General features: G+C 61.8%; 98 protein-coding genes, 3 tRNA genes and 3 pseudogenes (1 of these 104 running past the window's edge). 55 read left to right on the top strand and 49 right to left on the bottom strand.

What is annotated here, in order from left to right:
- Nucleotides 1–177, bottom strand: the beginning of a protein-coding gene (locus tag H2170_08375; protein MCS6300104.1) for an acetate uptake transporter. The gene continues 480 nt to the left of window position 1, outside the view; only the first 177 of its 657 coding nucleotides appear in the window; its start codon is at nt 175–177; its stop codon lies beyond the left edge, outside the window.
- Between the two features lie 205 nt (nt 178–382).
- Here H2170_08375 and H2170_08370 point away from each other — a divergent pair, with 205 nt between their 5' ends.
- The gene (locus H2170_08370) at nt 383–1,402 is read left to right on the top strand and encodes a D-alanyl-D-alanine carboxypeptidase (GenBank protein ID MCS6300103.1); all 1,020 of its coding nucleotides are present in this window, start codon (nt 383–385) and stop codon (nt 1,400–1,402) included.
- 171 nt (nt 1,403–1,573) lie between these two features.
- Here the strand turns inward: H2170_08370 and H2170_08365 are convergent, their stop codons facing one another.
- The 7 genes and pseudogenes from H2170_08365 to H2170_08335 form a co-directional block, all read right to left on the bottom strand.
- Nucleotides 1,574–2,947, bottom strand: coding sequence for a M20/M25/M40 family metallo-hydrolase (locus tag H2170_08365; protein ID MCS6300102.1), 1,374 nt, complete (start codon nt 2,945–2,947; stop codon nt 1,574–1,576).
- A gap of 71 nt (nt 2,948–3,018) precedes the next feature.
- Nucleotides 3,019–3,879 carry a M48 family metallopeptidase gene (locus tag H2170_08360; GenBank protein ID MCS6300101.1) on the bottom strand — a complete coding sequence of 287 codons (861 nt, stop codon included), beginning with the start codon at nt 3,877–3,879 and terminating at the stop codon, nt 3,019–3,021.
- 120 nt (nt 3,880–3,999) lie between these two features.
- Nucleotides 4,000–4,392, bottom strand: coding sequence for a rhodanese-like domain-containing protein (locus H2170_08355; GenBank protein MCS6300100.1), 393 nt, complete (start codon nt 4,390–4,392; stop codon nt 4,000–4,002).
- Between the two features lie 243 nt (nt 4,393–4,635).
- Nucleotides 4,636–4,869, bottom strand: coding sequence for a DUF2892 domain-containing protein (locus H2170_08350; GenBank protein MCS6300099.1), 234 nt, complete (start codon nt 4,867–4,869; stop codon nt 4,636–4,638).
- Nucleotides 4,870–7,134: 2,265 nt separating this feature from the next.
- Nucleotides 7,135–8,565, bottom strand: a pseudogene (locus H2170_08345) (efflux RND transporter permease subunit).
- A 134-nt stretch (nt 8,566–8,699) separates the two neighbouring features.
- On the bottom strand, nt 8,700–9,797 hold the full coding sequence (locus H2170_08340) for an efflux RND transporter periplasmic adaptor subunit (protein ID MCS6300098.1): 1,098 nt from the start codon (nt 9,795–9,797) through the stop codon (nt 8,700–8,702).
- A gap of 190 nt (nt 9,798–9,987) precedes the next feature.
- Complete coding sequence (locus tag H2170_08335) at nt 9,988–10,224, bottom strand: DUF2892 domain-containing protein (protein ID MCS6300097.1); 237 nt, start codon at nt 10,222–10,224, stop codon at nt 9,988–9,990.
- Between the two features lie 65 nt (nt 10,225–10,289).
- Here H2170_08335 and H2170_08330 point away from each other — a divergent pair, with 65 nt between their 5' ends.
- The 5 genes from H2170_08330 to ptsP all read left to right on the top strand — a co-directional run bounded on the left by H2170_08330 (nt 10,290) and on the right by ptsP (nt 17,639).
- The gene (locus tag H2170_08330; protein MCS6300096.1) at nt 10,290–10,622 is read left to right on the top strand and encodes a winged helix-turn-helix transcriptional regulator; all 333 of its coding nucleotides are present in this window, start codon (nt 10,290–10,292) and stop codon (nt 10,620–10,622) included.
- Nucleotides 10,623–10,842: 220 nt separating this feature from the next.
- Nucleotides 10,843–11,490, top strand: a complete 648-nt coding sequence (gene can / locus H2170_08325; protein ID MCS6300095.1) for a carbonate dehydratase — start codon at nt 10,843–10,845, stop codon at nt 11,488–11,490.
- Between the two features lie 114 nt (nt 11,491–11,604).
- Nucleotides 11,605–12,357, top strand: coding sequence for a ribonuclease PH (rph, locus tag H2170_08320; protein MCS6300094.1), 753 nt, complete (start codon nt 11,605–11,607; stop codon nt 12,355–12,357).
- 380 nt (nt 12,358–12,737) lie between these two features.
- A complete protein-coding gene (gene gcvP, locus H2170_08315; protein MCS6300093.1) occupies nt 12,738–15,641 on the top strand; it encodes an aminomethyl-transferring glycine dehydrogenase in 2,904 nt (967 codons plus the stop codon).
- 228 nt (nt 15,642–15,869) lie between these two features.
- On the top strand, nt 15,870–17,639 hold the full coding sequence (ptsP, locus tag H2170_08310; protein ID MCS6300092.1) for a phosphoenolpyruvate--protein phosphotransferase: 1,770 nt from the start codon (nt 15,870–15,872) through the stop codon (nt 17,637–17,639).
- A 23-nt stretch (nt 17,640–17,662) separates the two neighbouring features.
- On the opposite strand, the gene H2170_08305 is transcribed toward ptsP, so the two are convergent.
- On the bottom strand, nt 17,663–18,553 hold the full coding sequence (locus tag H2170_08305) for a polyprenyl synthetase family protein (protein MCS6300091.1): 891 nt from the start codon (nt 18,551–18,553) through the stop codon (nt 17,663–17,665).
- A gap of 41 nt (nt 18,554–18,594) precedes the next feature.
- Here H2170_08305 and H2170_08300 point away from each other — a divergent pair, with 41 nt between their 5' ends.
- From H2170_08300 to H2170_08290, 3 genes are all read left to right on the top strand, one after another.
- Complete coding sequence (locus tag H2170_08300) at nt 18,595–19,203, top strand: DUF4013 domain-containing protein (GenBank protein ID MCS6300090.1); 609 nt, start codon at nt 18,595–18,597, stop codon at nt 19,201–19,203.
- 64 nt (nt 19,204–19,267) lie between these two features.
- Nucleotides 19,268–19,930: a hypothetical protein gene (locus H2170_08295; protein MCS6300089.1), complete on the top strand. Its 663-nt coding sequence runs from the start codon at nt 19,268–19,270 to the stop codon at nt 19,928–19,930.
- Nucleotides 19,927–21,111, top strand: coding sequence for a hypothetical protein (locus H2170_08290; protein MCS6300088.1), 1,185 nt, complete (start codon nt 19,927–19,929; stop codon nt 21,109–21,111). Before H2170_08295 ends, H2170_08290 begins: the two co-directional genes overlap by 4 nt.
- A gap of 27 nt (nt 21,112–21,138) precedes the next feature.
- Here the strand turns inward: H2170_08290 and H2170_08285 are convergent, their stop codons facing one another.
- Together H2170_08285 and H2170_08280 are read right to left on the bottom strand one after the other, a co-directional pair.
- Entirely contained in the window at nt 21,139–22,311 is a 1,173-nt protein-coding gene (locus H2170_08285) for an AAA family ATPase (protein ID MCS6300087.1), read from the bottom strand.
- A 50-nt stretch (nt 22,312–22,361) separates the two neighbouring features.
- Nucleotides 22,362–23,393, bottom strand: a complete 1,032-nt coding sequence (locus H2170_08280) for a phosphate acetyltransferase (protein MCS6300086.1) — start codon at nt 23,391–23,393, stop codon at nt 22,362–22,364.
- 99 nt (nt 23,394–23,492) lie between these two features.
- On the opposite strand from H2170_08280, the gene murJ reads away from it, so the two are divergent.
- The 3 genes from murJ (at nt 23,493) to H2170_08265 (ending at nt 27,204) form a co-directional block, all read left to right on the top strand.
- The gene (gene murJ / locus H2170_08275) at nt 23,493–25,079 is read left to right on the top strand and encodes a murein biosynthesis integral membrane protein MurJ (protein MCS6300085.1); all 1,587 of its coding nucleotides are present in this window, start codon (nt 23,493–23,495) and stop codon (nt 25,077–25,079) included.
- Between the two features lie 129 nt (nt 25,080–25,208).
- Complete coding sequence (locus tag H2170_08270; protein ID MCS6300084.1) at nt 25,209–25,859, top strand: NAD(P)H-dependent oxidoreductase; 651 nt, start codon at nt 25,209–25,211, stop codon at nt 25,857–25,859.
- Nucleotides 25,860–25,992: 133 nt separating this feature from the next.
- Entirely contained in the window at nt 25,993–27,204 is a 1,212-nt protein-coding gene (locus H2170_08265; GenBank protein MCS6300083.1) for an iron-containing alcohol dehydrogenase, read from the top strand.
- On the opposite strand, the gene H2170_08260 is transcribed toward H2170_08265, so the two are convergent.
- A complete protein-coding gene (locus tag H2170_08260) occupies nt 27,164–27,742 on the bottom strand; it encodes a pseudouridine synthase (protein MCS6300082.1) in 579 nt (192 codons plus the stop codon). The two genes, H2170_08265 and H2170_08260, sit on opposite strands and share 41 nt — an antisense overlap.
- 310 nt (nt 27,743–28,052) lie before the next feature.
- Here H2170_08260 and H2170_08255 point away from each other — a divergent pair, with 310 nt between their 5' ends.
- The 7 genes from H2170_08255 to H2170_08225 all read left to right on the top strand — a co-directional run bounded on the left by H2170_08255 (nt 28,053) and on the right by H2170_08225 (nt 33,556).
- Nucleotides 28,053–29,051 (top strand): zinc-binding dehydrogenase, encoded by a 999-nt coding sequence (locus H2170_08255; protein ID MCS6300081.1) that lies wholly within the window; start codon nt 28,053–28,055, stop codon nt 29,049–29,051.
- 260 nt (nt 29,052–29,311) lie between these two features.
- Nucleotides 29,312–30,451 (top strand): ABC transporter permease, encoded by a 1,140-nt coding sequence (locus H2170_08250; GenBank protein MCS6300080.1) that lies wholly within the window; start codon nt 29,312–29,314, stop codon nt 30,449–30,451.
- A 4-nt stretch (nt 30,452–30,455) separates the two neighbouring features.
- Nucleotides 30,456–31,211 (top strand): ABC transporter ATP-binding protein, encoded by a 756-nt coding sequence (locus H2170_08245; protein MCS6300079.1) that lies wholly within the window; start codon nt 30,456–30,458, stop codon nt 31,209–31,211.
- 4 nt (nt 31,212–31,215) lie between these two features.
- Nucleotides 31,216–32,112 carry an efflux RND transporter periplasmic adaptor subunit gene (locus tag H2170_08240; protein MCS6300078.1) on the top strand — a complete coding sequence of 299 codons (897 nt, stop codon included), beginning with the start codon at nt 31,216–31,218 and terminating at the stop codon, nt 32,110–32,112.
- A 174-nt stretch (nt 32,113–32,286) separates the two neighbouring features.
- Nucleotides 32,287–32,820, top strand: a complete 534-nt coding sequence (locus H2170_08235) for a PAS domain-containing protein (protein MCS6300077.1) — start codon at nt 32,287–32,289, stop codon at nt 32,818–32,820.
- Between the two features lie 154 nt (nt 32,821–32,974).
- On the top strand, nt 32,975–33,328 hold the full coding sequence (locus tag H2170_08230; GenBank protein MCS6300076.1) for a hypothetical protein: 354 nt from the start codon (nt 32,975–32,977) through the stop codon (nt 33,326–33,328).
- Between the two features lie 152 nt (nt 33,329–33,480).
- Nucleotides 33,481–33,556 (top strand) — tRNA-Ala (locus tag H2170_08225).
- A 294-nt stretch (nt 33,557–33,850) separates the two neighbouring features.
- Here the strand turns inward: H2170_08225 and H2170_08220 are convergent.
- Nucleotides 33,851–34,762: a prephenate dehydrogenase/arogenate dehydrogenase family protein gene (locus H2170_08220; GenBank protein ID MCS6300075.1), complete on the bottom strand. Its 912-nt coding sequence runs from the start codon at nt 34,760–34,762 to the stop codon at nt 33,851–33,853.
- Nucleotides 34,763–34,815: 53 nt separating this feature from the next.
- On the opposite strand from H2170_08220, the gene H2170_08215 reads away from it, so the two are divergent.
- From H2170_08215 to H2170_08195, 5 genes are all read left to right on the top strand, one after another.
- A complete protein-coding gene (locus H2170_08215) occupies nt 34,816–36,528 on the top strand; it encodes an SUMF1/EgtB/PvdO family nonheme iron enzyme (protein ID MCS6300074.1) in 1,713 nt (570 codons plus the stop codon).
- 140 nt (nt 36,529–36,668) lie between these two features.
- Nucleotides 36,669–36,745, top strand: a tRNA-Arg gene (locus H2170_08210).
- Between the two features lie 181 nt (nt 36,746–36,926).
- A complete protein-coding gene (locus H2170_08205) occupies nt 36,927–38,417 on the top strand; it encodes a hypothetical protein (protein ID MCS6300073.1) in 1,491 nt (496 codons plus the stop codon).
- Between the two features lie 279 nt (nt 38,418–38,696).
- The gene (locus tag H2170_08200; GenBank protein MCS6300072.1) at nt 38,697–39,101 is read left to right on the top strand and encodes a hypothetical protein; all 405 of its coding nucleotides are present in this window, start codon (nt 38,697–38,699) and stop codon (nt 39,099–39,101) included.
- A gap of 33 nt (nt 39,102–39,134) precedes the next feature.
- Nucleotides 39,135–39,296: a hypothetical protein gene (locus H2170_08195; GenBank protein MCS6300071.1), complete on the top strand. Its 162-nt coding sequence runs from the start codon at nt 39,135–39,137 to the stop codon at nt 39,294–39,296.
- 718 nt (nt 39,297–40,014) lie between these two features.
- Here the strand turns inward: H2170_08195 and H2170_08190 are convergent.
- Entirely contained in the window at nt 40,015–42,144 is a 2,130-nt protein-coding gene (locus H2170_08190) for a TonB-dependent receptor (GenBank protein ID MCS6300070.1), read from the bottom strand.
- Between the two features lie 1,072 nt (nt 42,145–43,216).
- Between H2170_08190 and ltrA the strand changes: the two genes are divergently transcribed.
- The 7 genes from ltrA to H2170_08155 all read left to right on the top strand — a co-directional run bounded on the left by ltrA (nt 43,217) and on the right by H2170_08155 (nt 49,664).
- A complete protein-coding gene (gene ltrA / locus H2170_08185; GenBank protein ID MCS6300069.1) occupies nt 43,217–44,461 on the top strand; it encodes a group II intron reverse transcriptase/maturase in 1,245 nt (414 codons plus the stop codon).
- A 199-nt stretch (nt 44,462–44,660) separates the two neighbouring features.
- Nucleotides 44,661–45,167, top strand: a complete 507-nt coding sequence (locus tag H2170_08180; GenBank protein MCS6300068.1) for a YhcH/YjgK/YiaL family protein — start codon at nt 44,661–44,663, stop codon at nt 45,165–45,167.
- Nucleotides 45,164–46,039, top strand: coding sequence for a 23S rRNA (adenine(2030)-N(6))-methyltransferase RlmJ (locus H2170_08175; protein ID MCS6300067.1), 876 nt, complete (start codon nt 45,164–45,166; stop codon nt 46,037–46,039). The genes H2170_08180 and H2170_08175 overlap by 4 nt, the downstream gene beginning before the upstream one ends.
- Before the next feature lie 108 nt (nt 46,040–46,147).
- Nucleotides 46,148–46,858: a DUF4197 family protein gene (locus H2170_08170; protein MCS6300066.1), complete on the top strand. Its 711-nt coding sequence runs from the start codon at nt 46,148–46,150 to the stop codon at nt 46,856–46,858.
- Between the two features lie 184 nt (nt 46,859–47,042).
- Nucleotides 47,043–47,528 (top strand): Lrp/AsnC family transcriptional regulator, encoded by a 486-nt coding sequence (locus H2170_08165; GenBank protein ID MCS6300065.1) that lies wholly within the window; start codon nt 47,043–47,045, stop codon nt 47,526–47,528.
- A gap of 15 nt (nt 47,529–47,543) precedes the next feature.
- On the top strand, nt 47,544–48,725 hold the full coding sequence (locus H2170_08160; GenBank protein MCS6300064.1) for an aminotransferase class I/II-fold pyridoxal phosphate-dependent enzyme: 1,182 nt from the start codon (nt 47,544–47,546) through the stop codon (nt 48,723–48,725).
- A 168-nt stretch (nt 48,726–48,893) separates the two neighbouring features.
- On the top strand, nt 48,894–49,664 hold the full coding sequence (locus H2170_08155) for a hypothetical protein (protein MCS6300063.1): 771 nt from the start codon (nt 48,894–48,896) through the stop codon (nt 49,662–49,664).
- 111 nt (nt 49,665–49,775) lie between these two features.
- Here the strand turns inward: H2170_08155 and H2170_08150 are convergent, their stop codons facing one another.
- The 5 genes from H2170_08150 to H2170_08130 all read right to left on the bottom strand — a co-directional run bounded on the left by H2170_08150 (nt 49,776) and on the right by H2170_08130 (nt 52,313).
- Complete coding sequence (locus H2170_08150) at nt 49,776–50,543, bottom strand: carbonic anhydrase (protein ID MCS6300062.1); 768 nt, start codon at nt 50,541–50,543, stop codon at nt 49,776–49,778.
- Nucleotides 50,544–50,785: 242 nt separating this feature from the next.
- Nucleotides 50,786–51,043 (bottom strand): 50S ribosomal protein L31, encoded by a 258-nt coding sequence (rpmE, locus tag H2170_08145; GenBank protein MCS6300061.1) that lies wholly within the window; start codon nt 51,041–51,043, stop codon nt 50,786–50,788.
- 21 nt (nt 51,044–51,064) lie between these two features.
- The gene (gene rpmJ / locus H2170_08140; protein ID MCS6300060.1) at nt 51,065–51,190 is read right to left on the bottom strand and encodes a 50S ribosomal protein L36; all 126 of its coding nucleotides are present in this window, start codon (nt 51,188–51,190) and stop codon (nt 51,065–51,067) included.
- 61 nt (nt 51,191–51,251) lie between these two features.
- The gene (locus H2170_08135; GenBank protein ID MCS6300059.1) at nt 51,252–51,812 is read right to left on the bottom strand and encodes a YqgE/AlgH family protein; all 561 of its coding nucleotides are present in this window, start codon (nt 51,810–51,812) and stop codon (nt 51,252–51,254) included.
- A gap of 27 nt (nt 51,813–51,839) precedes the next feature.
- Entirely contained in the window at nt 51,840–52,313 is a 474-nt protein-coding gene (locus H2170_08130) for a cytidine/deoxycytidylate deaminase family protein (GenBank protein MCS6300058.1), read from the bottom strand.
- A gap of 65 nt (nt 52,314–52,378) precedes the next feature.
- Between H2170_08130 and H2170_08125 the strand changes: the two genes are divergently transcribed.
- From H2170_08125 to H2170_08090, 8 genes are all read left to right on the top strand, one after another.
- Nucleotides 52,379–53,131: a Nif3-like dinuclear metal center hexameric protein gene (locus H2170_08125; GenBank protein ID MCS6300057.1), complete on the top strand. Its 753-nt coding sequence runs from the start codon at nt 52,379–52,381 to the stop codon at nt 53,129–53,131.
- A 31-nt stretch (nt 53,132–53,162) separates the two neighbouring features.
- Nucleotides 53,163–53,822, top strand: coding sequence for a methyltransferase domain-containing protein (locus H2170_08120; protein ID MCS6300056.1), 660 nt, complete (start codon nt 53,163–53,165; stop codon nt 53,820–53,822).
- Complete coding sequence (locus tag H2170_08115; GenBank protein ID MCS6300055.1) at nt 53,822–54,850, top strand: hypothetical protein; 1,029 nt, start codon at nt 53,822–53,824, stop codon at nt 54,848–54,850. The genes H2170_08120 and H2170_08115 overlap by 1 nt, the downstream gene beginning before the upstream one ends.
- Nucleotides 54,851–54,868: 18 nt before the next feature.
- Nucleotides 54,869–55,915, top strand: coding sequence for a stilbene synthase (locus H2170_08110; GenBank protein MCS6300054.1), 1,047 nt, complete (start codon nt 54,869–54,871; stop codon nt 55,913–55,915).
- A 51-nt stretch (nt 55,916–55,966) separates the two neighbouring features.
- Nucleotides 55,967–56,395, top strand: coding sequence for a type II 3-dehydroquinate dehydratase (gene aroQ, locus H2170_08105; GenBank protein ID MCS6300053.1), 429 nt, complete (start codon nt 55,967–55,969; stop codon nt 56,393–56,395).
- The gene (locus H2170_08100; GenBank protein ID MCS6300052.1) at nt 56,392–56,898 is read left to right on the top strand and encodes an antitermination protein NusG; all 507 of its coding nucleotides are present in this window, start codon (nt 56,392–56,394) and stop codon (nt 56,896–56,898) included. Before aroQ ends, H2170_08100 begins: the two co-directional genes overlap by 4 nt.
- Nucleotides 56,899–57,228: 330 nt before the next feature.
- Nucleotides 57,229–57,486: a hypothetical protein gene (locus H2170_08095; GenBank protein ID MCS6300051.1), complete on the top strand. Its 258-nt coding sequence runs from the start codon at nt 57,229–57,231 to the stop codon at nt 57,484–57,486.
- A gap of 62 nt (nt 57,487–57,548) precedes the next feature.
- Nucleotides 57,549–58,895, top strand: coding sequence for a transposase (locus H2170_08090; protein ID MCS6300050.1), 1,347 nt, complete (start codon nt 57,549–57,551; stop codon nt 58,893–58,895).
- Between the two features lie 188 nt (nt 58,896–59,083).
- Here the strand turns inward: H2170_08090 and H2170_08085 are convergent, their stop codons facing one another.
- The 6 genes from H2170_08085 to H2170_08060 all read right to left on the bottom strand — a co-directional run bounded on the left by H2170_08085 (nt 59,084) and on the right by H2170_08060 (nt 66,148).
- On the bottom strand, nt 59,084–59,557 hold the full coding sequence (locus H2170_08085; protein MCS6300049.1) for a hypothetical protein: 474 nt from the start codon (nt 59,555–59,557) through the stop codon (nt 59,084–59,086).
- A gap of 8 nt (nt 59,558–59,565) precedes the next feature.
- On the bottom strand, nt 59,566–60,729 hold the full coding sequence (dnaX, locus tag H2170_08080; GenBank protein MCS6300048.1) for a DNA polymerase III subunit gamma/tau: 1,164 nt from the start codon (nt 60,727–60,729) through the stop codon (nt 59,566–59,568).
- 370 nt (nt 60,730–61,099) lie between these two features.
- Entirely contained in the window at nt 61,100–62,938 is a 1,839-nt protein-coding gene (locus tag H2170_08075) for an ABC transporter ATP-binding protein (GenBank protein ID MCS6300047.1), read from the bottom strand.
- A 146-nt stretch (nt 62,939–63,084) separates the two neighbouring features.
- On the bottom strand, nt 63,085–64,563 hold the full coding sequence (locus tag H2170_08070) for an NAD(P)/FAD-dependent oxidoreductase (protein ID MCS6300046.1): 1,479 nt from the start codon (nt 64,561–64,563) through the stop codon (nt 63,085–63,087).
- Between the two features lie 60 nt (nt 64,564–64,623).
- Nucleotides 64,624–64,881, bottom strand: a complete 258-nt coding sequence (locus H2170_08065; GenBank protein ID MCS6300045.1) for an acyl carrier protein — start codon at nt 64,879–64,881, stop codon at nt 64,624–64,626.
- Between the two features lie 22 nt (nt 64,882–64,903).
- Nucleotides 64,904–66,148 (bottom strand): beta-ketoacyl-[acyl-carrier-protein] synthase family protein, encoded by a 1,245-nt coding sequence (locus tag H2170_08060; GenBank protein MCS6300044.1) that lies wholly within the window; start codon nt 66,146–66,148, stop codon nt 64,904–64,906.
- A gap of 58 nt (nt 66,149–66,206) precedes the next feature.
- On the opposite strand from H2170_08060, the gene galE reads away from it, so the two are divergent.
- Nucleotides 66,207–67,199, top strand: coding sequence for a UDP-glucose 4-epimerase GalE (gene galE, locus H2170_08055; GenBank protein ID MCS6300043.1), 993 nt, complete (start codon nt 66,207–66,209; stop codon nt 67,197–67,199).
- Between the two features lie 116 nt (nt 67,200–67,315).
- On the opposite strand, the gene H2170_08050 is transcribed toward galE, so the two are convergent.
- From H2170_08050 to H2170_08040, 3 genes are all read right to left on the bottom strand, one after another.
- Nucleotides 67,316–68,410 (bottom strand): ankyrin repeat domain-containing protein, encoded by a 1,095-nt coding sequence (locus H2170_08050; GenBank protein ID MCS6300042.1) that lies wholly within the window; start codon nt 68,408–68,410, stop codon nt 67,316–67,318.
- Nucleotides 68,411–68,522: 112 nt separating this feature from the next.
- Nucleotides 68,523–68,924: a hypothetical protein gene (locus H2170_08045; protein ID MCS6300041.1), complete on the bottom strand. Its 402-nt coding sequence runs from the start codon at nt 68,922–68,924 to the stop codon at nt 68,523–68,525.
- A 258-nt stretch (nt 68,925–69,182) separates the two neighbouring features.
- Nucleotides 69,183–69,268: transfer RNA gene (locus H2170_08040), tRNA-Tyr, on the bottom strand.
- 137 nt (nt 69,269–69,405) lie between these two features.
- Here H2170_08040 and H2170_08035 point away from each other — a divergent pair.
- Nucleotides 69,406–70,845 (top strand): PLDc N-terminal domain-containing protein, encoded by a 1,440-nt coding sequence (locus H2170_08035; protein MCS6300040.1) that lies wholly within the window; start codon nt 69,406–69,408, stop codon nt 70,843–70,845.
- Between the two features lie 934 nt (nt 70,846–71,779).
- Here the strand turns inward: H2170_08035 and H2170_08030 are convergent.
- From H2170_08030 to H2170_08010, 5 genes are all read right to left on the bottom strand, one after another.
- Nucleotides 71,780–73,351 carry a glucose-6-phosphate isomerase gene (locus H2170_08030; GenBank protein MCS6300039.1) on the bottom strand — a complete coding sequence of 524 codons (1,572 nt, stop codon included), beginning with the start codon at nt 73,349–73,351 and terminating at the stop codon, nt 71,780–71,782.
- A 237-nt stretch (nt 73,352–73,588) separates the two neighbouring features.
- Nucleotides 73,589–74,674 carry an RNA polymerase sigma factor RpoD/SigA gene (locus H2170_08025; protein MCS6300038.1) on the bottom strand — a complete coding sequence of 362 codons (1,086 nt, stop codon included), beginning with the start codon at nt 74,672–74,674 and terminating at the stop codon, nt 73,589–73,591.
- Between the two features lie 240 nt (nt 74,675–74,914).
- The gene (gene rsmI, locus H2170_08020) at nt 74,915–75,637 is read right to left on the bottom strand and encodes a 16S rRNA (cytidine(1402)-2'-O)-methyltransferase (GenBank protein MCS6300037.1); all 723 of its coding nucleotides are present in this window, start codon (nt 75,635–75,637) and stop codon (nt 74,915–74,917) included.
- Nucleotides 75,638–75,697: 60 nt separating this feature from the next.
- Nucleotides 75,698–75,874, bottom strand: coding sequence for a hypothetical protein (locus H2170_08015; GenBank protein ID MCS6300036.1), 177 nt, complete (start codon nt 75,872–75,874; stop codon nt 75,698–75,700).
- A gap of 4 nt (nt 75,875–75,878) precedes the next feature.
- The gene (locus H2170_08010; GenBank protein ID MCS6300035.1) at nt 75,879–76,679 is read right to left on the bottom strand and encodes a hypothetical protein; all 801 of its coding nucleotides are present in this window, start codon (nt 76,677–76,679) and stop codon (nt 75,879–75,881) included.
- Nucleotides 76,680–77,020: 341 nt separating this feature from the next.
- Between H2170_08010 and H2170_08005 the strand changes: the two genes are divergently transcribed.
- From H2170_08005 to H2170_07990, 4 genes are all read left to right on the top strand, one after another.
- Nucleotides 77,021–78,766 (top strand): HDOD domain-containing protein, encoded by a 1,746-nt coding sequence (locus H2170_08005; GenBank protein ID MCS6300034.1) that lies wholly within the window; start codon nt 77,021–77,023, stop codon nt 78,764–78,766.
- A 160-nt stretch (nt 78,767–78,926) separates the two neighbouring features.
- Complete coding sequence (nifJ, locus tag H2170_08000; protein MCS6300033.1) at nt 78,927–82,556, top strand: pyruvate:ferredoxin (flavodoxin) oxidoreductase; 3,630 nt, start codon at nt 78,927–78,929, stop codon at nt 82,554–82,556.
- 20 nt (nt 82,557–82,576) lie between these two features.
- Entirely contained in the window at nt 82,577–83,569 is a 993-nt protein-coding gene (locus tag H2170_07995; protein MCS6300032.1) for a dihydroorotate dehydrogenase-like protein, read from the top strand.
- A 972-nt stretch (nt 83,570–84,541) separates the two neighbouring features.
- Nucleotides 84,542–85,654 (top strand): LptF/LptG family permease, encoded by a 1,113-nt coding sequence (locus H2170_07990; GenBank protein ID MCS6300031.1) that lies wholly within the window; start codon nt 84,542–84,544, stop codon nt 85,652–85,654.
- Here H2170_07990 and H2170_07985 read toward each other — a convergent pair.
- From H2170_07985 to H2170_07960, 6 genes and pseudogenes are all read right to left on the bottom strand, one after another.
- Nucleotides 85,583–85,894 carry a hypothetical protein gene (locus tag H2170_07985; GenBank protein MCS6300030.1) on the bottom strand — a complete coding sequence of 104 codons (312 nt, stop codon included), beginning with the start codon at nt 85,892–85,894 and terminating at the stop codon, nt 85,583–85,585. The genes H2170_07990 and H2170_07985 overlap by 72 nt on opposite strands.
- 186 nt (nt 85,895–86,080) lie before the next feature.
- Nucleotides 86,081–86,524, bottom strand: a complete 444-nt coding sequence (locus H2170_07980) for a hypothetical protein (GenBank protein ID MCS6300029.1) — start codon at nt 86,522–86,524, stop codon at nt 86,081–86,083.
- A gap of 79 nt (nt 86,525–86,603) precedes the next feature.
- Nucleotides 86,604–89,780 (bottom strand): annotated as a pseudogene (locus H2170_07975) (efflux RND transporter permease subunit).
- An 11-nt stretch (nt 89,781–89,791) separates the two neighbouring features.
- On the bottom strand, nt 89,792–90,994 hold the full coding sequence (locus H2170_07970; protein ID MCS6300028.1) for an efflux RND transporter periplasmic adaptor subunit: 1,203 nt from the start codon (nt 90,992–90,994) through the stop codon (nt 89,792–89,794).
- Entirely contained in the window at nt 90,991–92,283 is a 1,293-nt protein-coding gene (locus H2170_07965; GenBank protein ID MCS6300027.1) for a TolC family protein, read from the bottom strand. The genes H2170_07970 and H2170_07965 overlap by 4 nt, the downstream gene beginning before the upstream one ends.
- A gap of 114 nt (nt 92,284–92,397) precedes the next feature.
- A complete protein-coding gene (locus H2170_07960) occupies nt 92,398–92,790 on the bottom strand; it encodes a hypothetical protein (GenBank protein ID MCS6300026.1) in 393 nt (130 codons plus the stop codon).
- A 1,174-nt stretch (nt 92,791–93,964) separates the two neighbouring features.
- Between H2170_07960 and H2170_07955 the strand changes: the two are divergent.
- Nucleotides 93,965–94,326, top strand: a pseudogene (locus H2170_07955) (GxxExxY protein).
- Between the two features lie 152 nt (nt 94,327–94,478).
- Here the strand turns inward: H2170_07955 and H2170_07950 are convergent.
- The 3 genes from H2170_07950 to H2170_07940 form a co-directional block, all read right to left on the bottom strand.
- Entirely contained in the window at nt 94,479–96,497 is a 2,019-nt protein-coding gene (locus tag H2170_07950) for an ATP-dependent helicase (protein ID MCS6300025.1), read from the bottom strand.
- 180 nt (nt 96,498–96,677) lie between these two features.
- Nucleotides 96,678–98,969 carry a glycoside hydrolase family 3 C-terminal domain-containing protein gene (locus H2170_07945; protein ID MCS6300024.1) on the bottom strand — a complete coding sequence of 764 codons (2,292 nt, stop codon included), beginning with the start codon at nt 98,967–98,969 and terminating at the stop codon, nt 96,678–96,680.
- Nucleotides 98,970–99,105: 136 nt separating this feature from the next.
- The gene (locus tag H2170_07940; protein MCS6300023.1) at nt 99,106–100,182 is read right to left on the bottom strand and encodes an aminopeptidase P family protein; all 1,077 of its coding nucleotides are present in this window, start codon (nt 100,180–100,182) and stop codon (nt 99,106–99,108) included.
- A 46-nt stretch (nt 100,183–100,228) separates the two neighbouring features.
- Between H2170_07940 and H2170_07935 the strand changes: the two genes are divergently transcribed.
- Complete coding sequence (locus tag H2170_07935) at nt 100,229–100,819, top strand: DUF192 domain-containing protein (protein MCS6300022.1); 591 nt, start codon at nt 100,229–100,231, stop codon at nt 100,817–100,819.
- 135 nt (nt 100,820–100,954) lie between these two features.
- Here the strand turns inward: H2170_07935 and H2170_07930 are convergent, their stop codons facing one another.
- On the bottom strand, nt 100,955–101,686 hold the full coding sequence (locus H2170_07930) for a YebC/PmpR family DNA-binding transcriptional regulator (GenBank protein ID MCS6300021.1): 732 nt from the start codon (nt 101,684–101,686) through the stop codon (nt 100,955–100,957).
- A 454-nt stretch (nt 101,687–102,140) separates the two neighbouring features.
- Here H2170_07930 and H2170_07925 point away from each other — a divergent pair, with 454 nt between their 5' ends.
- Nucleotides 102,141–102,944 (top strand): HDOD domain-containing protein, encoded by an 804-nt coding sequence (locus H2170_07925; protein MCS6300020.1) that lies wholly within the window; start codon nt 102,141–102,143, stop codon nt 102,942–102,944.
- 8 nt (nt 102,945–102,952) lie between these two features.
- A complete protein-coding gene (locus H2170_07920; protein ID MCS6300019.1) occupies nt 102,953–103,180 on the top strand; it encodes an HDOD domain-containing protein in 228 nt (75 codons plus the stop codon).
- Here H2170_07920 and H2170_07915 read toward each other — a convergent pair.
- Nucleotides 103,177–104,244, bottom strand: coding sequence for an IS630 family transposase (locus tag H2170_07915; protein ID MCS6300018.1), 1,068 nt, complete (start codon nt 104,242–104,244; stop codon nt 103,177–103,179). The two genes, H2170_07920 and H2170_07915, sit on opposite strands and share 4 nt — an antisense overlap.
- A 29-nt stretch (nt 104,245–104,273) precedes the next feature.
- Here H2170_07915 and H2170_07910 point away from each other — a divergent pair, with 29 nt between their 5' ends.
- The 5 genes from H2170_07910 to H2170_07890 all read left to right on the top strand — a co-directional run bounded on the left by H2170_07910 (nt 104,274) and on the right by H2170_07890 (nt 109,295).
- The gene (locus H2170_07910) at nt 104,274–104,963 is read left to right on the top strand and encodes an HDOD domain-containing protein (GenBank protein ID MCS6300017.1); all 690 of its coding nucleotides are present in this window, start codon (nt 104,274–104,276) and stop codon (nt 104,961–104,963) included.
- Nucleotides 104,964–105,258: 295 nt separating this feature from the next.
- Nucleotides 105,259–105,621, top strand: a complete 363-nt coding sequence (locus tag H2170_07905; protein MCS6300016.1) for an STAS domain-containing protein — start codon at nt 105,259–105,261, stop codon at nt 105,619–105,621.
- A gap of 341 nt (nt 105,622–105,962) precedes the next feature.
- The gene (locus H2170_07900) at nt 105,963–106,472 is read left to right on the top strand and encodes a hypothetical protein (protein MCS6300015.1); all 510 of its coding nucleotides are present in this window, start codon (nt 105,963–105,965) and stop codon (nt 106,470–106,472) included.
- Nucleotides 106,469–108,817, top strand: coding sequence for a hypothetical protein (locus tag H2170_07895; GenBank protein ID MCS6300014.1), 2,349 nt, complete (start codon nt 106,469–106,471; stop codon nt 108,815–108,817). The genes H2170_07900 and H2170_07895 overlap by 4 nt, the downstream gene beginning before the upstream one ends.
- A 118-nt stretch (nt 108,818–108,935) precedes the next feature.
- On the top strand, nt 108,936–109,295 hold the full coding sequence (locus tag H2170_07890; protein MCS6300013.1) for a hypothetical protein: 360 nt from the start codon (nt 108,936–108,938) through the stop codon (nt 109,293–109,295).
- 36 nt (nt 109,296–109,331) lie between these two features.
- On the opposite strand, the gene H2170_07885 is transcribed toward H2170_07890, so the two are convergent.
- The 5 genes from H2170_07885 to H2170_07865 form a co-directional block, all read right to left on the bottom strand.
- Nucleotides 109,332–110,003, bottom strand: coding sequence for a hypothetical protein (locus H2170_07885; GenBank protein MCS6300012.1), 672 nt, complete (start codon nt 110,001–110,003; stop codon nt 109,332–109,334).
- 247 nt (nt 110,004–110,250) lie between these two features.
- The gene (locus H2170_07880; protein ID MCS6300011.1) at nt 110,251–111,396 is read right to left on the bottom strand and encodes a Gfo/Idh/MocA family oxidoreductase; all 1,146 of its coding nucleotides are present in this window, start codon (nt 111,394–111,396) and stop codon (nt 110,251–110,253) included.
- A 66-nt stretch (nt 111,397–111,462) separates the two neighbouring features.
- The gene (locus tag H2170_07875; GenBank protein MCS6300010.1) at nt 111,463–112,275 is read right to left on the bottom strand and encodes a sugar phosphate isomerase/epimerase; all 813 of its coding nucleotides are present in this window, start codon (nt 112,273–112,275) and stop codon (nt 111,463–111,465) included.
- Nucleotides 112,276–112,287: 12 nt separating this feature from the next.
- The gene (locus tag H2170_07870; GenBank protein ID MCS6300009.1) at nt 112,288–113,664 is read right to left on the bottom strand and encodes a glycoside hydrolase family 88 protein; all 1,377 of its coding nucleotides are present in this window, start codon (nt 113,662–113,664) and stop codon (nt 112,288–112,290) included.
- A 43-nt stretch (nt 113,665–113,707) separates the two neighbouring features.
- Entirely contained in the window at nt 113,708–114,499 is a 792-nt protein-coding gene (locus H2170_07865; GenBank protein ID MCS6300008.1) for a 3-ketoacyl-ACP reductase, read from the bottom strand.
- A 198-nt stretch (nt 114,500–114,697) separates the two neighbouring features.
- On the opposite strand from H2170_07865, the gene H2170_07860 reads away from it, so the two are divergent.
- Nucleotides 114,698–115,343, top strand: a 646-nt coding sequence (locus H2170_07860; protein MCS6300007.1) for a helix-turn-helix domain-containing protein, incomplete at its 3' end; no start/stop codon positions are given.

Raw genomic sequence — 115,343 nt, 5'->3', positions numbered from 1 at the left:
CAGGCCGGCGATGAGCTGCGCCAAACCGCCGAAAAACAGGCCGAGCCAGATCACCGGCCCGAGGCCGACCAACTCCAGGGTGTGGAGCTGAAGGATCAGCGTGGTCAGGCCGAAGCCAGCCAGGCCGACAACGGCGGGATTACACAACTTGGGAGCGGACGAGTGTGAGGAGGACATGGTTGTAAGGAAGGGGCATCGACCTCAACGGCTGGCCCCAAGGCCTGTCCAGCCCGCGCAACCCACCCACCGCGCAATGATCGATCGCTAATCCACTCGATTAGAACCCGTCCACGCCCGGCCTCCCCCGAAAAACCGCCGCATTCACGCTCCGGCCGCTGTTCAAGCTCGCCGCGTGGGGGAAAATCCCCCTCCTTTTCGCTTCATGTCACCTGCGTATTTCCGCCGCTTTGCGGCCGTCCTCGCCACCCTCAGTTTCGCCTTCGCGCCGTTTGTCTCTGCGGCCCCCGCCAAAACCGGCCAATGGAAAGGCTACATCGGCATCGACGCGATGACCGGCCAAACCCTGGTGCAGGAGAACGCCGACGTCGTTACCCCGCCCGCCAGCATGACCAAGCTCATGACCTACGCCGTGCTCCACGATAAACTCCAGAGCGGCGCCCTCACCCTCGGTACCCAGATTCAGGTGACGGCGGCGGATTCCAAAATCGGCGGCACCCAGGTGTACCTCGATCCGTCCGAGTCGTTCACGGTCGAAGAGATGGTTTATGCGATGATGATTCAGTCGGCCAACGACTGCTCCTATGCCCTCGCTCGCACCGCGGCTGGTTCCGTGGAGGCCTTTGTTGAACTCATGAACGCCAAGGCCAAGGAGCTCGGCATGACCCGCACCACCTTCCGTTCGCCCCACGGCCTGCCGCCTTCCAGCCGCAAGATAATGGAAGGCGACCTGACCACCCCGCGTGACTTCGCGATTCTCTGCCGCCACCTCGTTCTTAAGACGGACGTCCTTAAGTACACCTCGGCCAAAACGCGTGATTTCGGTCCGCTGCGTGCCAAGGGCCCCCAGCACATGATCAACCACAACAAGCTCATGGGGAAGGTGGACGGCGTGGACGGGCTCAAGACCGGCTACACCGCCAGCGCCGGTTATTGCCTGAGTGCCACCGCGCTGCGCAACAACCGCCGCGTGATCGTGGTCATCATGGGATCTTTCGGCCCCGAGGGAAAAATCGACCTCGGTGCCAGTCGTGACCGCAAAGCCATCGAACTGATCTCCAGCAGCTTTGCGGCCTTGCCCGCCGGTTCTCCGGCGTTTGTCGGTGCGCCGTGGGCTGCCCCCGTCTCGCCCGTCAGCGCGAGCGCTGCTGAGGGAACCCCGGGTGCGCCGGCCTCCGCCGATGAGCCGATGGTGAAATTCAACTTCGGCCCGAAGAAAAAGTAAGTCCGTTGGGCGTAACTCCGTTGCGCCCCGGCAGCCTCCGAGGCCAGGCCTCGCGCAAATCGGCTCCGAAAAGTAGCGCAGACTTCCAGTCTGCTTAGGCGCGTTCCCAGTCGCCCGGAGCAGACTGGAAGTCTGCGCTACTTTTTCCGTCCCCTTTTCTCCGACGCGGCCTCAACGGTCGGCGATCGCCTCAAGAATGCGCTCCGAGGTGCGCATGCCCTTGGCCATGACATCGAGGTTAAAACTCTCGTTGGGCGCGTGCAGGTTATCCTCCGGCAGGAACAACCCGATCATCACTGAATCCAGTCCGGTCATACGCTTGATGTCGGCGATGATCGGCACGCTGCCGCCCTCGCGCAGGTACAGCGGCGGTTTGCCGAAAACGTCGGCGATGGCCCTGTCGGCGGCGCGGAAGGCGTCGGCCAGCACGGGCGATTGGCCGGCCGGGGTGTTGGAGCGATCCGGCGGAACGACGACGTAGGGCATGCCCTGGTGTTGGTCGACGATCTCAAAGGTCACGTCGCTGGGCATGCGCTCGCGAATGGTTTTATACAGCAGGTCGCGGATCACCGCGGGATTCTGGTTGGCCACCAGTCGGCAGCTGATTTTCACGAAGGCCTTGCTAGGGATAACCGTTTTGGTGCCTTCGCCCTGATAACCGCCGCCGATTCCGTTAAATTCCAGCGTGGGCAGCACGCGGGTTGCCTCAAAGGGGGTTGCGCCCTTGGCCGTGTAAAACGCCGGAATCCCCAAAAACTTCCGGTACGCCTCGGAGTCGCCGCCGAGCTTTTTAATCTGCTCCTTTTCCCACGGCTCCACGGGCATGACGTCGTCGTAAAACCCCTCGATGTTCACACTGCCGTCCGGGTTGTGCAGCGAGGCGCACAGTTCGGCGACCGCCTGGATCGGGTTGCGCAACACTCCGCCGTGCAGCCCTGAGTGCAAATCGCCCTTCGGCCCGGTCACGACCACGTCGCACAACACCAGCCCGCGCAGTCCGCAGGTGATCACCACCTGGTCCTCGCTCGGCAGCAGCGTATCCGAAAGATAAACCAGATCCGCCTGCTTGAGGCGCTCGCCGTAGACTTCGAGAAACTTGGGGAAACTCGGGCTGCCCATCTCCTCCTCGCCCTCGATCATGAAGGTGATGCGCAGCGGCAAGTCGGGGCGGCGCTCCAGCAACCGCCCCACTGCGGCGATGTGGACCATCAGTGGGCCCTTGTTGTCCGCTGCACCGCGGCCGTAGAGGCGGTTGCCGCGGATTTCCGGCTCAAAGGCGGCCGATTGCCATAGGTGCAGCGGATCGGCCGGCTGCACGTCGTAATGGCCATAGATGATGACATGCGGCCAGTCCAGATTGGTGCCACGCGTGGCCAGGATGATCGGGTGCAAAGCGGTTTTCACCACCTCGACCTCGAAGCCGATGGAGGCGAGCAGGCCGGTGGCGAAATCGAGCGCCCCTTGCATGCCGGCCTTAAACGCCGGATCGGCGGAAACACTGGGGTGGCGGATGAATTCCTTCAGCTTTTCAACAGGGTCAAACATGCCGCGAACGTGAACACTGGCCCGAACGTGGGCCAGACTTGTTTTCGCCAAAAAACGCCGGCTTCCCGGGGCTACTTACCCTTCATAAACGAATTCATTTCCGCCTGCTCGGAGGCCTGGTTGGCCGCCTGAAACCGCGCCTTGCTCTGCTGGTAAAGCGGCACGTATTGGGGCGCGAGCGCTTGGAGGTTGGCAATGCGGGTCGAATCCGAGGGATGCGTCGACAAAAACTCGGGCGGTTTGGCGCCGCCCTGCGCCGCCATCTTGCGCCAGAAGGTCGCCCCCGCGCGCGGATCGTAGCCGGCACCCGCGGCGAAGCGCAGGCCCACGCTATCGGCTTCGTTCTCATGCAGCCGGGAATAGGGCAGCATATAACCGACTGTGGCGCCCAAACCGTAGGCGGCCAGCGCGAGGTTACGTTTGGCCGGGTCAACGTGTTGAGTTTCCATCGCGACGGCGGCGGCCAGGCCTACGCCGATGAAGGCATAGTTCTGCGAGGTGCGCTCAGCGCCGTGGCGCGAGGTCACGTGGGCGATTTCGTGGCCCATGACGATGGCGATCTCGTCGTCGCTGGCGGACAGTTTAATGAGACCGGTGTAAACGCCCACCTTGCCCCCGGGCAGCGCGAAGGCGTTCACCGCGGGCGAATCAAACACCACGAACTCCCACTGCGCGTTGGGGATTTCGCGACCAACGGAACCGGCGATACGCTTGCCGATGGTTTGAATCCGGGCGTTGAGAACCGGGTCCGTGGAGATTTTCTCCGACTTCTTAATCTGGGCGAAGGCGGAGAGTCCCATCTTCGCCTCATCGCTGGGCGAAACCAGCATGAGCTGGGAGCGCCCGGTCTCTTTGACCGTGGTGCAACCCGTCAAAAGCCCCAACGCAGCCACCGCAGCGAACGCATATCCCATTAACCGAGCTGTTTTCATCGTGGGCGAAAAATGAGCCGAGGACGGACGCGATCGCAATCCCGCACTCAGCACCGACCGGTTTTTGGGCCAACGCACGGAGCGGCGTTATCGGCGTTTTTATGCCAAGGCCCTGAGGTTTTATTTTGGGATAACCACGGGTTGGCCGGCGGCTTTCCAGGCCGAGAAACCGCCGGCGTTGGCGGTCTTGAACTTCTCGCCGGCGAGCAGACGGACGGCGATGCCGGAGCGGTTACCCGAACGGCAATACAGGATCAGCTCTTTGTCGGCGTTGGCCGCCAGCACCGGTTTCCACTGAAGGCGGTCGCCCTGCAGGTCGCTGAGCGGTAGCAGAAGCGCGCCTTTGACCACGCCGTCGCGCCACTCGGCCGGTTCGCGCACATCGATCAACACCGCGGTGCCGGCGGCGACCCGGCGGGCGGCCTCCTCGGGCGTAAGGATCGGCCCAACCAGAGCACGCTGGACGAAGAAGAACACAACGATGACGAGGGCGATGAGTAGGAATGTTTTCATGGGAATGGCGCTATGCTAATTGGCTTTTAAGTTGAGACTTACGTGCATCCTTGGGCGCACGCTCAAGGATGCACGATTCGTAATCCCCGCTCCGCGTGGCCTTGCGCGTGAGCGCAGGGGTGTGCTGTTCGAATGTGTCCACACGCTAGGAATCGATTTTGCGATGCCCATCGTGAACGCGAATGGGTGTTAACTTGAACGGGGTGAGTACCGGGAGTGGCGGATGAAGCAGGGGCGTGGTGATTACTTTTTGGGCGTCTCGCAGGGTTTTTCGCCCGAGCTGGAGCACGAGCAAGAGCAGGAGCCGGTTTTGATTCCGAAGGGAATGTAGGCGGGACAAATCCGCACCACGGCGGTCAGGATTGGAATCAGGCCGACGAGGCCCCACCAGGATTGGAGCACGAGGCCGACGCCCAGTAGCGCGAAGCCGATAACGAGGCGAATAATGCGATCAACAGAACCAATGTTGGTTTTCATGGGAGGAAAGGGAGGGCGGTGTGAGTGTGGGAGGAGACAAGGACGGAAGGAGTTGGCTAGTAGGCAGTAAAATTGGAGTTTTCGGATCTGACGTCCCTGTAAAATCAACCGAATACTTCGATCCTTTTAGCCGCGAAAGAACGCAGAGAACGCATAGCAATACAGGTCCTATTCTTTGCGTTCCTTGCGTTCTTTTGCGGCTAAACTGCGTTGGTTAGCCATGTAGTAGAGCACAGGGACCGCCATCCGGCTGATGAGTAACGAGGCGATTTCGCCAAACATCAGGCTGATCGCCAGGCCTTGAAAAATCGGGTCGGCCAAAATCACGCTCGCCCCGACGATTACCGCCAGCGCCGTGAGCAGCATCGGCCGGAAGCGCACCGCGCCGGCTTCGACCACCGCCTCGCGCAGCGGCAGTCCGTGCGAGCGGCGCAGTTCGATGAAATCCACCAGAATGATGGAGTTTCGCACCACGATCCCGGCGCCGGCCATGAATCCGATCATCGAGGTGGCGGTGAAAAACGCCCCCAGAGCCCAGTGCGCGGGCAGGATGCCGATCAGCGAAAACGGAATCGCCGCCATCACCACCAGCGGCGTCACGTAGCTCTTGAACCAGCCGACCATTAGCATGGCGATGAGTACCAGCACCACGGCGAAGGCCAACCCGAGGTCGCGAAACACCTCCAACGTGATGTGCCACTCGCCGTCCCATTTCAGCGCCGGCCCAAGGTCGTCGGTGGGGACGTTGAGGTGGTAAATGGGCAAATCCGCCTCGCTGCCGCCGAAGCGGCGGGCGTCGAGTTTCATTAACTCAAAATGCAGCGGGATCAGGGCGTAGGCGGGGCTTTCCACCGCGCCGGCCACGTCGGCGGTGACGTAGGTGACGGGTTTGAGGTTTTTGCGGTAAAGCGAGCGCGGGCCGGTCTCGGTTTTCAGGGTAACGAGTTCGGACAACGCGATGGCCGGGGCGGTCTGCCGCGAGCTCGAGCGCACACCGAGGGCCAGCAGCGCGCTCGGATCGGCGCGGTCGGCCGGGGCGATTTCCAGGATGACCGGCACGTCTTCGCGTTCGGCGGGCAGGTGGAGCAAGTCGATCGTCTGTCCCTGCGCGCCGAACGCGACGGTCCTAGCGATATCGGCTTCCGTGATGCCGTGGAAGGCGGCCTTTTCTTGGTCAACGACGAAGCGGGTTTTCGGCTGGTCGGCCTCCACATACCAGTCGATGTCCACCACGCCCTTGGTTTTCTCCAACAAGCCACGCACCTCGCGGGCGAGGGCGAGGCGCTGGGTTTCGTCGGGGCCGTAGATTTCAGCGACGAGAGACTGGAGCACGGGCGGGCCGGGCGGCACCTCGGCGACGGCCACGGCGGCACCGTAACGCGCCGCGATGGGCGCGACCAGAGCGCGGGTGCGTTTGGCGATGGCGTGGCTCTGGTCGGCGCGGTCGCCCTTGGGCACCAGGTTGACCTGGATGTCGGCGACGTTGGCGCCGCGCCGCATGAAGTAGTGGCGGACCAGACCGTTGAAGTTAAACGGTGAGGCGGTGCCGGCGTAGATTTGGTAATCGCGCACCTCGGGCTGGGTGCGGACGGCCGCGGCCATTTCCAGGGCAATGCGGGTGGTCTGTTCGAGGGTGGTGCCCTCGGGTGTGTTGAGGATGATTTGGAACTCCGACTTGTTGTCGAAGGGGAGCATTTTAATGGTGACGGCACCGGTGAGCACGAAGGCGACGGAGCCGAGCAGGAGGGCGACGATGCCGCCGAGGAAGGCCCAACGCCATTTGGCGTGGGCGAGGAGCGGCTCCATGATCCGGTGGTAAAGTCGGGTAAACCAGTCCGACGGCGCGTGGTCGGGATCGTGGGGCGCAAGGCTCGCCGGCTGCGCCCCCGCGCCAGCACTCGCGCATGCCCCTGTGCCGACCCTGGCCCCGGCGATGGTACCGGAATCAAAAGTGTCACCTATTAGGTGACACTTCACCGGTTGGGGTAGGGCCGTTTGCAAAGAAAGCGGGCGGTTTTTAGCGGAGTAAGCAGTGGCAGAAGTGTCACCTAATAGGTGACACTGTGCCTGCGCCGTCGGCGCTGCATCAGGGGGGGATGGCGAGGTGACGCAGGGGGATGGTGAGGCGGAAGTGTCACCTAATAGGTGACACGGCGAATTCGCCTGCGGGGATGCTTCAGGGGAGGGCGGCGAGGTGACGCAGGGGGATGGTGAGGCAGAAGTGTCACCTAATAGGTGACACTTTTTTTGGGGCTGCGTCCGGCGGCGCAGGACGCGGACTGCGGCCCAGGGCGTGATGGTGAAGGCGATCACCAGGGAAAAGAGCATCGCGGCGGTCGATCCGATCGGGATTGGACGCATGTAGGGGCCCATCAACCCGCCGACGAACGCCATCGGCAGAATTGCCGCAATCACCGCCCAGGTCGCCAAAATCGTGGGGTTGCCCACTTCGTCTACCGCTTCTAGGGCGACGCGGCCGAGGGTCTTTTTCTCCGCACCCGGCAGGCGTTGGTGACGGACGATGTTTTCCACCACCACGATCGCGTCATCGACCAAAATGCCGATCGAGAAGATCAGCGCGAAGAGCGTGATCCGGTTCAGCGTGCAGCCGTAGAGGTAAAACACCAGGAGGGTCAGCGCCAGCGTCGCTGGGATGGCTAACAACACGACCAGCGATTCGCGCCAGCCGAGAAAAAGCAGGATGAGCACGGCCACCCCAAAGACGGCGATGCCCATGTGCAGGAGTAGCTCGTTGCTCTTCTCGGCGGCGGTGTGGCCGTAGTCGCGGGTGATGGCGATTTCGACGTCGGCGGGCAGGAGCGTGCCGCGCAGTTTTTCGACCTGGGCCAGCACGCGCTCAACCACGGCGATGGCGTTGGCTCCGGGGCGCTTGGCCAGACTCAGGGTGACGGCCGCCTCGACGTCGCGGTCGCGCGAACCGAACAGCACGGTGTCGGTCGGCTCGGCGGCGGTGTCGCGGATAGTGGCCACGTCGCGCAGATAAACCGGTTTGCCCAAAAACACGCCCAGCACCACCGCGCCGGCGTCGGTCGCGTCGTGCAAAAAGGTGCCGGTTTCCAGCAAAACCTCGCGGTTAACAAAGGGACGCGAGCCGGCGGGCTGGATTCGGTTGGCCGCCTGCAGCGCGGGGGCGATTTCGGTGACGGTGAGTCCGCGCGCCGACAACGCGGCGGGGTCGAGTTCGATGCGCAGGGCGCGGCGCGCGCCGCCGATCAGGGTGGTCTCGGCGACCTCGGGCACGGCTTTGACGGCTTCCTCCACCTGCAACGCCAGACGGCGCAGGGTGAGGTGATCGTGGGTGCGGCTGTGCAGGGTCAGCGCGAGGATCGGCACGTCGTCGATGGTGCGCGGTTTGACGAGCGGGGCGGACACGCCGGTGGGGATGCGGTCGGCGTTGGTCTGGAGTTTCTGGTTGAGGCGCACCAGGGCGGCTTCGATGTCGGTGCCGACGACGAAACGCACCACGACCATCGCCTGGCCGGGCGAGGTGGTGCAGTAGAGGTATTCGACCCCGGGGATCTCCCAGAGGAGTTTTTCCAGCGGGCGGGTGACGCGGTTTTCCGTCTCGGTGGGCGTGGCGCCGGGCATGGCCACCAGCACGTCCACCATCGGGACTTTGATCTGCGGCTCCTCTTCGCGCGGGAGTTGGAGCACGGCAAACAGGCCGAGTAACATCGACGCGATGACGGCGATGGGGGTGAGTTTGGAACTCACCGCCAAGGCGGCCAGGCGTCCGGCTAAACCGAAACGCGGTTCCGGCGAGGACGCGGGCGAGGGCGTTGGCGCGGGCGAGGGAATGGGTGTTTCGCTCACGGCTGGGCCTCCACTGGCTGGCCGTCGCGCAACGAGGCGGGCGGGGCGAGAATGACGGTTTCGTTGGCCTCCAGACCGGCGCTGACGAGCAGTCGGCCGGTCGCGGCGGCACCGGCGGTTTTGATCAGCCGGAGTTGGGCGCGGCCCTCGGTGCGGACGAAGACGCGCTCCATTTGCCCAAACGGGCTGACCGCCTCGGCGGGCACCGTGAGGGCGGCGGCGGATTCACCGGCGGGCCAGAGCACGCGGACGAAGTCGCCCGAGCGGGCGGCGGGCTTTGCGTCGGGCGTGCTGGCGTTGGCCGAGTTGGCTGCGGCTGCTGAAGCTGCGGTTGCGGGCAGGGTGATTTTGGCGTGGCGGGTGCGGGTCAGCGGATCGGCGGCGGGTGAGATTTCCGTGAGCGTGCCGGTGGTTTCGCCGGTGGTGAACACCACGCGCAGCTCGGTGCCGAGGGGCGGGAGTGGGAGGGAGGCGGGCACGTCGACTTCGGCGCGCAGGTCGGTGGTGCCCTCGATTTCCAGCAGCGGGGTTCCGGGCAGGGCGAGGTCGCCGAGTTGGATGAGTTTGCGGGTGATCACGCCGGCAAAGGGCGCGGTCACGCGGGTGTAATTTTGCAGACTCTGGGCCTCGCGCACGGCGGCTTCGGCGCTGCGGCGGCGGTCGGCGAGGGTGAGCACGGTGTCGGCGGGCGAGACGCCCTGGTCGCGCAGGGTGGTTTCGCGGGCCTGTTCGCGCAGGATCGCATCGAGCCCGGACTGGGCCTGGGCGAGACGGGCGGTGATTTCGTCGGCGGACAACGTGACGAGGGTCTCCCCGGCGGCGACGGACTGGCCGACGGTGAAATCGGCGCGGGTGACCGTGCCCATGATCTTGGTGGCGAGGACGGCGTGATCGAGCGGACGGAGTGTGCCGGCGACCGGCTGGGTGCGGGGGAGGTTAACCGACTGCACTTGGGCCACGCGGACGGCGAGGGGCGCTCCGGCCTCGTCGGAGGTGTTGGCGGTGCGGGAGGAGGCCGAGCGATAGCAGCCGGAGAGGAGGGCACTGACAAGAGCGGCAAGGGCGAAGACAATCCGGCGGGTGGGGGCGTTCATGGTGGCTTTTATAGTGTGCCGATTAGTGTTCAAGTTGTGCTTATTTACCCTGGTTCATGGGGGCGTGGATGTCTTTGGGTAAACTCCTTGAGCTCACGCTCAAGGCCACTAGGTCGTGTGGTCTCGAAAAGTGTGGCCTTGAGCGTGAGTTTAAGGATGTCGTTAACCCCAGCTTGAACGCTAATTAGTGTTAAGCGCGTTTGGGCGATTGCAGAGAACCGCGGCGGTCCTCTGAGGCGGGTTTAACCAGACCCAGTTTGCGTGCGGCCCACTCCGGCGGGCAAAAGCCGGTGAAGGCCGACTGGATCAGGTTGAGCGCGATGAAGCAGGTGAACAGCAGCCACCAGGAACTCACGAAGTGCGCCAGGGCGACGCTGACCAGCACCATGACGCCGGCGAGAACACGGATAAAGGAGTCGGGCTTCATATTTGAGTGTTTACGCATATACGCATTTGCTTGAAATTAAGTCAAGAGGCCGTTTGGTTGCCGTCATGGCCAAGAAAAAGAGTCCCTTGAGTGACGAAGCGCTGGGGTTGGTGGCGCGGCGGTTTGCGGTGTTGGCCGAGCCGATGCGGCTGCGGTTGTTGCAGGCTTTGTTTGACGGGGAGAAGTCGGTGGGCGCGCTGGCGGAGGCGGCGGCGGGGACCCAGGCCAACGTGTCGCGGCATTTGCAGACGCTGGCCGAGGCGGGGTTGGTCAGCCGGCGCAAGGAAGGGTTGCAGGTGTTTTATGCGATCGCCGATCCGTCGATTTTCCAGCTTTGCGAATTGGTCTGCGGGAGTATCGACCAGCAGAACCAGGCGCGGGCTAAGGTGTTTAGGTGAGCGGTGGCGAAAGTCGCGAGTAGCGCGGCGGCTTCGGCGCGCTACTTGCGGTTTTTGGCCGGTGGGCATGGGATTATTTACTATTTCGCGATATGGGGAAATGAAAGCGGCCGCTGCGTTCGTCACTGCGGGCTGCGCTTAGACTGCGGGAACGGGTGGGGAGGGGCTCGGGATTAAGCATCGACAAGCCACGCGTCGCGCAAAACCTTGCCGCCACTGTATGGAATCGCTGCAACACCTCTTTGATCAAAACAAGCTATGGGCGGATAAGATTCGCGAAAGCGATCCGGAGTTTTTCGGCAAACTCGCCCGTCAGCAGAATCCGGAATACCTGTGGATCGGCTGCTCCGACAGCCGCGTGCCTGCCAACGAGATTGTGGGCCTCCTTCCAGGCGAGCTTTTCGTTCACCGGAATATTGCCAACGTGGTGGTTCACACTGATTTAAACTGTCTTTCGGTTATCCAGTTCGCCGTCGATGTGCTCAAAGTTAAGCATATCATCGTCGTGGGGCACTATGGTTGCAGCGGCGTGCGCGCGGCGCTGCGGTGCGATAAGGTGGGCTTGTCCGACAACTGGTTACGCCACGTCCAAGACGTAAAGGAAAAGCACGATATGTGCCTGTGCCGGTTGCCGGATCAGGACGCTCAATACGCGCGTCTGTGTGAGTTTAACGTCATCGAGCAGGTCGATAACGTGTGCAAAACCTCCATCGTTCGCGACGCCTGGGAGCGCGGCCAAGTTGTGACGGTTCATGGCTTAATCTACGGACTCAAGGACGGCCACTTACGTAATTTGAAGTGCTCGGCCGCCAGTATCGGCGAGGCTGCCGTCAGCTACAAAGCAGCCGTTGCCGCACTCCAAGTTTGACGCCTCGCAGCGGGCCTCGTCCGCAGGCCGCGAGCTGCGGTCCGCTGGTTTGGGCGCACGTGGGGTGATTTTTCGGTGGCGGTGCGCTCACCCGCTCCGCACCGTTGCCGCCCCATGACGTCATCCGCCCTCCGCTCCGACGGCCGCAAGGTCGATCAGCTCCGCACCATCACCTTTGAGTCCGGCATCGCCCCGCACGCCACCGGCTCGGTGCTGGTGTCGTTTGGCAACACCCGCGTGATTTGCGCCGCCACCATTGAGCCGAAGGTACCGGGATGGATGAAACAACAGCGCGTGCCCGGCGGCTGGCTCACCGCTGAATACTCGCTTTTGCCCTACAGCACGCATGAGCGTAAACAGCGCGATATTTCCCGCGGCAAACTCGACGGCCGCACCGTCGAAATCCAGCGCCTGATCGGCCGCTCGCTGCGCGCCGTTTTGGATCTTAAGAAATTGGGCGAGAACACCCTGTGGATCGACTGCGACGTGCTTCAGGCCGATGGCGGCACCCGCACCGCGTCGATCACCGGGGCGTATTTGGCGGCGCGTCTGGCGATTCAGACGCTGCTCGATGCCAAACGCATTCCCGAAAACCCGTTGGTGGACAGCGTCGCGGCGGTGAGCGTGGGCCTGTTTGAAGGGCGCGAGTTGCTCGACCTGCCCTACGTGGAAGACAAGGGCGCCGAGGTGGATTTTAACATCGTTATGACCGGCCAGGGCAAGTTTGTGGAAGTGCAAGGCAGCGGCGAAGAGGCCACCTACACCCACGAACAGTTGCTCAGCCTGATTGCGCTCGCGCAAAAGGGTATAAAGGAGATCAGCGCGCTGCAGACGGCTTTCTTGAGCAAGCAGTTGCTGAAGTTTTAAGCGGTTATTTTTTTGCGTTTTCGATGGGGGCGCCCCCAAACCATTGGCCACGAAAACCACAAAATGACACAAAAACTAAGGCATCGATCCCTTTAACCGCGAAGGCTCGCGAAGTTGCGCGAAGAAAAACGCAATTACTTGTCGATCAATTGGATTTATCCGCTTCGCGAGCCTTCGGATCGTCTTCGCGGTTAAAAAATCGGCATCTTGGGTTCGGCGCTCCGGCTCGGCTCTGTGATACCCGTCGAAGATCTGAATCTGATTAAAAACACCCGCACGCCTCGTTGCGCGCCCCGCTCTCCAGGCGCTCACTGCGAAAACCCCGCCCCAGCCCCAAAATCCATTTGCCGGACTGGGGCTCGCGCCTAGGGTCTTTTTTTATGCCCGCATCCGCCGCCGCTTCGTCCGCCTCCACGCTCTCCGAGTTGCTCGCTCCGACCGACTCCTTTGCCCGCCGCCACAACGGCCCCGATGCCGCCGAACAGGCCTCCATGCTCAAAGAACTCGGCGAGCCGTCCCTCGACGCCTTGGTCGACGCCACCGTGCCACCCCACATCCGCCGCGATGCCATGGACCTGCCGGCCGCCCTCGGCGAAGCCGCCGCCCTCGCCGAACTGCGCTCCCTCGCCGTCCAGAACCACATCTACCGCAGCCACATCGGCATGGGTTACTACAACACCCACACCCCGGGCGTCATCCAGCGCACCATTTTGGAGAACCCAGGTTGGTACACCGCCTACACGCCCTACCAGGCCGAGATCGCCCAGGGCCGCCTCGAAGCGCTGCTCAATTACCAGACGCTCGTCACCGACCTGACCGGCATGGAAATCGCCAACGCCTCCATGCTCGACGAGGGCACCGCCGCCGCTGAAGCCATGATGATGTGCCACCGCCTTAAGGAGGGCGACACGGCTGCCCACCGCGCGTTTTTCGTTTCCGAAAAGTGCCACCCTCAGACCATCGACATCGTTAAAACCCGCGCCATTCCCCTCGGCATCGAGGTGCTTGTGGGCGACCACCGCAGCTTCGCCCCCACCGCCGGCACCTTCGGCGTGCTGGTGCAATACCCCGACACCACCGGCAGTATCCATAATTTCGAGGCGTTTTTCGCCGCCGCCCACGCCGTCGGTGCGTTCACCATCGTCGCCACCGACCTGCTGGCCCTCACCCTCCTGCGCGCCCCCGGCGAATTCGGTGCCGATGTCGCCGTGGGCTCGGCCCAACGTTTCGGCGTGCCCATGGGCTTCGGCGGACCCCACGCCGCGTTTTTGGCCACCAAGGATTCCTTCAAGCGCCAGATGCCCGGCCGTCTGGTCGGCGTGTCCAAGGACGCCAATGGCGACCCCGCCATGCGCTTGGCGCTCGGCACGCGCGAGCAACACATCCGCCGTGACAAGGCCACGTCCAACATCTGCACCGCCCAGGTGCTGCTGGCGGTCATGGCCTCGATGTACGCGGTTTACCACGGCCCCGACGGCCTCAAGAAAATCGCCCGCCGCGTGCAAGCGTTAACCGAACTGCTCGCCGCCGGCCTGCGCGCTGCGGGTGCGACGGTGAACGCCGAGCCGGTGTTCGACACCCTCACGGTGGGCAACATTTACGCCGCCAAGATCAACGCCGACGCCCTCGCGCATAAAATCAACCTGCGCCAAATCGACGCCTCCTCCCTCGGTATCTCGCTCGACGAGACGACCACGCTGGAGCAAGTCGAGTCGCTGATCGCGCTGTTTGGCACCACCCGCGCCCCGCACGCCTCCGACGTGGAGCGCGTGGGCTTCGACGCCCCGCACGCCCGCACCACGCCGTTTTTGACCGCCCCGGTGTTCAACCGCTACCACACCGAGCACGAGATGCTGCGCTACATCAAGCGCCTCGAAGCCAAGGATTTGTCGCTTGTTCACTCGATGATCTCGCTCGGCTCGTGCACCATGAAGCTCAACGCCACCAGCGAGATGTTCCCCGTCTCCTGGCCCGAGTTTGGCCAACTGCACCCGTTCGCCCCGGCCGACCAGACCAAGGGTTACGCGCAGTTGTTTGCCGACCTCGAAGCGTGGTTGACCGAAATCACCGGTTTTGCCGCCGTCTCGCTTCAGCCCAACGCCGGCTCCCAAGGTGAATACGCCGGCCTGCTGGTGATTCGCGCCTACCACGAGTCACGCGGCGACGATCACCGCAACATCTGCCTGATCCCGACCAGCGCCCACGGCACCAACCCGGCCACCGCCGCCATGTGCGGTTACCAAGTCGTGCCCGTGGCCTGCGACGCCTCTGGCAACATCGACGTGGCCGACCTCCAAGCCAAGATCGCCACCCACGCCAAAAACCTCGCCGCGGTGATGATCACCTATCCGTCGACTCACGGCGTGTTCGAGACCTCGATCAAAGACATCTGCGCCCAAGTTCACGCCGCCGGCGGCCAGGTTTACATGGACGGCGCCAACATGAACGCCCAGGTCGGCCTGACCTCGCCCGGCCACATCGGCGCCGACGTTTGCCACCTGAATTTGCACAAAACCTTCTGCATTCCGCACGGCGGTGGCGGTCCCGGCATGGGCCCGATCGGCGTGGCGGCGCACCTCGCGCCGTTCCTGCCAAGACACGTGGTGGTTTCCCCGGTTCACGACAAAGGCCGCCGCCACCTCGGCGCGGTTTCGGCCGCTCCCTGGGGCAGCGCCTCGATCTTGGTTATTTCGTGGATGTACATTCGCATGATGGGCCCGGTCGGGCTGACGCAGGCCACGAAGATCGCCATCCTCAACGCCAACTACGTCGCCGCCCGCCTGGAAAAGTATTTCCCGGTGCTGTACCGCGGTGCCACCGGCCTGGTGGCTCACGAGTGCATCGTCGACCTGCGCGGCTGGAAAAAGCACGGCATCGAGGCCGAGGACGCCGCCAAGCGCCTGATGGACTACGGTTACCACGCGCCGACCCTGTCGTTCCCCGTGCCCGGCACCTTCATGATCGAGCCGACCGAGAGCGAAACGAAGGTCGAGCTGGACCGTTTCTGTGAGGCGATGATCTCGATCCACGCCGAGATGCAGGCGGTGGTTAACGGCCAGTCCGACAAGCTGGACAACCCGCTCAAACACGCCCCGCACACCGCCAAAGTGGTGACGGCCGACACCTGGACGCGGAGCTATTCGCGCCAGACGGCGGCCTTCCCCAGCGAGTTCGTGCGCCAATCGAAGTTCTGGCCGGCGGTGGGTCGGGTGGATAACGTTTATGGCGACCGCAACCTGATCTGCTCGTGCGCCGGCATGGAGGCGTACGCCGAGGTGAAGTAAGCGAAAAAGGGCGCGATACGCTCCGCCCAAATCCTCAAGACCAGCCCCCCGCGCACGCGTCGGGGGCTGGTCTTTTTTTTGGGAGCGCGAATGGACCGCCTGGCATGAAACGCGCCTTCAGACAGAAAAACACCGGTTTCGGTGACAAAAGCGAGTTGACCCAGCGCAACGCGAAGTCGTTATCGGAGTGCGTCATGAGGTCAGCCCCGACCCACCGACTCCACCTTAATGCCCGCGGCAAAACCCGTTAAACCCGAGACATTGGTGCAAGGCATATCCGCCTCGCACGGAATTGTTTATGGGCAGGCGTTTTTGTATATTCAGAGCGATGTGGAGGTTCCCTCCTACGATATTGAGCTCGAAAATCACGGGGCTGAGATCACGCGTTTCGAACAGGCAATCGTCGTCACGCGCCAGCAGATCCAAAAAATCATGGCCGAGGTGGACAAAAATCTCGGCGCCGAGGAGGCCCAGATTTTCGATGCCCATCTTTTGGTTTTAGAGGACCAAGCGCTCATTTCTGAGACGATTCGCGAGTTCGAGACCTCAGGGAAAAACATCGAAACCTGCTTCGACAAGGTCTCGCAGCGTTACATCAAGGCCTTCGCCGAGATCGACGACGAGTACCTGCGTGAACGCGCCTGCGACATCCGCGACGTGGCTCAACGTGTGCTCCAAAATCTTCTCGGTCAGTCGAGTCAAAATCTTAGCCAGTTGGTGGAGAAACGGGTGGTCGTCGCCAACGATGTATCCCCGTCCGATGCGGCGGGCATTGATAGTTCTCAGGCGCTCGCGATCGTCACGGATTCCGGAAGCAAGACCAGTCATGCGGTGATCGTTGCCCGCTCGATGAAGGTGCCGGCGGTGGTCGGTCTCCGGGATTTGACTACGCAGGTTCAGTCCGGTGACTGGCTTTTGGTGGATGGGTACGAAGGCGTGGTGATCATCAACCCGTCGCAGCAAACGCTTTTTCGTTACGGGCAGATCCAGCTTCAGAAAAAAGGCTATGAGCAACGTCTGATGGAGGCCAATCGCCGTCCTGCCATTACCCTCGATGGGGTGGCGATCGCGCTGCGAGCCAACATCGAAAAGGTGGATGAAGCCGGTTTGGTGAAAGAGTATCTTGCAGACGGCGTGGGGCTGTTCCGCACGGAGTTTCTTTATCTCAGCTCGGGGCGGATCCCGAGCGAGAACGAGCAGTACCTCGCCTACAAGGCCATTGCCGAGGCACTCGCTCCGGCCCCCGTCGTCATCCGGACACTCGATCTTGGCGGCGACAAGCCCATGGCCGGTCACGCTCATCTTTTCCCGAAGGAGGACAACCCCTTCCTGGGCTACCGGGCGATCCGCTTCTGCTTGGATAACCCGAAGATTTTCAAGGATCAGTTGCGCGCCATTCTGCGCGCCAGCATCCACGGCGAAATTCGCCTGATGTATCCCATGATCAGCGGTCGCGAGGAATTGGCCCGCGCCAACGCCGTTCTCGCGGAGTGCAAGGAGGAGCTCACGACGCGCAAGATCGCCTTCAACCCGAATCTCCAGGTGGGCACGATGATTGAAATCCCGAGTGCGGCGATCACCGCCGACTTGCTGGCGCGTGATTGCGACTTTTTCAGCATCGGGACCAACGACCTGATCCAGTACCTTTTGGCGATCGACCGGGTGAACGATAAGATCGCCCACCTTTACGAGCCGACGCATCCGGCGGTCATTCGCACCCTCAAGTCGGTGGTGGAGCAGGCGCACAGCCAGAAAATAAAGGTCAGTGTCTGTGGCGAGATGGCGGGCGACGCGGTTTATGCGCCGCTGCTGCTTGGCCTCGGGATTGATGAGCTGAGCATGTCCCCGCCGCTGATTCCCGCGGTCAAATACCTGATCCGCTCGATGAATCTAAGTGACGCGCAAAAACTCGCCGCCGAAGCGCTTAAGATGACCTCGGCCAAGGAGATTTTGACGCTGTGCGAAGAGTTCAGCCGTATGCGGGTGAAGGTGTCGTAATCCGCCGGCGCGCTAACGGCGGGTCACTTTACGCGGGTCAAAAGGGACTGCGCGAGTTGAACGAGGAACGCGGTGTCGCCGGGGAGCGAGCGCAGGGAAGCCAGCGCGGCATCGGTTTGCTCCTGGGCCAATCGGCGGGCGGTTTTGATCCCGTGGAGGCTTACATAGGTTGTCTTGCCGGCCTTGGCGTCCTTGCCGGCGGTCTTGCCGAGGGTCGCACTGTCAGCGGTGGCATCGAGCACGTCGTCGATGATTTGAAACGCCAGTCCGAGGTGGCGGCCGGCGCTGCGGAGGTTGGCCAAGGCGTTGGAATCGGCCTCGCCCACCAGTCCGCCCATGACCAGCGAGGCTTCCAGCATGGCGGCGGTTTTGTTGAGGTGGATGTAGTCGAGCTCGGAGGCGGTGGCGTTGTTTTTTTTCTCGGCCAAGAGGTCCTGCATTTGACCGCCGACCAAGCGGGAACCGGAAGCGGCGTCGGCCAGCTCGGCGACCAGGGTGGTGGCGAGTCGGGGTGTTGCGCTGTAATGAGTGGCGAGGAGCACAAAGGCCTGGGTGAGGAGCGCGTCGCCGGCGAGCAGCGCGGTGGCTTCGTCAAATTGGCGGTGGGCCGTGGGGCGACCTCGACGCAGGTCGTCGTTGTCCATGCAGGGCAGGTCGTCGTGAACGAGGGAATACGTGTGGATGCACTCCAACGCGATGGCGGCGGGCAGGGCGGAGGCGCTGGGGCGGAAAAGAGAGGCGGCAGAAAGAGCCAAAACAGGCCGCAGGCGTTTGCCTCCGGCTTGCAGGCTGTAGCGCATGGCGTCGTGGATACGCGCTGGGCCGGCGTCGCCATCAGCGTACGCGGGCACGAGTTGGTCGATGGCGGTTTCGACCTGGGCGATCAGCTGGTTTAATTTGATTGAGATGTCCATCGGCAGGTGGCTAGTTTCGCGGGAAATATTCGCCCTCCGCAATGCCTTCCCTCGAACAAGTTTGCAAACGCCTCTTTTCCGACCAGTCGTGGTTTCTCAAAGCTGTTGTCGGGGCGTTGTTGTTGATCATCCCGGTCGCCCATTTTTTAGCGTTCGGCTACTTGTACAACATGGTCGAGCAGGCCCGTCGCGGTGAGGACCTTGATTTCCCTGAGTGGGGGGATTGGCGCCGCCTTTTCACGAACGGAATGGCGGCCTTTGCCATTTTTTTAGTGCTCGGCGTGGTGCCGATTTTGACGGCGTGGGTGCTGGTTTGGCCCCTGCATTTTTTCCTCAACTACGGGGCGTTTATTTATCTGCCCTTGGTGCCGGCGGTGATGTTAGCGGGGCCGCTCACGGTGGCCGGCATTTATCAGTACCAGCGCAATGAGGAATTCCGTGATGCGTTTCGCCTTGGTGTGCTGGTGGCGATGCTGCGCTCGACCAAGCTCTATTTTTGGGTGCCGACCTTTGCCTTGATCGGCTTTTTGGTCGCTGGCTACCCCTTGATGACATTCACCGTTTTTGTCGGTCTGGCAGCGAGTTGGTCTTACTATGCGGTTTCATATCGCTTCGTTGAAGAGTCGCGCAAGGCGCGGATTCGTGGTTGAGCTTGCGTGTCCGATTCCGGATAGCGGTTAGACCCTCACTTATAATTTTATACCCCTACCCAATATGGCTTCACAAAAACGGATTGATCGCGCGCTCAACGGCCCTGGACCGATTGAAGTCACGCTGGGCGCCCTGATGGGCATCGGGCTCGGTGTTGCACTGGGATCTTTGTATTTGATGCTCAAGCCGGTCGAGATCTTGACCAAACCGCCCGAGGCCTTGGTCGCCGCCGATGTCTATTTTGTGAAAGGAGAGGTCAACAGTTCGAAGTCGCGTCAGTGGTCTCGTAAACAGCAGCTGCTGTCCGCGGGTGGTGCTGCGGATGTGGTTTTCAACGAGGAGGAGCTGAATGCATGGGTGGCGAGTGCGACGGCTAAAGCGCCCGCTGATCCATCGAAGGTGGTGGTTCCGGAATGGGTGAATTTCCGTATTCGCGATGGCGTTATGCAGGTTGGCATCGCCGGGAAATTTCAGGCGTTTGAGATGACCCACCCCTTCGTGATTCAGGCGCGGGGCAAGTTTGTTCCCGGAGCCAATGGCTTCGAGTTTACCGCCGATGAATTGTACATCGGTTCGCTGCCCACGCACAAAGTTCCGGGATTGCCCCAGCTGATCATTCAGCGCGCATTGGCGGCCCAAAAACTGCCCGAGGAGCTGACCGCGATGTGGCGTAACTTGAAACTGGTGGCGGTCGAGGATAGTGCGGTGCACATCATCGTGCCGTGATTCGCCTGAGGCTCTTTATTTTGGGGCTCGTGGTGTGTGCGCTGGGTGGCGTGGCTGGCGCAACCGAGGAAGCGGACGCACCGCCGAGCGCGCTGAAAACGGGGCCGACGCCGCGTGTGTTTTATACGCGGCCCGGGCAGTTTGAGATCATTGTCATGGATGCGGCGGACGCGCGTTTGGCGCTCGTTTTGGGCCGCGCGGTGTGGGGGGCGTTGGCTGAACCGTTGAGGCTTCCTGTGGACGGTTTTAATACGCCCGTGAGTGTGCGTTTGGTCCCGGCTGCACAGTGGAGTGCGCCGACGGCCTTCACGGTAACGGTGGCAACCCCTGGAATGGTCACCGTGCGGGTGCGTTGGGAGGCCGGGGTGGATGCCAACGTGTTAAGGCGGGCGTTGGTCCATGGTTTGTTGATGCGGCAGGCGGTATCGGGGTACGGGGTAACCAGCTCGCTCACCGTGCCGTTGTGGCTGGAACACGCGTGTGCAGGGTTGAGCCGCGCAAAGGAGCGTCCGGCTATTATGGATATGTTTCAGCAGGATTCCGTTCGTCTCGCCGCGGCACCGTCGCTGGCGTCGGTGTTGCAGTGGGAGCGCGGGGTAGGGGAGTCGCGAGAGCGGGAGTTGGCGGCGCTCTGGCTACTCTTACAGTTGCAGGCGGAGTCGAGTGATGGAACCCAGTGGCAACAGTGGTTACGCGGGATTTTGGGTGGTGCCCCTGCACTGGATACGCTCCCGCGGATCTACTCGGGGCTTTGGGCGAATGCTGCCGACATGGAGCTGTGGTGGCAGACGGGTTTCTATCATCAGGCTAAAAAGCGGAGTCTGCCTATAATGACGGCGAGCGAATCCCGTGCGTGGCTGGCCGATCGCAGTCGGTGGCTCGGGGTGCGGCAGGGCCAAGAGCTCGTTGTGCCGTTGGGTGAACTCTCCCGACTTCGCCGCGAGCCGTGGGTTCAGCACGAGCTGGGGGAACGCAGTCAGCAGATTCGGTTAACGCTACCGGCAATCCATCCGTTTTACGCCAACGCGATGGTGTCTTTGGGGCGGCTTTACGAGGCGGCCCAGAAGGGCAAGGAGTCGGCAGCCAAGGCTGCGTTAGTCCAGTTCGAGCGTGATTCCAATGATGCGCGGGAACTGGACGACACGGTCGGGGCGATCCTCGATACCGCCCCACGCCAGTAGTTGAACTGTTCCGCCCGGGGCGTGCTTTTAAAGCTTCGCGATCAGGCTGGGCAAATCGATGTTGTTCATGATCAGGTTTTTGATGACCGGGATCTTGTCGGTGTCCTGCGGCTGGGTTTTCACCGTCATGCGGTTGATCGTCGAGGTGACGGTGTAGCTTTCACCCTTGGCGGCGATTACGGGGATGTCGGTTTGGGCCAGCAATTCGACCAACTTGGGGTGAGGCTGGATGTTGTTGGTGAGAATGAGGCCCGCGATGGTGGTGCTACCGGCTAGGCGGGCACTGGAAATGGCCGCGAGGATGATGTCGTCGCGATCGCCGGGGGTGATGATCAGCGTGCCCGGAGTGAGGTAATCAACGATGCCCTTGGCCGTCATGGCGCCGATGATGACGCGGTGAACGCGCTGCTTGGCGCAGCCCTTGCGACCATTGATCCACTGGCCTTCAATGTCCTCGGCAATCTGCGTCAGGTTGGGGGCCGTGAGTATTTTTTCGACGGGCAGGAGGCCGAGCAGCGGGACGCCGAGGCGCTTGAGTCCGATGCCGGCGTATTCACGCACGTAGTCGATTTTATCGGGTTCGATCTTGTTGAGGATCGCACCGATCACCTCGACACCGGCCTTGTCGAAAAGGGCTTTATTGAGCGCGATTTCGTCGATGGGCCGACCGATTCCGCCTGGGCACACCAGGATGACGGGAGATTTGAGCAGCTTGGCGACGCTGGCGTTTGATAGGTCAAAAACGGAGCCGACGCCGGCATGGCCGGTACCCTCGATCAAGGTGAAATCCTTTTCCCATGAAACGCGGTCAAACGCCCGGCAGATTTGGTTCTTTAACTCGGGCAGGAGCTCGTTCGGGTTTTTGAGGTAACGCCGGGTGAAGGTGGGGTCGATGGTCACCGGGCTCATGCTTTGGATGGGCACACGCACGTTGTAAATCGTGTCGAAGAGAAAGGGGTCCTCATCGACCTGTGCGCCCTGCACGCTGACGAAGCGCTGGCCTACGGGTTTAATAAAGCCCACCCGTGGAAAAATCGTCTGCAGAGCGCCGTAGAGACCGAGGCAGGTGGTCGTCTTGCCGTCGTTCATGCGCGTCGCCGCCACAAACACCCGTTTGATTTCCTTGTTGGTCGGCGCCGTTAATAATGACTGCGCGGGCTGAAGAAACGGGTTGTTGCTGGCGGTTGCAGGGGGATTCATGGCTGCGGGTGATTTTGTTGGGCTGAGCGCTAGTTGCGGCAGGGCAAGCGTCAGGCGGAGCCGAAGAGTAGGCGCCGGTCGATGGCCTGACAGCCGACGATGGCTGCGGCACCGAAGACGTCGTGGGCGCTGGCACCGCGGCTGATCTCGGCGGCCGGCTTGGTGAGGCCGGTGAGGATCTGGCCGTAGGCGTTGGCACCACCGAGGTGTTGCATGAGTTTGAAGGCGATGTTGCCCGAGTTGAGGTCGGGGAAAACCAGCACGTTGGCATGACCGGCCACAGAGCTGCTTACACCCTTGGTTTCAGCCACGGCGGCGTCGAGTGCGGCGTCGACCTGAAGTTCGCCGTCGATTTCCATTTCGAGGAAGGCGGCACGGGCCTTGGCGCGGGCCAGTTCGGTGGCTTGGCGGACCTTGATGAGCGAGGGGTGGTTGGACGCGCTCTTGGAAGCGTAACTGAGCATGGCAACTCGGGGCACTTCGCCGGTGAGGTGACGGGCGATCATCGCCGTGGAAATGGCGATGTCACAGAGCTGCTCGGCGGTGGGATCAGGGATGACGCCGCAGTCGGCCAGGAAGAGCGAACCGTCGCTGCCGACCTTTTTCTCGTCGAAATCGAGCACGATGAGCGAGGAGGCGGTTTGCACGTGTTCGAAGCGCGGAACGATCTGGAAAATCGGGCGCAGGCCGCTGGCTGCCGACATGGTGGCGCCGGAAATGAGCGCGTCGGCCTGGCCGGTGACCAGCATCATGGTGGCGTAATAGCTGGTGTTTTTCAGCGCTTCGCGCGCCTCGGTGCTGCGCACGCCTTTCAATCGGCGAATCTGCTCCAAGTGGCTGGCGAGCCCTTCAAATTCTTCGCTGCGCTCGGGTTCAATCAGGCGCATGCCCTGCAGGTTAATATCGAGCTTGGCCGCAGTGGCTTTGATCGCCGCGCGGTCGCCGAGCAGAATCGGCGCGCCCATGCGCCGGGTGACCCACTGGCGTGCGGCTTGCAGAATGCGCGGGTCGTTGCCTTCAGGGAAAACGATTCGCTTGGGGTGGCGCTGCAGACGTTCAATTAACTTGGGGATGATGGGCATAGGGGATGCGGAAAATTGCGTGGCACTTTTAGCAGCGTCAATGCCAGTTCAGGGTAAAGAACTTGCTAACCCGCCTAGCCGCTCCGAAAAACGCCTCGCGTGTCCAAAAACCTCAAGCACATCGGTATCGTGGCTTCGGCTACCCTCGTCTCGCGGGTGCTGGGCCTGGGGCGCGACATGCTTACGACGACCGTGTTCGGCGTCGGTGCACTCAACTCCGCTTTCGTATCCGCTTTTACCCTTCCCAATTTGTTTCGCCGCCTGCTCGGCGAGGGCGCGCTGACCGCCGCTTTGGTGCCCACCCTGCATGAGGAGATGGAGAAAAAACAGCGCGCAGGGGCGTTTGTTTTGGTCAGCCAAGTGACAAGCTGGCTGCTGGTGGTCACCACAAGTGTGGTCGTCTTGGCGATGCTCGGACTGAGCCAGGCCGGACGCTTGGCCGAGTTCGCGGTCGGGTGGGGGGTATCAGCGGAGACCACGCACCGCTGGCTGCAAGGGGCGGACTTGGCCGTCGTGCTGTTTCCCTACCTGATTTTTGTGTGTCTGGCGGCGGTATTCAGCGCCACCTTGCAGACGTTGAACCGGTTTTTGGAGCCGGCGCTGTCACCGATTTGGCTGAACCTTTCGATGATCGGACTGCTCGGCGGCGCAGCCTATTTGGGCTGGGCGCAGGACAAGCCGGGCGCGATGCACTGGTTGTGCGCCGGTGTCTTGCTGGGCGGCTTTTTGCAAATGGCGGTGCCGGCCATCGCTCTCATGCGCGAGGGCTGGCGTCCGCGCTTCGACTTGGGCGCGAGCGATCCCTTTAAAAGCATCGTGCGACTGATGGTGCCTACGCTGTTCGGCTCGGCGATTTACCTGGTTAACATGGCGGTTTCGCGACTGGTAGGGCTTTCGCTCAACGACGCGGCGGCCTCGGTGTTGAATCTGGCCACGCGCCTGATGGAGCTGCCGATCGGGGTGTTTGCGGTGGCGGTGTCCACGGTGGTTTTCCCGCTGATTTCAAAATACGCGGCGCAGGGCGATCACGCCAATTTGGCTGCCGCCTACCGCAAGGGAATGCGGCTGATTTTGGTCATCAATATGCCGGCGGCCGTCGGCATGGTGGTGCTGGCCGAGCCGATCATCCGGCTGCTGTTTCAGCGCGGGGCGTTCGATGCCGAAGCCACCGCCTTGATGGTGCCGGTGTTGGCGGTTTTCGCTCTGGGCTTACCGGTTTTTTCGTTCGTGAACTTGGTACTGCGGGCCTTTTACGCGCAAAAGGATACGTCCACCCCGGTGCGTGCCGCCGCCTTGAGTTTTTTGGTTAACTTGGCGCTGAGCTTTTTGCTCATGGGGCCGTTTTCCACCGTGGGCTTGGCGATCGCCAGCAATGTCGCGGTCTTGGTGCAGGCGTGGTTTCTCCAGGCCAAACTGGCGCGCAAACTTCCCGGCTTGGCCTTCAGCCACCTCGCCGCAGATGCCGGAAAAGTGCTCGTCGCCAGTTTGCTCATGGGCGCGGTGGTGGCAGGCGGCTGGTGGGGCTGGCAGCGCGGGGTTGCACCGGGGCTTTGGGCGGATGCGGCCGGTTTGGCGCTGCTCATCGGCGTGGGCATGACGGTGTATGCGGGCCTGGTTTGGGTGTTCCGTATCGAGGGCCGCGAGGATTTGGCGGCGATGGTACGCCGACGCTTGGGCCGAACTTGAGTGCGTCCTGAACAAGCGCGCACTTGAAACGGGGTTTGACACCTGCTCGTAACTTCGGGCGGCTCGCTTTTCCGGGATGCTTCACCACCTTGTCGCACGCCTTTCTTACTCCAATTTCCCTATAAAACCATGAACACGATCACCACCACCCAGCTGCTAGAATCCCTCCACTGGCGTTACGCCACCAAGAAGTTCGACCCATCCCTGAAAATCCCCGCCGCCACCTGGTCGGCGCTCGAGGAATCCCTCGTGCTCACGCCGTCGTCCTTCGGTGCCCAGCCGTGGAAATTCCTGGTGGTTAACACCCCTGAATTACGCGCGAAACTCGTGCCCGCGTCCTGGGGCCAGACCCAGGTCGTCGACGCCTCCCACCTTGTGGTTTTCGCCTTCAAGCTGAACCTCGATGAGGCGCACATTAACCACTACATGGCCCGCACCGCCGAGGTTCGCGGCACCACGGTCGAGGCGATGGAGCCGTTTAAAAAAATCATCATGGGCAGTCTCGACGGCGCTCGGGCCAAGGGTTACCTGGACACCTGGCAGTCGCGCCAGATTTACATCGCCCTCGGTCAGTTCATGGCGGCGGCGGCGTTGCTCGGTCTCGATACCTGCCCGATGGAAGGTCTCGATCCGGCCAAGTACGACGAAATCCTCGGTCTGGTCGGCAGCGGCTACACCACGCTGTGCGCCTGCCCGATCGGCTACCGTGCCGCCGACGACAAATACGCGACCACCCCCAAGGTGCGCTTCCCGCTCTCCGAGGTGATCGCCCACCTGTAAGCGAGGCCTGCCGCTGTCTTCAAGTAGCGCAGACTTCCAGTCTGCTTCGGTAAATCCCGATCTGCCTGAGCAGACTGGAAGTCTGCGCTACTCTTTTCTCCGCCCCGTCACCGCCTGCCCTTTCTTCTCCCCCATGAACTCATTCTCAATCTATACCCCCGCGCGCATTTTCTTCGGCACGGATCAACTCACCCCATTCGCCCAAACGGTCGCCAAACTTGGCCGCCACGCCTTCGTCGTCGTTGGCGGGGGCAGTTGTGAGCGGCTCGGTTATTTGGCCGAGATAACGACCGCCTTGGAACACGCCGGTCTGCGCGTCTCGGTTTTTCGCGGTATCGAGCCCAATCCCGAGGCGGCGACCATCAACCGCGCAACCGCCGCCCTGCGCTCGCTCGGTGCCGATATCGTTGTTCCCCTCGGTGGCGGCTCGACCATGGATGCAGCCAAGGCCATTGCCGCTCTCGCGACGTCCCAACTAGACCATGATATTTGGCCGTTCGTCCGCGGTGAGTCCCGCGAGGGCCAGCTCAACCGCGCACTGCCCTTGGCAGCCATTGCCACGACCGCGGCCACCGCCTCCGAGGTCACCCCCTACGCGGTGATTTCCAACCGCACCGTCAAAGGCAAATCGGTCCTCGCGCATGAGTTCCTCAAGCCGGCCGTCGCCCTGCTCAATCCGGCGTACACCACCCAGTTGCCGCCGACCGCCACGCGCGATGGGGCGGCCGACATCCTCAGCCACGTGTTTGAAAACTACCTGCTCGGCGGTGGCGACTCGCCGCTGGCCGATCGTCACGCGGAGGGCGTCATGGCCACGGTGATCCACAGTTTACCGCACGTGTTGGCCAAGCCCGACGACCTCGCCCACCGCGGCCAGTTGTTGTGGGCCTCCACGCTCGCGCTCAACGACTACCCGAACGCGGGCCGGCAGCCCTCGCAGTTCGTGCTGCATTCGATGGAGCATGCGTTGAGCGGCTGGTATCCCGACCTCGCCCACGGGCGCGGCTTGGCCACGTTGTACCCGGCGTATTTCCGCTGGCTGTTGGCGCGCAACCGCGGCCGTGAACGCTTCGCCCAACTCGGCGAGCGCCTGTTTGGCATCACCGGCGCCGATGCACCGGAGCGCTTCATCGCCACCTTCGAGGAATGGCTCGACGCCAACGGCCTGCGCCAATCGTTGGGCAACCTCGGCATCGACGAGTCCGACTACGCCCCGATCGCCGCCTACGCGGTTAAAGTGTACGGCGATGGCCACCAGCTCGATGCACTGGGGCCGTTACCCGCCGCCGAGATTGTTTCGATCTTCAAAGCGACGGCGCCACAAGCGCACGCTCTGCGGCACTGAGCGCCCGCCACTTGCCGGGCGCGAGTTTAAGATCGGCCAGCGCGAGTTGGCCGATCTGCGCGCGCACCAGCCGCAAGGTGGGGTGGCCCACGGCGGCAGTCATGCGGCGCACCTGGCGGTTTTTACCCTCGGTGAGCTCGATCGCGATCCAGCCGTCGGGCACGGTTTTGCGGAAACGCACCGGCGGGTTGCGCGGCGGCAGAGCGGGCGCGGGGTCGAGGCTCCGGACGCGGCAGGGCAACGTGAGGTGATCGCCGATTTTGACCCCGCGCTGCAGTTGCGCCAAGGCGTCGGCCGAAGGGATGCGTTCCACCTGAACCCAGTATTCGCGGCGGTGACCGTGCTGAGGATCGAGTAGGCGGGAGTTGAGACCGGCTTCGTCGCTGAGCAGCAGCAAGCCCTCGGAGTCGGCGTCAAGACGGCCGAGCGCATAAACGCGGGGAGGCAGCCCGAAATCGGCCAGCGTGCGCCACGCCGAACCGGGTTCGGGAGTGAACTGCGAAAGGACGCCGTAGGGCTTGTGAAGCGCGAGGAGCACGCTGACAGGGAAACAGTTTCACTCGGTTTCGCACTCAAAGATATTCAAACGAATCGTTTTAACCGCGAAGCCATCGGAAGGGACGTAACGCTACTAGGCAGTAACATTTACATTGTTAGATAAAACCAAGGCAGTTTAGCCGCGAAAGAACGCAAGGAGCGCAAAGATCAACCCCTGCATTTCTATGCGTTCTCTGCGTTCTTTCGCGGCTAAAAGGCTCGATGTAGGGCGTTGAAACAGCTGCGCAAGAAAGGGCGGAAAACGGGAAAATTTTTCGCATGTGCGGCGAAGCGTGTTACGTTGCGCGACCATGAACGCCGTACACCTGACCGCCATTCTTGAACTCTCGATCGTCGACCAACCCACACCCGAACCCCTGGCAGGCGAGGCGCGGGTTCGGCTCAAGGCTGCGGCGCTCAACCACCGCGATGTGTGGATCAAGCAGGGGCAGTACGCCGGTTTGAAATTCCCCTCGCAGCCCGGCTCCGACGGTGCGGGTGTGGTGGAAAAGGTGGGCGCCGGCGTGGGCGCGGATTGGGTCGGGGGCGAGGTGATCATCAATCCTGCCTTTAATTGGGGTACGCGAGCCGCCGCGCAGGGGCCGGATTTCACTATTTTGGGGCTGCCGCGTGAGGGCACGCTGGCCGAGGTGATCACGGTGCCGGTGTGCCAATTGGCGCCCAAACCCAAGCACCTGAGCTGGACGGAGGCGGCGGCCCTGCCGCTGGCGGGGCTCACGGCGTACCGCGCGTTGTTCAGTCGTGCGCGCCTCCAACCCGGCGAAAAGGTGCTGATCAGCGGGGTGGGGGGTGGGGTGGCCTCGTTGGCGCTGCAGTTCGCCGTCGCGCACGGGGCTGAGGTGTACGTGACCTCGGGTCACGACGAAAAAATCGAGCGCGCGATCAGCCTCGGAGCGGCGGGCGGGTTTAATTATAGCCATGCCGGTTGGGCCAAAACCGCGCTGCACGCGCACGCCGATCGGCTCTTCGATGTGATTGTGGATAGCGCCGGAGGTGAAGGGTTTGAGGCTCTAATCGACCTCGCTGCCCCGGGCGGGCGACTGGTGTTTTTTGGCGCGACGAAGGGCAATCCCCCGACCTTGCCTCTGCGCAAGGTGTTTTGGCGGCAGCTATCGTTGCTCGGCACGACGATGGGCAGTCCGGCGGACTGGAGGGAGATGCTCGGTTTTGTGGAGCGGCACCGCATCGTGCCGGTGGTCAGCGCGGTGTTTCCCCTGGCGCGAGTGGACGACGCTTTTGCGCTGATGGAGCGCGGCGGCCAGTTCGGCAAAATCGTGGTCAGTATGTAGGCGGCCGAACGTAGCGGCCCTGAAAGTAGCGCAGACTTCCAGTCTGCTTCGATGCAGCCGAATGGGGCCGCAGTTCAGCTCCAGCTCCGTCCGCAGCAGGCTGGAAGTCTGCGCGACTTTTTCGGCTACGACATTATTTGAAATGCGCTACTTGGCTTGCCGCCTCCGGCTTCTCCGAGTCGATCTCGGGGGTTGCTTCAGGGGGGCGGGCGCATTGAGTGCCACGACGTGCTGCTGCTTTTAACTCAACTCATTAGGTCATGAACCGGCTGGCGTTGCGCATGCTCTTTGGCGACCACGCCAAGTACCTGATGCTCATCAGCGGCATCACTTTTGCGGTTATCCTCATGGCGCAGGGCACCTCGCTGTTTTGCGGGCTCATGTCGTGGACCTTCGCCCCGTTGCGCAACATCCGTGTGCCCGTGTGGGTGGCTGATCCCAAGGTCGAGCAGGTCAACGACAACAAACCCCTGCGCGACACCGACGTGAACCGCGTGCGCTCGGTCGACGGCGTGGCGTGGGCCGTGCCGCTTTATCAGGGCACCACCCAGGCCAAGCTCGCCGATGGCTCGGCCAAACTGATCACCCTCACCGGCCTCGACTCCACCACGCTGATCGGCGCGCCCACCGAGTTTTTGGCCGGTAACATCGAGGGGCTTCGGTTGCCCAACGCGGTGATCATCGACGAATACGGCGCGGAGCGGCTCAGCGACGGGCTCGGCCGCCGACTCGGGGTGGGCGACCGCTTTGAGATTAACGACCGCGAGGCGCGCATCGTCGGGGTGTGCAAGGCCGCGCGCTCCTTCACCGGTGGGCCCTTTGTGTTCACTACGTACGACCGTGCGGTCGAGTATGTGCCCAGCCAGCGCAAACTGCTCACCTTCGTGCTCGCCGCCCCGGCCGCCGGCATCGAGCCGCACGAACTAGCGCGGCGCATCGCCGCCGCCACCGGTCTGGCCGCCTACACCAATGACGAATTCATGTGGTCCACCATTTGGTGGTACGTGAAAAACACCGGCATCCCCATCAACGTCGGACTGATCGTGGCCATCGGTTTTATCATCGGCACCGTCATCTCCGGGCAGACCTTTTATTCCTTTGTGTTGGAAAACCTCCGCAATCTGGGCGCGCTCAAGGCCATGGGGGCGAGTACGGCCACCCTGTGCCGCATGTTGATCCTGCAATCCTTCGCCGTCGGCCTGATCGGCTACGGCTTTGGGCTGGGGGTGGTTTCGTTGATCGGCCGCGCCGCCATTAAAACCGGCCGGGTGCCGTTTTTGATGCTCTGGCACATCCCGGTCGGCGTGTTGGCCGCCGTTCTGTTTATCTGCGCCTTGGCCTCGGTGCTGGGCATTATCAAGGTCGCCCGCCTGGAGCCGGCGATCGTCTTCCGCAGCTAATCCCATGGCTGCTTCAATTTCACTCCAACAACCGCTGCCGGCTCCGCTGGCGCTGCAGTTGACCGGCATCACCAAGTCCTTCGGTTCCGCCGACTCGCGCACCGTGGCGTTGCAGCAGGCCGATTTCGACGCCCGCCTGGGCGAACTGATGATGTTGGTGGGTCCTTCCGGCTGCGGGAAAACCACCCTGCTTTCGATCCTGACCGGAACCCTCCGCGCCGACGCCGGCGAGAGCAACGTGCTGGGCTACCGGCTTGGCACGATGAGCCAGGCCGAGCTGACGCGTTTCCGCCGCGCACACATCGGTTTTATTTTCCAGGATTTTAACCTGATCGCCACCCTCAGCGTGTGGGAAAACGTGGCCGTTCCCCTGCTCATCCAGGGTTGCGGTCGCCGCGAGGCCGAGGCGCGGGCGCGGGCGATTTTGGCGCAGGTCGGCTTAAAAGGCCGTGAAGACGAGCCGCCCAAGCGCCTCTCCGGCGGCCAACAGCAGCGTATCGCTATCGCCCGCTCTCTCGTGCACGCGCCGACGCTGATCGTCTGCGACGAGCCGACCAGCGCGCTCGACAGCCGCACCGGCCAGCAGGTCATGGAGCTGCTCACGACCTTCGCCCGTGACCCGCGGCGCACCGTCATCGTGGTCAGCCACGACCCGCGCATTTATCGTTACGCCGACCGCATGGCTGAAATGGAAGACGGTCGCATCACCCGGGTGCTGGCTACCCCGGCCGCCATCGCCGCCGCCCACCCCTCGATTTAACACCATGATTCTTCTGCGTAAAATTTCCTTCTGGCTGTCCCTGGCCGGGCTGGTGTCCGCCGCCACGTTCGTCCTTTCATTTCGCACCCAGTTCAACCAGCCCGCGCCGCCGCCTCCCGTTGCCCCGCCGGTCAAGCCCTTTGCCCGGGGCGGGATCGGCGCCGCCGGGATCGTCGAGGCCCTGCGCGAAAACACCGCCATCGGCGTGCCCGTGTCCGGCCTGGTGACCCGCGTGTTGGTCGCCAACTGGGACCACGTCGAGGCCGGCGCGCCCTTGCTGCAACTCGACGATCGCGAGCTGCAGGCCCAACTGCTCACGCGAACCGCCGAGGTGGCAGTGGCCGAGGCTCAGCTCGCCGGCCTGCGCACCCAACTGGCACGGGTGGGCAAACTCACCGCCGCCGGGGCTGCACCGACGGAAAACTTGGAAACCCTGCAGGATACCCTGGTGGTTAACCAGGCGCACTTGACCGCCGCCCAGGCCGGCGTCGCCCAGACTCGGCTCCTGCTCGACCGGTTGACCGTGCGGGCACCGGTCGCCGGCACCGTTTTGCAGGTCAACACCCGCGCCGGCGAATTCGTCGCCGCCGGAGCCGCCACGCCGCCGCTGGTGCTCGGCGATCTTTCCCGGGTGCAGGTGCGCGCCGACGTGGACGAACAGATCGCCCCCCGGGTCAAACCCGGCCGCCCCGCCGTCGGTTACCTCAAGGGCGACTCGGCGCGCCCGATTCCGATGACCTTCGTGCGGATCGAGCCGTTTGTGGTGCCAAAAAAATCCCTGACCGGCGCCAGCACCGAGCGGGTGGACACCCGGGTGTTGCAGATCATCTACCAGTTCACGCCCGCCGCGGACCGTGCGGTGTACGTGGGGCAGCAGCTCGACGTGTTCATTGACGAGTGAGCCGGAGTGGGCGAGGCGTGCGGGCAATGCGCACGAGCTGCCAGGCCGAATGTAGCCCCTTTGTCCCGCGCCCGCAGTGGGTGCATTGACATGGTTTGGCCATCGACTGATATCGACCCAGTTAAAAAAGCCCGACTGCGGCGCAGGTCAGGCGCTTTTTTACCTGGATAAACCATGGATATCACCATCAAGAACTTGACCAACGAAAAGGGGCTCCTGCGTACGCTGATCGATGTTCTGCCTGATTGGATTTACGTGAAGGATGCCCAAGCCAGGAAAATACTGGCCAATGCCGCTGACCTTAAAAACATGGGGGCCAAGTCGGAAGCCGAGGCGCTGGGGAAGGATGATTATGCTTTTTTCCCCGATAAGATGGCGGCCGCTTTTTACATGGACGACATGGCCGTTTTGGGGAGCGGGCAGGCCATTGTTAATCGTAAAGAAAAGTTTGTCAGTCCCTCGGGTGAGGTGTGCTGGAGTTTGACCACAAAACTTCCTTTGCGCGATCGCTCGGGAAGCATCGTCGGCCTGATCGGCATCGGGCGCGATATCACCAAACAAGTTCAGATGCAGAAATCGGCACTCATGCTGATTGATGAAATCGGTTTGGCGATGAAGGCCGGGAAATTCGAGACGGCGAAGGACCTTCTTCCCATTCTAAAACAACGGGTCGAGAATGTCGGCCAAGACGATCAGTCCGCCCATTGATAATCGGCGCAGGTTTTTAGTTTGGGGAAGCGGGGTTTGACGTGGAGCCACGGCCTCGGCCGACCCCGTTGGCCGATTCTTATCCTGCGATCACGCGCGCCTTGCTGGAAAACATTGGCGTCGGACTGGGTAGGTGCCCATGACCTGTGCCGACATGGGCGTAAAAATCAAAGCCAACGACGACCGCATTCTCGCCATCGCCACCGCGGTGTTGCTCCTCAGCCGCGACGATTTGAGTCAGCGCGGCGCCACCCCCGGGCTGATCACACGTGCGCTGGCGGTTTATCGCACCGACTACGCCGGTTACAAGGCGCTGCATCCCCAGCGCGACCGGGCGGCGGTGAGCGACCTGAGCGCGTTGCCCCAGCAGGGGCGGCGCGAGGTTTACGAAAAGCTGCTCGCCGCAGTCGACGTGATTTTGGCGCGGATCGAGCGCAATAGCACCCAGTTCAGCAGCTTGTTGGAACTGGATAACTTTTTCGCCTTTAACCTGAAGCAGTTCGATTGAGCGAAGCGGCTAGCGGTGGTTTACGGGACGCGCTGCCGATGCGTTTCGGTTTGATTCGCCGTTTGCCAGCGACCGGTCCCGTAAAAGTTTTAAAAAACCGCTTGCCTTCCGGTTCGAAAACCTGATTTTCCACAACTCTTGTCAGTTCGTTGGGGCTGTTAGCTCAGTTGGTAGAGCGCCTGCATGGCATGCAGGAGGTCAGCGGTTCGACCCCGCTACGGTCCACCATTTTGGATAAAAGGCACCGGTTTTAATACCGGTGCCTTTTTGCTGTCCGCCCCTCGGGCGATCAATCGTCCCCTCGGGCTTTAAGTTACAGCTCCTGGCAGGCAGTAACATTGATCTTGGCTGATAGTGCCAAGGATTCTCTTAAGACGTAATAGGGGATTTTAACGCAAAGACGCGAAGGTCGCCCGAAGTGCGCCAAGTAAGCCAGGGAATTGCTTGGCGACCTTTGCGTCCCTTTGCGCCTTCGCGTTAAAACTCCGCTTCCGGATCCGCCAACTCGAAGGTTACTGCCCGTTACGGGCGAAAGCCGTCGCGCCAGGCTTTGCCGCGTTCGAGTCGGGTTCGCACTTCCGGCCAGTCGCGGTTGGCCAGGGCGGTTTGGAAGCCTTGCAGCTCGTCCTGAAACTGGCGCATCGCGCGCAGGACCTCGTCGCGGTTCTGCTGAAAAATCTCAATCCACATGGTGGCGTCGCTGGCCGCGATGCGCGTGGTGTCGCGCAGGCCGTTGCCCGACAGGTTGCGCCACTGCGGGTTTTTCGCTGCGAGAAAGGTGGCCAAACTCGTGGCCACCACTTGCGGCAGGTGGCTGACGTGGGCGGTGATCTCGTCGTGTTGGTCGGGCGAGAGCGTGGTCACTTCGCTGCCCAAGTCGCTCCAGAAGCGGGCAACCGTCGCGACGGCCGTTTCATCGGCGCCGTCCAGGGGCGTCACAAAGCAGACGCGTTTTTCAAACAGGGTTGGGGTGGCGTTTTCCCAACCGGTTTTTTCGCTGCCGGCCATCGGGTGGGCTCCAATAAAATGGGCGCGCGGGGCGAGCGCGGAGTGGCAGGCGCGACACAGTTCGCCTTTGACGCTGCCCACATCGGTGACGATCGCACCGGCGGGCAGGTGGGGCGCGATGTGCCGGGCCAGCTCGATGATTTTGTCCACCGGGGCGGCGAGCACCACCAGGGTGGCGTCGCGCACGGCGTCCGCGGTGGAGTCGGCAACGTGGTTAACCCAGGGTTGCTCGCGCAGTTTGAGGCGAGCGTCCGGCCGGCGGGCCCAGACGGTGATACGGTGGGCCAGCCCACGATCGTGGGCAGCACGGGCGACCGATCCACCCAGCAAGCCGGGGGCGAGGATGACGAGGTTTTCCAGCACGCACTTGGTGAAAACGCTTAGCTGGGGGGCTGTCGAGTTTATCGGCGTGGGGCAGGGGAACACGTTGCAATTCGCGCCTCGGCTCCTTTGCTCTGCGTTTTACCGATTTTACCCTTATGGCGGCTCATCGTTCAAAACATCGCATCGAGGCATTCTGGCAGGCGGGGCGGCTTTGGCTGCTGGTCGGAGTCGGGCTCGCCGCTTTGGGTGGGCTGTTTTACTTTCTGGCCACCGTCGGGCCTAAACGCGTCGACCCATCGGCCAGTGTGAGCAGCGCACTGGAGGACCCGGCGATGGTGCGGTTGTCGGACGAGATCGGTGAATTGGAGCGTAAATATCGCCAGGCTGCCGACGCCAAGCTGAGCACCGAGGATGCGAGTGCCGCGTTGACCCAAGCCGTCGCGAAACAGAAGGAGTTGCTTCGCACCTTTACCAAGGCGGGTTTGGACCAATCCAGCCGGCTGTCGCGGTTGGAGAGCGAGCTCGATGGCGTGCGGGCGAAGGAAACGGTGACGCAGGTCGACCGCCTGCAAAGCGACGGCGAGGAGCTTTTGGGGACGGGAAAAGTGGACGCAGCCGGGGAAATGCTCCGCGAGGCACTGCGCTTGCAGCAGGAGATTAACCGCAGTTCGGCCAATTCCCGTTACAAAAACTACGTGCGCGAGACGGCGTTAACTCAGGCCGTGGCCGCAGTCGATGCCGCCCCGTTGCGCAAAGAAAAGGACACCTTTTTGGCGGCAGCTCGCCAAGCGGTCAGCGAGCAACGCTGGGCTGACGCGCTCACGGCCTACACGGCGGCGCGCGATGCCCAGGCGCGCATCAACCGTGAGTATGGGAGAACTCGTTACGCCGACCTGGCCGAGGCCGATCGCCTTAGCGCGGAGATCGAGTCGCTCAACGCTGCGGGTATCGCCACCGAGATCGACGTTAAGTCCAAGGCCGGCGATGCGGCGATGGCGCGGGGGCAGGCGGCCGAAGCTGCGGCGCGTTTCGCGGAAGCTGGAACGTTGCAGTTGCAGGTGAATCAGAACTACCCGCGCAGCCGGTTCGTTTCCTCGCAGCTCATCGAGAACCTGGAGGTCAAACGCCAGACGGCACTCTCGTTTGATTTAGCTGAAGCGATCGCCGGCCTCGACCGCGAGATCACCGCGCACCTGCGCAAGCGCCAGGTCGTGGCGGCGGACCAGCAGCTCACCTTGATTGCACCCAAGTTAGAAAAAATTGCAGCCGAGTACCCCAAGAGCAACCGGTTGGACGGGGCCTTGCGCACCAAATACGCCTACTTGGCGCTGCGCCGGGAAAATTTGCGTGCGCTCCAGGATGCCGTTTACGACAACCTGCTGCCCTTGCCGGGCGTGGCCGAGCGCCAGATGCTCGCGACCGAGGTGCCGCAGTCCCTCTTTGTTTTGGTCATGAATACCAACCCCAGCCGGAATCCCGGCCGGGCGTTGCCCGTGGACTCGGTGAGCTGGACGGATGCGCAGGAGTTTTGCACGCGCCTGGCATGGCTCCTGGGCCGGACGGTGCGGTTGCCCACGATCGAGGAGTTCCGGTTGGCGCTGGGTGAAGTCGGCCGCGAGGGGTGGAGCAGTGAGAACAGCGGTGGGCGCAGTCATGATGCGGTCCGCAAGCAAGCGGGGTCGGACGGTTTCGTGGACTTGCTGGGTAACTTGGCCGAGTGGGCGTCCGCTGAGGCGCTGACGGATCAGGCGCAGATCTTTGGCGGCAGTTATCTGGATGCGCCCGCAGTTCTCGCCAAGGCGCCCGTAGAATTGCGCCTGAAGCGCGACCGGGCCCGCCACGTTGGGCTGCGCCTGGTGGTCGAATAAAGTGCGCTTTCCCAGCAAGTCGGATGGGAGCGCGGGCGGGACTGCGACGCGGTGGAATCGGTTAAAACGCTGGTTTTGAAATCTCTTAAATTCGCGCTTGCACTCGGGGGTGGAACTCGGCTTTTTGACTCCTCCACAGCGCAGCCTTAGCTCAACTGGATAGAGCATCTGACTACGAATCAGAAGGTTTGGGGTTCGACTCCCTAAGGTTGCACCACTTTTTTAAGCCCGTTATTCACCACTGAGTAACGGGCTTTTTTGTGGGTGAATTAAGCGTTTTTTTTGACGCCACTGATAAGGCTGAGCTCAGCTCCCGCGTAGCGTTTAGCGCGTACTTTAACACTTCTCTTTGAGTTAATCACCATGTGTGCCGTTATAAGGGTATTCTTTCACCCCCTATGACTACCCTAACCTCGGTTGATCTCGCGGCGGCCTCCGTGCCCTTTAATCGCTTTTTCCAACGCGGCGTCGGCTCCTGCCACGCCTACCTCACCTTGCGCGAGGACTTCCGTGAACACGTCCGGCTGGCGCAAAAGGAAATCGGTTTTGGAGGCATCCGTTTCCACGGCATTTTTAGCGAATACGTCGGCGTCGTGCACCACGGTGAGGAGGCCGACGGTCCGCAACTTAACTTTCAAAACGTCACCAAGATCTACGAGTTTTTTGTGGCTCAGGGCATGAAGCCGTTCGTCGAGTTGGGCTTCATGCCCACGCGCCTGGCCAGCGGCGCGGAGACGATTTTTGATTACCGCGGCAATATCACGCCACCGAAGGATTGGGCGCAGTGGTCGCGGTTGGTCCGCCGGTTCGTGGCGCATCTGGTTAATCACTTCGGTGTCGCCGAGGTGCGCACCTGGCATTTCGAGGTCTGGAACGAGCCCGATTTGCACAACACGTTTTGGACCGGCTCGATGGCCGACTACTTTCAGCTCTACGCCGAAACCGCGCGCGCCGTGAAGGACGTAGATGAGCAGTTGCGCGTCGGCGGCCCTGCCACCTCCAAAACCATGTGGGTGCCCGACCTATTGGCATTCTGCGCCGAACAGCGCGTGCCGCTCGATTTCATCTCAACCCACCACTACTGCGTCGATGCCGACCTCGTGCGCGGCGTGCCGGATGGACCGATGTATTACCGCGGCATGAAAGGGATGGTCGGCGACGTGCAGCGGGTTCGGGAGCAGATCGCCGCCTCGGCTTTCCCCAACGCCGAACTCCATTTCACGGAATGGAACTCCTCGCCCGCCCACGAGGATGTTTATGGCAAGGACACCGCCTTCACCGCCGCGTTCGCGCTGCAGACCATCAAGGAGGTCTCGGGCCTGGTGGATTCCTACATGTGGTGGACGGTGAGCGACATTTTCGAGGAAAGCGGGCTGAGCCTGCGCCCGTTCACCGGTAAATACGGATTAGTTAACCAACACGGGATTAAGAAGCCCGTGTTTCATGCCTTTCGCTGGTTGGCGCGACTGTATGGGGAAGAGCTTGCGCTCTCGCATGGTTCGGCGCGGGCGACGCGCTCCACGCAGGGCGACGTGCGTATCCTCAGCTGGAATTTACCCGAGGTGATTGAAACCGATCTCGGGGGCGGGGATTGGCAGACGAAGGGTGCCCAACGCACGGATACCTTTGTGTTTAAAGGCCTGCATGGCCGGTACCGTATTCGCGTCTGGACGGTGGACGACCAGCGCGGCAATGCGCTCCATGCGTGGCGCGAGATGGGGGCGCCGGATTACCCTAAAGCGGCGCAAATCGCCGCGTTACGGGCGGCGGCCGAGCCGGTTTGCCTGCGCGACGAGGTGCAGGATTTCGCGGTGGGGCAGGGGGATTTCACCCTAACCCAGGTGTTGGCACCGTGCGCTTTGGTCTGTTGGGAGCTGGACCGGGTTTGAACCCGTTTCGGGTTCGAAGGCTGCTCATACCATTTCCTTGAAAGCGAAATGGTATCAGTGGCCGGGAAGGCGTGGTGATCGTGCCGGAAGTGGACGCCCGTAAGGGCCCCGGTTACCGTTACGAGCCGGCGTTTAAACCCGAACTCCTGAGTTGGTCGGCGCGATCTGGTGCAACCTGCTGTGCATCTGACCGTTCATTCATCCATTTGACTCCCTCCGGTCGGGCTCTTAGCCCCGCTCTGCTGAGCGGCCCATCTCCGCTGCGCTTCGTCACCGCTCTTGGCGAACCTCTACCTCAACGAGCTCGATCATGCGGTGAATGAGAAGTGCGAACAAAAGCCGACGATGGTGCGTTACGCCGACGACCTCCTGATCTTGTGCAAACCGGGTCAAGGGGCGGGGCTGCAAACGCGACTGAAACGGTGGCTGGAGGCACGCAAGCTAAAGCTCAACGAAGAGAAAATCCGACTGGTGGATACACGAAAGGAAGGCTTTGAGTTCCTCGGTTTTTCCGTCGCATGGCGGCAAGGCATGAAGAGCAAACGAAGCTATCCGCACGTGGAGCCCAGTGCGAAAAGTCAGGCCAAGTTACGCGACAAAGTGCGGATGGAGCTAGATGTGCGAACGCGCAACCAACCGGCGGTGGCGGTGGTCCGCAAGGTCAACCAAATCACTCGGGGCTGAGCGACGGCGTTTCATTACGGCAACAGCACGCACGTGTTTAGTAAGCAGCAGGTCTTTGTTCGTAACCGGCTACGCCGATGGCTGTGGCGAAAGTATAGCCGCACCCACGGACTCTTCGAGTTCTTCACCGACGACCGTTTGCATGGTCAATACAAACTATGGCACTGGCCGCTTACGGCGGCTTGGAAGCAATGAACTCCGCTGAAACCAAACCGAAAGAATGGGGACTCGGTAAGCCGTGTGCGGGAAAACCGCCTGCACGGTTCGACGAGGGGGCGAGCTACATTGGCGGGTTACCGCCACGCGGCTCTCTCTACTCTACTAAACCGCCCCTGCACGACGGCACGGAGTTGATTGACCGGGAAGATCGCGGCGACTGGCATCGCGTGGCACTGACGGATGGCTGCGAATGCTGGCTACCGCGCGCGCAACTCATACCATTTTGCATTCAAACGCATTAAAACCCGACCACTACCGTGATCACGTCAGTAGCGACCCATCATCCAACCTTAAAACACCCGGATTTTTAACCACTAATGAACACTAAGATACACTAATCAAGAAGCGACGAATCCCTTGTTTTTATTAGTGGGAATTAGTGTTCATTAGTGGTTAAAATGGATCGTTTGTATTTCTTTGATCGCGAAATGGTATCAGTTGGCAGCGGTGAAGCGGCAGCGCGCACTCCCCGTGGCCCTGAGCGTGAGCTCGTGGAGAGCGCAGAGGGGTGGGAGCGCCGAGCTCCAGCTCGGCTTTGCGGCTTTGGGCCTGCGATCGATCCGGCGGAGCTGGAGCTCCGCGGTCCATCCTCACGCTCAAGGCCACGCCAGAGCCCGCAGCCCGTGCTGATCCCGTGGCCCCGAGCGTGAGCTCGGGGATTCCCTGCGTTTCGCCGCCCTTTCGTGACTTCGTTTCACCAATCGTAGCGCAACCCTGCTCGGCTCCACCGGGGCGGGGCGGTATTGACGATTCCGCTGGCCGTGCGCCCCGTCTCAACTTCGGCATCGAACGCGTTTTCGATCGCTATAAAGCCTTCCCACCTTCGTCCAAAGCGGCGCGCCACACCGAAATCAACCGTCGCCGCCGGGGACAGGCGCAGGGTGTTTTCGTCGTCTTCATAAGCCGCCGACATCCATCGGGCCCGGGCGGTGAACTGGAGTTCCCACGGCGCTTTCCAGGTCGCGCTGGTGGTAAAAGTGTTGCGGGGGACCTGGGCGAGGCGGTTGCCGTCGAGTGCGGCGGGCGCCGAGGGGCCGGGGTTAATCACGCGGGCATCGGTGAGCAGGTGGGCGGCGCCTAGCGTAAGCGCGGCATGGGGGCGGGCGCGTACCGAGGATTCCACGCCGGCCACGCGGACGTGGTCGAGGTTGCGGCGTTCGCGGGTGTTGGCAGCGAGGGTGACGTTGGTCACAGCATCGTGGAGTTCGTTCACAAACGTGGTGACCGAGGCACCCAGCGGCGCGTCGGGCCTGCCGAGGTCGAAGCCGGTTTCGTAGCCGGTGAGCGCTTCGGGCGCGAGCGTGGGGTTGGCATTGGTGGTGACGGACCCAACGCGAAAGGGGCGGTAATACTCGTTGAGCGTGGGCACGCGGAACGACTGATACACCGAACCCCGCGCACGCAGCTCGGGCGTGGGCTGCCAGACAAGCCCTAGCGCGGGGCTAAACTCGGTGCCGCCTTGTGCGGCGAATTGTTGATCCAGCGTCAGCGCGCCGCTCTGCGTGTTGACTTCACGGCGGAAGCCTTGGGTTGTCTCCCAATAATCCACGCGGGCGCCGGCGCTGGCGCGCAGGGTTGAACCCAGCTGGTGTTCGTGACGGGCAAAGACGCCGGTAAAGGTTTGCTCGCCGCCGGCCCGACGATCGCGGGTGAAGTCATTGAGCGGAGCGGAAAATAAAAAGGCTTCCCGCGTCACCCCTGCCACGTGGCGGGCATCGAGTCCCATGGTGGTCATCGCGTCGTCGGTGGGCGTGCCCCAAGTCGCCGTCGCCCCCGCGCCTAGGGCCGTAGCGGGCACATCGTATTGGTTGCTCGCGGGAGTCTCGGCGGTGCGGGCGGCGTTCACCGCGCTAAAATAGGAGGCGAAGCTTTGGGCTTGGACGTAGGTGACAGCAGTCCAAGCAACTGGGCTCGCGTGCGCTTTGGCGGGCGAGTTGGCGAGCGTGGCAGAAAAAAAGCGTTCGTCGGTCGCGTTGCGCTGTAGTGGGGTGCCGTTGCCGCGTTTCTCGGCGTAGAGGCGGGCGGAGACCTTGAGGTCGATCGACTCGGTGAGCGCGTTGCGCAAGGTGGCCTGGGTGCGCTTGTAGTCGAGGTCGGCGCGGCGGTCGATGGCGCCAGGACCCCGCAGCAGGTAAGCGCCCGCGGAGGCAAAAGCCGCCGCGTCCACGGTGGCGCTGTGGCGGTCGTCGGCGGAGCTGGTGGTGACGGCGAGCTCGGCACCGCGGGTGTTGAAATCGCCGATGAGAGCTTCAACGGTGCCGTGGTTACCGGCGGGCGGAGTGGTGAGCAGTTGCACCGAGCCGCCCAGTGACGCGTTGCCCCAGACACTGGAGCCGCCACCGGGTACGCTCTCGACCGCGGCGATCGAGAGCTTGGGCAACTTGGTCCACGCAACCCAGCCGCCAAAAGGATCATTAAGGGGGACGCCGTCGAGCAGGACCAGCGAGCGACTCGCGCCGCTCGGGCCGAGTCCCCGCAACGACACGCCCTGCGCGGTGGGGTTGGCGGTGAGGCTACCGCTCCGGCGAAAAAGGCTAAACGCCGGAGCCGCGCGCAACGTGTCGTCGAGTGCGAGAGCAGGCGAGGCGCGCAAGTCGGCAGCCGTGAAAACCGTGGCGGTAACCGGAAGCGTGCTCACGGGTTGCGCGGAGCGACTAGCGGTCACGATCATAGGCGCCAGCGCGATTGCGGGCAGGTCCGCGGGTTCCGGGGCGGCTCGTCCACCCGCTGCGAGCGCGGCCGAGCTAACGCTGGCAATGAGTAAAGTTATGCGGGATGCTTTCAATTTTCTGCGAAGCTCTTGGTGGTTCCTCGGCGGTTTCAGTGGGCAGTGTCCAAACCATTGGTCACAAAAAGCACCAAATACCACAAAAACGCACCGAGCACGGACGAGGCCTACTCGGGAAAATCCCCCGAATAATTTAGCCGCAAAAAAGCGCAGAAGTCACAAAACCCGAAAGCGATCCGGTATTAACCACTCATGCTATACCATTTTGCATTCAAACGCATTAAAACCCGGCCACCACCGTGATCGCGTCAGTAGCGACCCATCATCTAACCTTAAAGCAAATGTAGTTTTTTAATCGCTAATGAATAATAAGATACACTAATCAAGAAGCGTCGGATTCCTTGTTTTTTTTAGCGGCTATTAGCGTTCATTAGTGGTTAAAACGGTTGGTTTGTATATCTTTGAACGCGAAATGGTGTTAACTCATCGGCACTAATAAAGCAGTCCGGATTAGTGACTCTTAGGGGGCAGGAATAAGCTGAAATTCCGGTTAGGGTTGGTCTTGAATCGTGATTCGGCACGGACGACACGGAGGTCGTCCCTAGTGTGCCCGGCATGGGAGTGAACTAAACATATGAAATGAAATATTCGGGAAAAGTGACAACAACCGTAGCCAAGACCAAGGCGGGAGCCGCGAGGCACTCAGCACGAAAGAAGGTGGAGGCAAAAGTCCGACCGTAGGAACACGAACAGGCAGAGAGGCCGCGATGCGGGCGACAAGCGTGCTAGGAAACGCGAAGTCCAACCGTCACCGAAAGACGCATCGGGTAGAGCCTGGCGGCCCGGATGGAGAGTTCACGCACCTTACCCGGGGAGACCTGCCAAGCGAAAGCGAGGCAGGAGTCAGCAAAGGCCGTAGTAGCGAAGAGATCCGCGTAACGGCGGGAGGAGCGAAGGGCCGAAGAGACGGAGAAACGCGGATCGCCAGAAGCCCCCGAGGCAATGGGCGGGAAGGTTTCCGAAACGAAGCGGGCGTGACAATTACGGTCGCCACCCGAAGCGGTGCGAGCGGACTGGACGGATGGATAGCCGTTTGGAACGTGAGCGCGGGAGCCGAGTCCGGCAACGGGCGGCGGAAGGGAAAACGATGAACGCGAGTGAAACGCCGATGGTGACGATGGAAGAGGTTCTGTCGGCGGAAAACCTAAACGAGGCCTGGGTGAGGGTGAAAGCCAACGCCGGGGCTGCGGGAGTGGATGGGCGAACGGTGGCACAAACCGCCGAGCTGATCTGCGGGCACAAGGAGGAACTGCTGGAGCTGCTGGTTGCTGGAAACTACCAGCCCAAGGCGGTGAAAGCGGTGGATATCCCGAAGGCCAACGGAGGGGTTCGCCGGTTGGGCATACCGACAGTGCTGGACCGCTGGTTGCAGCAAGCCATCCACCAAAAGCTCGGCCCCCTGTGGGAGTGCGAGTTTAGCGAACACAGCTACGGCTTCCGGCCAAACCGCTCCGCGCACGACGCGGTGCGGGCGGCCCAAGCCTACGTGCAAGCGGGCAAAAGCCATGTCGTGGACATTGATCTAAAGGCCTTCTTTGATCACGTGAATCACGACCGGCTGATGCACCTGGTCGGGCGCAAGGTGCGCGACAAGCGCATCCTGCGGCTGATTGGGGAGATATTGCGCGCGCCCATGAGACTGGCCAGTGGCCAAGAAGAACTACGCCGGGAAGGCACGCCGCAAGGCGGGCCCCTCTCGCCGCTACTGGCCAATATCTACCTGCATCCGCTCGACACCGAGCTGGAGAAACGCGGGCTGTCGTTTGTGCGTTATGCCGACGACATCGCGATCTTCTGCGCAAGTGCGAGGTCGGCGGAGCGGGTGGAGGCCAGCGTGACCGCGTGGATTGAACGCGAGCTGAAGCTGCCGGTTAACCGGGCCAAAAGTGGCAGTGGTCCCAGCGATGGGACCGCGCTGCTCGGCTTCCGGTTGGAAAAGGACGGCACGATTCGGCTGGCGCCGAAAAGCGTGGACCGCCTCAAGGCCAAAGTCAGGGAACTGTGGGACGCACGCCAAAGCCTGACGAGCGAGGAGCTGCGAGAGCAGTGGCTGCGATACATTAACGGATGGTGGGGTTACTTCCGGCTGACCGAGAGGCGCTGGGATGTGACCGACCTATCCGGCTGGATACGCCGCCATATGCGCAAATGCTTCTGGCAAAGATGGCACCACCCAAGGGGGCGACTCAACGCCCTGAAGCGGCTTGGACTACGAGGAGAAATCCTCGGCATGGCCTACAGCGCGAAAGGAGCGTGGGCGATCGCCCGGCACTGGGTGATGACGAGTGCGCTGAAGAACAAGACGCTGAAACGCTATGGGTTTACCCTGCCGTGGGAAACGGCGACGACATAGGTCGTCCTCCGACTCAACCGCCGGATGCGGAAAACCGCACGTCCGGTGGTGTGGAAGGCTCACGGGGCGCAATCCCCGTGAGCCCATCCGATCTTGCCAAACCATGCGTGGCTACGCGGTCAGCTTCCGGTGGTTTTCCTCGGCGCCATGGTTTCGGCTCTTGCCAGTGCGCGGGGCGGGGCGTTGGAGTCGGCGTACTATGGCTCTCTTCGGTTCCCTTGCCACCGTTCGCACCCAACTCGTCGACCGTCCTGCGTTTCGCACGGCGCTCGCCTACGTCGAGGAAATCCTCTGTCCCGGCTCGCCGGCGCACGCGCGGCTCCAAGCCGTGGCTTCGGGCGATACGGTGCGCGTTGAGTTGGGCGATGGAATCTTCGCCCTCGAACAGGCCTACGTAGCTAAACCGCGCGTCGACGGGCGCTGGGAGGCGCACCACGTTTACGTCGACGTGCAAGTGGTCGTCAGTGGCGACGAATTGATGGAGGTGACCGAGGTTTCGCGGCTGAGCGTGGCCGAGGATTTCACGCCTTCGAAAGATCTGCTGTTTTTTGGCGACTACGCCGAGGGCTCGGTGCTGCGGGTACGGGCGGGCGAAATCGCGGTGTTTTACCCGATCGATGCGCACAAGCCTTCGCTGGCCTCGGGCGTGCCTGCCGCGCTGGTGCGCAAGACGGTCGTCAAGGTGCCTGTCGCCTCCGTCGCGTGAACTACCGCCATCACTTCCACGCAGGTAATTTTGCCGACGTGGTCAAACACGCCGTGCTGGTGCGGATCGTGCGCGCGATGCAGGCCAAGGAGCGCGGGTTCCTTTATGTCGATACCCACGCCGGGCGCGGGCGCTACGACTTGGCCACGGCTGCGCGCGGTGATACCTTGGAGCGCACGCCCGAGTGGCCTGCAGGCATCGGCCGCCTGTGGGCGCGCACGGGCCTGCCTGAGTTACTCGCCGACTACGTGACTCTCGTGAAAAACTACGACCAGCAGTTGGGCAACTTGGAGCCGGGCCCCGGGCCGCGGTTTTATCCGGGATCGCCGCGTTTGGTGCGGGAGTTGGCCCGGCCGCAGGACCGGTTAACCCTGTTCGAAAAGCACCCCGAGGAAGCCGAGGCGTTGCGCATCGAAATGCTGCGTTTGGGGTCCGTCGGTATCCAGGAAGCGGATGGTTATACCGGCCTGCGCGGGCAGTTGCCGGCCAAGGAAAAACGCGCGCTGGTGCTGATCGATCCGCCCTTCGAGGCGAAGGACGAGTTTGTGCAAATCGTCCGTGCGGTGGGCGACGCGCTGCGGCGGGCTCCGGCCACTACGATTATGGTTTGGTACCCGTTGACCGAGCGGGCGCGCGTTGATGCGTTTTTTGATGATCTGCGGATGCTGGAGTTGCCGCCGACCTTTGCGCTGGAGCTGACCGTGGTCGGGCCGGCCCATCCGATGAAGATGAAGGGTTCGGGGCTGGTGGTGATCAATCCGCCGTGGAAACTGGATCAGGAATTGGCGCCGGCGGCACGCTGGTTGGCCGAGGCGCTGGCGCAGGATGAAGGCGGCCGGGCCGAGTTCCACTGGTTGGTCCGCGAGCGCTGATTCCCGTGGGGCGCGGCGCGGGCCGCGCGCGGCAGAAGCGGCACGTTACAGGGAGTGGCGGGAGATGACTTGCGGGGCGGTTCGTGCCGTGTAGTTTCCACGCCTCCTATGAAAACTCTTCTCCGTTTCGCTCTTATGGGTTCGGTAATCTGGGTTGCGCCGTTGGGCCTGACCGCCGCCACTCCGGTGGCCCCCGCGGCTGCTCCCGTCGCGCCTGCGCCAGGTGGTTTTTCCATTCAGCAACTGTCCGAAGGCCTCAAGGCTGGTCTCGGCTCGATGATCTCGCAGTCCCTCGGCAGCGGCACGCTGACCGTGACCCCGCCCCCGGCGTTGGCCAAGATCCAGACCGCGTTGAGCAAAACCGGCAATGCTGCCGCTGGGGCCGGTTTTGAAGAGGCGCTGAAGGCGGCGGTCGCCCAAGTGTCACCTCAGGTGGCCGGCCTGCTGAAGAGTGACTTGTCGGCGGTTAAGCCGGAAGACGCCCAGGGGCTCTTGGCGGGTGGGCCGGATGCGGCAACGAAGTTTTTGCAGCAAAAGATCGGGCCGAGTCTGCGCGAAAAACTGTTGCCGCTGGTGAAGCAGGCGACGGCGTCCTCCAGCACGGCGGCCAAGGCCAAGGAGATGCTCGCGCTGGCCGGACCGTTCGCGGGTATCGCTGGTAACAAGGCGGTTAACGACCTCGACGGTTATCTTTGTGATCAGGTGCTCGCGCAGAGCTTCGCGTTGGTAGCCAAACAAGAGGCCGCAGTGCGCGCCAACCCGGCGCTGCTCAAGGACAGTCCCCTCGCGCAGAAGGTTTTCGCCGCGTTCAAGAAGTAAGGGACTTTGGGGTGGGATTGAGGGGAGTGAACTCGATTCGCAGGCGTGCACGGATTAGCGGGCATTGCTTTGGCTGGTAAATTTCCGTGCCACGCAGGGCGGCTCGTGACGTCTTGGCCTGCGCCGAAGTCCTTGAAAAAAGGAGTGGCGTCGGCGCGGGCGGCCTTATGAAGTTAGCCCTCACATGAACCCTGTTTTTAAGCTGTTACTCGAAGGCGGACACCTTTCCACGGCCCAGATGGCGCAAGTCGTCGGGCTGTCCGAAGTCGAAGTTCAACAGCACCTGGAGCAGCTGAAAAAAGATAAAATCTTCCTCGGCTGGCGTCCGGTGCTCGACCTTTCCCGTGAAGGCGCCGGTGTCGCCGTTCGCGCGGTCATTGAGGTTAAGGTGACCCCTGAGCGTGGCGGTGGTTTTAACCGTCTTGCCGAGCGTCTGGCGCGCTTTGACGAGGTTGAGTCCTGCTACTTGATGTCGGGCGGTTACGACCTGCTTGTCATCGTGGATGGCGCCAGCCTGCAGAAGGTCGCCGGGTTTGTGTCGGAAAAACTTTCCACCCTCGAAGGAGTGCTCTCCACCAGCACCCATTTTATGCTCCGCTCCTACAAGGAGGGCGGCTTTTTGATTGAGCAAAACGAGAGCACGTCGACCCGGCTCACAGTCGCCCCTTAAGTTTAACGTTATCCCATGAGTTCTGACTCCAAACGCTGGGTGGCGAGCCATGTGGCTGCGCTGCCCAAAAGTGGCATTCGCGATTTCTTCGAGTTGGTGGCCAAGATGAAGGGCCAAGACGTGATCTCCCTCGGTGTGGGCGAGCCCGATTTTGTTACCCCTTGGCACGTCCGAGAGGCAGCCATCTACGCACTCGAAAAGGGCAAGACCTACTACACGTCCAACTTGGGCATGATCGAGTTGCGTCGCGCCATCGCCGGCTACGTAACCGAGCACTTTTCGGTCAACTACCGCCCCGAGGACGAGATTCTCGTCACGGTCGGTGTTTCTGAGGCGATCGACCTCGCCCTACGTGCCTTGTGTAACCCGGGCGACAAGGTGATGTATCACCAGCCCTGTTACGTTTCGTACCACCCCAGCGTTGCGCTGGTGCATGCCGAGGGCATCGCGGTGCCGACCTACGCCAAGGACGGTTTCGCGCTCACCGCCGAAGCCTTACGCGCGGCGTGGGTTCCGGGCTGCAAAATCCTTATGCTTAACCTGCCGTGTAACCCCACCGGTGGTACGTGCAGTTTGGAGCAATTGACCAAGATCGCCGAATTTTGCCGTGAAAAAGACCTGCTGGTTTTGAGCGACGAGATTTACTCCGAACTGACCTTCGACGGCGTGCACACGAGCATCGCGAGTCTCCCCGGAATGGCTGAGCGCACGATCTTCCTGCATGGCTTCTCCAAGGCCTTCGCGATGACCGGCTGGCGTATCGGCTACGCCTGCGGCCCGGCCCCGCTGATCGACGCCATGATGAAGGTGCACCAGTACACCATGCTGTGTGCCTCGATCATCGCCCAGGAGGCGGCTCTCGAAGCGCTCCTGCGCGGCTGGGACAGCGTCTGCAAAATGCGCGATCAGTACCACCGCCGCCGCGATCTGGTGGTGCGCCGCTTCAATGAAATCGGGCTGACCTGCCATTCGCCGCGCGGGTCCTTCTACGCCTTCCCATCGGTCGCCCAGCTGGGAATAACTGAGAAGGACTTCGCGGTGGGCTTGCTGCAGCAGGAGAAGGTCGCAGTGGTTCCAGGTAATGCCTTTGGCGTTAACGGAATCGGCCACGTTCGCGCGTGTTTTGCGACCAGCTACGAACAGCTGATCATCGCCTGCGACCGCATGGATCGCTTTGTTCAGGGCGTCAAAAAATAGGCGCCCGCCCTCTTGGCCCCGCGCGTATCCACTTAAGGCATTTTGGGCAAAATCCCGCTCCGGCTCACGCTGGGCGGGCTTTTTTTGCTGCGTTGCGAGCAGCGTTCCAACCCCGGCGTTGCTTCAATCGGGCGAATCGGCTCCGTTGGGATCCGGCCAACATTTTTCATGAATAAACTTTTCGTTTCTTTGCTGTGGGTGGTGTGTGCGTTTGTTCCTGTTGGGCTCGCCGAGGAGTTCAACGGCACGATGCAGTGGTCGGCGCGTATCGAGTTCCTAGACCCACAGATGGATATGGTTCAGTCGGCGATGAAAAACCCCGAGGTGCTCGCCATGTTGCTGCAAAATCCGCAGCTGCGCGGGATGCTCGAAAGCAAGCTGGGCCCCTTGAACGCCAACAGTGGTGCAACGAGTCTTTTTCCCACGGGGGGCACTTTATTCATCAAGGGCCAGCGGGCATTAGTAAAAACTGAGGGCGGTCTGGTTTCACGGGAAGTGTTGTCCATGGGCGATCAACGCACGGCTTATTCGCTCAATCGTCCTGCTCGTACTTACCAAAAAATAGCCGACTCGGCTGCGTCTGGAGCGGGTGCCGCCGTTAAGACCAAGGTTACCCGCACGAAGGACACCGCCGTGATCTTGGGCTATGCTTGTAATCGCTTCCTCGTTGAAGCCGATGACGCCGGAGCCAAGTCCCATTTCTCGGTGTGGACCACCACCGCGATTAAGGGCTTGGACGCCGCAGCGCTCAAGCGCCTGAGTTGGGGGCAAGCGGGCGCACCTGACTTTCTGGGTAAAATCGAAGGTGTGCCGCTGAAGATCGACGCGGTCACCCCTGATGCGAAAGTCGGCTTGGTTGCGACGAGGATCACGGTGGGGCCGGTGGAAGGCGCATTATTCGTCTTGCCTGCTGCGTTTAAGCAGGTGGCGTCTGATTAGGCCAATGGCCCCGATTGGGAATGGCCTGTTTTATTGCAAAAGACGCCGACTTACGAGGGGGCGCACAGCGTTGGGGATTACCGCTTCGCTGCGCGTTCTCTCTGCCTCAACCTAGTGGGCGTGCGCGGCGCCGTGAGCAGGGTGGGCCGGTGCTTCGTTGGCGGAATGAGCAGCTTGGGAAGGGGCCAGTTCAGGCAAAATCTCCACGCGGCCCGAATCTAGATCGTAGCGCGCGGCCACTACCTTGACCTTCCCGGTCTTGACTGCCTCGGCGATGATCGGGCCGCAGGTGCGCAAGGCGGCGGCGGTCATTTGGGCATGGGCTATTACGGCATTGTTCACCTTATCTCCGTCTTGCTCGCTTGTGGCTTTTACGGCCGGGGTAATACTTGCGACGATTTCGGCGATATGGCCTGGCGCATGGCCTCCCGCCACCGCTGCCGCCACCGCTCCGCAGCGCTCATGTCCGATGACCATGATCAGGGGAACGTTCAGGTGGTCGACTGCATACTCCATGCTGCCGATCACATGGTCATCGAGCACATTACCCGCGTTGCGAATTACGAATAAATCGCCGAGGCCCTGGTCGAAATAAATTTCTGGAGACAGGCGTGAATCAGCGCAGGTGAGTACGATTGCAAAGGGTTCTTGTTTACCAGCGATTTCCTTGCGGCGTGACAGGGTCTGGTCGGGGTGCCGTGCGCGGTCGCCCTCAAACCGCGAATTGCCCGCCATCAATAGTTCTAAAGATCCCTCTGCACGTGAGTTTTTCGGCGTCTGGTTCTTGGGGCCAGCGTTTAGGCTGAGCTGGGGCAGGCAAAGCAGGGCCATTAAGGCCACGCGAAATGGGGTTGAGCGAATAAGGCAGCGGTGGAGCATGGGAGCGAACTTTTGAAGTGGTTGGGTCGGCGCGCAGAGGAATGGGCGCCACTGTTCTAGCTGGCTCTGTTATGATCGGCTCAACGGGGTGAATCTTAAGCGGTAATCTTTTCGGGCAAGCGTTCCCGTAGCTTATAATTTCCTTGGGCTTTTGCGGCGAATTTTGTGCGGGGATAGGCGGCAAATGGGCACAAAAAAGCCCGCCGGTAAGGGCGGGCTTTTAAAGTGAAGGTGCTTGGGGCTTACTTGGCCTTAACGGAACCACGCTTGAACTTGTTGGTGAACTTCTCGACACGGCCGGCGGTGTCCACGATGCGCTTCTCGCCGGTGTAGGCGGGGTGCGAATCAGAAGTCACATCGCGCAAGACGATGAAGAATTCGACACCATCGATGACTTCCTTACGGGCGGACTTCATCGTGGACTTGGTTTGGAAGCGCTTGCCGCTCGAAACATCGAGGTAGCAAACGTTATTGAGGACGGGATGGCCTTCGGCTTTCACGGTATTAAATAGGGGGTTGGATTAACCTTGGCGGGCCTTGTAGCGAGGCTCGACCTTGTTGATGACGTAGATGCGGCCTTTGCGGCGGACGACTTGGCAAGCAGGGTGACGCTTCTTCGCGGATTTGATGGAGGAAACAACTTTCATAAAGGTTCGAAAACACTGCTGGCACGCGCCACTGTCAACGGAATTTTTGGGGGATTTTTACTCAATTCACGCTGGGGTCATCGGGTTCGTCGGCGAGCAGCTTCCACTCATCGTCGATCTGCGCGAGCAGGTCGCGCCAGAGTTGTTCATCGGGTGAATCTTCCAGCAGGTCGGCCACCAATGGGCTTACCACCCAAGTGTCCCGCTCCAGCTCTTCCTCGACTTGTCCGGCGGTCCAACCTGCATAACCGAGGAACGCGCGCATGTGCACACCCTCCTCGTTGACCAGTTCCTCCGCTCGCTGCGGGTCAATGCCGAACATGAGTTGAAATCCATCGCCCTCGGGATTGGGCCGCCACACGCATAAAATCACCTGGGTCGGCTCCACGGGACCGCCAGCGAAGAGCGGCACTTGTGCCAAACCGCTCATGCCGAACTCGGTGTTGAGTTCACCGAGGCATTGGTCGAGAGGGCGGTTCAACACCACGCCCATCGCCCCCTCGCTGTCATGGGAGGCGATGAGGATGACGGAGTGCTTGAAGTTGTCGTCGCGCAGAGAGGGATGCGCCAAGAGCAATGATCCACCCAGTTCGGACGAAGATTGGGGATTACGAGCGGTCATCGGTAATTAAATAGCTCAGTTGCAGGCTCAAAGTTTCAACACCGTCACGTTGGCGTCCGCTAACAGCGGGCCGACCAATGGGTCGTTGTTGTAATCCTCGCGGTAGCGGATCTCCGAGATGCCGGAGGCGGCGAGGATTTTGGCGCAGTTAATGCAGGGGAAATGGGTGACGTAGGCGATGCTGCCTTCGACCGAACTGCCGCGGCGGGCGGCGTCGGCAATGGCGTTTTGCTCGGCGTGCACGGTGGCTTGCTCGCGTCCCTCGCGCAGGCGCGAAAGGTGCGGGGTGCCTGGCAGAAAGCCGTTGTAGCCGGCGGCGATGAGGCGGTTTTGGCGTTCGCCGCCGCTCACGATGACGCAGCCCACATGGAGCCGTTCGCACGGGGAGCGCGTCGAGATGAGCACGGCGGTGGCCATGAAATAATCATCCCACGAGGGGCGCTCGGTGAATTGTCGGGTGGCTTGGGCGATTAGATCAACCGCGGAGCACGTTTCGCTCATAGGCCCAAGCGGTAGCCCGCGTTTTGAAAATTGCCACCCTGAATCCGCAGCCCCATCAACCCGCCATGCCTACTCTGCAAGACCTCGTGACCTATTGCGACGAACGGACCCGGCGCTCCGCCTATAAGGATGCGCCCGGCGCCTTTAATGGCCTCCAGTTGGCCAATCGCGGGCGTGTCACCAAGATCGGCGCGGCTGTCGATTCCGGCGTGGATCCCTTCCGGCAGGCGGTCGCCGCCGGAGTGGATTTTCTCATCGTGCACCACGGCATGTATTGGGACATGCCCCGGCCGCTCACCGGCCCGGCCTACGAACGCGTTGCCACGCTCATCGGCGGCGACTGCGCGCTTTATAGTAATCACCTCCCGCTCGACGGGCATGCTCAACTGGGCAACAACGCCCTGCTCGCCCGCCAGCTCGGGCTTGTGCCTGAGCGCCCCTTCCTGGTGCGCGACGGTGAAGCCATCGGGCGTATCGCGCCCTACGCGGGCTCGCGTTCGGCCCTGCGTGCGCAACTCGAAAGCCTCTACGCTCGCGTCATTGCGATTGAATACGGCTCCACTGAGCCCGCCGCCGTGGCCTTTTGCAGCGGTAGTGGTAACAGCGCCGTCCCCGAGTTACTGCCAGCCGGCGTTGATACGCTCGTCACCGGCGAATTACGCGAGGAGTGGTTCAATACCGCCCAGGAACAGAAGCTGAATCTGTACCTGTGCGGCCACTACGCCACTGAGGTTCACGGCGTAAAAGCGCTTGCCGCCGAATTGGCTGCCAAGTTCGACCTGCCCTGGGAATTCATTGCCACCGACAATCCGCTCTGAGGCGTCACCTCAGCGCTTCCGCCCCGCTCTCATGGCTCATCACGACGACCTCCGGCGACTGGAACCCGAGTTGCTCGATTCGCTTCCGCCGGATCACCCCGACGCGCTGCAAAGTCGGCGCGACCTGCGGGTGATCAACCGACTGATGCGCAACGCGCGCTGGTTCCGTTCGACCTTGGCCAAGCACCTGCAGCCCGACGAACGTGTGCTCGAACTCGGTGCCGGCACGGGCGAATTAGCCCGTTTCCTGCGTCCGGTAGCTCCGTTGATCGACAGCATCGACCGCGTACCCGCGCCACCGATCTGGCCATCTCAGGCCCGCTGGCATCAGGCCGATATCGAGCACTTTAGTGGCTGGGGTGACTATCCCGTCGTGATCGGCAACCTCATCCTCCATCACTTTAGCGACGATGCCCTTCGTAAACTCGGCTCGGCGCTCCAGCCGAACGCCCGACAGCTGATTTTTAGCGAGCCTACGCGTAAACGCTTCAACCAACACTTCTGGCGGATCGCCGCGCCGCTAGCCGGTGCGAATCGAGTTACCCGCCACGACGGTTACGTGAGCATCGCCGCCGGCTTTCGTGGCGACGAACTACCTCACGCGCTCGGCCTTGATCCCGCGCTCTGGCAGTGGCGGGTAACGACCACGCTGTTGGGCGCCTACCGGTTAATCGCCCAACGCCGTTCCTGATGTCGGCGTCACCACAGCCGATTCATATCGCCGGCGGCGGCTTGGCCGGCCTTTCGCTCGGCCTCGCCCTGCGGCGTAACGGCATTCCGGTTACAATTTTTGAGGCGGGCGTTTATCCCCGACACCGCGTTTGCGGTGAATTTATTACCGGATTGTCTGCCGGCACCATCGACCGCTTGGGGCTGTCGCCCTTTCTAAGCGACGCCCAAGCGTACCGTGAGGTGGCGTGGTTTTGGCACGGGCAAGCGCTGCGTCGCCAGACGTTGCCCTCACCGGCCTTGGGCCTGAGCCGCTTTGCACTCGATCAGCGGCTCGCCGCAGCCTTCACCAGCGCCGGGGGCGACCTACGCACGCGCAACCGCGTTGACCTCGATGACGCACCCGCTGGGCGCGTCTTTGCCACCGGTCGCCGTCCAGCCCTTCCGGAGTGGATCGGCTTAAAATGTCACGCCCTCAAGCTGCCCCTCGCGTCCGAGCTGGAACTGCACCTCGGTGACCACGCCTATGTGGGGCTCTGTGCGGTCGAGGACGGGCGCGTGAACGTCTCAGGTCTTTTCCGTCTGCGTGGCGGCCTCGAGCTTTCCCGTGAACTCGCTTTATCCGCCTACCTGCGCGCGAGCGGACTCGTCGACCTCGCTGATCGGCTCGCCAACGTCGCGATCGATCCAGCTTCGTATTCCGCCGTTGCCGGTCTCGGTTTTTCGAAACCCTACACTCGGCCCGATCGCCTGGTGATCGGCGACACCTACGCGATGATTCCGCCTTTCACCGGACACGGAATGGCCATGGCGTTTCAAAGCGCCGAGCAGGCGCTGGACCCGCTGATTTCCTGGTCGCGGGGCGAGTCGTCATGGGATGAGACGATCACCACGGTCCAGCAGCGGCTCCGGCATCTTTTTCGGGTTCGGTTGTCGGTCGCCTCGTCGCTCCACCCGTTTCTGGTCGCTCCCAGCGGCCAGCGCACACTAGCACTCGCCAGCCGCCTCGGCGTGTTACCGCTTCGCCCGCTTTATCAACTCACTCACTAAACGCTCCGCTTTCCGCGCATGTATCTCCAAGCCCTCGCCACCGCCGTGCCAACCACCTCCCTGACGCAACCGGAGTGTTGGGAACTCCTGGCGCAGTCCAACGCCCGCAAGCGGCTCTCGGAGCGTTCGCAGCAGATGCTCGAAGCGGTGCTCACCGGTGACAGCGGCATCGACCGGCGGCACTTCTCGGCGACCGACCTCGATGCGATTTTCGACAACACGCCAGACCAGCTTAACGCCGCCTTTCGAGAAGCCGCGCCCCGCTTGGCCGGTCAAGCGCTCACGACCGCTCTGGAGCAAGCCGGCCTGCGCGCGAGCGAACTCGACGCGCTGCTCATTTGCACCTGCACCGGCTACCTGTGCCCCGGCGTTTCCAGTTATGTGGCCGAGCAACTTGGCCTGCGTCCCAACGCCTTTCTTCAAGATATCGTCGGCCTGGGGTGCGGGGCGGCCGTCCCCACCTTGCGCGCCGTCAACGCCGTGCTGGCCGCCCAACCGGGTGCCACCGTGGCCTGCGTGGCGGTTGAGATCTGCTCGGCGGCTTTCTTCATCGACGACGACCCCGGAGTACTGATTAGCGCGTGTCTCTTCAGTGATGGCGCGGCGGCAAGTATCTGGCGCGCGAAACCCAAGGCCGGCTCGGCTGCGGTACGTTGCCACGGTTTTAACACCCTTCATCGACCCCAGGACCGCGACAAACTCCGCTTCGAGACCCGCGATGGTAAGCTGCGCAACCTCCTTCACAAAAGCGTGCCCGCTCTCGCGGCGGACGCGGTCTCGCACCTGCTCGCCGACGAGCCGTTTGGCACTCCACCACCCACCCAAATCATCGCCCATCCCGGCGGCCGCGAGGTGATCAAAGCGATTGAATCGGTGCTGCCCGCATATCCGCTCGACGCTACTCGGCGCGTGCTACGCAACCACGGCAACATGAGCAGCCCCTCGGTGCTCTTCGCTTTGGCCGAGGCGTTGCGCGTTGGCCGACCCGAACCTGAGCGCCACTGGTGGCTGGTCAGCTTCGGTGCCGGCTTCAGTGCTCACGGCTGCCGAATCACCGGCGCGTGAAAGAAGGCGTGACGCCGTCACGCGTTGTCTATTAGTGCCTTGGGTCTACCGATGAAAACCATCGCCATTCTCAACGGCCCCAATCTCGACCGCCTCGGCAAACGTGAACCCGAGATCTACGGCCACACGACCCTTGCCGACTTGGAGGCGTCCCTGCGCGCCGAGTTCTCGGGCGTGGCCAAGCTCGACTTTTTCCAGTCCAACCACGAGGGCGCGCTCATCGATAAAATTGGGGCGCTCGCCGATGCGAAGCTCGATGGTATCGTCATCAACGGCGCCGCTCTCACGCACACCAGTGTTGCCCTGCGCGATGCCTTGGCCGGCGCGCACATTCCCGCCGTGGAAGTGCACATCTCCAATATCTACAAACGCGAAGAGTTTCGGCACACCTCGTTGACTGCGCCGATCGCCTTGGCGGTCATCAGCGGGCTCGGGCTTGAGGGCTATTTCGCCGCCGTGCGGTTTTTGCTGAAACGGTGAGCACCCCGGCCCCCGACGAGTTACGGTGGTTTGTTTGCCACACCAAGCCGCGCTGCGAAAAGAAACTCGCCGCGTTGCTGGTGGCTGAAAAAATCGAGCACTACCTGCCGACCACGGAGAGTGTTAAAAACTACGGCCCGCGAACCAAGCGCTTCACCAAGCCGCTTTTCCCTGGCTATGTTTTTGCCCAAGTCGTTCTGGAAAACAAAGCCCGTATTTATCAGCAGGACTTGCTCGCCCGAGTGATTCCCGTGGGTAACGAGTCACAGTTTCTGCGCCAAATGGCCGATGTGCGTGCGATGGTGGCTTCGGGCTTCGAAATCAGCCTGCGCCCCGTTATGGAGCGCGGGACCCGCGTCAAGGTGGTCAGTGGCCCGTTGTGGGGCCTGGAAGGCGTGGTCGATGACCCTGCGAGCCCCAAGGGCATCATCGTGGCGGTGGACGTTCTCCAGCAGGGCCTGCACGTGTGCATCGCGGCGGATTGCCTCGAAATCCTCGCTTAGTTTTCCCCTCTTACGCTTTGATCGTTCAAGTTTTGGGTCACGGCAGAATGGCACTTAGTTAAGGGGTGTGATCGTCATTTTTCGGTTAAGGCGCCCCTTCAGGGCTTGCGTCCTTACCCATTGATTCCTAGGGCGTTGCCCTAGGCTGCGTTAGAATGCCCCGTTGGGGCGCTCCGGCCTAACTAAGTGCCATTCGGGTCACGGCATCCTTGAGCTCACGCTCAAGTCTGGAGTTTGGCCTCTGACTAGTTGGCCCGGAGAAGGCCGTAGAGATAAATGGGGCGTCGGGCCCATGGGAAAAAGCGTGGCCATGAACGATGGTGTCGGACCATGAGCACCACCACCAAAGTTCAGCGCATCATCCGCAAAAACAGTGAGCAGTGGTATGTGACATTACCCGCTTCCATCGCCCAGACGATGGGGTTCGCCAAGTCGGAGGCCGTCGAGTGGACCGTCACCGACGCGCATCATTTGGTCCTCTCACGCAGTCTGGTCGCGCCCGTTATGCCGGTCACGCCCGAGCTGGTGGACGTAGGCGTTAAAAAAAAGTCCAGTTGGGTTTATCCGATCGGCTGGGACGACTTATGAAACGGGCTTGTGCTGCGGCTTGCGCCGCCCCCGAGTGCGCCCGGAGACTGCAGGGGCATCTCATGGCGGCACTGGTTTCACCGTGCCGGGGGACTCTTACCAACCTGATTTGTCTGTGCGGGCGTGCCCAGCAGGACTGGACGGCCGACTACCGGTTGTATTCGCGTGACCGGGTGAAGCCGGCGGGGCTTTTCCGCACGGTCCTCCATGAGCTTGAGGTAAACCTGCCGGCGCTTACCCCGTTGGTGGCCGCCATCGATGACACCCTGGTACGCAAAACCGGGGTCAAGATCGACGGCGTCGGCTGGAAACGCGATCCGCTCGGCCCCGCGTTCCAAACCAACCTGGTGCGCGGCCAGCGCTATGTGCAACTCTCTGCGGCCTGGCCTGGTTCCGACGGACACGCCCGGATGATTCCGGTGGATTTCACCCACGCGCCGACGCCGCCAAAGCCGGGTAAAAAAGCCACTACCGACGAGGTTCAGCAGTACACGGAGAAGAAAAAACAGCAGCGGCTTAATGTCGTCGCGCTCGCCCGCATCCAGCAGCTTCGCCAGGCGCTGCCAGACACGCGCAAACTGGTGGTCGCCGGCGATGGCAGTTACACCAATGCGGTCGTACTCAAGGGCCTGCCCGCCAAGACCGTTTATATCGGCCGGATCCGCCGGGACGCCGTGCTCAACGCCCTGCCTGGACCACCCGCGGCCACCGGTCGCCCGCCGGTCTATGGCGCGCCGGTCCAGACCCCGGAAGAGCTGCGCACCGACGACACCGTGGCCTGGCAAAGCGTCGAGGCTTATGCGGCCGGAAAAAAGCACACCTTTAAAATCAAGACCCTCGGGCCGGTGCTGTGGCGTAAAGCCGGGGCGACGCTCCCGTTGCAAGTCATGGTGATCGCCCCGGTGGGCTACCGATTGCGCGCAGGCTCGAAGCTGCTCTATCGCCAGCCTGCCTTCTTGGTTTGCACCGACCCGGATATGCCCGTGGGTGACCAACTCCAGTATTACCTCTGGCGTTGGGTCATCGAGGGAAACTTCCGGGATGAGAAAACCCTGATCGGCACCGGCCAGGCACAACTGCGCACCGCCGCCTCCAACCGCAACCAACCCGCCGCCACCGTCGCCGCCTATGCGCTGTTGTTAATCGCCGCCCTGCTCTTCGGCGATCCTGCGGGGCAAACCCCTGATCCGCCGCCGCATCTTCGCCCGCCCAAATGGCGCACGCACTCTTCGGGCGCCTCGCCTGCGACCAGTTCCACGGGGGACCTCTTGCGCACCCTGCGCAGCGAATGCTGGGCCGACCAGATCGCCCCAGAGAGTTTCTCCGACTTCACGTCGACCGACCCTCCCTCCACGAACTCATCAAAAGCGCCACCCTTCTTGGCTGAAGCACTCTTCCGCGCTGCGTAACCGGGCCTCCGGCCGCTTCGCATCCACCTGCTTTTGGGGCCAAACTCCAGCCTTGAGCTCACGCTCAAGTCCGCACTCTTGGGGGATAATTTCCTTGTGGCCTTGAGCGTGAGCTCAGGGTGTTTGCCTAAAGCTCTACGTTCACCAGAGAACCGTTTTAGTTAAGCTCAGCGTGAACGAGAGCGATATTACGCTTTGAGCGATTTTTTCGGCGCGCGGGCAACTTTGTTGAACTTCACCCGAAACAGGTCTTCGAGCGTGTCACGGATGTCGGCAGGGATTTGGTTAATCAGATCGTCGAGCGGAGGCAGGTTGCGCTTTTCCGCCGCCGCCTCGGCCAACGCTTCAGCGGCTTCCCGCGCCGCTTTCGAGGATAACGTCTCGCCGCGCTGAGTCGCCTCGGCGCGCATGCCCGACTCGGCAACTTCGTCCGGCCACTTCGGGCCGTCATCGTCGGTTGGCGGCATGGCGGAACCCATGTCGTCGGCTCGGCCGCGCTCTGGATCGCTCGCTACGGGTGTAACCTCGACTCCGGGGAGCGTGACCTGACCGGCCTCGCCGGCGTCTTCATCCGGTGCGTCGGCTTCGGGTTCCTCTGCGCTGACGATCAATGGCTGGGCCGCCTTGGATACCTCGATTGCGAGGATCAGCCGCGACTCCAACCGATTAATCAGACCTTTTTTTTTTCGCTGTCGCCCGAGGCCGATTCCGCAATCGCGGATTCTTCGGCCAGGGCTGCGAGCTCTTTGATGAGCGAATCGATGGCGCGGGACCGGCTGGCCTCGACTGCCTTGAGCAGCGTGACCTCAAAATTGATTTTTTCCGCCAGTCCGAGTTTCACGCCGCCTTCGCCCTCGCGCAGGCCATCCAGCAGACGCGTGAGCTGCTCGGTGGTCATGGACACGCCGCCCAGCCGTTCGCTGCGCCCGCCCTTGGCGATGGCGTCGAGCAGGGCGTTGCGCACCAAGGCCTGCATATCGGTGAGCAGCCGGACCAAGTCGCGGCCGCTTTCATCGCACTCGTCGACGAGGGCGATGATCTTTTGGTGGTCGCCCGCAGCAACGGCACCGGCCAACGCGTTGATTTTCTCGCCTGAAACCAGGCCGTACACATCCAGCACGTCGGCTTCGGCGATGTCGGAGCCGCAGAACGAAATCATCTGGTCGAAGATCGACTGGGCATCGCGCATACCGCCGTCGGCCATACGGGCGATACAGGCCAGTGCTTCGGGGGTAACGTTGATCTTTTCCTCAACCGCGATGGTTTGCAGGCGTTGCACGATCAATTCGCTTGGGATCGGCTTGAGGTCGAAGCGCTGGCAGCGCGACAGGATCGTGGGCAGCACCTTTTGCACGTCGGTCGTGGCGAAGACGAACTTCACGTGCTCGGGCGGCTCTTCGAGGGTCTTCAACAGCGCGTTGAACGCCTGGTTGGAGAGCATGTGCACCTCGTCGATGATGTAGATTTTGTATTTCCCCTGGGTTGGGGCGTAGCGCACGTCGTCGCGCAACTCGCGGATTTGGTCGACGGAGTTGTTCGACGCACCGTCGATCTCGATCACGTCCATCGAGGTCCCATCGGTGATCGCCTGCACGGCCGGATCCTTGGGATCGAAGTCCGCCTTGGGACCGTCGGTGCAATTGAGCGCCTTGGCAAAAATACGCGCGGTGGAGGTTTTTCCGGTGCCACGCGGGCCGACGAACAGATAGGCGTGGGCGATGCGGTTACGCCCAATGGCGTTACGCAGGGTGCGCACGACATGATCCTGGCCGACAACGTCCTGGAACGTCTGCGGGCGCCACTTGCGGGCAATGACCTGATAGGCGGATGACACTGCTAGTTAGTTGCAGGATCCGCCCTGCCTATCGCAATCGAAAACACCGTGATCCGGGCAAAAAGTGAGCTGTGAGCTGTGAGCTATGAGCTATGAGCTATGAGCTATGAGCTGTGAGCTATGAGCTATGAGCTGTGAGCTATGAGCTATGAGCTGTGAGCTATGAGCTATGAGCTGTGAGCTATGAGCTATGAGCTGTGAGCTATGAGCTATGAGCTGTGAGCTATGAGCTGTGAGCTATGAGCTATGAGCTATGAGCTATGAGCTGTGAGCTATGAGCTATGAGCTGTGAGCTATGAGCTATGAGCTGTGAGCTATGAGCTATGAGCTGTGAGCTATGAGCTATGAGCTGTGAGCTATGAGCTATGAGCTATGAGCTACGCGCAGGGGCCTGTTGGTCGTACAGGCTGCGGTAGAGCGGGCTGGTGGCGTAAAGCTCGTCGTGGGGGCCATCGGCAACGATGCGGCCGTCCTCAAATACGAGAATGCGCGTGGCGTGGCGGATGGAGCTGAAGCGGTGCGCAATCATGAGCGTGGTGCGGCCCTTCGCGAGTTCTTGCAACGCGGCTTGGATCGACGCCTCGCTCTCGCTGTCGAGCGCGCTGGTGGCTTCGTCCAAAATGAGGATGGGTGCGTCCTTCAAAAAGGCGCGGGCGATGGCGACACGTTGGCGTTGGCCGCCGGAGAGACTGGAACCGCGCTCACCCATGGAGGTTTGCAGGCCTTGCGGAAGCGTGGCGATGAAGGCCCCGAGGTGGGCCTTTTCGGCGGCAGCCAACACCTCGGCGTCGCTCGCGCCAAGTCGGCCGGCGCGGATGTTGTCGGCGAGGGTAGCGTTGAACAAAACCGGCGATTGGGAGACGAGCGCGATGCGGTCGCGTAGCTCCTTTTTGGTGACGGCGCGCAGGTCCACGTCGTTAAAGGTGATCGAGCCGGCGGTGGGGTCGTAGAAACGCGGGATCAGGGCCGCGAAGGTGGATTTGCCGGCGCCGCTGGGGCCGACTAAGGCCACGGTCTCGCCGGGGCGGATGGTGAGGGTGATGTCGCGGAGGGCGGCCTGGCGTTGGGTGGACTGGTCGGCGGTGTCGTAGGCGAAGCCGACGCGTTCGAAACGCAGGGTGGGTGCGGCAGGCGGCAGCGCCACGGGTGAAACGGGGTCGGGCACGGTGTCGGTGGCGTGCAAGACGGCTTCGAGCCGCTCTAGGCTGACCTCGCCGTTTTTAAGGGCGGCGTTGAGGCTGCTGAGTTTTTTGATCGGCTCGTAGCACAGGTAAAGGGCAAGGCCGAGCGCGCTGAAGGTTCCAAATGTCATGCCGTTGCCCACGCTCACGTAGAGCGCGATTGCAAAGCCGAGCACGGAGATAAATTCGATCAGCGGGCTGGTGACCGCGTCGTATTTGACCGCCTTGATGCCGAGGCGGAAAATCTCACGGGTGAGCAGGTTGAAACGCGTGCGCTGCTGCGATTGAAGATTGTAGGCTTGGATCTCGGCGGGGGATTGCAGGGTTTCGTTGGTGATTGAGGCGAGTTCACCATTGTTTTCGGCGAGCTGGCGGGAGCGTTTTTTGATGCGCTTGGCCGCCATGCGGATCGGCAACACGCAAAGCGGCACGCTGATGAGCGCCACCAAAGCGAAGAGGGCGCTGCGTTCGGTGATGGCGAGGTAGAGCAGGGTGCCGATGGAGAACACCAAAGTGAGCGGCTGCTTCACAATCTCGGTGCTGACTTGCGTGATGCAGTTGTTCAGGCCCTGGGTGTCGCTCATGAGCCGTGACTGAAGGTCGCCGGACTTATGCTTTTGGTAAAAGGCGAGGGGGAGTTTTTGCAGGCGGTCGAAAACCTCCATGCGGAGGCTTTCCAGAATGATGTAGCCGCCGCGTGTGATGAGGTAGCGGTTCGCAAATGCGGCGGCGCCTCGGATGGCGAAGATCAAGGGCAGGCCCAGGCAGGCGGTGATCAAAAGTTTCCCTGCGTACTGTTCACCGAAAAAGTATTGCGACCATTTAACCACAAAGGGGGACGCCTCCTCGGGTTTGCCGAAAAAAATCGGCATGGTGGTTTTGAACATCACCGGCAGGCCCACGCCACTGCTAATCGAGTAGACCACGCCCGCCAGCAACCCGCCGAGAATGTCCCAGCGCGCTGGTCGTAGGTGGGGAAGTAGGCGGCGGATGCGCCCGAGCGCGGCGTTGGTGGGCTTGGCGTCCATGGCGTGAGGGTGAGAGGCGGGCGACGAAGAAAGAGGAGCTGACACGAGGGACGGGAGATTGGGTGACGTGCCGTCCGAGGCAAGCGCGAGCTATGCGCTGCGAAGCCGGACCGGGGACGCGCCGACGCGGGTTACCAGCACAGCGGCTACTTGCCTGCCTGAAGGATGTGGAAATTGGCCATCGAGATGCCGCTGAGCATCGCGCCGATAATCCCCAAAAAGCCCTGGTCGGTGCCCGCAAGGTAGAGGTTGTCCATCGGGGTGCGGCCGTCGCGGATCTTTTGCGGCGAGCCGTAGATCGCCCCGCCCATCCGACCCGTGAACTTGGTGATGGTGCGCGGGGTGAACATGTCCGTCGCCACCGTGGCGTGGGTGAGGGCGTCGGGTGTTGGCAGCGCGGGCAGAAAACGCTGGGCGCTCCGCTGGATGTCGGCATACCAGCGGGCCTTGGCTGCACGGTATTCGGCTTCGGGCAAGTTCACCCACTGCTCGTAGTTTGCCAGGCAGGTGCAGCGGAACAGGCCCTCGGGCAGGTGACTGTCGGCGCCGTAATCGAAGTTGTTGGGAATACAAATCACCCCGCTGCGCACATCCACGGCGGACGCACTGCGCTCGTACGTGAACTTTTCCGAGTCGTTAAAAAAGATGATCGTGTCGTCGCCCCAGCCCAGCGCCGCCGGCTCACGGTCGAGAACGGTGATGGTTTCCGTGTAACTGAGTGCGCCGGCGGGGTGGGGGTGCGGAGCTAGGAGCTCTGAGCTGTGAGCCCTGAGCTGGGAGCTTGGAGCGAGTAGCTGAGAGCTGAGGAGTAGCTCGGTTTCGGGTGCGCCGATGGTGCTGATAACGTGGGTGGCGGTCACCTCGGTGCCGTCATCCAACACAAGCGCGCGGGCCTGGCCGTCGCGGGTGATGATTTTTTGCACGCCGCATTTCATGCGCCGCTCGCCTCCCGACTGACGGTACTTGTCCAAAAGTACGCGCAGGATCACGCGCACCCCGTCCAGCGGGCGGGCAAAACCTTCGAGGAAGAGGGCCTTGAACATGATCACAAACTGGCCGAACTCCATGTCGTGCTCGGTGGCGCTGCCGTAATACATGACCGGACAAAACAGCATGTCTTCGAGCAGCGGGTCGCTGAGGTGGCGGCGAATGACGGCGCGGGCCGACTCGGGGACGGCGCCCAGGGAAACGTCGTCGTAGCTGCGGATCAGGCCAACCAGGCGGCGGAAGCCGTCGATTTGGGCGGGAAATTGGCGGGCGACTTCGCTTTCAAAAACGGTGAAATCGTTGGTGAAGGACAGCGACACGTCGCCCTGCGGTCCGAAGGCAACGCGGGAGCGCTTCTGCTCGCACAACGCGAACTCGTCGCGCTCGATGCGAAGTTGGCGCAGGAGCTTGGTGAGCGGTGTGCCTTTGACCCCGGCGCGCACGAAGTTGGTCATCGCGTGCAGCCCCACATCGTATTTGCGCCCGCCCAAGCTGTAGAAACTGTTGAGCCCACCCGTGGCGTTGTGGCGCTCGAAGATGCACACCTTTTTGCCGAAATGGGCGAGGCGAATGCCTGCCGCGAGTCCGGCCATGCCCGCGCCAATGATGACGACGTCGTAGTGGGTGGCGGTGTTCATTGGTTAAATAAAAAAGGCCTGACCGAGGTCAGGCCCTAAGTGAATGCTAAGAAGCGGGGCTTACTTGCCGAGAGCGGTGAACTTTGGCGTGAGGTAATCAGCGCAGCTGTCGAGCGAAGCCAGCTGGATGTAGTCGGCCTCGGGGACCTCGATATTGTGGCGCTTGCGCAGCTCCATCACGATGTCGAGGAAGTCCATCGAATCCAATTGCATCTGGTCGCGGAGGCGAACGTCGGACTTGAGATTGGAAATATCTTCGTCCGGCGCGATGTCGGCGATGATTTCGAGGACCACTTGTTTGGTTTCGTCTTTGGTCATTTTGAGGATGTAGAGGGCGCAGTTAGGGCACAAATCGCTTCACAATCAACGTGGAATTTATCCCCAGCATGCCGAAGGAGTTATTGAGGATGGTATCGACTTTACGGACCTTCTTCGGGTGGTTGAGCACCAGTCCGGGCAGGGCGCAATGGGGGTCAAGGTTGTCGACGTTGATGGTGGGGTGCACCACGAGATCATCGAAGGACGGCAGGTTGCCCGCCAGCTCCAGCGCACCGGCCGCGCCCATGCAGTGGCCGATGTAGCCCTTGGTGTTGTTAATGTAGGTATCGGGGCAGTTCTCGCCGAATACGGCGCGGATCGCCTCGCACTCTTGGATGTCGCCCAGCGGCGTGGCGGTGGCGTGGGTATTGACGATATGGATGTCCTGCGGGGTCATGCCAGCCGACTTGAGCGCCTTGCGCACGCACTCGGCCTGGCGACCGGGATTGGGCAGCACGTAATCGCTGGCGTCGGAGTTCACGCAGTAGCCGCCGATTTCGCCATAAATCTTGGCGCCACGGGCCAGCGCGTCGTCGAGCCGCTCGAGCGTGTACAACGCACCGCCCTCGGAGATAACGATGCCGTTGCGATCACGGTCAAAGGGGCGCGACGCCTTGAGCGGATCGGGGTGGGAGGCGAGGGCGTTTTGGGATTTGAAGCCAGCGTAGATGCCAAAGGTGTGGATCGACTCGCTCACGCCGCCGCAGATCGCCAGGTCGACTTCGCCTAGGCGCAGCATCTGGGTGGCGTGGATCAGGCCCATGTTGCCGGCGGCGCAGGCGGCACCGATCGTGTAAGCTGGGCCGGTGATGCCGAGGTTAAGCGAGATTTCGCCGGCCGGGTTGTTGGAGACGGTGCGCGGGTTGTGGTAATGCGACCAGTACTTTGTGTCGTAGTTGAACTTCGAAATCGCGTAGATTTCGTTCTCGGTTTCGACGTTACCGTGCTCGGTCGTGCCGACGTAGACACCGACGCGGTCCTTGGGGAAATTGGCGAAATCGAGTCCGCTGTTCGCCACCGCCTCGCGGGCGCAGTAAATCGAGATGGAGCCGGCCCGGGTGCCTACGCGCAGCTCTTTTTTGGTTTGGTATTTGAGGGCGTCGTAGTGGCAGACGCCGGCGAGCAATTCGCCCATGTAGCGAATCTCCTTTTTTTCGATCCCGCCCACCCCAGCGAGCAGGTTTTGGCGGAATTCGGTCAGCGTGTTGCCATTGGGTGCGGTCAGACCAACACCCGTGATGACGATGCGAGGGGTTTTAAGCGACATGGAGGAAAAACCGCTAGCCAACCCGTCCGTAACCGTAATACAAGCCTAGGCTCCAAATATGAACGTACTTGTCGTCGGAGGTGCAGGCTACATCGGTAGCCATTGTGTTCGTCAACTGATTGCCGCTGGGCACCGCCCAGTAGTTCTGGACAATCTTGTCTTCGGCCACCGCGCGGCCGTGGATTCCGAGGTGCCCTTCTACTCCGTGAATCTCGGCAACGAGAGCGAAGTGGGCAAAGTCCTGCGTAAGGAGAAAATCGACATCGTGATGCATTTCGCCGCCTACGCCTACGTGGGCGAGAGCGTCACTGATCCGCTCAAATACTATTTTAACAACGTCGCCGCCACGCTGCACCTGTTGCGCTGCATGATCGGTTCGGGCGTGAAGAAATTCGTCTTTTCCTCCACCTGCGCGACCTACGGCATCCCCGACAAAATGCCTCTGGTTGAGACGATGCCCCAGTCGCCAATTAACCCCTACGGACAGACCAAGCTCGACGTTGAAATTGCACTCAAGTCCTTCGCCTCGGCTTACGGCCTGAGCTTTGCGGCGTTCCGCTATTTCAATGCCGCCGGCGCGGCCGAGGACGGCTGGATCGGCGAGCAGCACAATCCCGAGACGCACCTGATCCCGTTGGTGATCGATGTCGCTATGGGCAAACGCGAGAATGTTCAGGTTTTCGGTACCGACTACCCGACGCCGGACGGCACCTGCTTGCGCGACTACGTGCATGTGGACGACCTGAGCCGCGCGCACATCGCCGTGTTCGACAAACTCCAAACCCCCGGCACCGCGCTGTTCTACAACCTCGGTACGGGCACGCCCACCTCGGTGCTGGAAGTGATTCACGCTGTTGAAAAGGTCACCGGCAAGAAGGTCCCCTACGTGACCTCGCCGCGCCGCGCCGGCGATCCGCCCGCGCTCTACGCCGACTCGACCAAGGCCAAGACCGAGCTCGGTTGGGAACCCAAGTACACGACCATCGAGCCGATCGTTGCCACGGCCTGGAAATGGCACTCGGAACACCCCAACGGGTTTAAGAAAAACTAAGTCACGCCGCAGAAACGCTGCAGAAAATAGCCGAAAAAGGCGCGACCCAGTCGGTCGCGCCTTTTTTATATCGAGTTACACGGGGAGCCTGCTTCGGCGGTCGGATTTTGCCGACCTCAGAATGGAGGGCGGGACAGACCCCATTTGATCAAAGTCCGTTTCACGATGCCGGGTTCCACGGGGCGCAGCGCGACGGGTAATTGCCCCACATTTCCGCGCCGAACTGCGGTCGCCAGAGGGGTTACGCCCTCGTAATTGCGCGTCGCTAGTAACGCGGGGGTGAGGATCGATGCCGGGATTTGGCCGAGGTGGCCCTCGTAGGCGGCCGCATGCAGCGGGGTGTCGCCGTGTTCATTGCGCGTGAGCAAAAGTTCGGCGGTGAGGATTCCCGCCGGGATACGGTCCAGTTGGCCGGTCTCGGCAACCGCATGCAGCACGCTGTATCCCGCTTTGCTTTTAAGTAACAAGTTGTTGGATATGAGCAGCTCCGGTGGGACCTGGCCGAGGTGGCCGGAGATGGCGGATGCATGCAACACGGTGTCGCCCGCCTTGGTGGTGCGCAGAAGGACCGAGGTGCCGAGCCAGGCGTTGGGGATTTGGCCCAGGTGGCCGTTGAGCGCGGCCACATGAAGGACGGTTTCGCCGCTCAGGTTGCGCTCGGCCAGCAGGCGCTCGCTGAGCAGGTTGGGCGGCAGGCGATCGAGTGCGCCGGTCTCGGCGGCTTCGTGCAAAAGGGTGTTACCCAAATCGGTGCGAATGAGCAGCAGCTCGTGGTTGATCGCACCCACCGCGGCGGGAACTTGGGCAAGGGTGCCGGCTGCGGCTGCGGTGTGAAGGGGGGTGTAGCCGGAGTTACTGCGCACCAGAAAGTGGCTGCGGCTGAGAAGGCCGGCGGGAAGCTGGCCAAAATGTCCGCCAAAAGCCAACTGATGCAGAGGGGTGTAGCCGGAGTCGTTTTTGAGGGAGAACAGCTCGGCGGTGAGCACCGCAGGGTTGAGGTCGCGCAGTCGGCCGTACTTGGCAGCGGTGTGCAAAACGGTGTTGCCAGAGGCGTTGCGCGCGGCGAGCTCGTCGGCTGTCAGTGCGCGGGCTTTGTCCTGGGAAAGGGAGCCTTCGCGGATGTTCGCGAGCAGCGCTTCGGTATCCATGCGAGCAGCGAAGCGGGCGCTGGGTTCACGCGCAAAACTTAAAATCGCCTGCGGCCATTTCAACCTAGGTCGTGCTCGTCGCTCACAGGCAAACGGAGCGCAGGTACCGTTTGTCGAGTGGCCCGCCCTAGCGTCGAGGTAAAACCTGGACGGATGGCCGTGGGATGGCGGAGGTTTATTCCAATAATCCGGACAGCGGCTGGTCTTTGATGGCAACGCCTTTGAGGTCGGCTGCCTTGATGGAATCGAGGGTGGTTAGGACGGTCTCCAGTTCTTGGGCGGAGCCCACTTTGCCGGTTAAATAGGCGAATTCTGCATCGGGGTTGGTCACGTGGAAGCCGCCCTCGGCTGTGAGGTGAACGGCTACGACACCCCGGTCGTCATCAGGGGAATCAAAATACCAGCCCTCTTGGCGGTCAAAGCCCGGCACGCCGCCAAACCGAGTGGTGGCCCACAGCACGGAGAGGTATTCTACGCCATCGACCTGGCTCAACTGGGGGTGTGTCCCGCGTTTTTCGACGAGCAGGAATTTGAGCGCGGCGTTGAGTAATGGGGAAACGGGCGTGGGCGTTTTCATGGTTGATGCAGTGGTGCGTAAGGACGGCGGAAGCGGCGAGAAAAATGACGCTTCGCGGGCCGTTCCCCAAGCGTCCCCTTTCTGGGTAGGGGGAGAAGAATGAAAAAGTGGCAAGCGGCCCAGTCGGTTGCGTCGGATCACGACGACCGCTTAGGGGTTTAGGTTTAACTAAAAGCGATAAGGCTCCTGACACGTCCCGTGGCAGAAGGCACAAAAAAGCCCCGCTAGACTTGGCCTAAGTCATTGCGGGGCAAACACTGGTGGTGGAAGCCGGAGTCGAACCAGCGAACGCGTGAGCGGGAGGATTTACAGTCCCCATCCTTTGGCCACTTGGATATTCCACCAAACAGAAAGGTCAAAAAGCCCGCTCCCTCCGTTAAGTTCAAGTCCCAATTTAGCTAATTTCACGCCCGCCGCGCGACTTGCTTCATTCGTCGCCTCGCACACCCTGTTCCCTAGCCGCCCGCTACTCCCTTCGCCCATGGATCCCGAGCTTTCACGCGTAGTCGAAACCAGCATCTTCCCCCATTTTTTAACGATGGGCGGGTTCCTGCTGGCGGTTTTCGCCATCGCGCGGCTGGTCGGTGAAAAACGTCCCCCCAGTAACACCCTCGCTTGGCTGTTGATAATCGGCCTAGTTCCCTATGTTGGCGTGCCGCTGTTTGTGCTCATTGGAGGGCGCAAGCTGCGCGAACTCAAGAAACGTAAACATCCCGTTGTCCTTAACTTGCCGGGCGTCCCGGATGTCGATCCCGCAATCGCCGCATCGCCCACCGCCCATACCCTGGCTTCCTTTGGCGCCGGTCGGCCCGCAGGTGGTAACTCGGTGCGGCTGATCACCACCGGCGAGCAGGCTTATGCCGAGCTCGAGGGCCTCATCCTGCGCGCCCAGCATTCCATCCATATCGCCACCTTTATTCTTAGTCGCGACGACACCGGGCGGCACTTGGTCAACCTGCTGGCCAAACGCGCCCGCGCGGGCGCCAAGGTGCGCTTGCAACTCGATGGCCTCGGTTGCCTGCTTTCCAGTTGGGGCTTCGTTGATCCGATCCGCCAGGCCGGTGGCGAGGTGGTGCGTTTTATGCCGGTGTTGCCGCTGTCGGGCCGCGGTTCGGCTAACTTGCGTAATCACCGTAAAATCGCCGTTTTTGACCAACACACCGCCATGGTCGGCGGCCACAACCTCGCCCACGAATACATGGGCGCTCACCCGTCGAAGAAACGCTGGTCCGATTTCGGCGCGATTATCATCGGGCCCGCCGCCGCCCTGCTCAACGAGGTGTTTTTAGCCGACTGGGCCTTTGCCAGCCGCCAGTCGTTCAAATCCCTGCACACCGAAATCGATCCGGCTGCGGTGCGTATTGAGGGTAACAGCGCCCTGCACGTGGTCGCCAGCGGCCCTGACGTCCATGGTGACCCGCTTTACGAGGGTCTGCTTTCCATGATCCAGGAGGCCGAGCAGAGCATCTGGATTATCACGCCGTATTTTATCCCTGACGAGGTGCTGTTGCGTTCGCTCATCGTCAAAGCGCGCGCCGGCAAGGACGTCACCCTGATCGTCCCCGCCACTTCGAACCACCCCATCACCGACTATGCCCGCCGCCATTATTTGCGCCAGTTGCGCAAGGCCGGCGCGCGCGTCCTGCTCCACCATAACGGCCACATGCTGCATTCGAAAGCCGTCATCGTCGACGACCGTATTGGCCTGCTCGGCTCGGCCAATTTCGACCTGCGCAGCCTCTTCGTTAATTTTGAGATCAGCGTTTTTCTTTATTCGGAGGCCGATGTGCGGGCGATGCGCGTCTGGGCCAATAAACTGCTGCACCACTGCAAGGAGCCGAAGCCCGAGGCTCCGGTCCGCAACCGCTTGTGGGGCAACTTGGCCGAGGATATCAGCCGATTGCTCGCCCCGCTTTTGTGACGGCCGGTGGTGGCCTGCAGTTGACGGGTAAGTCCCCACCTTGAGCTCACGCTCAAGGCCACACGGAATGGGTTAACGAAGAGCGTGGCCCTGAGCGTGAGCTCAGGGTTGATGGTTAAGTCCCCACCTTGAGCTCACGCTCAAGGCCACACGGAATGGGTTAACGAAGAGCGTGGCCCTGAGCGTGAGCTCAGGGTTGATGGGTAAGCCCCACCTTGAGCTCACGCTCAAGGCCACACGGAATGGGTTAACGAAGAGCGTGGCCCTGAGCGTGAGCTCAGGGTTGATGGGTAAGCCCCCACCTTGAGCTCACGCTCAAGGCCACACGGAATGGGTTAACGAAGAGCGTGGCCCTGAGCGTGAGCTCAGGGTTGATGGGTAAGCCCCCACCTTGAGCTCACGCTCAAGGCCACACGGAATGGGTTAACGAAGAGCGTGGCCCTGAGCGTGAGCTCAGGGTTGATGGGTAAGCCCCACCTTGAGCTCACGCTCAAGGCCACACGGAATGGGTTAACGAAGAGCGTGGCCCTGAGCGTGAGCTCAGGGTTGATGGTTAAGTCCCCACCTTGAGCTCACGCTCAAGGCCACACGGAATGGGTTAACGAAGAGCGTGGCCCTGAGCGTGAGCTCAGGGTTGATGGGTAAGCCCCACCTTGAGCTCACGCTCAAGGCCACACGGAATGGGTTAACGAAGAGCGTGGCCCTGAGCGTGAGCTCAGGGTTGATGGGTAAGCCCCCACCTTGAGCTCACGCTCAAGGCCACACGGAATGGGTTAACGAAGAGCGTGGCCCTGAGCGTGAGCTCAGGGTTGATGGGTAAGCCCCCACCTTGAGCTCACGCTCAAGGCCACACGGAATGGGTTAACGAAGAGCGTGGCCCTGAGCGTGAGCTCAGGGTTGATGGGGACACCTCATCGTGAACGCGGACCGAGACTTAGGCGGAGTAAGTCGACGCGAACCACGGGGTGTTCGCCGTCTTTTTCACCGAGCCGTTGGCCGCGAGGTGTTCGAGGACCTTGAACACCAACTCGGCGTTCACCGCGCTGCCGAGGGCGGCGGCGAGGGTGTCGGCGGTGAACGTCTGGCCAGCGTTGGCCTTGAGGTGAGCGGTGATTTGCAGCTTGAGCGTAATCACGCTGCCGGCGGCCTTCTTGCCCGCTTCGACGCCGGGTTGGTGGTAGGCGTTGATGCCAACCAGCGACGCATAGAAACCAACCACGCGCTCGTAGAGTCCGATCAGGATGCCGAGCGAACGAGGGGAAATGTCGGCCAGCGTGATGCTGATCGAGGTGCGGTTCTTTTCGCTGAGCGCGTCACGGGTACCGAGGTAAAAACCCTGGAGAAAATCGCCGGTGGTCACGCCGGGCTCGACGTCGAAGGAGGCGCCGTCGCGGTCCTTTAAAACTTCAATGAAGGTAACAAAGAAGTTGTTCACGCCTTCGCGCAGTTGTTGCACGTAGGCATGTTGGTCGGTCGAGCCCTTGTTGCCGTACACGGCGATGCCCTGATTGACGACGTTGCCCTTGAGGTCGAACTCCTTGCCGAGCGACTCCATGACGAGCTGCTGGAGGTAGCGGGAGAAGAGCAACAGGCGGTCCTTGTAGGGCAGCACGACCATGTCCTTGGTGCCTTTGCCATCGGTGGCGTAATACCACATGAGCGCCAGCAGCGCGGCGGGGTTTTCGCTGGTCTTGGTCGAGCGCGTGACCGCGTCGACAGCGGCGGCGCCGTCGAGGATCGCCTGGATATCGATGCCCTGGAGGGCGGCGGGCAACAGGCCGACGGCGGACAGTTCGCTGGTGCGGCCGCCGACCCAGTCCCACATGGGGAAACGGGCGAGCCAGTTCTGGGCGAGGGCGGTTTGCTCCAGCTTGGAGCCGGCACCGGTGACGGCGACGTAGTGCTTGGTGAAATCGAGGCCGGCGGCCTTGAAGGCCGCGGCGGCTTCGAGTTGGCCATTGCGGGTCTCGGCGGTGCCGCCCGACTTGGAGATGACCACCGCGATCGTCTCGGGGAGTTTGCCGGCCAAGGTACCGAGCACGTAGTCGATGCCGTCGGGGTCGGTGTTATCAAAAAAGGAGACGGCCAGCTTGTCGGCGCCGGGGCGACCGAGGGCGTGGTTGACGAGCTGCGGGCCGAGGGCGGAACCGCCGATGCCGATCACGAGCAGCTGGGTGAACGTCTTGCCGGTGGAGCCGAGGATTTTGCCCGCGTGCACATCGGCGGCGAAGGATTTGATGGCGGCGAGCGTGTCGCTGATTTCTTTGGCGAGTGCAGGCGTCGGGGCGAGCTGGGGAGCGCGCAGCCAGTAATGGCCGACCATGCGGTTTTCGTCGGGATTAGCGATGGCGCCCTTTTCCAGAGCTGCCATGTCGGCGTAGGCCTGCTGGATGGCGGGTTCTTTCGAGGCGAGAAAGCCGTCCGGGAAAGGAATGCGGCTGATGTCGAGCGCGAGACCGAGCTCGGAATTCTGGTAATAGTGAGTTTTGAAGCGGGACCAGTTCATAGGGGAGAAGTGGCTGACAATGCGGGAGTAGTCACTGACCACAAGCGAGGAGGCGGAGAATGTTTAGCGGGCGGCTTGAGCGCGGAGGGCTCGTACATCCGCAGCGGAGGCGGTGGGTATTATGCCTTCATCTGGGCATAAGAAAAAGCCACCGTCTTTCGACGATGACTTGGTGGGAGCGGGCGGGCACAGCGCAGGCACGGTGCAGGCCCGCTGCGTACTCGCCTGCACGCAGGCTCAGTTACGCTGGTGCGGAATATCTTCTCTGGGGGACTGCGATTCCATGAATTCGCGAATGACTGCGTGGCGCGCGCGCACCTGATCTTCTGCCAGGATTTCCTCGGCGGAGCGCTGGTGTTCATGGCTGGCCAAGGCCTTGCGCATTTTCGAGAGGGCAATGTTTTGCAACTGGCGCACGCGCTCGCGGGTGACTTGGAACTTCGTGCCTACCTCCTCCAGTGTGAGCTCGTCGCGACCCTCCAGTCCGAAACGATGTTTAATGATCTCGGCTTCACGGGGTTCCAGCGTCGAGACGAGGGCGTGCAAATCGGCGTTGCGGGTCTTTTGCACCAAGGTATCGACCGGGCTGATTGCATTTTCGTCGCCCACGATTTCACCAAAGCAGCCCGAGTCACCGTTTTCGCCGATTGGGGCGTCGAGCGAAGCCGGGCGCACGCTCACGGATTTCAAGTGGGCCACGCGGCTGGTGGGCACCTGGAGCTCGATTGCGATCTCCTCATCGCTGGGCTCCCGGCCGAGCTCCTCGGTGAGCGCCATGGCGGTTTTGCGCATCTTGGAGATTTTATCCACCAAGTGGACTGGCAGGCGGATGGTTTTGGACTGGTTGGCCAGCGCTCGCTTGATGGACTGTTTGATCCACCACGCTGCGTAGGTGGACAATTTGCCGCCTTTGGTCGGGTCGAAGCGTTCGACCGCTTTGATCAGCCCGATATTACCCTCGGAGATCAGGTCGAGTAGCGGCAGACCGAAGTCCTTGTAGTCCATAGCGATCTTCACGACCAGGCGCAGGTTGGCCGAGATCATGTGGTCGCGCGCCGCCTTGTCCCCACGGCGAATGCGCCGGGCGAGCTTGATTTCCTCCTCAATGGTAAGAAGCGCTGTCTTGCCGATCTCTTGGAGGTAGAGCTGCAAATTGCTGCGCTCGGAGGGGGCTTGGTCGCGTGGCGCCGACCAGTCGGATTTCTCTAAAAATGAGGGCGGGGCGTCCAATTGGGGAGGCGTGTTGATCGATACGGTCCGAGCAAGAGGGGCGGACTCTGTGGAGTCGACCGGCTTGCGCATGGATTTAAGCTGGGAGGACATGGTGAAGAGGTGTTGAGCGTTGAAAGGTTACTCCCCGTCTATCGGCTGCGGCGGTTCATTGGGATTTGACCGGCCACAGCTGGAATCGTTCCAGCTAGCTGGGGGGGGGCAATTCACCTCGGTAGGAGGGGGGCGAAACGCTAGGGCAGGGTGGGTCAATCTGGCGCTTGGCCGCGCGGCTGGCCGTGCAGGTTTGGCGCGGCTGTGTGGGCGGGCCGTACACGGTGCGCTGGATTTGGCTTACAAAACAAAGTTGATCGGGGCGATCAGCACGACGAATTCGCCTTTGAGGCTGGTCTTGGCGAGGCGGTCGCGCACCTCGCCGGCACGGCCCACGAGGAACGTTTCGTGGAGCTTGGTGACCTCTTTGGCGATGCAGATGACGCGGTCCGGGCCGAGTTTTTCGACGATTTCGTCGGCGAACTTATCGATCCGGTGGCAGCTTTCGTAGAGCGCCAGGGTGAAGTCGAACTCGCGGTATTTTTCCAGAAATGCGCAGCGGGCCGATGTTTTGGCGATGAGGAAACCGGCGAACAGGAAGCCGTTGGTGGGCAGGCCACTGGCGCTGAGCACCGCCACCACGGCACAGGCCCCGGGCACGGGGACGACCGGCAGGTTGCGGCGGCGGCAGGCGCGCACGACACGAAAACCGGGGTCGCTGATGGCGGGCGTGCCGGCATCGGAGACGATGGCAACGGTTTTACCGGCGGCGAGCAGGTCGGCGAGTTTTTCGGCGACCTCGATTTCGTTGTGGTCGTGGTAGGCGAGCAGGTCGCGGCGTAGTCCAAAGCGGGTGAGCAGGCTCCCGGTGGTGCGGGTGTCTTCGCAGGCGACGAGGTCCACGGAGCCGAGGATGGCGCGGGCGCGCTCGGTGAGGTCCGCGAGGTTGCCGATGGGCGTGGCCACCACGTAGAGATGGCCGGGAAGCGGCGTGAGCGAGGCGTTGGGGGGAGTGTCAGCCATGGGCGCGGTCAACAGGCACAAAAAAATCCGGCCTGAGCGAGGCCGGATTTCGGGAGAGGTTTAGCGGTAACCACCGCCGCCGAGGCCGCCCATGCCTGGAATGCCACCTTCCCAGTTGGCGGGGCGGCTCCACGGAATGGTGCTGTCCTGCTCGGTTTTGGTCGAGCAACCGCTGGAAAGAAGCGAGGCGCCGCAGAGGGCGAGTGTAAGGAGGATCAGTTTAGTTAAACGCGGCATGGTGTTATTGAGCGAAAGTGGCGAGGTCGCCCTTGCTGAGGTTACCCTTTAAAGAATCGGTAACGATTTGGGCAATCGCGTAGTTTTCCTGACTGCTGCTGACCACGGCGGTGGCGAGGACTTTGCCACTGCGGCTGATGACGAGGTTTTGCTTGGGTTGGATGCCTTGGGCCGAGCCGGCCTTGATGACCACAAAGCCGTTGTCGGCACCGATGCTCACGACTTGAAAACCGTTCGCGTCCTCCACGACCAACGGGGTGGGGGCGGCGGCGCCTGGGGCGGTGTCGGCATTCACCCCAGGTAAGGATTTACCGCCGCGTGCGTTGGCTTTGGTGTTGATGGCGATCAGGTCAGTAATGCGTGCCTGGAGGTTGGCGATGGTGGCCTTGTACTCCTCGCTTTGCTCGGCGGCGGTGGTGGCCGCGGTCAACTTGATTTGGGCCAGTTCTTGTTTGAGTTGGCTGAGCTCCGTGGTGAGGGCTTGGGCGGCCTCGGTTTTGGCGGTGAGTTGGGTGCGCAGTTGGGTCGCTTCGCGCCCGAGTTGCGTGCTGCGGGCATCGGCGGTGGAGGCCTTGGACTTGGCATCACCCAGCTCGTTGTCGAGTGCTGCAAGGCGTTTTTCGAGGGCATCGCTTTGCGCAGCAGCCCCGGTGATTTTCCCTTGAAGTTGGGTGGCTTGCGTGGCTGCCAGAGCAACCTCTTGCTGGAGCTGTTCCTTGGCCGTGCCGATTTGGAAGAAGAAAAAGGTCGAGGCCACTGAGCCTAGGATGGCAATGACGCAGAGGATCAGGGTAAGGGGTTTCATGTGGGGTGTTTAACGCAGCTTCGCCCTCGGCAACCGACTTGAAAAGGGAAAAGTGGCTGCGGGGCTCAACGGCCACACGCTGGAGTCATTGGACAAGGGGTAAATACGTCAAATAAGCTTTCGGTCTGGAGTGGATGGACGACCTCCGTGTCGTCCGTGCCCGAGCCAGTCCACGCAGGGGTGGACCTCCTCTTTGCCAGTGAGTGGGTGGGTGAGATCCGGGCAACGCTGCTGGCGAAACCCATTTGGCGCCCCCCCCTGGATCCAATCTTTTTGCGGAGAATAGCATTTACCGCTTAAGCTTCGGCGCAAAGGGCCGTTCTAAAGGATGGAGCTTTCACGTGACGATCACCCCACTCACATCCGCCCAAACCGTGGACCGCGCACGGACCCTCGTTCTATCGGGGCGCGGGGCGGTGCTGCAGGATATGCTTAAGTTGATTCAAACGCTCTCCGGCAAGGTTGAGAATATTTGTCTCCAGGAACTTACGGATATTCTTGAGCGTGATCCCATTGTGGTGAGCCGGGTGTTGAGCGCGGCCAACACGGTGCGCAACAACCCCTGTATCTCTCCGCTGACCAGTCTTAGCCATGCGGTTCACCAGGTCGGTTTCCAAAAAATCAGCAGTATCGCCGTATCCATGATGCTATTGGAGGGCGCGGCTGGGACTACCCAGAGCCCTGAACAACGCGCCGCCGCCGCCCATGCATTGTGCGCCGGGCTCATTTCGCGTTCGTGTGCCGACAGCCTGGGTTACGCCGATCCGGATCTGCTCTTCGCCTGTGGCACATTGCGCAACCTCGGCGCAGTCCTGCTGCCCGCAATGGCGCCTGAGCATTGCCGCGAGGTCGGCCCGTTGCGTGAAACCATGCCCGAGGACCAGGCCTGCCGCCACATATTTGGTCTGACGCCGCTGGACCTGAGCCGCGAAATGATCAGCACTCTGCGCATGCCCAAGGAGGTCCTGTACGCCATGCAGGATTGCCAGCCTGAGGACATGACCGAGGTCGCCACCCACCTTTCCGGACGCATCCTCTGCATTACCGAATTTAGCTCACAACTGGCCTCGCTGGCGTTGTCGCCCAAACTCAGTTCCACCCAGTTTTTGGAGCAGGCTCAGGCGCTGGCTCAGCGCTTTGAACAAATCGTACCCGAGGCGGGGACGCTTATTGCTGCGGCGATGGAGCATACCCATGAACAGCTCACCGCCCTGACCCGGCACGGGAACTTCATCTCGCCTACGGTTTTTTCGCGGCTGCGAGCTCACGTCAAATTGATCACCCAGCCGCAGGTCGATCCCGCCAGCGCCGACGCGTCCCCCGGCGTTTCAACAACTGAGGTCACCGCCACCGCCACCGCCACCGCCACGACCAATGTTGTAACAGCCGAAGCGGGCCTCACTGCCGAAACCGACGCGCCTGCGCTCACGACCGCGCCCGTGACGAGGCCGTCCGCCCCGACCGACTCTTCCCGTGCGACCTCTCCCGTTGCGCCCCCCGCCGCCGAAGCCGAGTCCGAAGCGGAGCTACGCCTCGCCTCGGGCCAACCAATGGATTGGGCCGAGCAGCTCGCCGGGTCGATCGCCTTCGAGTCTCAAGCCGAAGCTCTCCCTGCGGATGCGTTGTCGTTGGGCGCCGAAGACCCGTGGGTGAGCGTGTTGGCCACCATTCAGCAGGTGATGCAGGCCGATCATTGCGCCATTTTCCTGGGCCGAAAGGGCGGCAAGCGCGCGAGCCTGCATCGGTGGACGGGTGGTTTCGGCGGAACCGGTGGGGCAACTCCCGTGTGCACCACCACCGAGCGCACGGTTTTTGGCGTGTGTTTGATGCGGCACGAAACGGTGCTGATCCACGATGGCTTTAACTCCAGTTTGGATAATTACCTGCCATTATGGATGGGGCGGGACACAAGTCGTCCAGGTGCGTTTTTGCTCTTTGCGTTGAGCACGGAACAACCTGCTGAAGGCTTTGTTTACCTGACGTGGAAAAAGCCGCGTAAAATCGTCGTCACAGCCGCGCAAACCAGCCTCATCCGCAGCCTCATCGCGCCGCACCTTGCGGAGTTTGCTCTTGTGGAGAGCCGGTGAGTTTAAATTGAGCGGTCGGCTTGAGCTCGTCGCCCGCTGCGCACCGCCGCCGCGCAAGATCCGCCGATACTCCGCCAACCTGTGCGCAGCCCCACTGCGCGTTTTTTGGCATCTTGGGACTGCCCCTTCTGGCCTTATTGCCGGCTCGGCACCTCGCCCCATGAAATCTTCCGGTTCCGGATTTTCCTTCACCCCTCGCTATGTAACGTGTGACGCCAACGAGGCCGTCGCTTCCGTCGCCTACCGGCTCAACGAGTTTATCGCCATCTACCCCATCACACCGTCTTCCTCGATGGCCGAGTCGTGCGATGAATGGGCGGCGGCCGGCAAAAAAAACCTTTGGGGGCAGGTGCCTCTCGTGACCCAGCTCCAATCCGAAGCTGGCGTGGCTGGCGCCGTGCACGGTGGACTCTTGGGTGGGGCGCTCACCACCACGTTCACCGCATCGCAGGGTCTCCTGCTGATGATCCCCAATCTCTACAAAATCGCCGGCGAACTCCTGCCGCTCACCCTGCACGTTTCGGCCCGCGCCATCGCCGCCCAGGGCTTGTCCATCTTTGGTGACCACTCCGATGTCATGGCCTGCCGCGCCACCGGTTTCGCGCTGCTGTGTTCCAATAACGGCCAGGAGGCCCAGGACCTCGCTCTCGTCGCCCATGCAGCCAGTAACCGTTCGCGTATCCCGTTCATCCATTTCTTCGACGGCTTCCGCACCTCCCACGAGGTTTCCAAAATCGCCACCCTTTCCGACGACGACATTCGCGCCGTCATCAGCGAACAGGCCATCGCCGAGTTCCGCACCCGCGCCCTCTCGCCTGACAAACCCGCCCTACGCGGCACCGCGCAGAATCCCGACGTGTATTTCCAGGGGCGTGAAACGGTTAACACGTTCTACGACCAACTGCCCGCCATCGTGCAGGGCGAAATGAACCGCCTCGCCGAGGTCACCGGCCGCCAGTACCGGCTCTACGAATACCACGGCCACGCCCAGGCCGAGCGTGTGATCATTGCCATGGGAAGCTCGATCGAAACCATCACCGAAACGGTGAACTGGCTGGTCTCCCACGGTGAAAAAGTCGGCGTTCTGGCCGTGCGTCTTTTCCTGCCGCTGGACGTTAAAGCGTTTCTCGCCGCACTGCCGTCGACCGTGAAGTCCATCGCCGTCCTCGACCGCACCAAAGAGCCGGGCTCCCTCGGCGAACCACTTTTTCTCAACGTCGTCTCGGCCATTGCCCAAAATCCCGGCACCTTTGCTGTCGCACCGCGCATCGTGGGTGGTCGCTACGGACTCGGTTCCAAAGAATTCACCCCCGGCATGGTCCGCGCCGCGTTTGCCAACCTCCTCCACTGCGAGCCGAAAAACCATTTCACCCTCGGCATCGTCGACGACGTCTCCGGCACCTCGCTCGACTACGACGAAAACTTCGATCTCGAAGCCTCCGACGTGCGTCGCTGCGTGTTCGTCGGGCTCGGGGCCGACGGCACCGTTGGAGCCAATAAAAACTCCATCAAGATCATCGGCGAACAGACCGATAACTTCGCCCAGGGCTACTTCGTTTACGACTCCAAGAAATCCGGTTCGGTCACGACCTCCCACCTGCGCTTCGGCCCGCGTCCTATCCAGGCCCCGTACCTGATCCGCCACGCCGATTTTGTGGCGTGCAGCCAGTTCACCTTTGTCGGTCGCCAGAAGATTTTGGATTACGCCGCTCCCGGCGCGACCGTGCTACTCAACTCGCCGCATTCCGCCGCCGCAACCTGGGCGCTGTTGCCCCGCGAATGGCAGGAAACGCTGATCACCAAAAAGCTGCGCCTGTTCGTCATCGACGCCACCGCCGTCGCCCAGGCCAGCGGCATGGGCCGCCGCACCAACACCGTCTTGCAGACGTGTTTCTTCGCCCTCTCCGGCGTGCTTCCGCAGGCCGAGGCCATCAAGCAGATCAAGAAGGCCATCGAGAAAACCTACGGCCGCAAGGGCGAGAAGATCGTCCAGATGAACTACGCCGCCGTGGACGCCGCGCTCGCCGGTTTGGCCGAGGTGGTCATCCCCGTTGCCGTCGATGCTGCTGCCGTCACTTCCCTTGCCCCGACGTATCCCGGTGCCTCCGAGTTCGTCCGTAATGTCACCGTGCGCCTGCTCGCCGACGAAGGCGACCGCCTGCCGGTGAGCGCGATGCCCATCGACGGCTGCTGGCCGACCGGCACCACCAAGTTCGAGAAGCGCAACATCGCCCTCGAAATCCCCGTCTGGGATTCCGCCCTATGTATCCAGTGTAACAAGTGCGCGATGGTCTGCCCCCACGCCGCCATTCGCCCCAAGTTTTATCCCGCCTCCGCACTCGAAGGCGCGCCCGAGGGTTTCGCCTCCACCAAGTTCCGCTCCAACGATTTCCCCGGCTACCTTTACACCCTCCAGGTCGCGCCCGAGGATTGCACGGGTTGCTCGCTGTGCGTGCAGGTCTGCCCGGCCAAGGACAAATCCAACCCGCGCCACAAGGCCATCGACATGGTCGAGCAGCCGCCCTTGCTCGCCAAAGAACGCGCCAATTGGGACTTTTTCCTCAAGTTGCCCGAGGCCGACCGCGCCAAGATCGACACCTCCACGGTCAAAGGTTCACAGTTCCTGCAACCGCTCATGGAGTTCTCCGGCGCCTGTGCGGGCTGCGGTGAAACGCCTTACCTGAAGTTGCTCACCCAGCTCTTTGGCGACCGCCTGATCATGGCCAACGCCACGGGCTGTTCGTCCATCTACGGCGGCAACTTGCCCACCACGCCGTATTGCAAGGACAACAACGGCCGCGGCCCGGCTTGGGCCAACTCCCTGTTTGAAGACAACGCCGAGTTCGGCCTCGGTCTGCGCCTCGCCGCCAATCAGCGTCTGGAAACCGCCCGCAAGCTCCTGCAGTTGCACGCCGCCGACGTGGGCCTGGAACTCGCGGAGGCGATCCTGAATTCGCCGCAGGCCTGCGAAGCCGACTACGCCGCCCAGCGCGAGCGTGTCATTGCCCTGCGTGCCGCGCTCAAGCCGCTGGCCTCACCCACCGCCAGCCGTCTCGCGGCTCTGGCCGACGACCTGGTTAAAAAAACCGTGTGGACCATCGGTGGCGACGGCTGGGCCTACGACATTGGTTACGGCGGTCTGGATCACGTGCTTGCCTCCGGAGCCAACGTCAAAGTCCTCGTGCTCGACACCGAGGTTTATTCCAACACCGGTGGGCAGTCCTCCAAGTCCACGCCCATGGGCGCGGTCGCCAAGTTTGCCTCCGGTGGCAAAGCCACGTCCAAGAAGGACCTCGCCCTCATCGCCGCGCAATACGGCCACGTTTACGTCGCCAAGATCGCCTTTGGCGCCAAGGACAGCCAGACGGTTCAGGCGCTGCGCGAAGCCGAGGCCTATCCTGGTCCGGCGCTCATCATCGCCTACTCGCACTGTATCGCCCACGGCTACAGCCTGCATCAGGGCCTCGATCAGCAAAAACTCGCGGTCGACACCGGCTACTGGCCGCTCTTCCGCTACGACCCGCGCCTGGCCGAAGCCGGCCAGACCCCGCTCAAGCTCGATTCGGCGCCGCCCAAGACCGACTTGTCCAAGTTCATGGCCAACGAAACGCGCTTCGGGATTCTGAAAAACATCGACCCTGCCCGCGCCGAGGTGCTCGCCGCCCAGGCTCAAACCGAGGTTCGCCGCCATTACGCGCACTACCAGCACCTGGCTGAACCCGTAAAAGTCGCGGTTGTTACGTCCGCTGCTCCTGCCGCTCCGTCCGACACGAAACCCGCCGCCAAGTAATCCCACCCCGCACTCCTGAAATGAATCTAGAAACCAAATACCTCGGCCTCACGCTGCGAAATCCCCTCGTCGTAGGTGCCTCGCCTTTTTGTGATAACCTCGATGCAAGTAAGCGGCTTGAGGAAGCCGGTGCGTCCGCGATCGTCATGCACTCGCTGTTTGAGGAGCAAATCGACCTCGAACAACAGGCGCTGATTCACCACATGGAAACCTCCGCCGAAAGTAATTTCGAGGCGACTTCCTACTTTCCTCATTACGACGATTATCAGCTCACTCCCGATACCTACCTGCGAGCGTTGGTGCGGCTCAAATCCGGCTTGTCCATTCCGGTGATCGCCTCGTTGAACGGCCGCCGTCTGGGAGGCTGGGTCGATTATGCCCGCCAATTGGAGTCTGCCGGTGCTGATGCGCTGGAACTGAATACCTATCAGCTCGCCACCGATCCTGATGTTTCCGGTGAAGACATCGAAACAGAAATCCGCTCCATCGTGCGCGCCGTCTCCGAGGCCGTGCGTATTCCTGTTTCGGTTAAACTTTCCCCCTTCCACGCCTCGTTGGCGCATTTTGCCGCCTCGCTGGAGCAACAAGGTGCGGAGGGGCTGGTGCTTTTTAACCGGTTTTTCCAACCAGATTTCGACATCGATGAACTCGAAGTGGTGCCCCGTCTCAAGCTCTCGTACTCGTCCGAGTTGCTCCTGCGTCTGCGCTGGCTCTCGATCCTCTCGCCAAAGCTAAAAGGTTCGCTGGCCTGCAGTGGAGGGGTGCATACGCCTGACGACCTGATCAAGTCGATTCTAGGTGGTGCTCATGCGGTGCAGATCGTCTCGGTGCTGCTTGAACATGGCCCCCGCACCATCCCGGTTCTCCTCGATGGCCTGACGGGTTGGATGAGCGAACATGGCCACGAGGATCTCTCGACCATGCGAGGTGCGCTCAATCTTAAACGCTGCCCGGACGCAGCCGCCCACGAACGCGCCAATTACATCAAGATTCTCCAAAGCTGGAAAATCTGAGTTCGGTGCACGAGTTCGTCTAAGCCCATGGACGAGGCCAGGCCGCGCCCTTTTTTGCGCCTGCACGCTGAACCACGGAGTGCACGGAATGCATGGGGTGGAAGCAGGACGCGGCAAGAAATCCGGGTTCGTTTTAGCCGCCGCTTTTGCGGATCGGAATCCATGCAATCCGAGCAATCTGTGGTTAAAGGATCGGCGGGTTAACCACGGAGTGCACGGAATGCATGGAATGGAAGGAGGACGCGGCAAGAATGCCCAGATCGTTTTAGCCGCCGTTTCTGCGGATCGGAATCCATGCAATCCGAGCAATCTGTGGTTAAAGGATCGGAGGTTAACCACGGAGTGCACGGAATGCATGGAATGGAAGGAGGACGCGGCAAGAATGCCCAGATCGTTTTAGCCGCCGTTTCTGCGGATCGGAATCCATGCAATCCGAGCAATCTGTGGTCAAAGGATCGGCGGTTAACCACGGAGTGCAGGGAATGCGTGGAATGGAAGGAGGACGCGGCAAGAATGCCCGGATCGTATTAGCCGCCGTTTCTGCGGATCGGAATCCATGCAATCCGAGCAATCTGTGGTTAAAGGATCGGAGGTTAACCACGGAGTGCACGGAATGCATGGAATGGAAGGAGGACGCGGCAAGAATGCCCAGATCGTTTTAGCCGCCGCTTTTGCGGATCGGAATCCATGCAATCCGAGCAATCTGTGGTCAAAGGATCGGCGGTTAACCACGGAGTGCAGGGAATGCATGGAATGGAAGGAGGACGCGGCAAGAATGCCCGGATCGTATTAGCCGCCGTTTCTGCGGATCGGAATCCATGCAATCCGAGCAATCTGTGGTTAAAGGATCGGCGGTTAAGGTGCAAAGCGTGCGAGTTGATTTGGGCCGGAGCGTGCAGGGGCGCCTCCGCTGCGGTCTCGGGGCAGTTCTCGCTTTGCTTTTCGGTTTCCGCTGTTCAATAACCGCAGGTCTTGAATCTCATCGATCGCTACCTTTTGCGCGAGTGGCTGAAAATGCTCGGGCTCGTGCTGGCCGCTACCCTCGGGTTGCTGCTCATGCAGGCGATGTTCGAGGATTTTCGTGACCTGCTGGCCAACGGCGCCCGGTTCACCGACGTGGTCATTTACTACATGATCAAGTTGCCCAGTTATCTGTCGGTCGTGCTGCCGCTGGCATTGCTGGTTTCGCTGCTCTACACCTTAGGCCAACTGCACCGCAATAATGAGATCACCGCCATGCGCGCGGCCGGCGTGGGCTTGTTTCGCATTACGCGCGGCATCTGGGCCGTGGGCGTGCTCCTGTGCGGGGTAATGTGGTACATCAACGCCACGGTGATCCCGTGGTCGATGGAGGAAGCCCGGGCGATCAAGGACGACATCGCCTATCGCCACGCCTCGAAAAGCCTCACGGTTGAGCACCTTGGCGTGAAGCCGAATGTTGCCTTCGATAACCGCAAGGACGGACGCATGTGGTTTTTTAATCGTTACGGCCAATTCAGCCGCCGCGGTTATGGGGTTACCGTGGTGGAACTCGATGGCCAACGCCGCGAAAAATCCCGGCTGTTGGCCCGCGAGGCTTCACGCGATCCAGTGCGCGGCGGTTGGGTGTTTCGCGACGGCCGCGAGCTCACCGTTAATGCCGAGGATGGTGAGGTCGAACGCTCCAAGCTGTTTACCGAACTGCATCGGCCGGATTGGGATGAGGATCCCGCGCTCATGCTCATTTTTGATGCCAAGCCCCAGAACCTTTCCTTTACGCAACTCCAGCGCATCATCGCCTTTTTCTCAGTCGACGATAACCCCAAGTTGAAGGCCTATCAGGTGCGGTATTATGGGCTTCTTGCGGACACGCTGGGACCGCTGATCATTATCGCTCTGGCCATACCCTTTGCGGTGAGCGGCGTGCGGGTTAATCCGGCCGTGGGTGTGACCAAGTCGCTCGGCCTGTTTGTGGTCTATTTTATCCTTCTTAAAACCAGCTCGATGCTCGGTGGCCGCGACGTGATTCCGGTGCTATGGGCGGCGCTGCTTCCGAGCCTGACGATGTTTGGCGCGGGGCTGTTCTTTTTGGCCCGCGTGCGCTGAGTCGGCAGCGTGGGCGTCCGGCGGGGTTTGCGCCGGAGCCGCTGGTGTGGCTGAAGGCGCTAGCGGGGAATCGTCGCTGAAATCGTTAACGATGCCCGCGTAGGCCTTGTCCTGCTTGTAAATCTGCAGGATGCGCCCGTGTTCGAAGTCAGTAGTCGGGAAAATTTGCGCGGCTTCGCCGGGCAGGAAAATCCCCGTGTAGGAGCGCTGGCGGTCCACCAATCGGCGAATGACAATCATGGTGTTTGTGCGCGATTTTGTGGCGAAAAAATCAACGGGACGCTGAATTCCATTAAGGTCAACGAGCTAGGTGCGATCACGCCTCAAGGCCACGAGGCGGATGTACTCAATGAGTACACAAAGAATGTGGTCTTGAGCGTGAGCTCAAGGAGGCCGTAAGCCTCACTTGAACGCTAATCAGTTTAATCAGTGTCCGCAGATACAAACGTACTCTGGGTTTTTGCAACCGGGGCAGGTAGCGGTGTTGAGATTAAAGCGGGCGACGGTCGCCTTCGCCTCTGGTGTCGCTTTGATCTGCACCACCGTGGGGAAATCGTTGCCCACAGGAAGCACGATATCGGAGAGCAGGCTGTTGCCGGTTTTGGTGAACGTCAGCGTGGTAGGTGCTGCGCGGTTGCCCGTGGTTACCGTGACGACCTGGTCGGCGGGAGCTACGGGTTTGCCGTCAGCGTCGATAAAGGTGATCTGCACCTTGCGCTCCGCTGTGACGAGGAACTCGGCGGGTGGCTTGCTCTTGGTGAGCATGCGGCCGCGATTAGGGCCTGCTATGATGGTTTCGTGAGCGGTGGCGAAGTTTGCACTCAGGGCGAGTGCGGCAATGGCGAGGAGGCGGAGGAGTTGGCTTTTCATAGTACTAGGATGAGGCGAGACTGTTTGGTTGGGGTTGGATTGTGACGGGAAATGGGGAGGGCAGAAAAAAAGGGCCGAGTTATTGCGCGGCGGCTGCGCCACGAGCCAGCGCTTGCTCGGCAGCACGGCGGCCGAAGGTGTAGAAGAGTAGCGGGGTCACCAAAAAATCGAGCAGCGTCGAGGAGACTAGACCGCCCACGATGACCACTGCGACCGGATGGAGGATTTCTTTACCCGGTTGGTCGCCCGCGAGCACCAACGGTATCAACGCAATGCCGGCCGCAAGCGGCGTCATCAGCACGGGCACCATGCGCTCCAACGTACCTCGCACCACCATCTCGCGGGTGAAGCCGAGCCCCTCGTGTTTCATCAGGTGCAGGTAATGCGAGATCATCATGATGCCGTTGCGTGCGGCGACCCCACCTACGGCTATAAAACCGACGAGCGTGGCGATGCTGATGTTGTCGAGTTTGAGCCAGGTAAACACCAGCCCGCCGACCAGCGCCAAGGGAATGTTGATCATCACCTGCAGCGCCAGTGACCAGCTTTGGAAATAGCCGTAGAGCAGGAAAATGATCACGGCGAACACCACCAAACTAAACAGGGCGATGCGCTGGGTGGCGTCCTTCTGCGCCCTGAACTCACCTTCATAGGTGATAAAATATCCCTCCGGTAGCGTCACCTTGGCATTCACTTCGTTTTGCAGCCGCTCCACGACTTTGCCCACGTCGCGTACCGTGGGCTTAATCGCCACGGTGAAGCGGCGCTGGCTGTTTTCGCGGAAAATCACGTTGGGGCCCCGCGCCTCGCGCACGTCGGCCACAGCCGACAGCGGAATGATTTGGCCGTTACCGGCCTTGATCGGCAGCTCGGCGATTTTTTCCGCTGAGTCGCGCCACGCCAGCGGCAGGCGGATAACCAGGTTGATGGCCCGCTGCCCCTCGCGCAGTTCCGCGATGGTTTTGCCGCCGATGAACGTGCTGAGTTGGTCGTTCAGTTCGCCAGGTGTCACACCGTAGGCCGTGGCGCGGTCGCGGTTCGCCTCGATGCGCAGCTGCGGGATGGTGGACTGCTGGTCGAGTTTGGCGTCCTCGAAGCCACGGATGCTTTTGGCAATGGTCTGCACCTCCGTGCCCAACTTGCGCAGGGTGTCGAGGTCCGGGCCGAAGATCTTGATCGCCACAGGCGCGGAGACTCCGCTGAGCATGTGGCCGATGCGGTCGGCCAATGGGCCGCCAACCACAGAAAAGGTCCCGGGCACGGTTTTTAGGCGGCGGTTAAGCTCGGCCAAAATCTCGGTGCGACTGCGCGCAGGCGGGCCTGCATGGGGGCCGTCACTGGCATCGCGGAAGTCCACATCGAACTCGGCGGTGGAAACCGGCACCACGTGGTCGCCGCGTTCGGCGCGGCCGAGGCGGCGGCCGACTTTGCGCACTTCGGGTACAGCGAGGATCTGCATCTCGATGACGTCGGAAATGCGGTTCATTTCATCAAGTGACGTGCCCGGCGCGGAGGTCACGGCGATGAGTGCGGTTTCCTCCCTGAAGGCAGGCAGGAAATCCTTGCCCATTTTGGGGTACAGCAGGAAGGCCGACACCATGCCGGTGAATACCAAGACGAGAACGGGAATCGGATAGTCGAGTCCGACGCGGAGGCTGGTGGCGCTCAGAATGCGCTTGAGGCGCACAACCAGCCAGCCGTCGTGGTGGGCATCCTTTGCGCTGGGGTTGAGCAGCAGCGAACACAGCACGGGGATGAGCGTGAGCGAGACGACAAACGAGGCGACCATGCTCACGATCGTGGCGATGGCGATGGGAGCAAAGAGCTTCCCCTCGACGCCGCTCAGACCGAGCAGGGGCAGGAAAACGAGGATGATTAACAGCGTCGCATAAAAGATCGAACTGCGCACTTCGCTCGATGCCGCCGAGATCACCTGCAACTTGGGTAACGGCGTGGCGCTTGAGGCGTTTTCACGCAGGCGGCGGAACACGTTTTCGACGTCCACGATGGCGTCATCGACCACCATGCCGATCGCCACCGCGAGGCCGCCGAGGGTCATCGAGTTTACCGTGATGCCGAAGTGTTTAAACGTGAGCAGCGTGATGGCGAAACTCAGCGGGATGGCCATGAGCGTGATGACCGTCGTGCGCACGTTGAGCAGGAACAGGAACAGCACCACCGTCACCATGATGGCGCCGTCGCGGATGGCGTCCTTGAGGTTGCCGATGGCGTGGTCGATGAAGTCCTTTTGCTGAAACAGGGTGATCGTCTCGACGCCGCGCGGCAGGGCGGGCTGCAACTCGGCGAGTGCCGCCTTGATTTGTGTGGTCAGGGCGCGGGAGTCGAAACCGGGGGACTTCGTGATCGACATGATGACGCCTTAGGTCGGCGTTTTTTCGGGTGTCTGGCTTACGGTGGCATCGCCGCGCATGGGCTCGATTCCCCAAATAACCGCAGCGACTTCTCCAAGCGTTACGGGGCGATCGTTGACGTGTTTAACCACCGTGCGGGCGAGGTCGCTCAGGTCGGTCGTCATGGCGAGATTGCGCACCATGATTTCGGTCGGGCCGGTGTTGATAAAGCCGCCGGTGGTGGTGCTGGCGGCGTGGGCGACGGCGGTTTCCAGTTCCGCAAAACTCACCTCGTTTGCCAGCATGCGGTACGGGTCGGGCTGGACTTCGATCTGCTTCACGCCGCCGCCCATGTTGAGGATTTCGGCGATTCCGGGAATGCTTTGCAGGCGCCGGCGGATGGTCCAGTCGGCGAGCGTGCGCACCTCGCTGGGTGGCAGGTAACCGGGTTCGCCCGCTGGCACGGTGCAGCGCACGCCCACGAGCAGGATTTCGCCCATGAGTGAGGCCACCGGAGTCACGAAGGGTTGCACGCCCTCGGGGAGTTGTTCGCGGGCTGTAAGCAGGCGTTCCTGCACGAGCATGCGGGCTTTGTAGATGTCGGTATCCCAGTCGAATTCGGCGTAAACGAGCGAGAGCGACACGTCGGAATTGGAGCGCAGGCGCGTTAGCCCGGAGACGCCGAGCAGTGCGCTTTCGAGCGGCTGCGTCACGCGGGTTTCCACCTCCTCGGGGGCGAGGCCGGGGGACTCGGTGAGGATGATAACGGTGGGCTTGGTGAGGTCGGGCAGGACTTCGACGGGCAGCGTGAGGCTGGATTGCAGGCCGAGCACGAGCACGATGAGCGCAATGCCTAGCACCACCGCCCGGTTTGCGAGCGACCACTGGATGAGTCGATTGAGCATGGTCAGTCGCTTTAGGGCTTGGGGTTGACCGAGGGCGGGACCCCTTCAGTGGTGTCCGGATTTGAACGGCCGACACCGGGGGCGGGCCGCGCGGACTTGCTAAAAAGGGTTACGAGAAACGCCACGAAAAACACGCCGCTGAGGATTTTCCAAAGCGTGCTGTCGCCGTGGGCGTGTTCGCTATGCGCATGGCCCTGGTCGCCCGAGGCCTTGGCTTTAGCGGCTTTGGACGTGGCGGTGATTTCGGAGCCATCGGCATTGTGTTCGTGGCCATGTGCTGCATCGAGAGCTTCTTTGAGCGACAGCGTGCCACCGCCCGCGAAGGCCAGCGAATAGGCGCCCTGGGTGACGACTTCGTCGGCGGGAAGTAAGCCGCTGATGATTTCAACGACACGATCATTACTGGCGCCGGTCACCACTGGAGTTTTCACAAACGCGTTGGCTAGATCGAAGTCCTTCACGTACACGAAGCGGCTCGAGGGCGTTCCCTGGATTGCGCTGCGCGGAACACTGGTGACGTCGCTGCGGTGCGCTGTGACGATTGAGAACTCAGCGCGCATCCCGGGGCGTAGTTTGAGGCCGGGGTTGGCCACTTGAAAGGCCGCCTCAACGGTGCCGCTGGCGGCATCGGCCAAGGCTCCAACGTGGTGAAGCTCGGTGGTGAAAATGTCTTCAGAGGCCGCGGTCACGGTGATCTGGGCCCGTTGCCCGACCTTCAGTCGGCTGGCGAGGTGCTCGGGCACGCGGGCAATCGCGTAGACGGTGGTCAGGTCGACGATTTCCGCCAGCGGCTTGTCGGGGTCAACTGGCTCGCCGACGACGGCGTGGACCGCACTGACGATGCCGCTAAGCGGTGCGTTTAACGTGACCGAGGGTGGCGGATCGCCGAGTTGGCGGCTTTCGACGAGAAAGGGGGATTCACCCTGATTAACCGGGTGGTCATGCTCAAGGTTTACGGCGAGCACTCGTCCCGGGATGCGGCTGCTGACGACGGCACGTTTGCCGGGTAAAACTTCGATGCGCCCCAAGGCGAATACGGTTTCGTTAAATACATCGGGCTCCACCTGCACGGTCTGGATGCGGAGGTTTTTAACTCCCGTCTCGTCGAGGATGATGGTGTTGGCGCGTCGATCGGAGGTAGCGGCCGCAAGCAAGGGGGCAACCAAGAGGGGCAATGCGAAGCGGAGCGGGTGGGTGAGGCTGACGAATTTCATCGGGGGGAAAGCAGGGCGCTGGTGAGCGGGTAAGTGGAGTTGGTGAGGGCTTCGAAGCGTACGAGTGCGGCGGCGTAGGCCCATTCGGCATCGAGGATTTCGCGGGAGAGGACGGATTGCGCGCGCTGGGCTTCGAAGACCTCGGTTAAGGGAATTTCACCCTGCGCGTAGCCGCGCCGGACGAGGGCGAGCGCTTCTTCGGTGGCGGGGCGGGCATCCCGGTTCAAGGTTAGGACGGTGAGGTGCGCGGTTTTTAACTCCTGCCATGCGGCGGCCAGCTGCGCGCGTAGTTCGGCCTTGATGGCGACCAACGTCTGCTCGGCGCCCGCAAGGCTGGCGCGGGCGGCACGGATGTTGCCCTGATTGTAATTGCGCATCGGCAGCGGCACCGAGACGCCCAAAACGAGCGCACCGTCGGAGTCCTCCCTGTAATAGCGCAGCCCACCGCTCGCCGTCACGTCGACGGCCGTCTGCGATTTGGCAACCTGCAGGGTGGATCGCTGGCTGGCGATGCGCGCCTGCTGTAGGGCGATGCGCGGGTTTTGGCCGAGTTGATCCAGCGCTAGCGTGGCGTCGGGGAGCGAAGCCGGGATTCGCAGTTCCCCAATCAGCGGGGCGAGCTCGGTGTCGGTGCCGTTCCAATACGTTGCCAGCGTGGCGCGGGTGCTGGCAGCGGCGGCTTGGGCGCGCGCGAGGTCGGCCTGGGCGGCCACCAGAGCGCTGCGGGCCCGCGCCGTTTCAGTGGGCGACCCTGCGCCGGAATGAACGCGCGTGGTGAGGGCTGCGAGCAGTTCACGGGCCTGCTTTACCGCATCCTCGGCAAGGACGAGGCGTTTTTCGGCAGCGAGGCAGGCGGTGTAGGCCAATGCGGTGGCGGCGAGCACGTCGGTGCGCTGCACCACAAACTCGGCGGCGGCCGCCTCGCGCTCGTGACTGGCGAGATGGATGCGCTTTTCGCGTTTGCCGCCGCGTTCTAGGGTTTGGCTCAATTGCAGCGTGGTTTGTGAGCGGCCAAGACCCGTGTAATCACCGGTGCCCAGCAGGTCATCGGCGCTGAGGGCCACCGTGGGTGAGGGGCGCTGCCCAGCCTGCTCGATCAACGCCTCGCTGGCCGTCTGAGCGTAGCCCAGTGCGGCTAGGCGCGGGTTGAGTTCGCTCGCACGCGCCAGGGCGACTTGCAGCGTGAGCGGGGAGTCGGACGGGGTTTGGCCAAAGCTAACCGTTGCCAAGGTTAGGGCCACGCAGCCAATCCGCGAAAGGTGAGGGTGCAGAAGGCGCTTCAGGGGCATAATAAAGGAGGTTAATGCAATTCAGTAGTCGCTCTCTATCGGCACAGGTAGGTGCCCAGTGAAGTGCCCATTTAGGCACGCAGGGAAAACAAAGCCGGTCCGCGCAGGGACGGCTTAAGCGACTAAAGCGGGGGCGCGCGCCGGCAAGGCGCTACGCCGCACAAACGACCACGTTCGGGCGAGTGACTCGCTAGCCGGGGTGGTGCCGGGACTAAATTGAGCACCAACGGGTTCTAGCGCGGTGGCTTCAAGCTTCGCCAGGAGAGCGCGGAGCTCGTTAACCCAAGCGTTCGCCGCGTAAAGAGCGGGAGCGGGTGTCGGGCTGGCGGTCGTGCGGGTAAAGTCCCGACAGGTTTCGTCTCCACAGGGTTCGTTGCTTGTTTGGCAGCAGGAATCGGTGTGCGAGACGTCTTGCAGCAAACCCGCTGCCTCCAGATCACAGTGCCAGGTCGCCGGCGCCCAAAGGGCCAGCACCAGCAGCGCAGTGATCTTGGCGAAAAAGGACACGTTGGGTTTTTGTGTTTTAGCTTGGGGGAACGTCAAGACGTGAGTTTCACTGAGGTTGAGGCCATTTCAGGGTGTTTCCTTCATGGAGTGGAAGTGTTTGGGGCTCAGGGGAACAACTTGGTTCTAAACTCAAAACAAGGATTTTGATTCTGCTTTGGTGGTATGAACTCCGAACACGACACAGCGAAGGGCAGTGGTAGGAGGACCCAGCAAGAAAGCCAGGTTCGCTGAAGCCGCCTCTTCTGCGGATCGGAATCCATGCAATCCGAGCAATCTGTGGTCAAAGGATCGGAGGTTAACCACGGAGTGCACGGAATGCACGGAGTGGAAGTAGGACGCGGCAAGAAAGCCAGGTTCGCTGAAGCCGCCTCTTCTGCGGATCGGAATCCAGGCAATCTGAGCAATCTGTGGTTAAAAGATCGGCAGTTAACCACGGAGTGCACGGAAGGCACGGAGTGGTAGGAGAACCCAGCAAGAAAGCCCGGTTTGCTGAAGCCGCCTCTTCTGCGGATCGGAATCCATGCAATCTGAGCAATCTGTGGTTAAAAGATCGGCGGTTAACCACGGAGTGCACGGAAGGCACGGGGTGGAAGGAGGACTCAGCAAGAAAGCCAGGTTCGCTGAAGCCGCCTTTTCTACGGATCGGAATCCATGCAATCTGAGCAATCTGTGGTTAAAAGATCGGCGGTTAACCACGGAGTGCACGGAAGGCACGGGGTGGAAGGAGGACTCAGCAAGAAAGCCAGGTTCGCTGAAGCCGCCTTTTCTACGGATCGGAATCCATGCAATCCGAGCAATCTGTGGTTAAAAGATCGGCGGTTAACCACGGAGTGCACGGAAGGCACGGAGTGGTAGGAGGACCCAGCAAGAAAGCCCGGTTCGCTGAAGCCGCCTTTTCTACGGATCGGAATCCATGTAATCCGAGCAATCTGTGGTTAAAAGATCGGCGGTTAACCACGGAGTGCACGGAAGGCACGGAGTGGTAGGAGGACCCAGCAAGAAAGCCCGGTTCGCTGAAGCCTCCTTTTCTACGGATCGGAATCCATGCAATCCGAGCAATCTGTGGTCAAAGGATCGGCGGTTAACAACGGCGTAAACGGAATGCACGGAGTGGGGGGACTAATTTTTTACTCCATCCCGTCTATTCGGTGCGATTACTGGTCAAACCCTGGATATGGAACTAAACGAACTCACCGAGAAAATAATTGGGGCCGCACACAAGGTTCTCTTCGCTCTCAAGCCCGGACTGGACGAGAAGCTTTACGAGCGGGCCCTAGTTATTGAACTCACCAAGCAAGGCCTGCGCACCGAGATCCAACGACCGTTTGAGGCTTACTACGATGGACACCTCATTGGCACACTCATCCCTGATCTGATAGTCGAGGGGCTTGTAATCGTGGACCCCAAAATCGTGACCGCTTTCAACGACACCCATCTTTCGCAGATGATTGCTACCTAAAAATTACGGGGCTGAAGACCGCGCTACTCCTCAACTTCAAATATTCGAGTCTAGGCATCAAACGCGTCTCCAATTGACCCCTTGGCCGAGCGGGAGAGTTCTGCAAAGACATAGTCGTCTTACAATAACCCGCCTCGGGCGTTGAGTGGGTTGCCTCCGGCCTCCAAAAGCCACTGTCCGGGCATCAACCGAGAGATCTAAGGGATCGAGTCTCCATCCTGCCCGTCGCTCACCAGCCGAACTGGCGTTTGATCCGCAGGGGTTCGTAGAGCTCGGGCGAGAGTTCGGTGATGAAGCGGCTCGGCGTGAGCATCATGCCGCCTGGGCCGGCCCGGGTGGCCACTTTCGGGTAACAAATGTAGAGCTCGTTTTTGGCCCGCGTCACCGCGACGTAAAACAAACGGCGCTCTTCCTCGACGTCGTCGGCTTCGATCGATCGGCGCCCCGGGAACATGCCGTCGGCCACCCCGATCACAAACACCACGTCAAACTCCAATCCCTTCGACTGGTGCACCGTGGTGAGTTTAACCGAATCGGGCGGCACATCGACGTGGCGCTCGCTGGTTTCACCGTTCATTAGTGCGACCTGCGAAAGCATCTCGGCCAGGTCGTCGAAGCGGCTGGCGAAACCGATCAGCGCCTTTAACTCCTCCAGGCGGTCGATGTAGTCGGCGTATTCGCCCTTCATGTAATCGCCGTACCAGCCGTCAATGGCGGTGGAGACGACCGCCTCGGGTTTGCCGCAGCGCATGGCATCGGAGATTTCTTTGAGCGAGGCGCAGAAGCTGGCCCACTCGTCCTTGGCATCCTTGGCGACCTTGCTCTTCACGTCGTCGGTGGCGAGCGCGTCGATGAAGTCGCGCTGCATGAGTTTGGCGTGGTCGAGGGCGGCGGCGTGAATCTTTTGCGCGCCCTTGTCGCCGATTTTTGGAAGGAGAATGGCGATGCGGTTCCACGCGGATTCGTTGCGCGGGTTGACCACGAATTGGACAAACGCGATCAGGTCGCGCACGTGTTGGCGCTCGAAGAACTTCACGCCGCTGGTGATCTGGTAGGGCACGCCGGCGCGGGAGAACGCCAGCTGGATTTCCAGCGCGTGGAAATGCGAGCGGTAGAGGATGGCGATTTCGCCGGGGGAAACGCCGTCGTCGTTAATTAACGAGCGCGTGCGTTTGAGGATAAAATCTGCCTGTTCACGGTCGTCGATAGCCTGGACGATCAGGGGTTTTTGGCCGTTCTTGCGGCAGGCGCGAAGCTCTTTATCGAAGTGGCGACCTTTGGGTTGGGCTTCGAGTACGCCGTTGGCGAGCTGGAGGATCTGCGGGGTGGAGCGATAGTTGGTCTCGATGCGGTGGATGAACGTGCCGGGGTGGCGGTCCTCAAACGTCATGATGTTTTCGAAATCCGCGCCGCGCCACGAGTAGATGCACTGCGCGTCGTCACCGACAGCCATCACGCGGTGATGCGGGGCGAGGGCGTCGATGATCTGCGACTGAATTGTGTTGGTGTCCTGGTACTCGTCGACGAGCACGTGGCGGAAGCGCTGGGCGAAATAGGCCGCGACATCGGGGGCTTTTTTCAACAGCTCCAGCCACAGTTCGAGCAAGTCGTCGTAGTCGAGCACGGCCTGGGAGCGCTTCCTCTCCGCGTAGGCGGCGGCGAAGGCCGGCAGCATGTGTTTGATCTCCGAATACTGGGGGAAGTAGCGTTCGACGGTAACGCCGACGCTGCGCTGGGTGTTGCGGGCGAGCGAGAGGACGTTGAACAGCGGGCCCGGCTTGGGGTTGGTCTTATCTTTAAAAAACAGCTTGTTCTCGATTTCGACCACCTGCTTGAGCATCGCCTCCGACTCATCGGCATCGAGGATGGTGAAATTTTTCTGGAGCCCGATGGCCTCGCCGTAGATGCGCAGGGCGCGGTTGCCGATGGAGTGAAACGTGCCGCCCCAGAACCGCCCCGGCTCGACCCCGGTGAGGTCGTGGACCCGGTGGAGCATTTCCTTGGCGGCCTTGTTGGTAAAGGTGAGCAGCAGGATCTCGGAGGGACGCACGCCCTGGGAGAGCAGGTAGGCGACGCGGTAGGTGAGGGTGCGGGTCTTGCCCGAACCGGCGCCGGCGAGGATCAGGAGCGGGCCGGGCTCGGCGGTGACGGCGGCGAATTGCTCGTCGTTAAGGGCCGCGCGGAAGTCGATGGACGGGACGCTGTCACGGGAGGCGGTGCGGTCGGAGGAAGAGTGGTGGTTGTCCATGCGCGAAGCGGTCAGGCTCGCGCAAACAGCGTTGGGCGCAAAGCGAAAGTTGATCCCAAATCCTCTAACCAACGTCCAACATTCAACGCTCAACATTGAACATCCAATCAACCGCCGCCTCCGACCGTTGAATGTTGGACGTTCAATGTTGGGTGTTGAACGTTCTCCTCCTTAGGTTGCTCACGGGCGCTGGTACACGGCCGCCTCACCGGTGCCCGCGTGGGGAGCGATCCATACGCGGTATTCGCCCGACTCCACCCGGTGCAGGCCGGCGCGGTCGATGAAACCGAGCGCTTCGTCGGTGAGGGTAAACTCCACCGTGCGGCTTTCCCCGGGCGCGAGCGTCAACCGTTGCCAGCCGCGTAACTCTTGCGCGGGCCGGGCACCTTCCGAGCAGGCGACGTCGCGCACGTAGAGTTGCGCTACGGCTTCTCCCGTTCGGCTGCCGGTGTTTTTGACGGTGGCACGCGCTCGAGCAGATTGCCCGTCGATTGTCGGCGGGACGATTTCAACCGAACCGTAGCTGAATGTCGTATAGGTGAGCCCGTAACCAAAGCGGTACAGCGGGTCGCGCGTCAGGTCGCGGTAATCCACCATGTCGGGCCGACCGGTGGTCGCGTAGTTGTAGTAAACCGGCACTTGCCCCGTCGCCCTCGGGAACGACATTGGCAGGCGCCCGACCGGTGCCAGATCGCCGCAAAGCATGGCGGCGAGCGCGGGACCGGCTTGCAGTCCGGGGTGCCAGGCTTGCACCAAGGCGTTGGCCTTTTCGGCGGTCTCGGTGAGCGCCAGCGGGCGTCCGCTAAATACCACGACGACCAGCGGTTTTCCGGTGGCAGCGAGAGCGCGCAATAACTCCGATTGCCTACCGGTGAGGGTGAGTTCGGCGCGGGAGGCGTTTTCGCCCGACCAGCCGCGCGGCTCGCCGACGGCGGCAATGATTACATCGGCCTCGCGCGCGGCGGCGACGGCAGCGGTAAAATCAGTTTCGTCGGCTACTGCCGCAGTGTGGTTGGCAGCTTCGTCGATGACCACGGAGCCGTCAGGCAGAGCGCGTGTGCGTGGGCCGGAGGGGAGTAAATCGCAGCCGCGATTAACCGTGAGTGTAGCGGTGGTTCCCAGTCGTTCGCGCAGGCCCGTCGCGAGCGTGACAACGTCTTCGCTGCGTCCGTGGCCGGGCCAGGTTCCGAGCATTTCTGTCGCGTCGTCGGCCAGCGGCCCGACCAGTGCGATGCGGCGCACGCGTGCGGCGGGGGTTGCCTCCGCACCCTGCGTTGCAGGCGACACGGCGAGCGGTAAAACGCCGTCGTTTTTAAGCAAAACGAGGGATCGGGCGGCTGCTTCGCGGGCCAACGTAACCGCGTCCGCTTGCATGAACGCTCGTGCTGGGGCCGTGGGATCGGCGAACGGGGTTTCAAACAGGCCGACGCGCAGTTTCAGGCGGAGGACGCGCCGTACGGCTTCGTCGACTACAGCCAGTGGCACGCTGCCGTTGGCGACTTGGGATGCGAGGGTTTCGCGGTAGCAGCCGGAGATCATGTCCATGTCGTTGCCGGCCAGCAGTGCGCGGCGGGCGGCTTCAGCACGGTTGGCCGCGTAACCCCATTCGATACTCTCCGCGACGCTGTTCCAGTCGCTCACGACCAGGCCGGTGAATTTCCACTCATCGCGAAGAACGCCGTTGAGAAGCGCGCCGTTGGCGACGGCCGGGATGCCGTCGATGGCGTTGAAGGCGCTCATCACGCCGAGAGCGCCGGCTTGGATGCCGGATTCGAAGGCGGGCAGGTGGGCGTTACGCAGGGTGAACGGCGTGATGTCCGTGGTGTTGTAATCGCGCCCGCCGGTCGTCGCGCTGTATCCGACGAAATGTTTGAGCGTGGCCGCCGCGCGATCGGGCGCAGCCGGGTTGCTGCCCTGAAACCCGCGCACCGAAGCGGCGACCAAACGCGCGCCGAGATACGGGTCTTCGCCAAAGGTCTCGGCGACGCGGCCCCAGCGTGGGTCGCGGGCCAGATCACACATCGGCGCGAAAATCCACTCGGCGCCCACCGCACGTGTTTCGCGGGCGGCAACGGCTTGAGTGCGTTCCACCAGGTCCGTATCCCACGCCGCGGCGAGGGCGAGTGGGATGGGGAAAGTCGTGCGGTAGCCGTGAATGGTGTCGGCCCCAAAGAGCAGCGGAATGCCGAGGCGAGATTGGCCGACAGCGGCGTTCTGGACCTGATTGCGTAGCGCGGTGGCGATCTCGGGCGGGGCGCTTAAGATAAACGAGCCGTAGCGGCCGGCGCGCACATCGGCCAGTGCAGCTTCGACGTGCTCGGGGGTGTGGATGACGCCCTGGGTGAGTTGGCCCAATTTCTCGTCGAGCGTCAGGCGCGCCAGTAGGGTTTCAACGCGGTCAGGGGAGGACGGGGTTTCGGCGTGCATAATAACCGCGAGTAACGGGACGAGGATGGCGAGTGGCAGGCGCATGGTGCGTGGGCGTGGGGCGAAGGGCGGCCACGAGAGGGTAAAACCCGCCTCAGGGCAAATGCTGGTTTGCGCTCGGGGCGGGCTTCGGCACATCCCGCCATTTCTCGGCATCTCCGGCTTGGGGGCGGGCGCCCCGTTAGCGGATTTCCCAGTCGTAATGGAATTCCGAGAGTAGCTTCGGCTTGGTCGCGGTGACCTGCACCACGTCTTCGATCCGGCAGCCGCCCAAACCTGGGTAATATAGCCCCGGTTCAACCGTCACCACGGAACCCTTTTTCAGGACGTAATCGACTGAGGACATGCGCGGTGCTTCGTGGACGTCGAGGCCAAGCCCGTGACCGGTGCCATGGAAAAAACCGACTGAACCGGTGGGCGTGCGTTTGGTTTCAAAACCGTGGCGCTCAAAGGTGTTTAAGCACTGTTGGTGAACGTGGCGGCCGTTGACCCCGGCGCGAACGACTTCGAGCGCGGCGAGCTGCGCGGTACGCACGGCGGCGACGAGGTGGTTTTGTGCCTCGCTGGCCCGGCCCTTAAGAAAGGTGCGCGTCATGTCGCCATGGTAACCAGTGGCTGTCACCCGAGGGAAAACGTCGACGATGATCAGCTCGTTGGCGCGTAACGGCCCGTAGCCGCGCTCGTGCGGATCGCAGGCCTGGTCGCCGCCGGCGGCGATGGTATCGACGGAGAGCGCGCCGGCCTCCAGGCAGGCGATTTCAATGGCGGTCTTGAGGCGCTCGGAGGTGAGCGGGTGCCCGTCGAGCACGAGCAAACCGGCCTTGATCTTGCTTTTGCGAAGGAGCCGTTCGGCCGCACCAATGCCGAGGGCGCTGCAGCGGTTGCCCTCGCGCAGGGCGGTGATTTCGGCGGCGGTCTTGATTTCGCGCTCGGGGAAGAGGGCGGGAACCGCGGTGAGTTTCAAGCCGAGTTCACGCAGGCGGTCGGCCAGCCCGATTGGGAAGTCGTTGGCCACCTCGAAGACGTGGGTTTTGTAGTTGCGGGCAAGCAAGCCGATGACCTCGGCCACGCCGATTTTGGCGTTGGGGTGGCGCGCGCGGGCTTTTTCAAGCCAGGGCTCTAAGGCGAGCACGGTATCGAAGCCGGAGGTTTTTTTGGCGCGTCCAAACTCCAAGGCGTTGAGGACGGCGATTTTTTTGCCACGCAGCTCGATGGCGATGAAGGGATCCGGCACACTGAAACGGCCGAAATAGAGCATGTCGGCGCTACGGGAAGTGTCGGCGTAAAGGAGCTTGGCGGGTGCGATGCGGGCCACGATGAGGTTGTGTTTAAATTTAAAACAATCAGTCACGTGCTCTGTGCAAAACGCAAATCAGGTTTCGTCGCTCCTGCGAGTGCTGGCGCTCGCCGGTTTCCTCGCGCTTTCCATCGGTACTGGCCGCAGTGACGAGACGAAGGCTGCGACGGCCCAAAATGCTGCTACGGATTTTTATACTATCGCGGTAGGTGGAAAAGCGGTACGGATGCAGCTTGCGGTTAAACGCGCTGAAATGGAGCACGGGCTGATGGGGCGTACCGACCTCAAGACCGACGAAGGCATGCTGTTTCTCTATGCTAAGCCGCAGCGGATGAGCTTTTGGATGCGCAACACGCCCACGCCGCTCGACATCGGATTTTTCGCAGCGGACGGCACGTTGAAGGAAATTTACCCGCTGTATCCCTTCGACGAAACACCGGTGGCGTCCAGGGGCGGAGCGCTGATGTTCGCGCTGGAAATGAAACAGGGTTGGTTCGAGTTCAACGGGGTGAAACCGGGTGCGCAGCTCGACCTGAGGGCACTGGCTGTAGCCCTGCGGGTGCGCGGATTTTCACCGGCGGCTTATGGGTTGAAATAACGCGGTTGCCGCTTCGCTGACGGCTGCGAGTCGACAGCGCACACGCATTGAGGGAGTTGCCCCGGCGCTTGGGCTCCGGGTCAGACAGGGGTGTGAACGCCGGGTTGGAGCGCAGCGTTCACACCGAAGACGGGGTTACTTAACCGCCGCCCAAACGCGCTGCACGTCCTCGTGTTCTTCGAGCGCTTGGAGGAACTCGCCAACATCGGCACGGTGCTCGTCGCTCAGTTCGGGGAACATTTTGGCCACGTAGCCGATTTCACTGGTGACGACCGTCCAGCCATTGGCCGACAGCCAAGTCGAGGCCGAGTGCACGGCGGTGCGCTCCGTATGGAAGCGGGCGCCGGTCGACTCAGCGGGAATGTCGTCGTTTTGCTCGTGGCTGATGGCTTCGAAATCGTTGGCACCCGCCTCGATGGCGGCGGCTTCCAAATCAGTGGTTGAGGCGGGTGTATGGGCTTCGACGATACCCACGTGTTCAAAGAGGAACTTGTTGCTGCCTGTGGTGCCGAGGATGCCTTTTTTGAAGAGCACGCGCATCTCGGGGGTGGTCCGTTGCACGTTGTCGGTGTAAACTTCCACGATGACCGGCACCTTGTGGGGCGCGTAGCCCTCGAACACGATGTGGTCCATGATCATTTTCTCGCCGCCGATGCCGGCGCCCTTGTTGATGGCGCGTTCGATGACGTCGCGCGTGACACTGGCTTTTTTCGCCTTTTCGACGGCGGCGAACAGGCGGGCGTTGGCGGCCATGTCGGCCCCACCGATTTTGGCGGCAACGGTGATTTCCTTCACCTGTTTGCCGACCATTTGCCCCTTCTTGTTGTTAACAATCGCACGTTTCGCGTGTAGCCATTGGCGTCCCATAAGGCGGAAAGGGTTAAGCGGCTGGTCAGGCTTGAGCAATCACAGAAGTAGATGATGCGGATACTTGTTTTGCCGCTGCGTTCAGCCCGAATCCGTAGGCTGCGAATCGCGCCGCCAGCGGTGAACAATCAGTACCTCAAGCTGGCGTAAACGGGCTGAAAATGGGGTGCTTTTGCGGGGCTTTTTACAACCAAGCTCCCTCGGCGGATTTCGGATCAGGTGTTTCCCCTATGTTGCCGGTCGGTGTTTACCCCAGAAGGCATATTAGCACTGCTTTTATTGAGGGTTTAGTGCTTTTACGCAGTACAGAAAACAACACGCCGCTTCAGTCTTGGCTGAACGTGTCGAAGATTAACCTTAACTTCACAGCCCACCCATGAATTTGCAGGAACCCTCCAAACCCGACGGTGACGTCAAGCGACTGACCAATGACCGTGAGTGCCTTTTACCTCTCATGGATTCACTGAACGCTTCGGGGCAAATCCTTGGGTTGCTCAATATGGCGATCAGTAACCCGCGCACCACGATCGCGGATATCGCAACGATTCTGCGGCGCGACGTGATGTTGTCGGCGCGGATCATTCGTATCTCCAATTCCGCTTTTTTTGTGCGCACCTCCAACGTGTGCAAAACCATCGAGGAGGCCCTGCAGCGGGTCGGGATGCGCGAGATTGCCCGCCTCATCGCCACGGCCACCATGCAGGGCATGGCCCCTCCAAAGCTGCGCGCCTACGGAATCACCGGCGATCAGTTTAATAAAAGCGTCCTGTTCACCGCCTCTGCCAGCCAACTCATCGCCACCGAGGTCAAACTCGACCCCAATGTTGCCTACCTTGCCGGTCTCATGCGCCCGCTGGGGATTTTGGTGCTCAATAAATGGGCCGAACAGCAGTTTCCTCACGTCGATAAACTGGTCTGGGGTGACGCCGTTTCGCTCCTGCAGTGGGAGTTCAACACCTTCGGGGTTAATCACATCGAGGTATCCAGTTTCATTACACGCAAGTGGGGCTTCCCTGCCTCGGTCAGCGACAGCATCGAGAAATCCACCGACGACCTCGCTTGCATTAACGAGGCGCCCATGTCGCTCATTTTACAGACGGCTGAGACGCTGGCCGAAAGCAATCGCGCGACCTTCCACGCCCAACAGGCCGGCGCAATCCTCCGCAAAAACCGCCTCGACGCCCTGGGTATCAAATCCGTGCAACTGATCGAAATTAGCCGCGGTGCACTGAAACAATCCCTGGAATTTTCATCTTAACCGCCACCATGACTCCATTCATCAAGGTTGACTCCAAATGGCTCAAAGCCGCTTCAGCACGCCTGCCTTCATCTGCCAAACTGATCGACGCGCTTTACCGGGAAATCAAAAAGCCGGACGTTGATATCGACCAGGTGATACGACTGGTTTCGATGGATGTCGCCATCACCAGTCGCCTGTTGCGCATGGCCAACAGTGCCTGCTACACGCGCGGTGAGACGGTAACTAGTGCTTAATTGCGTAGATTAATGATAGTATTTCTGAGTTGGCTTCCCTTGACCTCGCGCTTGCGCCACTTGAACGGCTTGGCATTGGGCAGGTAGGCGGCGACGAAAGCGTCAATGGCCTGACTAAGTTCGGCGACGCTTCTGAAGTTCGCGCCCCGTAGCGCCTTCCTTGTTAGTATGCCGAACCAGATTTCAACTTGATTGAGCCAACTCGCCGAGGTTGGGGTAAAGTGGAAGTGGACATTGGGGTGCCGAGCGAGCCAAGCGTCGCACTTTTTGTGGGTGCAATAATTATCCAAAATCACGTGGAGTTCTCTCTCGGGCGGGTGATCCGCCACCACTTGGTCCATGAACAGCAGGAACTCCTCCCGGCGCTTAAGGGTGGTTTTCTGCGTCTTGATCAAGCCCGTGGCCACATCAAGGGCAGCGAACAAGTTGAGTGTACCGTGGCGCTTGTAGGTGCTTTTGAGTCCCTGGACGATTTTACCATTGTCGGTCTCCACGTAACCGGTGGCGCGCTCTAGGGCTTGGATGCCAGGCTTTTCATCCACACTTATCACCAATGCCTTTTCCGGTGGGCTCAGGTAGAGCCCGACGATATCGGCTGCCTTGGCTGCGAACTGCTTGTCAGTGCTCACGCACCACGAGCGCTGGCGCTGCAGGCAAATGCCCTCCTTGCGCAGCACTCGCCAGACCGCGTGCACCGAGCCGCCGAGCACACGGGCCACCGCTGGACCATCCCAGCGCGCCTGCCCCGGAGGGGGTGGCCCTTCCAATAAAGCCAGCACCCGATCTCGAAAGTCCTCACCGTAGGTGCGCTTCGCGCCCGGCCGTGCCGCATCATCCAGCCCCTTCATGCCAAGCAGCACAAAGCGATCCCTCCACTTTATTACGGTGTTCGGCCTGGTGTTGCAGCGGCGCGCCACCTCTTGCACCTGCTCGCCACTCACGCACCCAAGGATCATCCGGGCGCGCTCAACTCGCTGCCTCGACTCAATCCGGCTGGTTGCCCGTTTTTCTAGGGATTGCTGATCCCCCTCGCTACAAGTGATTCGCACGGCTTTTCGTCCCATCTACAAAGCGGATAAAATATCACTTATTATTGCAAGTAAGCACTAGCCTAGATCAGGCGCTTTCTTGGCTGGGGGCGTTTCAGGCCTACCGGGTCGCCTGCATTACCGTTTCCGCCAAACTCTGCGAGCAAAGCCTACCCATTTACCGCATCTCTGCAGACCGCCTGCTTGCCAATTCCATCGCCATGGCGGTGGGCATGGAGCTGGTCTCGGGCAAAGCGGGTGTCGACCATAAGGCGGGTTACACCATTGGCTTATTGCACAACCTAGGTCGGATCGTGCTTCAGCGCGTCGCCCTGCAAATGGAGATCCCCGCCGGTGCCGGCGATTTGCCGGATATTCAGTCCGTGGTGAGCTGGGAACGTAAAGTTTTTGGCTGCACCCACGCCGAGCTCGGCGGCTCGGTTCTCTCGCTTTGGGGAATGAACCCGATTTTTAGTCAAGTACTAGTTCATCAGCATGATCTGGGGAGCGTGGAGAATACCGAGGTGCGCCGCTGGGGGGCGCTTTTGCACCTTACTGCGACGTTGGTGGCGAGTACCGAGTTTGGCCTCGGGGTGACCAGTGATGCTTGGCCGATATCGGAGGAGATGTTTGCCGACGCAGGGATTCCCCAGTTGGACATCCTGAAAATGAGCGAGGAGATCACCGTGGCGACCAAAGTGCTGTGTGAACAGAGCGGTTTGGCGATCGTTTCAGCGGGATCCAATTCGCTGTAAAGCGATGCCGGAGTAGGTGAGTGGAGGTACGCTTGATCCGCGCTGAAGGGGCGGATTGCGCCAGTGCCTGAGCTCACGCTCAGGGCCACGGTAGTCAGGCTGCGCGGGAGTCGGGGAGGGGCAAACCGTGTGGCCTTGCGCGTGAGCGCAGGGTGTTTTGCCCAACGGGCAAAGCGTCGCCCCATCCCGCTCAGGGCGTGGGTGGGATTGCACAACGGTGAGCACCGGCTGCGGGGAATTTCCCGTGTTTGTCAGGTTTTAGGGTTCAAACCCAAGTCGGCGATGTCAGTGGCGTATGAACCTGAATTTCAGCACCACGATTAACGACGGCACGCTTCGCGTCACGGTGGACAGTACGCGCCTGGATGCGGCAATCGCCGGCGAGTTTAAGGCGGGGGTGGAGTCGGCCTGGGTGGCGGCCGTAACCGGCGTGGAGATTAACTTGGGCGCCGTTGAATTTATCGACAGCTCGGGTGTCGGCGCGCTGATCAGCATTTTCAGGAAATCACTGTGCGTGCGCGGAGGCATTCGGCTGACGCAGGTGCGCCCCGGGGTGTGGGCCGTATTGGAATTATTGCACCTGTGCTCCCTGTTTGAATCGGTTTCAGCGGCGGAGCCGAGCAACAGTACGGACGTGACTGCGCCGCTGGGTGCTTAAACTACTGAGCGTTAGAGTTAAGGGATACAGCATCCTTGAGCTCACGCTCAAGGCCACACTCGGCGTGAGAACACTCCGCGAGAACACACTCCGCGTGAGCGCACTCGTCGGGCGCACACGCCTCGTGGCCTTGAGCGTGAGCTCAGGGTCATTTTCAACGGTTTCAGCTCTCTCTGTTCATAAACCAACTTCGTTGAGCTCATCTTGATCGCGACGTATAATCAGAGGGCCGAGGGCCAACGGTAGGGCTTCTGCGGGTGGATTTTTGGGCAATATGCGCCGCAGCGTTTAAGTTTCGGTGCGAATGTGCCGTTAACGGTGGAGTTATCGTGCGCCCCGCCATGCCCTCTCGCTCACAGCTTCGTCCCGATGAGTCGGTGTTCCGCCGCGTTTCCCGCACCGGCTTGGGGTGGGCGTGCGCCCTACTTGTGCTCGCTGTCGGTGCTGGGTGCGCGTCCCCGCCACAACCCGCCACGCCCTATGTGCGCCAAACGGCGTTGGTCATGGTAGAAAACCACACGGAGTGGCCTTGGCGCATCGCTTTCGTTCGCGCGGAATCCACCGCCGCTTCCGCGCCCCCGCCAATCTACGCCAGCACCCCGGCTCCTGAAGCCGCCCCCGCCCCCCCCGGCTTGCCTTGGCTAACGCTGGCCCCGCGCGAAACCCGCCGCATTGACTTGCCGGGTGGGATTTACCGGGTGCACCGCGAAGTGCTGCGCGCCAAGATCGATCCCGTGGAGCCGGAAACGGCCGCCGCAACCGACGCCGGAGTAAGTCTATGGTTCGTCCCTGGACGTAGTTACACCTGGCCGTTGGCCACCCTGTTTTCAACCGAGGAGGTCGCCCCATGAACGACGAGCGCATACCGTGGCAGGCCGATGACCCTGAGAGCGGGGCGGTGCAAGTGTCCGGACGCCCCGTCCACGCTTCGTGGTCGATGCTGCGTGAGCATTTCCGCCGCGTGTTTCTGGAGCCGCATCGTCCCGCGGGCTCCGACATGGTGGGCTGGCGCTGGTTGGGGGGCTCCGTGCCGCGGGCTCCTGAAGCGGCCGACTTGGCCGACATACGCCAACTTTTGCAGCATGCCCTACTCGACATCACCGCCGATTTGGAACGGCGCGAAGAAGACCCGGCAATCACCAGCCCGCGCGAGCTTTTAGCCGCAGTTAAATCCATCGTTCACGATCTAACCGAGGGCACCGACATTGATCTGGGTACGTACGCGGTGGAGACGGACACGGGGTGGTTTATCCGAAGCTGGGGCTTCAGCCATCCAGCGCCGGCCAAACTGGCCGACCCTTCGGAGGCCGTCGCCGAAACGCCTTCGGAAGCCCCTGTCGCGCACGAGGCACACGTGGAGAAACCGCCTGTTACCAAGCGCACTAAACTCGTCCGTTGGGGCGCTGGTGGCGTGGTGGTACTAGCTGCGGCGGCGGCTGTGTTTTGGTTCAAAGGTAGCGCTCCGAAATCGCCCGCCGAAGTGCAGCCTGGGCAGCCTGCGCTCGCTAGCGGTGAAACGCACGAAGCCCCTGCGGCAGAGGTTGCGCACCAGGCGCCGTTGTTGCCCCCGACCGCCCCGGCAGCCGAAACGCCTGCACACGGGGAGGCCGCCGCACCGACCGGGGCCGCGTTGGGCACGAGCTCGACGACTGTGGCGCAAGCGCACTCGGCCCCGCCGGGAGCGGCTAACGAAGCGCATTCCCCAGGTTTTTCCACTGCGCCGGCACCGAGCGCACAAGTAGGCGGCATGCCCGTGTTGCCAGGGCAAACGGGCAAATTGGGCGGGGCCGACGCCACCGTGACCACCCACGCCGAAACACTCACGACTCCGGCCCTCTCCAACGGGACCGCCGTCGCCGATGCTACGTCGGCTCACACAGCGGAGTCTGCGGGTGCGGCCGGGGCTTCCACGCCGAAGCAGGCGAGAGCGGACGCAGCTGCACCCTTAACCACCGCGCACGGTGGCGGTACGGAGGCCCCATCCCCCGCGCTTGGTAGTGGCACGGTGGGGCTTTCACCGGAGGCGCCGCCCGCACCGGCCAAAGACACGGCAGCGGGTATCGACGCCGTTTCACTTCCAGAAATTCAGGGAAAGCCGGCTTCGGCGGAGGCTGCAGACGCAGCGCCGGAAGCCGCTGCGCCAGCCCCGGCCCCGGCTTCCGCGGTTGCGCCAAAATCAAGCGAACCCCCGGGCGTGACGGAAATCGTGTGGGCTAACAAAACCGCGAGCCCGCCTTCTGCGGAGAATCCTCCGCCGCTTAAATTCGATCTCACTCCGGACGCCCTCGCCACAACGCTCTTTCCGCCTAGCGCTGATGCAAACGCGGCCGGTGCTGCTTCGAGCGAATCCGGCGCTTCGCCTTCAGGAAGTACTGCCGCGAACAACGCGGGCGGCGCTCCCCCGTCGCCCGCGTCCGCGCCTGCGGCTTCCGATAATCCGGACACTGCCGCAACCACCTCCGCCGGCGCCACCGCCAAAGTCAAAAAAACTGCTGAGGCCACCTTGATTACCTACAAAATTGGCGAGTTGAAGGTGCGGTCCTTCCGCGATCCCGTTTTAGCGACCACTCCGGCTGAACGCCCCAGCAACCCCATGTTGGCCGAAGCGCGGGTGCAGGCCTGGGCAGGGACCCAAGCGGCCAAGCCCGAGTCATTCCGCAAACCGGTGGTGAATGGCGGGTGGAGTTTCCGGCCGGCCAAGGGCGCAACCTGGACAAAGCACCCGGTCTGGCTCGATACGGCCACGGGCAAACCGGTTAACGGCTTGCGCGTGAGCGAAAACGGACTGCACCTGAATTGGACGGGGCTGGTGCCGACGGAGGGCTTTACCGCCCACGTTGTTGATGAAAACGGAATCGAGCAGGCGCGCCTATCCATCTCACCGGCGGAGCGTCTTATTGAGGTGACAACGATCGCCGTTTTCAGCGAATCGGCGCCGACCTTCACGGTGGATTTAACCTCCCGTGAAGCGGTCACAGGCACGATGGTCTGGCACAGCCGGACGCCCGCCTGGTTGGATCGGCGCTGGGAAACTCAGCTCATGGAGCGGCAAATTAGGGTCAAGTGCCTGCCGACGCCGGCCATCATCAAAGAACCGTCCTCCGGGTTGGTTTCATTGAGTCATCCCGCCAGCGGCTGGGCGCTGACGTGGGAGGTCACCACGCGCCCGACCGCCAAGTCGGTGGGGGCGCCCTGAATACGGGGACGGGGGAAAGACCGTCCAACTGTCCAACATCGTCCTTCACGGCTTACTCGCCGGGCGCGGGCAATGCTGTTGCCATCGGCTGGCGGAGGGCTTCAAAACGTTGCCTCTCATGAAGTCCAACCAGCCCTGCTCTGAATGCGGTACGCCGTTTGACTGTGGTTGTGCGGTCGGCACCTGCTGGTGCAACGACTATCCGGCGATCTTGCCGGCGGATTTTTCAAGAAAATGCCTCTGCCCGTCCTGTTTGGCGAAGGTCATCGGCAAGCACATTGAAGGACGTTTGGCCGACTTGCCGTTTGAGGAGGCCCTGATTTTGGCGAAACAAAAGCCAGCCTCCAACCGACTGCTCGAGCACATCGATTATACGGTAAAAGGAGGCAATTACGTCTTCACCCGCTGGTATCTGCTTAAACAGGGAAAGTGCTGCGGCAATGGCTGCCGCAACTGTCCTTACCCGGCAAAGGCCTGATGGCCGGAATCGAGTCGAGGAGCGGCGCGGCTTGTCTTACGCCGCGAGCCACTTACGCGCGAGAGCGGTGAACAGCGCCGCATACGCCGGGTGGCCGAGCGCTTCGGCGGAGTGCCCAGGAAGGAAGCAGTGGATCGCTCCGCCCCACGCGCTGGACGCGCTGCACGCTTGGGGATAATCGACGCCTTCGTAATTGATGGTCAGCCAAGTCTCGAAGGGGTGCTGCGCTGCCAGTTTGATGTAAAGTTCGTCGGTGGGCAGGTCGGTGATGGCGGGGATATTTGGGATACTCGCGAGCGCGGCCGGCGTTGCGACGAGGTGCAGCGGCACGATCGGGTGTGTGCTGACGGGCATCTGGTCGGGGTCGCCGTTGCGTACCCAGCGCAATGGCATGAGTTGGCGCCACCACGCCCACGGCCAGCAGGCCGCACTGCCACCGTGCAAAATCCACAGCGGTCGGCCGGCGGCGAGGTGGGCCTGCAGCGGCGCTTCGAGCTCGGGTGCCGGCGCCGGGTTACCCGGTGTGCCGGCGATGGAATTGAAGGCGAGCGTGGCTTCGGGGTGCGCAGCCAGGGCGGCAATCAGCGCCGCGTAATCTTCCTCGATATAGTGAACCTCACATAAGGGCCTCAGGAGTTCGGCCTGAGCACGCCCTGGGGCGGCGCCGTAGTGACGGTCGGCAAAGAGGATGACAACGGGGGGCTTCATGATGCGGTGAGTGTGGTTGCGGGAGCTTAAAATGAAAGAGCGGCGGCACGGGCCAAAATGCCGATGCCGCCGCTCCGTTTAACCGAATTAGTCTAAACCTTGCGCTCACGCGCAAGGCCACGGGGCGCTTGGTCTATCAGTGTGTGGCATATCCGACCTAGGCCCATTCGAGCTAGGGCCATCCGAGTGTGGCCTTGAGAGTGAGCTCAAGGATTTCCGGCGCACCAATGGTAAACGCGTATGGGTTTTAGATCTTCGCCAGGTCTTTCCAGGTGCGGTCAGCGCTCGATTGCAGGCCGACTTCGGCGAGCTGCACGCCCTTGGCACCTTCGAGAAGGTTCCAACGGAACGGCTCGTCGAGGGCAACGTGACGCAGGAACAGTTCCCACTGCACCTTGAAGGCGTTGTCGTAGCTCTCTTGCTCGGGAACCTTGCTCCAGTCGGAGAAGAAGTCGATGGGCTGCTTGATGTCCGGGTTCCAGATCGGCTTGGGCGTGTTGCCGTAGTGCTGGATGTAAACATCGCGCAGGCCGGCGACGGCGGTGCCGTGGGTGCCGTCCACTTGCAGGGTGAGCAGGTCGTCGCGGCGAACGCGCACGTTCCAGGATGCGTTGAGCTGCACGATGACGCCGTTGGTCAATTCGAAGGTGGCGTAGGTGCTGTCATCGGCGGTGCACTTGTAGGGTTTACCGGCTTCGTCGACGCGCTCTTCGATGTGGGTCGAAGCGAGGCAGTTCACCGACTTGATCGGGCCGAAGAGGTTGTCGATCACGTAGCGGAAATGGCAGAGCATATCGATGGCCATGCCGCCGCCGTCCTCGGCGCGGTAGTTCCACGAAGGACGCTGGGCGGGGATGTTGTGCCCCTCGTAAACCCAGTAACCGAACTCGCCGCGCACGGAGAGGATTTTGCCAAAGAAGCCCTGCTCCATCAGGCGGCGCAGTTTAACCATGCCGGGCAGCCAGAGCTTGTCTTGAACCACACCGTTCTTCACGCCGGCCTTGCGGCAGATCTCGTAGAGGGCAACCGCGTCGGCGGTCGCGATGGCGGTGGGCTTTTCGCAATACACGTGCTTGCCAGCCTCGGCGGCCTTTTTGACGGCGGCGAAACGGTGCAGCGTGGTCTGCGCATCGAAATAGATCTGGTACTGCGGATCCTTGAGTACGGCGTCGAGGTCGGTGGTGTATTCTTTGACCGAGCACAGAGCGGTGAGCTCGCGCAGTTTGTCTTCGCTGCGGCCCACGAGGATGGCGTGGGGCATGATGATCTCGTCAGGGGAAACGCGCACGCCTCCTTGTTTGATGATGGCGTCGATGGAACGCAGCAGATGCTGGTTTTTGCCCATGCGTCCGGTGACGCCGTTCATGATGATACCGATTTTGTGGATTTTCATAGGGTGAGGGTTAGAGGAAAGGAAACGGGAAAGGGTGAGAAAAAGGGATGAAGGGAAACCGACTACTTAGACTTTGGTTTTGTAGGCGGTGAGGATGTCGGCAAGGAACTGGTCTTGGTCGCGGGCCCAGTGGCGGGTGGAGAAAATCTCGACCTCGATCGGGCCGTCGAAACCGGCTTTCTCGACGAGGCCGCGGATGCCGGGGATGTCGATGCAGCCTTCGCCCATCAGCCCGCGGTCGTTCAAGAAATCAGCGGTGGGCGTCACCCAATCGCAGACGTGGAAGCCGATGATGCGGCGGCCGGCGCGGGCGATTTCTGACTCCAACTGCGGATCCCACCAGATGTGATAAACGTCGGCGGCGATGCCCAGCCAGGTGTCGCCGAGCTGATCGATCATGTCGTTGCACTGGCCGATGGTGTTGATCGCGCTGCGGCAATCGGCGTACATCGGGTGCAGCGGTTCGAGCGCGAGTTTGACCCCGGTTTGGCGGGCGTGATCGAGACAGGCGGCGACGCCTTCGGTGATCTGGCGGCGGTTTTCCGGCAAGCTGAGTTCGGGGCGGGCGCCGCATACCAGCACGACTTGGGGCGCGCCGACGGCGGCGGCTTCATCGAGGGCACGACGGGTGTCGTCGAGGGCGGCGGTGCGTTCAGCAGCGTTGAGGCCGGGGAAAAAACCACCGCGCACCAGCGAGACGGCGCTCAGGCCGTTGTCGGCGAGCATGGCGCGGGACTCGGCCAGCGGGCGACCGGCGAGCCATTGACGCCAGACACCGACACCGGGGACGCCGGCGGCAGAGAACTTGGCGACGGCTGTGGGAAGGTCCCACGGCTTGGTCGTCATCGTGTGGATGGCGAGACGGGAGAGGTTGTCCATGACGGGGAAAACTTAGGCGAAGAACGTGTAGTAAGGCTGGCCCTTGTTCAGGCGGTTCAGATAAACCGCCAGTTCCATCGCGTGGTAGTCGCCCCACATCGAGGATTCGCCGTACGGAGCCTTGCCGGCGTCCGGGGTATAGTCCCAACCGTTGGGCTGGTGATAAATCGAGTGCAGGATGAGGCCCTGGTGCTTCGGATCGGTGGAGAGGTAGGGCTCGCTGAACAAGGTTTTCGCGACCGTGAGGCCGGCTTGCAGGTAACGAGCGGCGCGGACGGTGTCGCCCTTGCCTTGCAGGTAACGGGAGAGGCGGAGCAGACCTTGGGCGTCGATGGCGGCGGCGGAACTGTCGACCGGCTCGTAGGCGTTGTAGGGATCGGCCGGGCGGTTCTGGTAATCGCCCAAGAGGTGGATCTTGGGGGCGCCCGTGTCCCAATAAGGGATACCGCAGGTCGGGGTGTTGGCGATGTAGTGCTCGGCGGTGGCGATGGCACCCTTGAGCATCATGGCCTCCAGCGCGGCACGGCCGCCAAACGGTGCGAGCTCGGCGTCGGTGATCTCGGCGAGGAATTCGAGTTCTTCTGCGAAGCCGAGCAGCGCCCAAGCCTGGCCGCGGGTCCAGGTGGAGAAACCGGTGTAGCCTTGCTGCGAATTAGGGCAGCGGAAGGCGCCGTCTTTGACGTTGAAAATCGCCTCGTGGGCGGTGCGGCCCGACTCGTCGTAGCGGTCGCGGCCCTCGCCGTAGAACACGTTAAAGCGGGCGGTGTTGGTGATGTGCTGGAGGGCGCGGTCGAGCAGGTTAACCGGTTTGTCGCCTTCGCTCATGAGCACGTGGCCGAGGCGGTGCGCCACCATGAGGATGCGGCAGGAGCGGATCGTATCCACGAACAGCGAGTGCGCGCCGTTGAAGCTGTGGATGTAGCCGGGCTGGCCGGGGCGGTCGGTCCAGCGGGCGGCCTGGATGGCGCCGCTGGTTTTGAGGGCGAGCTCGTAAAAGTTTTTCTCCCACTCGTTGGCGGGCAGACGGCCTTCGCGCAGCAGGCGCAGGAGATTGCCGTAGGTGGAGAGGTTGTTGAAACCGTGGTCGTGCACGCCGATGTGGGAAACGTGCGAGGCCATCTTGCTCACGGTGCGGCTGCGGCCCGAGGCGAGGCTCTCGGTGTCGCCGGTTGCGTCAAAGTGCAGCAAGGCGATGCCGTAGCGGAAACCCTCGGTCCACTCGGTCCAGCCACGCGTGGTGTAGCGGCCGGCGACGGTGAAAACGGGCGAGCCCTTGGTTTCGTCGTAGTCGCGGTCGAGCGAGGTGATTTTGGTTTTGGCGACCGCAAAAAAGCGGTCGAGCGCGGGGGCGAGAGCGGCGGGGGTGAGCGACGGGTCGAGGTGGATCATGGCGGGTTTTTAGAAAAAAGGGGGGGGCGCGGAGCGGCCGGACTTAGAGGCTGCGGAGGTGGAAACCGCCATCGATGTTGATGACGTCGCCGGTGGAGAACGGGAAGTGGCCGGCGACAATCGCGGTGACGGCGCGGCCGAGATCGGCCGGGGTGCCCCAACGCTTCTGTGGGACGAGACCACCGGCGATCAAGGCGTCGTATTTGGCGGTCACGCCGGAGGTCATGTCGGTGGCCATGATGCCGGGGCGCAGTTCGATCACGCTGATGCCGTCGCCGGCAAGACGGTTGGCCCAGAGCTGGGTGGCCATGGCGACGCCCGCTTTGGAGATGCAGTATTCGCCACGATTAACCGAGGGGACCGAGGCGGAGAGCGAGGTTACGAAGATGAGTTTGTAGCCGTCGGGTAGGAGCGATTGGCCGAGGTGAGCGAGCCAGTATTTGGCGACCAACTGGGTGAGGAAGTAAGGCCCCTTGAGGTTAACATCGATGACCTCGTCGAAAATCTCCTCGGTGGCTTCGGTGAGGTCGGCGCGGACTCGGGGGGCGATGCCGGCGTTGTTCACCAAAGCGTCGATACGTCCGAAGGCGGCCATGGTGCCATCGAACAGGGCTTGGCGGCCGGCGGCCTGGCCGAGATCGCCGGCGACTGAAATGAAGCGCTGGGCGGGGGAGAGGGCGAGGGCTTGGCAACGCGCCACGGTCTCGTCGGCTGCCGCGCGGTTCGAGCCGTAATGGACGGCGACGCTGACGCCGAGAGCGGCGAGGGTTTCGGCGACACCACGGCCGAGACCGCGACTGGAACCGGTGACGAGAACGACGGCTTGGGGATTCATGGGTTACACTATAGCGGGGTTTTGAAAATGGGGTGAGGACAGAACTGGATTAAATAAGCACTTTTCCGACTTTAAATTAAAATTACTCGAAATTATACCCGTGCCATGAAGTTAAGGAATTTGCGCCCGCTGTATGCCCATAGCTTGGATATTCGAGTGGGGAAATTGAGGGTGATGCGGTTCGCTTTGAACCGGCATTTGCCGGAGAAAGGCTGGGTGGAAACGCACCGGCACGCGCACGGGCAGTTTTTGCTGTATTTGACGGGAACCGGGACTCAGTGGGTGGGCGGACGCAAGGAAGCGGTGCAGGCGGGGCGGGTGTTTTATTTGGCTCCGGGGTGTGAGCACGCGTTTGTGGAGGATGCAGGCGGCAAACCGCTGTGTATAGCGCTGGATGTGAGTGTTCCCGGCGAAACGACCAGCGCTCAGGCGATGCTGGCGCAGGGCGAGTTGAACGAGCTGCGGCGGGCGCTTACGGAGTTGCGCGGCTGGAGCGAGGGCGAGGCGGCGCAGGTGCGGCCCGGGGAGGCGGGCGCGGTGTTGATGGTGCTCGATGTGTTGATGCGCGCGGTGGGTCTGCTCGAAGAACGCAAGGGAGCCGAGGGCACAGTGGTGCGGCGGGCGCGGGCGGTTTTTTCCGGTGTGGACGGCGGCGGCGAGGGGCTTCCCGTGGCGAAGCTGGCGGAGCGCGTGGGCTACCACCCCGATCACCTGACGCGGCTGTTGAAAAAGGAAACCGGCATGACGGCGGGGCAGTTGCGCGCGGCGTTGCGGCTTAAGCGGGCCCAGGCCGAGTTGGAAGCCGGTGCGACGGTGGCGGAGGCGGCGGAACGCAGCGGGTTTG

Source organism: Opitutus sp. (assembly GCA_024998815.1).
Taxonomy (GTDB): domain Bacteria; phylum Verrucomicrobiota; class Verrucomicrobiia; order Opitutales; family Opitutaceae; genus Rariglobus.
Note: the sequence above shows the minus strand (reverse complement) of the source record. Positions and strands in the feature narration are given on the sequence as shown.

What these genes read in the sequence shown, in the direction of transcription:
- H2170_08235 (MCS6300077.1), top strand. Translation starts at nt 32,287, where the DNA reads ATGGATATCACCATCAAGAACTTGACCAACGAAAAGGGGCTCCTGCGT.
- H2170_07895 (MCS6300014.1), top strand. Translation starts at nt 106,469, where the DNA reads ATGAACGACGAGCGCATACCGTGGCAGGCCGATGACCCTGAGAGCGGG.
- H2170_07970 (MCS6300028.1), bottom strand. Translation starts at nt 90,994, where the DNA reads ATGAAATTCGTCAGCCTCACCCACCCGCTCCGCTTCGCATTGCCCCTC.
- H2170_07905 (MCS6300016.1), top strand. Translation starts at nt 105,259, where the DNA reads ATGAACCTGAATTTCAGCACCACGATTAACGACGGCACGCTTCGCGTC.
- H2170_07930 (MCS6300021.1), bottom strand. Translation starts at nt 101,686, where the DNA reads ATGGGACGCCAATGGCTACACGCGAAACGTGCGATTGTTAACAACAAG.
- H2170_08045 (MCS6300041.1), bottom strand. Translation starts at nt 68,924, where the DNA reads ATGAAAACGCCCACGCCCGTTTCCCCATTACTCAACGCCGCGCTCAAA.
- rpmJ (MCS6300060.1), bottom strand. Translation starts at nt 51,190, where the DNA reads ATGAAAGTTGTTTCCTCCATCAAATCCGCGAAGAAGCGTCACCCTGCT.
- H2170_08240 (MCS6300078.1), top strand. Translation starts at nt 31,216, where the DNA reads ATGATTCTTCTGCGTAAAATTTCCTTCTGGCTGTCCCTGGCCGGGCTG.
- H2170_08250 (MCS6300080.1), top strand. Translation starts at nt 29,312, where the DNA reads ATGAACCGGCTGGCGTTGCGCATGCTCTTTGGCGACCACGCCAAGTAC.
- H2170_07920 (MCS6300019.1), top strand. Translation starts at nt 102,953, where the DNA reads ATGACTCCATTCATCAAGGTTGACTCCAAATGGCTCAAAGCCGCTTCA.
- H2170_07865 (MCS6300008.1), bottom strand. Translation starts at nt 114,499, where the DNA reads ATGAATCCCCAAGCCGTCGTTCTCGTCACCGGTTCCAGTCGCGGTCTC.
- H2170_08060 (MCS6300044.1), bottom strand. Translation starts at nt 66,148, where the DNA reads ATGTCGCTTAAAACCCCTCGCATCGTCATCACGGGTGTTGGTCTGACC.
- H2170_07965 (MCS6300027.1), bottom strand. Translation starts at nt 92,283, where the DNA reads ATGCCCCTGAAGCGCCTTCTGCACCCTCACCTTTCGCGGATTGGCTGC.
- H2170_07915 (MCS6300018.1), bottom strand. Translation starts at nt 104,244, where the DNA reads ATGGGACGAAAAGCCGTGCGAATCACTTGTAGCGAGGGGGATCAGCAA.
- H2170_08300 (MCS6300090.1), top strand. Translation starts at nt 18,595, where the DNA reads ATGCCTTCCCTCGAACAAGTTTGCAAACGCCTCTTTTCCGACCAGTCG.
- H2170_08010 (MCS6300035.1), bottom strand. Translation starts at nt 76,679, where the DNA reads ATGAAACCCCTTACCCTGATCCTCTGCGTCATTGCCATCCTAGGCTCA.
- H2170_08360 (MCS6300101.1), bottom strand. Translation starts at nt 3,879, where the DNA reads ATGAAAACAGCTCGGTTAATGGGATATGCGTTCGCTGCGGTGGCTGCG.
- H2170_08095 (MCS6300051.1), top strand. Translation starts at nt 57,229, where the DNA reads ATGAGCACCACCACCAAAGTTCAGCGCATCATCCGCAAAAACAGTGAG.
- H2170_08135 (MCS6300059.1), bottom strand. Translation starts at nt 51,812, where the DNA reads ATGACCGCTCGTAATCCCCAATCTTCGTCCGAACTGGGTGGATCATTG.
- H2170_08265 (MCS6300083.1), top strand. Translation starts at nt 25,993, where the DNA reads ATGAACTCATTCTCAATCTATACCCCCGCGCGCATTTTCTTCGGCACG.
- H2170_07980 (MCS6300029.1), bottom strand. Translation starts at nt 86,524, where the DNA reads ATGAAAAGCCAACTCCTCCGCCTCCTCGCCATTGCCGCACTCGCCCTG.
- H2170_08150 (MCS6300062.1), bottom strand. Translation starts at nt 50,543, where the DNA reads ATGCTCCACCGCTGCCTTATTCGCTCAACCCCATTTCGCGTGGCCTTA.
- ltrA (MCS6300069.1), top strand. Translation starts at nt 43,217, where the DNA reads ATGGTGACGATGGAAGAGGTTCTGTCGGCGGAAAACCTAAACGAGGCC.
- H2170_08285 (MCS6300087.1), bottom strand. Translation starts at nt 22,311, where the DNA reads ATGAATCCCCCTGCAACCGCCAGCAACAACCCGTTTCTTCAGCCCGCG.
- H2170_08270 (MCS6300084.1), top strand. Translation starts at nt 25,209, where the DNA reads ATGAACACGATCACCACCACCCAGCTGCTAGAATCCCTCCACTGGCGT.
- H2170_08155 (MCS6300063.1), top strand. Translation starts at nt 48,894, where the DNA reads ATGAATAAACTTTTCGTTTCTTTGCTGTGGGTGGTGTGTGCGTTTGTT.
- H2170_08355 (MCS6300100.1), bottom strand. Translation starts at nt 4,392, where the DNA reads ATGAAAACATTCCTACTCATCGCCCTCGTCATCGTTGTGTTCTTCTTC.
- H2170_08130 (MCS6300058.1), bottom strand. Translation starts at nt 52,313, where the DNA reads ATGAGCGAAACGTGCTCCGCGGTTGATCTAATCGCCCAAGCCACCCGA.
- can (MCS6300095.1), top strand. Translation starts at nt 10,843, where the DNA reads ATGGAATCGCTGCAACACCTCTTTGATCAAAACAAGCTATGGGCGGAT.
- aroQ (MCS6300053.1), top strand. Translation starts at nt 55,967, where the DNA reads ATGAAAACCATCGCCATTCTCAACGGCCCCAATCTCGACCGCCTCGGC.
- H2170_07870 (MCS6300009.1), bottom strand. Translation starts at nt 113,664, where the DNA reads ATGATCCACCTCGACCCGTCGCTCACCCCCGCCGCTCTCGCCCCCGCG.
- H2170_08110 (MCS6300054.1), top strand. Translation starts at nt 54,869, where the DNA reads ATGTATCTCCAAGCCCTCGCCACCGCCGTGCCAACCACCTCCCTGACG.
- H2170_07890 (MCS6300013.1), top strand. Translation starts at nt 108,936, where the DNA reads ATGAAGTCCAACCAGCCCTGCTCTGAATGCGGTACGCCGTTTGACTGT.
- H2170_07880 (MCS6300011.1), bottom strand. Translation starts at nt 111,396, where the DNA reads ATGAAAATCCACAAAATCGGTATCATCATGAACGGCGTCACCGGACGC.
- H2170_08330 (MCS6300096.1), top strand. Translation starts at nt 10,290, where the DNA reads ATGGCCAAGAAAAAGAGTCCCTTGAGTGACGAAGCGCTGGGGTTGGTG.
- H2170_08370 (MCS6300103.1), top strand. Translation starts at nt 383, where the DNA reads ATGTCACCTGCGTATTTCCGCCGCTTTGCGGCCGTCCTCGCCACCCTC.
- H2170_08170 (MCS6300066.1), top strand. Translation starts at nt 46,148, where the DNA reads ATGAAAACTCTTCTCCGTTTCGCTCTTATGGGTTCGGTAATCTGGGTT.
- H2170_07935 (MCS6300022.1), top strand. Translation starts at nt 100,229, where the DNA reads ATGCGGGCCACGATGAGGTTGTGTTTAAATTTAAAACAATCAGTCACG.
- rsmI (MCS6300037.1), bottom strand. Translation starts at nt 75,637, where the DNA reads ATGGCTGACACTCCCCCCAACGCCTCGCTCACGCCGCTTCCCGGCCAT.
- H2170_08280 (MCS6300086.1), bottom strand. Translation starts at nt 23,393, where the DNA reads ATGCCCATCATCCCCAAGTTAATTGAACGTCTGCAGCGCCACCCCAAG.
- H2170_07995 (MCS6300032.1), top strand. Translation starts at nt 82,577, where the DNA reads ATGAATCTAGAAACCAAATACCTCGGCCTCACGCTGCGAAATCCCCTC.
- H2170_08120 (MCS6300056.1), top strand. Translation starts at nt 53,163, where the DNA reads ATGGCTCATCACGACGACCTCCGGCGACTGGAACCCGAGTTGCTCGAT.
- H2170_08205 (MCS6300073.1), top strand. Translation starts at nt 36,927, where the DNA reads ATGACTACCCTAACCTCGGTTGATCTCGCGGCGGCCTCCGTGCCCTTT.
- H2170_08075 (MCS6300047.1), bottom strand. Translation starts at nt 62,938, where the DNA reads ATGGACGCCAAGCCCACCAACGCCGCGCTCGGGCGCATCCGCCGCCTA.
- H2170_08070 (MCS6300046.1), bottom strand. Translation starts at nt 64,563, where the DNA reads ATGAACACCGCCACCCACTACGACGTCGTCATCATTGGCGCGGGCATG.
- H2170_08365 (MCS6300102.1), bottom strand. Translation starts at nt 2,947, where the DNA reads ATGTTTGACCCTGTTGAAAAGCTGAAGGAATTCATCCGCCACCCCAGT.
- H2170_08295 (MCS6300089.1), top strand. Translation starts at nt 19,268, where the DNA reads ATGGCTTCACAAAAACGGATTGATCGCGCGCTCAACGGCCCTGGACCG.
- galE (MCS6300043.1), top strand. Translation starts at nt 66,207, where the DNA reads ATGAACGTACTTGTCGTCGGAGGTGCAGGCTACATCGGTAGCCATTGT.
- gcvP (MCS6300093.1), top strand. Translation starts at nt 12,738, where the DNA reads ATGCCCGCATCCGCCGCCGCTTCGTCCGCCTCCACGCTCTCCGAGTTG.
- ptsP (MCS6300092.1), top strand. Translation starts at nt 15,870, where the DNA reads ATGCCCGCGGCAAAACCCGTTAAACCCGAGACATTGGTGCAAGGCATA.
- H2170_07985 (MCS6300030.1), bottom strand. Translation starts at nt 85,894, where the DNA reads ATGATTGTCATTCGCCGATTGGTGGACCGCCAGCGCTCCTACACGGGG.
- H2170_08090 (MCS6300050.1), top strand. Translation starts at nt 57,549, where the DNA reads ATGGCGGCACTGGTTTCACCGTGCCGGGGGACTCTTACCAACCTGATT.
- nifJ (MCS6300033.1), top strand. Translation starts at nt 78,927, where the DNA reads ATGAAATCTTCCGGTTCCGGATTTTCCTTCACCCCTCGCTATGTAACG.
- H2170_07945 (MCS6300024.1), bottom strand. Translation starts at nt 98,969, where the DNA reads ATGCGCCTGCCACTCGCCATCCTCGTCCCGTTACTCGCGGTTATTATG.
- H2170_07875 (MCS6300010.1), bottom strand. Translation starts at nt 112,275, where the DNA reads ATGGACAACCTCTCCCGTCTCGCCATCCACACGATGACGACCAAGCCG.
- H2170_08115 (MCS6300055.1), top strand. Translation starts at nt 53,822, where the DNA reads ATGTCGGCGTCACCACAGCCGATTCATATCGCCGGCGGCGGCTTGGCC.
- H2170_08255 (MCS6300081.1), top strand. Translation starts at nt 28,053, where the DNA reads ATGAACGCCGTACACCTGACCGCCATTCTTGAACTCTCGATCGTCGAC.
- H2170_08340 (MCS6300098.1), bottom strand. Translation starts at nt 9,797, where the DNA reads ATGAACGCCCCCACCCGCCGGATTGTCTTCGCCCTTGCCGCTCTTGTC.
- H2170_07925 (MCS6300020.1), top strand. Translation starts at nt 102,141, where the DNA reads ATGGATTCACTGAACGCTTCGGGGCAAATCCTTGGGTTGCTCAATATG.
- H2170_08305 (MCS6300091.1), bottom strand. Translation starts at nt 18,553, where the DNA reads ATGGACATCTCAATCAAATTAAACCAGCTGATCGCCCAGGTCGAAACC.
- H2170_08165 (MCS6300065.1), top strand. Translation starts at nt 47,043, where the DNA reads ATGAACCCTGTTTTTAAGCTGTTACTCGAAGGCGGACACCTTTCCACG.
- H2170_08160 (MCS6300064.1), top strand. Translation starts at nt 47,544, where the DNA reads ATGAGTTCTGACTCCAAACGCTGGGTGGCGAGCCATGTGGCTGCGCTG.
- H2170_08350 (MCS6300099.1), bottom strand. Translation starts at nt 4,869, where the DNA reads ATGAAAACCAACATTGGTTCTGTTGATCGCATTATTCGCCTCGTTATC.
- rph (MCS6300094.1), top strand. Translation starts at nt 11,605, where the DNA reads ATGACGTCATCCGCCCTCCGCTCCGACGGCCGCAAGGTCGATCAGCTC.
- H2170_08030 (MCS6300039.1), bottom strand. Translation starts at nt 73,351, where the DNA reads ATGAACTGGTCCCGCTTCAAAACTCACTATTACCAGAATTCCGAGCTC.
- H2170_08245 (MCS6300079.1), top strand. Translation starts at nt 30,456, where the DNA reads ATGGCTGCTTCAATTTCACTCCAACAACCGCTGCCGGCTCCGCTGGCG.
- H2170_07885 (MCS6300012.1), bottom strand. Translation starts at nt 110,003, where the DNA reads ATGAAGCCCCCCGTTGTCATCCTCTTTGCCGACCGTCACTACGGCGCC.
- H2170_08335 (MCS6300097.1), bottom strand. Translation starts at nt 10,224, where the DNA reads ATGAAGCCCGACTCCTTTATCCGTGTTCTCGCCGGCGTCATGGTGCTG.
- H2170_08215 (MCS6300074.1), top strand. Translation starts at nt 34,816, where the DNA reads ATGGCGGCTCATCGTTCAAAACATCGCATCGAGGCATTCTGGCAGGCG.
- H2170_08035 (MCS6300040.1), top strand. Translation starts at nt 69,406, where the DNA reads ATGGATCCCGAGCTTTCACGCGTAGTCGAAACCAGCATCTTCCCCCAT.
- H2170_08065 (MCS6300045.1), bottom strand. Translation starts at nt 64,881, where the DNA reads ATGACCAAAGACGAAACCAAACAAGTGGTCCTCGAAATCATCGCCGAC.
- H2170_08180 (MCS6300068.1), top strand. Translation starts at nt 44,661, where the DNA reads ATGGCTCTCTTCGGTTCCCTTGCCACCGTTCGCACCCAACTCGTCGAC.
- H2170_08025 (MCS6300038.1), bottom strand. Translation starts at nt 74,674, where the DNA reads ATGTCCTCCCAGCTTAAATCCATGCGCAAGCCGGTCGACTCCACAGAG.
- H2170_08125 (MCS6300057.1), top strand. Translation starts at nt 52,379, where the DNA reads ATGCCTACTCTGCAAGACCTCGTGACCTATTGCGACGAACGGACCCGG.
- H2170_07950 (MCS6300025.1), bottom strand. Translation starts at nt 96,497, where the DNA reads ATGGACAACCACCACTCTTCCTCCGACCGCACCGCCTCCCGTGACAGC.
- H2170_08230 (MCS6300076.1), top strand. Translation starts at nt 32,975, where the DNA reads ATGGGCGTAAAAATCAAAGCCAACGACGACCGCATTCTCGCCATCGCC.
- H2170_07900 (MCS6300015.1), top strand. Translation starts at nt 105,963, where the DNA reads ATGCCCTCTCGCTCACAGCTTCGTCCCGATGAGTCGGTGTTCCGCCGC.
- H2170_07940 (MCS6300023.1), bottom strand. Translation starts at nt 100,182, where the DNA reads ATGCTCTATTTCGGCCGTTTCAGTGTGCCGGATCCCTTCATCGCCATC.
- H2170_08015 (MCS6300036.1), bottom strand. Translation starts at nt 75,874, where the DNA reads ATGCCGCGTTTAACTAAACTGATCCTCCTTACACTCGCCCTCTGCGGC.